General features: G+C 63.4%; 107 protein-coding genes and 3 pseudogenes. 59 read left to right on the top strand and 51 right to left on the bottom strand.

The window, feature by feature from the left end:
• On the top strand, positions 1–239 hold a 239-nt coding region (locus tag QM590_RS13780; protein WP_269595232.1), incomplete at its 5' end, for a cytochrome c biogenesis ResB family protein.
• 4 nt (positions 240–243) lie between these two features.
• Positions 244–1206: a c-type cytochrome biogenesis protein CcsB gene (ccsB, locus tag QM590_RS13775; RefSeq protein ID WP_032373342.1), complete on the top strand. Its 963-nt coding sequence runs from the start codon at positions 244–246 to the stop codon at positions 1204–1206.
• A 6-nt stretch (positions 1207–1212) separates the two neighbouring features.
• Here ccsB (QM590_RS13775) and QM590_RS13770 read toward each other — a convergent pair.
• The 3 genes and pseudogenes from QM590_RS13770 to QM590_RS13760 form a co-directional block, all read right to left on the bottom strand.
• Positions 1213–1512: pseudogene (locus QM590_RS13770) on the bottom strand (DUF3703 domain-containing protein).
• Between the two features lie 48 nt (positions 1513–1560).
• Positions 1561–3768, bottom strand: coding sequence for a heavy metal translocating P-type ATPase (locus QM590_RS13765; RefSeq protein WP_032373341.1), 2208 nt, complete (start codon positions 3766–3768; stop codon positions 1561–1563).
• Positions 3761–4159: an ArsR/SmtB family transcription factor gene (locus QM590_RS13760; protein ID WP_032373340.1), complete on the bottom strand. Its 399-nt coding sequence runs from the start codon at positions 4157–4159 to the stop codon at positions 3761–3763. Before QM590_RS13760 ends, QM590_RS13765 begins: the two co-directional genes overlap by 8 nt.
• Before the next feature lie 134 nt (positions 4160–4293).
• Between QM590_RS13760 and QM590_RS13755 the strand changes: the two genes are divergently transcribed.
• The 6 genes from QM590_RS13755 (at position 4294) to QM590_RS13730 (ending at position 9102) form a co-directional block, all read left to right on the top strand.
• Positions 4294–4953: a DsbA family protein gene (locus tag QM590_RS13755; RefSeq protein WP_008720127.1), complete on the top strand. Its 660-nt coding sequence runs from the start codon at positions 4294–4296 to the stop codon at positions 4951–4953.
• Complete coding sequence (locus QM590_RS13750; RefSeq protein WP_008720128.1) at positions 4928–5563, top strand: vitamin K epoxide reductase family protein; 636 nt, start codon at positions 4928–4930, stop codon at positions 5561–5563. Before QM590_RS13755 ends, QM590_RS13750 begins: the two co-directional genes overlap by 26 nt.
• 55 nt (positions 5564–5618) lie before the next feature.
• On the top strand, positions 5619–6248 hold the full coding sequence (locus QM590_RS13745; protein ID WP_008720130.1) for a TlpA family protein disulfide reductase: 630 nt from the start codon (positions 5619–5621) through the stop codon (positions 6246–6248).
• Positions 6245–6877: a TlpA disulfide reductase family protein gene (locus QM590_RS13740; protein ID WP_080733221.1), complete on the top strand. Its 633-nt coding sequence runs from the start codon at positions 6245–6247 to the stop codon at positions 6875–6877. The genes QM590_RS13745 and QM590_RS13740 overlap by 4 nt, the downstream gene beginning before the upstream one ends.
• A complete protein-coding gene (locus QM590_RS13735; RefSeq protein WP_032373339.1) occupies positions 6874–7761 on the top strand; it encodes a cytochrome c biogenesis CcdA family protein in 888 nt (295 codons plus the stop codon). Before QM590_RS13740 ends, QM590_RS13735 begins: the two co-directional genes overlap by 4 nt.
• A 99-nt stretch (positions 7762–7860) precedes the next feature.
• Positions 7861–9102 carry an Nramp family divalent metal transporter gene (locus QM590_RS13730; protein WP_008720147.1) on the top strand — a complete coding sequence of 414 codons (1242 nt, stop codon included), beginning with the start codon at positions 7861–7863 and terminating at the stop codon, positions 9100–9102.
• A 105-nt stretch (positions 9103–9207) separates the two neighbouring features.
• Here QM590_RS13730 and QM590_RS13725 read toward each other — a convergent pair whose 3' ends face one another.
• Positions 9208–9654, bottom strand: a complete 447-nt coding sequence (locus QM590_RS13725; protein ID WP_197077431.1) for a bleomycin resistance protein — start codon at positions 9652–9654, stop codon at positions 9208–9210.
• A 294-nt stretch (positions 9655–9948) separates the two neighbouring features.
• On the opposite strand from QM590_RS13725, the gene QM590_RS13720 reads away from it, so the two are divergent.
• Positions 9949–10188, top strand: a complete 240-nt coding sequence (locus QM590_RS13720; protein WP_094689037.1) for a hypothetical protein — start codon at positions 9949–9951, stop codon at positions 10186–10188.
• Between the two features lie 310 nt (positions 10189–10498).
• Here the strand turns inward: QM590_RS13720 and QM590_RS13715 are convergent, their stop codons facing one another.
• Positions 10499–10786: a hypothetical protein gene (locus QM590_RS13715; RefSeq protein ID WP_143545972.1), complete on the bottom strand. Its 288-nt coding sequence runs from the start codon at positions 10784–10786 to the stop codon at positions 10499–10501.
• 200 nt (positions 10787–10986) lie between these two features.
• On the opposite strand from QM590_RS13715, the gene QM590_RS13710 reads away from it, so the two are divergent.
• Both QM590_RS13710 and QM590_RS13705 read left to right on the top strand, forming a co-directional pair.
• Entirely contained in the window at positions 10987–12183 is a 1197-nt protein-coding gene (locus tag QM590_RS13710; protein ID WP_094689035.1) for a TRAFAC clade GTPase domain-containing protein, read from the top strand.
• On the top strand, positions 12180–12539 hold the full coding sequence (locus QM590_RS13705) for a hypothetical protein (RefSeq protein ID WP_094689034.1): 360 nt from the start codon (positions 12180–12182) through the stop codon (positions 12537–12539). The genes QM590_RS13710 and QM590_RS13705 overlap by 4 nt, the downstream gene beginning before the upstream one ends.
• Positions 12540–12869: 330 nt before the next feature.
• Here QM590_RS13705 and QM590_RS13700 read toward each other — a convergent pair whose 3' ends face one another.
• On the bottom strand, positions 12870–13082 hold the full coding sequence (locus tag QM590_RS13700) for a hypothetical protein (protein ID WP_243610801.1): 213 nt from the start codon (positions 13080–13082) through the stop codon (positions 12870–12872).
• Positions 13083–13584: 502 nt separating this feature from the next.
• On the opposite strand from QM590_RS13700, the gene QM590_RS13695 reads away from it, so the two are divergent.
• Entirely contained in the window at positions 13585–14649 is a 1065-nt protein-coding gene (locus tag QM590_RS13695; protein WP_243610800.1) for a GmrSD restriction endonuclease domain-containing protein, read from the top strand.
• Between the two features lie 336 nt (positions 14650–14985).
• Here the strand turns inward: QM590_RS13695 and QM590_RS13690 are convergent, their stop codons facing one another.
• Positions 14986–15384, bottom strand: a complete 399-nt coding sequence (locus tag QM590_RS13690; protein ID WP_094689030.1) for a hypothetical protein — start codon at positions 15382–15384, stop codon at positions 14986–14988.
• 845 nt (positions 15385–16229) lie between these two features.
• On the opposite strand from QM590_RS13690, the gene QM590_RS13685 reads away from it, so the two are divergent.
• The 3 genes from QM590_RS13685 (at position 16230) to QM590_RS13675 (ending at position 18729) form a co-directional block, all read left to right on the top strand.
• The gene (locus QM590_RS13685; protein ID WP_094742445.1) at positions 16230–16829 is read left to right on the top strand and encodes a recombinase family protein; all 600 of its coding nucleotides are present in this window, start codon (positions 16230–16232) and stop codon (positions 16827–16829) included.
• A 131-nt stretch (positions 16830–16960) separates the two neighbouring features.
• The gene (locus QM590_RS13680; protein ID WP_411741335.1) at positions 16961–17581 is read left to right on the top strand and encodes a recombinase family protein; all 621 of its coding nucleotides are present in this window, start codon (positions 16961–16963) and stop codon (positions 17579–17581) included.
• Positions 17578–18729: a hypothetical protein gene (locus QM590_RS13675; protein ID WP_269595234.1), complete on the top strand. Its 1152-nt coding sequence runs from the start codon at positions 17578–17580 to the stop codon at positions 18727–18729. Before QM590_RS13680 ends, QM590_RS13675 begins: the two co-directional genes overlap by 4 nt.
• 184 nt (positions 18730–18913) lie before the next feature.
• Here QM590_RS13675 and QM590_RS13670 read toward each other — a convergent pair whose 3' ends face one another.
• Positions 18914–22369 carry an SNF2-related protein gene (locus QM590_RS13670; RefSeq protein ID WP_269595235.1) on the bottom strand — a complete coding sequence of 1152 codons (3456 nt, stop codon included), beginning with the start codon at positions 22367–22369 and terminating at the stop codon, positions 18914–18916.
• Positions 22366–26175 carry an Eco57I restriction-modification methylase domain-containing protein gene (locus QM590_RS13665; RefSeq protein WP_269595236.1) on the bottom strand — a complete coding sequence of 1270 codons (3810 nt, stop codon included), beginning with the start codon at positions 26173–26175 and terminating at the stop codon, positions 22366–22368. Before QM590_RS13665 ends, QM590_RS13670 begins: the two co-directional genes overlap by 4 nt.
• A gap of 916 nt (positions 26176–27091) precedes the next feature.
• Here QM590_RS13665 and QM590_RS13660 point away from each other — a divergent pair.
• The 6 genes from QM590_RS13660 (at position 27092) to QM590_RS13635 (ending at position 31380) form a co-directional block, all read left to right on the top strand.
• Positions 27092–27424 (top strand): hypothetical protein, encoded by a 333-nt coding sequence (locus tag QM590_RS13660; protein ID WP_269595237.1) that lies wholly within the window; start codon positions 27092–27094, stop codon positions 27422–27424.
• 335 nt (positions 27425–27759) lie between these two features.
• On the top strand, positions 27760–28857 hold the full coding sequence (locus tag QM590_RS13655; RefSeq protein ID WP_206498880.1) for an IS110 family RNA-guided transposase: 1098 nt from the start codon (positions 27760–27762) through the stop codon (positions 28855–28857).
• Between the two features lie 103 nt (positions 28858–28960).
• Positions 28961–29497 carry a glyoxalase superfamily protein gene (locus tag QM590_RS13650; protein WP_219520300.1) on the top strand — a complete coding sequence of 179 codons (537 nt, stop codon included), beginning with the start codon at positions 28961–28963 and terminating at the stop codon, positions 29495–29497.
• A 47-nt stretch (positions 29498–29544) separates the two neighbouring features.
• Positions 29545–29880 (top strand): hypothetical protein, encoded by a 336-nt coding sequence (locus QM590_RS13645; RefSeq protein ID WP_094656105.1) that lies wholly within the window; start codon positions 29545–29547, stop codon positions 29878–29880.
• Positions 29877–30041 carry a hypothetical protein gene (locus tag QM590_RS13640; RefSeq protein ID WP_155288773.1) on the top strand — a complete coding sequence of 55 codons (165 nt, stop codon included), beginning with the start codon at positions 29877–29879 and terminating at the stop codon, positions 30039–30041. The genes QM590_RS13645 and QM590_RS13640 overlap by 4 nt, the downstream gene beginning before the upstream one ends.
• Before the next feature lie 538 nt (positions 30042–30579).
• The gene (locus QM590_RS13635) at positions 30580–31380 is read left to right on the top strand and encodes a DUF6924 domain-containing protein (protein WP_052061711.1); all 801 of its coding nucleotides are present in this window, start codon (positions 30580–30582) and stop codon (positions 31378–31380) included.
• Positions 31381–31431: 51 nt separating this feature from the next.
• On the opposite strand, the gene QM590_RS13630 is transcribed toward QM590_RS13635, so the two are convergent.
• The 8 genes and pseudogenes from QM590_RS13630 to QM590_RS13595 all read right to left on the bottom strand — a co-directional run bounded on the left by QM590_RS13630 (position 31432) and on the right by QM590_RS13595 (position 40796).
• Positions 31432–32205, bottom strand: a complete 774-nt coding sequence (locus QM590_RS13630) for a hypothetical protein (protein WP_141216253.1) — start codon at positions 32203–32205, stop codon at positions 31432–31434.
• Positions 32206–32263: 58 nt separating this feature from the next.
• A complete protein-coding gene (locus tag QM590_RS13625; RefSeq protein ID WP_032401328.1) occupies positions 32264–33262 on the bottom strand; it encodes a NucA/NucB deoxyribonuclease domain-containing protein in 999 nt (332 codons plus the stop codon).
• 503 nt (positions 33263–33765) lie between these two features.
• Positions 33766–34434, bottom strand: a complete 669-nt coding sequence (locus tag QM590_RS13620; protein ID WP_141215302.1) for a hypothetical protein — start codon at positions 34432–34434, stop codon at positions 33766–33768.
• Positions 34435–34883: 449 nt separating this feature from the next.
• The gene (locus tag QM590_RS13615; protein WP_032401329.1) at positions 34884–35693 is read right to left on the bottom strand and encodes a F510_1955 family glycosylhydrolase; all 810 of its coding nucleotides are present in this window, start codon (positions 35691–35693) and stop codon (positions 34884–34886) included.
• A 383-nt stretch (positions 35694–36076) separates the two neighbouring features.
• A complete protein-coding gene (locus tag QM590_RS13610) occupies positions 36077–36916 on the bottom strand; it encodes a hypothetical protein (protein ID WP_094656082.1) in 840 nt (279 codons plus the stop codon).
• 238 nt (positions 36917–37154) lie between these two features.
• Positions 37155–39497, bottom strand: a pseudogene (locus tag QM590_RS13605) (transglycosylase domain-containing protein).
• On the bottom strand, positions 39497–40327 hold the full coding sequence (locus QM590_RS13600) for a GNAT family N-acetyltransferase (RefSeq protein WP_243610571.1): 831 nt from the start codon (positions 40325–40327) through the stop codon (positions 39497–39499). The pseudogene QM590_RS13605 and the gene QM590_RS13600 overlap by 1 nt, the downstream one beginning before the upstream one ends.
• Positions 40328–40418: 91 nt before the next feature.
• Entirely contained in the window at positions 40419–40796 is a 378-nt protein-coding gene (locus tag QM590_RS13595) for a hypothetical protein (protein ID WP_155288774.1), read from the bottom strand.
• 115 nt (positions 40797–40911) lie between these two features.
• Between QM590_RS13595 and QM590_RS13590 the strand changes: the two genes are divergently transcribed.
• The 3 genes from QM590_RS13590 (at position 40912) to ccsB (QM590_RS13575) (ending at position 44050) form a co-directional block, all read left to right on the top strand.
• Entirely contained in the window at positions 40912–41079 is a 168-nt protein-coding gene (locus tag QM590_RS13590) for a hypothetical protein (protein WP_155288775.1), read from the top strand.
• Between the two features lie 342 nt (positions 41080–41421).
• The gene (gene resB / locus QM590_RS13580) at positions 41422–43074 is read left to right on the top strand and encodes a cytochrome c biogenesis protein ResB (protein WP_052061714.1); all 1653 of its coding nucleotides are present in this window, start codon (positions 41422–41424) and stop codon (positions 43072–43074) included.
• Between the two features lie 4 nt (positions 43075–43078).
• Positions 43079–44050, top strand: coding sequence for a c-type cytochrome biogenesis protein CcsB (gene ccsB, locus QM590_RS13575; RefSeq protein WP_032375699.1), 972 nt, complete (start codon positions 43079–43081; stop codon positions 44048–44050).
• A gap of 9 nt (positions 44051–44059) precedes the next feature.
• Here ccsB (QM590_RS13575) and QM590_RS13570 read toward each other — a convergent pair whose 3' ends face one another.
• On the bottom strand, positions 44060–44191 hold the full coding sequence (locus tag QM590_RS13570) for a DUF3703 domain-containing protein (protein ID WP_080733457.1): 132 nt from the start codon (positions 44189–44191) through the stop codon (positions 44060–44062).
• Positions 44192–44345: 154 nt separating this feature from the next.
• Between QM590_RS13570 and QM590_RS13565 the strand changes: the two genes are divergently transcribed.
• Positions 44346–44978: a TlpA disulfide reductase family protein gene (locus QM590_RS13565; protein ID WP_080736598.1), complete on the top strand. Its 633-nt coding sequence runs from the start codon at positions 44346–44348 to the stop codon at positions 44976–44978.
• Positions 44975–45796 carry a cytochrome c biogenesis CcdA family protein gene (locus QM590_RS13560; protein ID WP_032375700.1) on the top strand — a complete coding sequence of 274 codons (822 nt, stop codon included), beginning with the start codon at positions 44975–44977 and terminating at the stop codon, positions 45794–45796. The genes QM590_RS13565 and QM590_RS13560 overlap by 4 nt, the downstream gene beginning before the upstream one ends.
• A 316-nt stretch (positions 45797–46112) precedes the next feature.
• On the opposite strand, the gene QM590_RS13555 is transcribed toward QM590_RS13560, so the two are convergent.
• From QM590_RS13555 to QM590_RS13550, 3 genes are all read right to left on the bottom strand, one after another.
• Positions 46113–46832 (bottom strand): DUF305 domain-containing protein, encoded by a 720-nt coding sequence (locus QM590_RS13555; RefSeq protein WP_306437489.1) that lies wholly within the window; start codon positions 46830–46832, stop codon positions 46113–46115.
• A gap of 43 nt (positions 46833–46875) precedes the next feature.
• Positions 46876–47298, bottom strand: a complete 423-nt coding sequence (locus QM590_RS25950; RefSeq protein ID WP_411742196.1) for a DUF6153 family protein — start codon at positions 47296–47298, stop codon at positions 46876–46878.
• 100 nt (positions 47299–47398) lie between these two features.
• The gene (locus QM590_RS13550) at positions 47399–48466 is read right to left on the bottom strand and encodes an NlpC/P60 family protein (protein ID WP_243610572.1); all 1068 of its coding nucleotides are present in this window, start codon (positions 48464–48466) and stop codon (positions 47399–47401) included.
• A gap of 281 nt (positions 48467–48747) precedes the next feature.
• Here QM590_RS13550 and QM590_RS13545 point away from each other — a divergent pair, with 281 nt between their 5' ends.
• Positions 48748–49251 (top strand): hypothetical protein, encoded by a 504-nt coding sequence (locus QM590_RS13545; RefSeq protein WP_243610573.1) that lies wholly within the window; start codon positions 48748–48750, stop codon positions 49249–49251.
• 16 nt (positions 49252–49267) lie between these two features.
• On the opposite strand, the gene QM590_RS13540 is transcribed toward QM590_RS13545, so the two are convergent.
• The 6 genes from QM590_RS13540 to QM590_RS13515 all read right to left on the bottom strand — a co-directional run bounded on the left by QM590_RS13540 (position 49268) and on the right by QM590_RS13515 (position 53514).
• Positions 49268–49996, bottom strand: a complete 729-nt coding sequence (locus tag QM590_RS13540) for a TVP38/TMEM64 family protein (RefSeq protein WP_045841173.1) — start codon at positions 49994–49996, stop codon at positions 49268–49270.
• A gap of 86 nt (positions 49997–50082) precedes the next feature.
• Entirely contained in the window at positions 50083–50421 is a 339-nt protein-coding gene (locus QM590_RS13535; RefSeq protein ID WP_032375786.1) for a metal-sensitive transcriptional regulator, read from the bottom strand.
• 23 nt (positions 50422–50444) lie between these two features.
• Positions 50445–50612 carry a hypothetical protein gene (locus tag QM590_RS13530; RefSeq protein ID WP_269595238.1) on the bottom strand — a complete coding sequence of 56 codons (168 nt, stop codon included), beginning with the start codon at positions 50610–50612 and terminating at the stop codon, positions 50445–50447.
• Positions 50613–50720: 108 nt separating this feature from the next.
• Positions 50721–52985, bottom strand: a complete 2265-nt coding sequence (locus tag QM590_RS13525; protein WP_094686191.1) for a heavy metal translocating P-type ATPase — start codon at positions 52983–52985, stop codon at positions 50721–50723.
• Positions 52986–53014: 29 nt separating this feature from the next.
• Positions 53015–53278 (bottom strand): hypothetical protein, encoded by a 264-nt coding sequence (locus QM590_RS13520; RefSeq protein ID WP_032375704.1) that lies wholly within the window; start codon positions 53276–53278, stop codon positions 53015–53017.
• A 32-nt stretch (positions 53279–53310) separates the two neighbouring features.
• On the bottom strand, positions 53311–53514 hold the full coding sequence (locus tag QM590_RS13515; protein ID WP_032375705.1) for a heavy-metal-associated domain-containing protein: 204 nt from the start codon (positions 53512–53514) through the stop codon (positions 53311–53313).
• Between the two features lie 327 nt (positions 53515–53841).
• Between QM590_RS13515 and QM590_RS13510 the strand changes: the two genes are divergently transcribed.
• Positions 53842–54156 (top strand): DUF4396 domain-containing protein, encoded by a 315-nt coding sequence (locus QM590_RS13510; RefSeq protein WP_094686192.1) that lies wholly within the window; start codon positions 53842–53844, stop codon positions 54154–54156.
• A 164-nt stretch (positions 54157–54320) separates the two neighbouring features.
• On the opposite strand, the gene QM590_RS13505 is transcribed toward QM590_RS13510, so the two are convergent.
• From QM590_RS13505 to QM590_RS13490, 4 genes are all read right to left on the bottom strand, one after another.
• Positions 54321–55610 (bottom strand): MFS transporter, encoded by a 1290-nt coding sequence (locus QM590_RS13505; RefSeq protein ID WP_094686193.1) that lies wholly within the window; start codon positions 55608–55610, stop codon positions 54321–54323.
• A complete protein-coding gene (locus QM590_RS13500) occupies positions 55607–56752 on the bottom strand; it encodes a PLP-dependent cysteine synthase family protein (protein ID WP_374640103.1) in 1146 nt (381 codons plus the stop codon). Before QM590_RS13500 ends, QM590_RS13505 begins: the two co-directional genes overlap by 4 nt.
• Before the next feature lie 104 nt (positions 56753–56856).
• Positions 56857–57276, bottom strand: a complete 420-nt coding sequence (gene lpqS / locus QM590_RS13495) for a putative copper homeostasis (lipo)protein LpqS (protein ID WP_243597145.1) — start codon at positions 57274–57276, stop codon at positions 56857–56859.
• Positions 57277–57322: 46 nt separating this feature from the next.
• Positions 57323–57523 (bottom strand): hypothetical protein, encoded by a 201-nt coding sequence (locus QM590_RS13490; protein ID WP_141215005.1) that lies wholly within the window; start codon positions 57521–57523, stop codon positions 57323–57325.
• Between the two features lie 272 nt (positions 57524–57795).
• On the opposite strand from QM590_RS13490, the gene lnt reads away from it, so the two are divergent.
• On the top strand, positions 57796–59361 hold the full coding sequence (gene lnt / locus QM590_RS13485; protein ID WP_094642697.1) for an apolipoprotein N-acyltransferase: 1566 nt from the start codon (positions 57796–57798) through the stop codon (positions 59359–59361).
• 163 nt (positions 59362–59524) lie between these two features.
• Entirely contained in the window at positions 59525–60310 is a 786-nt protein-coding gene (locus QM590_RS13480) for a M23 family metallopeptidase (protein WP_243597146.1), read from the top strand.
• Positions 60311–60511: 201 nt separating this feature from the next.
• On the opposite strand, the gene QM590_RS13475 is transcribed toward QM590_RS13480, so the two are convergent.
• A complete protein-coding gene (locus QM590_RS13475) occupies positions 60512–61699 on the bottom strand; it encodes a M23 family metallopeptidase (protein ID WP_243610574.1) in 1188 nt (395 codons plus the stop codon).
• 497 nt (positions 61700–62196) lie between these two features.
• On the opposite strand from QM590_RS13475, the gene QM590_RS13470 reads away from it, so the two are divergent.
• The 4 genes from QM590_RS13470 to QM590_RS13455 all read left to right on the top strand — a co-directional run bounded on the left by QM590_RS13470 (position 62197) and on the right by QM590_RS13455 (position 65818).
• A complete protein-coding gene (locus QM590_RS13470) occupies positions 62197–62784 on the top strand; it encodes a TlpA family protein disulfide reductase (protein ID WP_080733473.1) in 588 nt (195 codons plus the stop codon).
• Between the two features lie 97 nt (positions 62785–62881).
• Positions 62882–64381: a multicopper oxidase family protein gene (locus QM590_RS13465; RefSeq protein WP_094662170.1), complete on the top strand. Its 1500-nt coding sequence runs from the start codon at positions 62882–62884 to the stop codon at positions 64379–64381.
• Between the two features lie 121 nt (positions 64382–64502).
• Complete coding sequence (locus QM590_RS13460; RefSeq protein WP_094610783.1) at positions 64503–64859, top strand: BlaI/MecI/CopY family transcriptional regulator; 357 nt, start codon at positions 64503–64505, stop codon at positions 64857–64859.
• Positions 64856–65818, top strand: a complete 963-nt coding sequence (locus tag QM590_RS13455; RefSeq protein ID WP_094610784.1) for a M56 family metallopeptidase — start codon at positions 64856–64858, stop codon at positions 65816–65818. The genes QM590_RS13460 and QM590_RS13455 overlap by 4 nt, the downstream gene beginning before the upstream one ends.
• A gap of 668 nt (positions 65819–66486) precedes the next feature.
• Here QM590_RS13455 and QM590_RS13450 read toward each other — a convergent pair.
• Together QM590_RS13450 and QM590_RS13445 are read right to left on the bottom strand one after the other, a co-directional pair.
• The gene (locus QM590_RS13450; RefSeq protein WP_243597149.1) at positions 66487–66813 is read right to left on the bottom strand and encodes a rhodanese-like domain-containing protein; all 327 of its coding nucleotides are present in this window, start codon (positions 66811–66813) and stop codon (positions 66487–66489) included.
• Between the two features lie 167 nt (positions 66814–66980).
• Positions 66981–68276: a prolipoprotein diacylglyceryl transferase family protein gene (locus QM590_RS13445; protein ID WP_243597150.1), complete on the bottom strand. Its 1296-nt coding sequence runs from the start codon at positions 68274–68276 to the stop codon at positions 66981–66983.
• Between the two features lie 296 nt (positions 68277–68572).
• On the opposite strand from QM590_RS13445, the gene QM590_RS13440 reads away from it, so the two are divergent.
• Together QM590_RS13440 and QM590_RS13435 are read left to right on the top strand one after the other, a co-directional pair.
• Positions 68573–68824: an SHOCT domain-containing protein gene (locus tag QM590_RS13440; protein WP_032401334.1), complete on the top strand. Its 252-nt coding sequence runs from the start codon at positions 68573–68575 to the stop codon at positions 68822–68824.
• A 956-nt stretch (positions 68825–69780) separates the two neighbouring features.
• On the top strand, positions 69781–71976 hold the full coding sequence (locus QM590_RS13435; RefSeq protein WP_032401336.1) for a heavy metal translocating P-type ATPase: 2196 nt from the start codon (positions 69781–69783) through the stop codon (positions 71974–71976).
• A gap of 106 nt (positions 71977–72082) precedes the next feature.
• On the opposite strand, the gene QM590_RS13430 is transcribed toward QM590_RS13435, so the two are convergent.
• From QM590_RS13430 to QM590_RS25945, 9 genes are all read right to left on the bottom strand, one after another.
• Positions 72083–72727, bottom strand: a complete 645-nt coding sequence (locus QM590_RS13430) for a DUF305 domain-containing protein (RefSeq protein WP_243610576.1) — start codon at positions 72725–72727, stop codon at positions 72083–72085.
• Between the two features lie 85 nt (positions 72728–72812).
• Positions 72813–73235 carry a DUF6153 family protein gene (locus tag QM590_RS13425; protein WP_027494146.1) on the bottom strand — a complete coding sequence of 141 codons (423 nt, stop codon included), beginning with the start codon at positions 73233–73235 and terminating at the stop codon, positions 72813–72815.
• Positions 73236–73308: 73 nt separating this feature from the next.
• On the bottom strand, positions 73309–74670 hold the full coding sequence (locus tag QM590_RS13420; RefSeq protein ID WP_094686195.1) for an MBL fold metallo-hydrolase: 1362 nt from the start codon (positions 74668–74670) through the stop codon (positions 73309–73311).
• 57 nt (positions 74671–74727) lie between these two features.
• On the bottom strand, positions 74728–74997 hold the full coding sequence (locus QM590_RS13415) for a metal-sensitive transcriptional regulator (RefSeq protein WP_027494148.1): 270 nt from the start codon (positions 74995–74997) through the stop codon (positions 74728–74730).
• A 79-nt stretch (positions 74998–75076) separates the two neighbouring features.
• Positions 75077–75850: a sulfite exporter TauE/SafE family protein gene (locus QM590_RS13410; protein ID WP_179277853.1), complete on the bottom strand. Its 774-nt coding sequence runs from the start codon at positions 75848–75850 to the stop codon at positions 75077–75079.
• Positions 75850–76269: a DUF302 domain-containing protein gene (locus QM590_RS13405; protein ID WP_094686196.1), complete on the bottom strand. Its 420-nt coding sequence runs from the start codon at positions 76267–76269 to the stop codon at positions 75850–75852. Before QM590_RS13405 ends, QM590_RS13410 begins: the two co-directional genes overlap by 1 nt.
• A 42-nt stretch (positions 76270–76311) precedes the next feature.
• On the bottom strand, positions 76312–76563 hold the full coding sequence (locus QM590_RS13400) for a YgaP-like transmembrane domain (RefSeq protein ID WP_027494151.1): 252 nt from the start codon (positions 76561–76563) through the stop codon (positions 76312–76314).
• 28 nt (positions 76564–76591) lie between these two features.
• Complete coding sequence (locus QM590_RS13395) at positions 76592–78748, bottom strand: MMPL family transporter (RefSeq protein ID WP_374230349.1); 2157 nt, start codon at positions 78746–78748, stop codon at positions 76592–76594.
• A gap of 82 nt (positions 78749–78830) precedes the next feature.
• Complete coding sequence (locus QM590_RS25945; RefSeq protein WP_094648454.1) at positions 78831–79007, bottom strand: DUF8730 family Cys-rich protein; 177 nt, start codon at positions 79005–79007, stop codon at positions 78831–78833.
• Between the two features lie 344 nt (positions 79008–79351).
• Here QM590_RS25945 and QM590_RS13390 point away from each other — a divergent pair, with 344 nt between their 5' ends.
• From QM590_RS13390 to QM590_RS13375, 4 genes are all read left to right on the top strand, one after another.
• Positions 79352–79972 carry a recombinase family protein gene (locus tag QM590_RS13390; RefSeq protein WP_032390479.1) on the top strand — a complete coding sequence of 207 codons (621 nt, stop codon included), beginning with the start codon at positions 79352–79354 and terminating at the stop codon, positions 79970–79972.
• A gap of 458 nt (positions 79973–80430) precedes the next feature.
• On the top strand, positions 80431–81369 hold the full coding sequence (locus QM590_RS13385) for a DUF2637 domain-containing protein (RefSeq protein WP_243597151.1): 939 nt from the start codon (positions 80431–80433) through the stop codon (positions 81367–81369).
• A 227-nt stretch (positions 81370–81596) separates the two neighbouring features.
• Positions 81597–82409, top strand: a complete 813-nt coding sequence (locus tag QM590_RS13380) for a DUF6924 domain-containing protein (RefSeq protein WP_243597152.1) — start codon at positions 81597–81599, stop codon at positions 82407–82409.
• Positions 82410–82590: 181 nt separating this feature from the next.
• Positions 82591–83403: a hypothetical protein gene (locus QM590_RS13375; protein WP_243597153.1), complete on the top strand. Its 813-nt coding sequence runs from the start codon at positions 82591–82593 to the stop codon at positions 83401–83403.
• Positions 83404–83417: 14 nt separating this feature from the next.
• On the opposite strand, the gene QM590_RS13370 is transcribed toward QM590_RS13375, so the two are convergent.
• The gene (locus QM590_RS13370) at positions 83418–83789 is read right to left on the bottom strand and encodes a histone-like nucleoid-structuring protein Lsr2 (RefSeq protein WP_243597154.1); all 372 of its coding nucleotides are present in this window, start codon (positions 83787–83789) and stop codon (positions 83418–83420) included.
• A 196-nt stretch (positions 83790–83985) separates the two neighbouring features.
• Here QM590_RS13370 and QM590_RS13365 point away from each other — a divergent pair, with 196 nt between their 5' ends.
• The 3 genes from QM590_RS13365 to QM590_RS13355 all read left to right on the top strand — a co-directional run bounded on the left by QM590_RS13365 (position 83986) and on the right by QM590_RS13355 (position 85417).
• A complete protein-coding gene (locus tag QM590_RS13365) occupies positions 83986–84186 on the top strand; it encodes a type II toxin-antitoxin system HicA family toxin (RefSeq protein WP_243597155.1) in 201 nt (66 codons plus the stop codon).
• Positions 84183–84569 carry a HicB family toxin-antitoxin system gene (locus QM590_RS13360; RefSeq protein WP_243597156.1) on the top strand — a complete coding sequence of 129 codons (387 nt, stop codon included), beginning with the start codon at positions 84183–84185 and terminating at the stop codon, positions 84567–84569. Before QM590_RS13365 ends, QM590_RS13360 begins: the two co-directional genes overlap by 4 nt.
• 71 nt (positions 84570–84640) lie before the next feature.
• On the top strand, positions 84641–85417 hold the full coding sequence (locus QM590_RS13355; protein ID WP_243597157.1) for a DUF6924 domain-containing protein: 777 nt from the start codon (positions 84641–84643) through the stop codon (positions 85415–85417).
• Between the two features lie 98 nt (positions 85418–85515).
• Here QM590_RS13355 and QM590_RS13350 read toward each other — a convergent pair whose 3' ends face one another.
• The 3 genes from QM590_RS13350 to QM590_RS13340 all read right to left on the bottom strand — a co-directional run bounded on the left by QM590_RS13350 (position 85516) and on the right by QM590_RS13340 (position 88861).
• On the bottom strand, positions 85516–86292 hold the full coding sequence (locus tag QM590_RS13350; protein WP_243597158.1) for a hypothetical protein: 777 nt from the start codon (positions 86290–86292) through the stop codon (positions 85516–85518).
• Positions 86293–86323: 31 nt separating this feature from the next.
• On the bottom strand, positions 86324–87322 hold the full coding sequence (locus tag QM590_RS13345; protein WP_243597159.1) for a NucA/NucB deoxyribonuclease domain-containing protein: 999 nt from the start codon (positions 87320–87322) through the stop codon (positions 86324–86326).
• Positions 87323–87838: 516 nt separating this feature from the next.
• Entirely contained in the window at positions 87839–88861 is a 1023-nt protein-coding gene (locus QM590_RS13340; RefSeq protein ID WP_243597160.1) for a GAF domain-containing protein, read from the bottom strand.
• Positions 88862–89255: 394 nt separating this feature from the next.
• Between QM590_RS13340 and QM590_RS13335 the strand changes: the two genes are divergently transcribed.
• The 6 genes and pseudogenes from QM590_RS13335 to QM590_RS13310 all read left to right on the top strand — a co-directional run bounded on the left by QM590_RS13335 (position 89256) and on the right by QM590_RS13310 (position 93324).
• Positions 89256–89456 carry an LbetaH domain-containing protein gene (locus tag QM590_RS13335; RefSeq protein WP_243597161.1) on the top strand — a complete coding sequence of 67 codons (201 nt, stop codon included), beginning with the start codon at positions 89256–89258 and terminating at the stop codon, positions 89454–89456.
• Positions 89457–89521: 65 nt separating this feature from the next.
• Positions 89522–90373: a DnaE2-dependent mutagenesis accessory factor ImuA' gene (gene imuA', locus QM590_RS13330; RefSeq protein ID WP_243597162.1), complete on the top strand. Its 852-nt coding sequence runs from the start codon at positions 89522–89524 to the stop codon at positions 90371–90373.
• Between the two features lie 388 nt (positions 90374–90761).
• On the top strand, positions 90762–91148 hold the full coding sequence (locus QM590_RS13325) for a hypothetical protein (RefSeq protein WP_032391990.1): 387 nt from the start codon (positions 90762–90764) through the stop codon (positions 91146–91148).
• 150 nt (positions 91149–91298) lie between these two features.
• Positions 91299–91583, top strand: a complete 285-nt coding sequence (locus QM590_RS13320; protein ID WP_243597163.1) for a hypothetical protein — start codon at positions 91299–91301, stop codon at positions 91581–91583.
• A gap of 93 nt (positions 91584–91676) precedes the next feature.
• Positions 91677–91913 (top strand): annotated as a pseudogene (locus QM590_RS25940) (ParB/RepB/Spo0J family partition protein); the annotation flags it as partial.
• Between the two features lie 1072 nt (positions 91914–92985).
• Entirely contained in the window at positions 92986–93324 is a 339-nt protein-coding gene (locus QM590_RS13310) for a hypothetical protein (RefSeq protein WP_243597165.1), read from the top strand.
• 103 nt (positions 93325–93427) lie between these two features.
• Here the strand turns inward: QM590_RS13310 and QM590_RS13305 are convergent, their stop codons facing one another.
• Positions 93428–93646 (bottom strand): helix-turn-helix transcriptional regulator, encoded by a 219-nt coding sequence (locus tag QM590_RS13305; protein ID WP_032391993.1) that lies wholly within the window; start codon positions 93644–93646, stop codon positions 93428–93430.
• A gap of 207 nt (positions 93647–93853) precedes the next feature.
• Here QM590_RS13305 and QM590_RS13300 point away from each other — a divergent pair, with 207 nt between their 5' ends.
• The 7 genes from QM590_RS13300 (at position 93854) to QM590_RS13270 (ending at position 96962) form a co-directional block, all read left to right on the top strand.
• Entirely contained in the window at positions 93854–94135 is a 282-nt protein-coding gene (locus QM590_RS13300; RefSeq protein WP_243597166.1) for a hypothetical protein, read from the top strand.
• A 124-nt stretch (positions 94136–94259) separates the two neighbouring features.
• A complete protein-coding gene (locus QM590_RS13295) occupies positions 94260–94475 on the top strand; it encodes a hypothetical protein (RefSeq protein WP_243597167.1) in 216 nt (71 codons plus the stop codon).
• Positions 94475–95131, top strand: coding sequence for a DUF6349 family protein (locus tag QM590_RS13290; protein ID WP_243597168.1), 657 nt, complete (start codon positions 94475–94477; stop codon positions 95129–95131). The genes QM590_RS13295 and QM590_RS13290 overlap by 1 nt, the downstream gene beginning before the upstream one ends.
• A gap of 52 nt (positions 95132–95183) precedes the next feature.
• Positions 95184–95426 (top strand): hypothetical protein, encoded by a 243-nt coding sequence (locus tag QM590_RS13285; protein WP_243597169.1) that lies wholly within the window; start codon positions 95184–95186, stop codon positions 95424–95426.
• A 386-nt stretch (positions 95427–95812) separates the two neighbouring features.
• Positions 95813–96046: a glutaredoxin family protein gene (locus QM590_RS13280; RefSeq protein WP_243597170.1), complete on the top strand. Its 234-nt coding sequence runs from the start codon at positions 95813–95815 to the stop codon at positions 96044–96046.
• Positions 96047–96099: 53 nt separating this feature from the next.
• Positions 96100–96687: a DnaB-like helicase N-terminal domain-containing protein gene (locus tag QM590_RS13275; RefSeq protein WP_052053469.1), complete on the top strand. Its 588-nt coding sequence runs from the start codon at positions 96100–96102 to the stop codon at positions 96685–96687.
• Complete coding sequence (locus QM590_RS13270; RefSeq protein WP_155291248.1) at positions 96684–96962, top strand: hypothetical protein; 279 nt, start codon at positions 96684–96686, stop codon at positions 96960–96962. The genes QM590_RS13275 and QM590_RS13270 overlap by 4 nt, the downstream gene beginning before the upstream one ends.
• 97 nt (positions 96963–97059) lie before the next feature.
• Here QM590_RS13270 and QM590_RS13265 read toward each other — a convergent pair whose 3' ends face one another.
• The 3 genes from QM590_RS13265 to QM590_RS13255 all read right to left on the bottom strand — a co-directional run bounded on the left by QM590_RS13265 (position 97060) and on the right by QM590_RS13255 (position 98910).
• Positions 97060–97410: a hypothetical protein gene (locus QM590_RS13265; protein ID WP_269595242.1), complete on the bottom strand. Its 351-nt coding sequence runs from the start codon at positions 97408–97410 to the stop codon at positions 97060–97062.
• On the bottom strand, positions 97407–98354 hold the full coding sequence (locus QM590_RS13260) for a hypothetical protein (protein ID WP_269595243.1): 948 nt from the start codon (positions 98352–98354) through the stop codon (positions 97407–97409). Before QM590_RS13260 ends, QM590_RS13265 begins: the two co-directional genes overlap by 4 nt.
• Positions 98355–98472: 118 nt before the next feature.
• Positions 98473–98910 carry a hypothetical protein gene (locus tag QM590_RS13255; protein WP_269595244.1) on the bottom strand — a complete coding sequence of 146 codons (438 nt, stop codon included), beginning with the start codon at positions 98908–98910 and terminating at the stop codon, positions 98473–98475.
• Between the two features lie 698 nt (positions 98911–99608).
• Between QM590_RS13255 and QM590_RS13250 the strand changes: the two genes are divergently transcribed.
• From QM590_RS13250 to QM590_RS13240, 3 genes are all read left to right on the top strand, one after another.
• On the top strand, positions 99609–100175 hold the full coding sequence (locus QM590_RS13250) for a hypothetical protein (protein WP_269595245.1): 567 nt from the start codon (positions 99609–99611) through the stop codon (positions 100173–100175).
• A gap of 177 nt (positions 100176–100352) precedes the next feature.
• Positions 100353–100658 (top strand): hypothetical protein, encoded by a 306-nt coding sequence (locus QM590_RS13245; RefSeq protein WP_032386844.1) that lies wholly within the window; start codon positions 100353–100355, stop codon positions 100656–100658.
• Positions 100659–100782: 124 nt separating this feature from the next.
• Positions 100783–100956 carry a DUF6308 family protein gene (locus QM590_RS13240; protein WP_269595246.1) on the top strand — a complete coding sequence of 58 codons (174 nt, stop codon included), beginning with the start codon at positions 100783–100785 and terminating at the stop codon, positions 100954–100956.
• The last annotated feature ends 39 nt before the right edge of the window (positions 100957–100995 follow it).

The following is a 100995-nucleotide window of genomic DNA, read 5'->3' as shown; positions in this document are numbered from 1 at the left end:
GGTGGGTGCTCGTGTTCGCGGTCACGATGATGACCGGACTACTGGTGTCCCTGGTCATCACACGTCGCCGTGTCTGGTTCCGGGTCCACCCCGGCGAGCGCGGTCTCTCGCCAGTGGACATGGGTGGCCTGGCTCGCACCGATCACGCCGGCTGGGGACCGGAATTCCAGACCCTTCGGTTGAAGATCTGGCCGCACACGCAGAGCCCGTCCGAGAACCACGACAGAGAAACGGTGTAGCACCATGCCGATCGACGACACCCTCGCCCGGTGGAGCGACATCAGCTTCGAGACCGCCTTCGTGGTCTATCTCCTCGCCGCGATCGCATTCCTCGCACAGCTCGCAACGACCCGTAGCGCGGAACTGCACAATACGGAGCGACTTCGTGCTCGGATCATTGCTGCCACGTCGACGACGCCCGGACGCATTCCCGACGCACCCCGGCGAGTTCCATCCGAACGTTTCGGGCGTAGCGGACTCGGGCTGGTGATGGTGGCACTGACCCTGCATATCGGGTCGATCATCCTTCGCGGGATCGCCACCGGCAGGCCGCCGTGGGGCAACATGTACGAATTCGTCTCGGTCACCTGCGCAGCAGGTGTAGTCGCTGCACTGGTGGTGCTGCGCTCGACGCAGCTACGCACCCTGTGGTTGTTCGTTCTGGTGCCGACGTTGATCCTGCTGTTCGTCGCCGGCACCGTGCTGTACGCCGACGCAGCACCGGTGGTACCGGCACTGCAGTCGTACTGGCTGCCGGTGCACGTCTCCATCGTCTCGCTCGGCAGCGGGGTGTTCCTGATCTCCGGGGTTGCGAGCATACTGTTCCTGATCCGCATGAAGCATCCCGAGGACTCGGGCAGCCGCGTGAGCCGGATCGCAGCCCGCCTGCCCTCCGCGCAGACACTGGACATCGTGGCCTACAAGACCACGATCTTCGCCTTCCCGCTCTTCGGCGTCGGCGTCATCCTCGGCGCTATCTGGGCCGAAGCCGCGTGGGGCCGGTTCTGGGGCTGGGATCCGAAAGAAACGGTCTCCTTCATCACCTGGATCGTCTACGCCTCCTACCTGCACGCCCGCGCCACCAGCGGGTGGCGCAACACCCGCGCAGCATGGATCAACATCGCCGGATTCGTGGCGATGCTGTTCAATCTGTTCATCATCAACATGGTCGTCTCCGGCCTGCACTCCTACGCAGGCCTGAACTGATGACCGCTATCTGCCTCTCAGCGCGTCCGTACGGTCCTGCGGAATGGGCATCGGCGACATCGGTCCCGCCTCGACCCGGCCGGTGTTACCGGCCGGGTATCGCCCCGACCACGATCCTGGAGCAGCGATCACGATCCGGATCACCTGACCCCAGGATTCGCGCCGATCATGTTCTACCGCCGCAGCTTTCACCATCGCGGCGTGGTTGAGAGCATGCAATCACGGATAGTGCTGCGAGAGGATGTGTGTTCGTTCGAGGTGGTGCCAGCGCACCTCTGTTGTCGATGCCGCTGCTGCTGGGGTCATGTCGATCCCGTAGAGCCTGCATGCAGTCCGATCACCGCCCGCAGGTCTCTACCTTCCCTGACCGAGTTCGCTTCGCGCGGGAGTCGATGTGCAGCAGGTACATCCATCCGAGCACCCGGAGCTGCTGCCGTCGTCTGCTCCGATCGCCGAGGGTGACGGTGCGGTGGTGGCGGCCAGTAGGTTCCCAGATGCGAGAGGCGCAGCGTTCCTCGGCGTCGGGGCCGGAGCGCAGCAGGCATCCTCGAAGGCCGCTGCGGGTGCGATCGTGACATTGAGGGCACCGGATGCCGTAGGCGGTGGGACGAACCCGTCCAACGGTGTGGTGCGGGCGGCACGAATCGCATTGGCGATCACCAGGACTTCGGCGAGTTCGTGGACGAGCACCACAGTCGCCAAACCGAGGACGCCGGTGGCAGCCAGTGGGACGAGCACGCCGATGATCGCGATCGACAGGGCGATGTTCTGGACCATGATGCCGCGGGCATGCCGAGCGTGGGCCAGCACCTGCGGTAGATGCCGGAGGTCTTCCCCCATGAGGGCAACATCGGCGGTCTCGATGGCAACGTCGGTTCCCATTGCGCCCATGGCGATACCGACATCTGCGGTCGCCAAGGCGGGAGCGTCGTTGATGCCGTCGCCGACCATGGCAATCTTGCGTCCGGCCGCGATGTCGGCGAGCAGGGCCGCTTTGTCCTCGGGCAGTAGTTCGGCGTGGACGGCGGTGATACCCGCCTGGGTCGCCAGGGCCTGCGCAGTGAGTGCGTTGTCGCCGGTGAGCATCGCAGTGTCGATACCGAGCGCGGTGAGTTGGCGGACAGCCTCGGCGGCCTCGGGCCGCAGTTCGTCGCGGACGGCGATCGCAGCGATCAGGACTCCGGCGCGTTCGACGAGAACGACTGTGGCACCGCTGCTTTGGAGACGAGCGACGTCGGCGCGGAACTCCTCGGAGCTGGGGTGGGTGTCGAACCAGCTCGGTTTCCCGAGCCTGATCGCGGCTCCGTCGAGGGTGCCGGTCAGGCCGTGCCCGGCGATGGCAGTGACATCATCGGCTGCCGCGACGGTCGATACGGAAGCGAGGATGGCGCGGGCGAGTGGATGCTCGCTGCGCGCTTCGAGCGCAGCAGCAACGGCCAGCGCGGCGTCGCGGCCGATTCCCGCAGCGGTGACGACGTCGACGACCTCCGGTCGTCCTGCGGTGAGGGTGCCGGTCTTGTCCACGGCGACGACGCGGATGCGGCCCAGCTCTTCTACTGCTGCACCGCCTTTGATCAATGCCCCGTTGCGGCTCGCAGCCCCGATCGCCGCCACCACCGACAGCGGCACCGAGATGGCCAACGCGCACGGTGATGCCGCGACCAGGACCACCAGTGCGCGTTCGAGCCACAACATGGGGTCACCGAGCACCGCACCGACGCCGGCGACGAGGGCGGCGAGAATCATGATCGAAGGCACGAGGGGACGTGCGATCCGGTCCGCGAGCCGCTGGCCGGCCCCTTTGCGGTCCTGGGCCTGTTCGACGATGCGGACGATGCGCGCAAGCGAACTCTCCGATGCCGGCGCGGTGACGGTGATCTCGATGGCTCCGCCGCCGTTGATGGCACCGGCATGCACCTCGTCGCCGACACCGGCTTCGATGGGCACGGACTCGCCGGTGATCGCGGACACGTCCAGATTCGTCGAACCGCGTGCGATGGTGCCGTCCGTGGCAGCTCGCTCGCCCGGTCGCAGCACCATGGTGTCCCCGATCACGACATCGTCGGGGGGCAGGGCCTGCTCGGTTCCACCGCGCAGGACCGACACTGTCGGCGGCACCAAGGACAGAAGTGCGCGTAGTCCGCGGCGGGTCTTGGTGACCGCGTACTCCTCGAGTCCCTCGGCGACGGAAAACAGGATGCCGAGCATCGCGGCCTCGGGGATCTGGCCCAATGCGATGGCACCGAGGAGCGCGATCGTCATCAGCGTGCCGACACCGATGCGGCCGTGTCGCAGATTTCTCACCGTCGCGGGAACGAAGGTGACGGCCGCGATCGCGGCAGCGATCAGACCGCCGACGGTCGCGACCGCATCGGCACCCGTTCGACCGAGCAACCACGATGCGGCGAGGATGATCGCGGCTACCGATGCGAGTTGCAGCTCGCGGACCTGCCACAACCTCTGGGGTACGTCGGTCGGAGCCGGACCTGCCGTGCCCGTACCGTCGGCGGCCGGTTCGGTGGTCGGCGCAGCGGGGGTCGGTCCGCAGCACGCGTCAGCCATGATCGACCCCGGTGAGATCAGCGGTGGCCGAGGCGGTGGCCAGTGGCTCGGTCAGTATCGAGAGCAGTCGGGCGCCGCGATCGGTGAGCGAATACATGACCAACTTTCCCTCTCTGTTCGATGTGACGGCGTCCGCGGCTTTGAGTTTGCGGAGATGGTGGGAGACCAGCTTCTGGCTCTGTCCCACGATCCACGCAACATCGCAGCCGCACATCTGCCCGCCGGCGTTCAACGCGAGCGCGATGGTCAGTCGGGTGGGGTCACCGAAAGCTCGGGCAGCGTCGGCGACCGGTTCGATATCGCCGAGAGCAGGCAAGGCTGCGCGCACCCTCTCGGCGTGAGGGAGGTCCATACACAACAGATCGCACGAGTCCAAAGGTTCCAAGGCCATGGGCACAATCTAACAATCATGCGATCGTCAGGGAAGACCTTTCGGTCGACGTTCGTACGATTGTTAGTCACAACGGGTCGAAACGCCCATATCGGGCCCGTTGATCAGTCCGAACGAGTCGAGAAGGTAGTTGTATGAGCCGAGCGTTGAAGATTTCCCTGTCCCTGGTGGTCGTGTTCGCCGCCGCGTTGGCTGTATTTCTGGTGGTGGACCGATCGGGCACGCCGGATGCTGCCGCCGCCGAGCAGGCCGCCGCCGACCCTGCCTCGATCGCGGTGCGCGAGAACAGTCATCGGTTGAACTCGGTGCCCGACGGCCGGGTCACGTTCGTGGAGTTCCTCGACTTCGAGTGCGAGGCCTGCCGGTCTGTCTACCCAGCGATCGAACAATTGCGTGAGGAGTACGGCGACCGGGTGAGCTTCGTGGCCCGCTACTTTCCCATCGCCTCGCACTTCAATGCCGAACGCGCCGCACGCGCTGTCGAAGCCGCAGCACAGCAGGGCGGCTTCGAGGACATGTATCAGCGCATGTACGAGACGCAGGCGCAGTGGGGCGAACAGCAGGTTCCGCAGGACGAGTTGTTTCGGAGCTTCGCCGTCGAGCAAGGACTCGACATGAGCGCCTTCGATGCCGCTTACACCGACCCTGCGACGCTCGAACGCATCGAGGCCGACGTCGCCGACGGGATCGCGCTCGGCGTCCAGGGCACCCCGACGTTCTTCCTCAACGGCACCAAGATCGAACCCACCACCTACGGAGACCTCACCGATGCCCTCGACGCTGCACTCGGCTGACCGCGCAGCCGCTCTCACCCGACGCAGCGGACCGTTCGCCCGAAGCCTGCCCTGGCTGCTGCTGGTAGGAGGCGTGATCGGACTGGCCGCCGCGTTCGTACTCACGGTAGAGAAGTTCGCCCTTGCGCTCGATCCCGCCTACGCCCCGACCTGCAGTATCAATCCGGTACTCAACTGCGGATCGGTGATGGACACCCCGCAGGCGTCTGCGTTCGGATTTCCCAATTCCCTTCTCGGGATCGCGGGCTTCGCCGTCGTGGCGGCAGTGGGTGCCGCCCTGCTCGCCGGAGCCGTGTTCGCGCAGTGGTTCTGGAGTGCACTGCAGGTCGGTGTCACTGCTGCTGCGGTCTTCGTGCACTGGCTGATCGTGCAGAGCCTCTACGACATCGGCGCGCTGTGCCCGTACTGCATGGCGGTGTGGGCGGTCACCGTACCGATCTTCTGGTACGTCACGCTGCGCAACCTCGACCGCGGGGCTCCGAGTGCGGGCCGGCGGCAGTGGGCGGGAGTGTTGATGCGCAATCACTCGATTGCGCTGACCGTGTGGTTTCTCGTCCTCATCGCCCTGATCGCGCAGCGTTTCTGGTCGTACTGGTCCACGCTCCTATGATCCGCGACGTACCGTTCGCCCCTCTGCCGATCTCTCGAGAAAGAAGGTCACGGCGATGACGCGCGGCTGGTCGATCGTCATGCTCGTCGTTGTCGTTGCATCGATCGTCGCACTGTGGCCCCGCTCCGGTGGCGTCGAGGGCGGCCCATCCGACGTCATCGCCAACAATGTCGCGCCGGTCGGACCCGAACCCACACTGTCCCGCCCGCCGGATGACGCGGCACGAGCAACAGCGCTACCGCTGTGTCCGCAGCCGGTGCCACACGAAGGTGGGCCGCTGGCGGGAGTGATGGCGCGCTGCATCGGCAGTGCCGACGATGTCGATCTCGTCGACGTTCTCGGCAGCGAGGTGACGCTGATCAACCTGTGGGCATCCTGGTGCGGCCCGTGCCGCACCGAGATGCCCGTAGTCGATGCCTACGCCGCAGAACCCGACGCGATCCCAGTCATCGGAATCAACGTCGAGGACCGACCCGCGGACGCGGCCGCGCTGCTCACGCAACTGGGCATCCGCTATCCGAACTACATCGACGGCGGCAGCGTCCAGGACGCGCTCTCGGCACCGCCGGTCCTTCCCCTGAGTTTTCTCGTCCGCCCGGACGGAACGATCGAGCGCATCACCGACCCGACAGTGTTCGAGACGACAGACCAGATCCGCACTGCAATAAAGGACTTCACCTCATGACACGTTTCCTACCCGTGTGGGTCGGTACTCGACGACAAGGCGGCACGCCCACCGCGGCAATCGGATCGATTCTTGCCGTCGTACTACTGATCTCCGGATGCTCCGCTGGTGCCGACGCTGCACCGTCCGGCGGGAGCTTCGACTTCGTCGCGCCCGGTGGCCGAACCGACATCGTCTACGACCCTCCCGAAACACGCGGAACCATAGGCGAGCTCGCCGGCCCCGATCTGATGGAGGAGGGCAAGACGACCGCTCTGGCGGACTACGACGGAAAGGTCGTCGTGATCAATCTCTGGGGTCAATGGTGTGGCCCCTGCCGCGGCGAAGCCGACGACCTCGAAGAGGTCTACGAGGCCACCCGTGAGCGCGGTGTGCAGTTCCTCGGTATCAATGTCCGAGATCCGCAGAAGGACAAAGCGCAGGACTTCGTGGTCGACAACAACGTCACTTACCCTTCGATCTACGACCCCTCGATGCGGACGCTGATCGCCCTCGGCGGGAACTATCCGACCAGCGTCATTCCCTCGACGCTGGTACTCGATCGCCAGCACCGGGTGGCCGCGGTCTTCATGCGAGCCCTGCTCACCGAAGACCTGCTTCCCGTCGTCGAACGGATAGCCGCGGAATGACGACTCTTCTCGCCCAAGACATCGGGTCGACGTTCCAGAACGCGGCATCGAGTGGGCCCCTACTGCTGGCGATCGCGGCATGCATGCTCGCCGGGTTGGTCTCGTTCGCCTCACCGTGCGTGGTGCCGCTGGTGCCGGGATACCTGTCCTACCTGGCAGGCATCGCCGGCGCCGACGCCCAATCAGCCCGCGACGCCCAATCAGCCCGCGGCACCCAATCGGCCTGCGAGGCTCAGTCAGCCGATGCCCGGACACCCAGCACCGCGACCGCCGGTACGTCGTCGACGGGTCTCGTGAATCGCTGGCGTGTGGCCGGTGCAGCGTCGTTGTTCGTCGCCGGGTTCACCATCGTCTTCGTCCTCGCCACAGCCTCGGTCTTCGGAGTCATCGGCACCTTGCGCATCAACGAGCAAGTACTCCAACGCGTGGGCGGGGTCATCACGATCATCATGGGTGCGGCGTTCATCGGGTTGATACCCGCACTGCAACGCGACACCCGATTCGCACCCCGGCAGATCTCGTCCCTTGCAGGAGCGCCGCTGCTCGGTGGGGTGTTCGCGCTCGGCTGGACGCCGTGCCTGGGTCCGACCCTTGCCGGCGTGCTGTCCGTGGCGGCAGGCACCGAAGGTGCAACCGCAGCCCGCGGGGTCACTCTCATCGTCGCGTACTGCCTGGGACTCGGCCTACCGTTCGTCGTTCTTGCGTTCGGTTCGAGTTCGGCGATGCGCGGTGTGGGGTGGCTTCGGAGGAACTCTCAGAGGATCAAGGTGGCGGGCGGTGTCATCATGATCGCCGTCGGCATCGCACTGCTGACCGGGGTGTGGGGGTTGTTCATCGCCTGGATCCGCAACGAATTCGTCAGTGCAGTGATCCTGCCCATCTGATCGTGATGTCGCCGAACCGCCACGCCGCATTGCATTGTTCGGGAGGCCGAACTATATTTTCAGGGTTCTGACATATTGTTGGTGCCGGAGGGTGTGGTCATGTCTGTGCTGCAGCGCCGATCGTCTCGGCCGCCCTCGAGGTTTCGGTCTGGCCTCGTTCTGCTCGGTCCTGCTTTCGTCGCCGCGATCGCCTACGTCGACCCCGGCAATGTCGCCTCCAACGTCAGCGCCGGCGCGCAGTTCGGGTACCTGCTGGTCTGGGTGATCGTCGCCGCGAACGTGATGGCCGGCCTCGTGCAGTTCCTCTCCGCCAAACTCGGCATCGTCACCGGAATGACACTGCCCGAAGTGGTCCGCGAGAAGTCGAGCAAGAGTGTGCGACTGGCATATTGGGGGCAAGCAGAAGTGGTCGCCATGGCGACCGACCTCGCAGAGATCGTCGGCGGTGCGATCGCTCTTTACTTGCTCTTCGACCTGCCGCTCCTGATCGGCGGCCTCATCACCGGAGCCGTATCGATGATCTTGTTGCTGGTCCAGGATCGCCGGGGCCAGCGCCCGTTCGAGTTCGTGATTCTCGGTCTACTCGGTGTCATCGCCGTCGGATTTCTTGCCAGCGTCGTCGTGGAACCGCCATCGTTCACCGCCGCTGCCGCCGGGTTGATTCCGCGGTTCGACGGCGCGGAAAGCGTATTGATAGCCGCCGCTATGCTCGGTGCGACGATCATGCCGCACGCGGTCTATCTGCACTCCGGCCTTGCACGTGACCGGCACGGACACCCCGAGGCAGGGCCTGTCCGGCAGCGGTTGTTGCGGATCACCCGGATCGATGTCGGGTTGGCGATGCTGCTGGCCGGTGCAGTGAACATGTCGATGCTGCTGTTGGCGGCCTCGACGCTGGGAGGCCGAGAGGGCGTCGATTCCATCGAAGGAGCTCACACAGCAGTAGGAGACACTCTGGGGCCGGTGGTAGCGCTGCTGTTCGCGGTGGGCCTGCTGGCCTCGGGCCTGGCATCGACATCGGTCGGGGCATACGCCGGCGCGATGATCATGGACGGCCTACTACGTCAGCGCATTCCGATTCTGGTGCGACGACTGGTGACACTTGTTCCCGCACTGGCAATTCTGGCCGCGGGGGTCGACCCCAGTCGGGCACTGGTCGTCTCACAAGTCGTCCTGTCCTTCGGTATTCCGTTCGCGCTCATTCCCTTGGTGCGGTTCACCTCGGACCGCATCCTGATGGGCGGCGATGTCAATCACCGGATCACGGCATACGCGGCATGGCTCATCGCGGGAATCGTCGTCGCACTCAATGTCGCGTTGATCTATCTGACCGTCGCCTGACTGCGCGCGGGTGGACAAGTCCAGCATGCGCTTATTTCAGGACGATGACCACGCGTAGCGCGTCGACGGACGTCCGGGTCATCGAGTTTCTGCTCGAGGGTGCGGTCAGGGTGCGCCGTTGCCTGCCGTGGTGGGCTCGTGTTGGCTTTTTTCATCGGTATGGAAAGTGATCAGATTGCCGTCGGTGTCGACAGCTGCGAACTCCGTCGTTCCCCAGTCCGTCGAGACGGGACGACCCGCGTCTGCGGGATGGAGCACTCCCGCGCGGGACATCTCGGCGTAAAGGTCGTTGATCTCGTCCACGGCGATGCGGCAGCTGGCTGTGCCGGCAAGGAACGTCTCGGCTCCGCTGCATACCGGCCATGCCGCAGGGTCTGAACGGGTATTCCAGCTGTCGTCGTCGGCGGCCCACAAGTGGATCTCGACGTCGTCGCGGGTAAGTCTCGCGAAAGTCGGGTCGGTGTACCGGGTCGTGAAGCCGAACGCGCGGACGTATATCTCTACAGCGGTGTCGATGTCTCGTACCGGCAGCGCAGGTACCACTTTCGACATGCCCATAGGCAACACTAACGCCGACGAGCCGGAGTAGGAGCCGAACCCACATCAATTGCTGGCGCTCAGTGCATTCGACTTCTGACACAGTGAACGCGACTCCTGAAACTGACAGGCCGTGTCAGTTTCAGAAGTGGGCTGCACGATTTGCTGGGATTTCACCAGTGATTGCAGCCGTCTTCTGACAATCTGAGTGCAGAAGTGGAGTGCACAATCGGGGCATCGCAGGTCTCGGGTTGTCGGGGCTGCGGTGGGAGTGTGTGGACGGTCGATAGGTCGGCGAGAATTGTCGGCATGACGGACGAGCGGTCGGCAGAGACTTTTGTGGGGTTCGCGGTGCGCTGGGAACCGTACGGTGGTGCCGACGATGAAGACATCTTCGTCGCGTTCGGAATTTCGGGTGCGGAGTATCGGCGCCGGTTGTGGTGGGCCTTGAATCTGCCGGGCGGCCCGGACCTGGACGACGATGTCCGGGATCGACTCCGTGAGTACGCCCACGCTTACCACGCGCCTACACCGTCGTCCGGGCTGTAGCGAAGTTCGCGATGCCCTCAGTGGCGTGTGGGAATGGGGTGATTCCTACGGTGATCGCGACGTGAATCGACTTCCCGCCAGCGAGGGCGATCAACGCGAGGATCAGTAGTGTCGATGACGTTTGTCAGTGTCAGAAGTCGGCTGCTCTTCGTGCTGACGCCGGGGGTTGGCTTGGGGAACCTTCGGTGCGGTTTCGCAGCGCCCGCGTGATGTCGATGATCGTCATGACCAGCAGGACTGGTATGACAATGCCCAGTACGGCCGCGGACCCGATGACCGAGGCAACCAGAATTGGGTAGATGTCCACCGGTCAGGTCTTGTGGCTTACGTCGTTCGGTGTCGCCGTTGTCGTCGACGGTTCGGATTTGTGGTGCTCGATGATGTCGGCGTCGTCGGCGAAGATCAGCGTTCCGCTGTTCGTTGCGACGGCCCATCGATGGGGCATCGCCCAGTCTCGGCCGGCGACGGGGACGGTCAGCAAGTAGTCGGCGAAGTCCTCGACTACGGTCCCGGTAACGAAGCCGCCTTCTAGGCGTCGCACTTGGACTGTGTCACCAACGGTGGGTGTTGTCGTTGTGATGTCTACCGGATCGGTCATGACGGAATTGAAGCAGATGAACCCTCTTGGCTGATCATGCGTCCATCGATTTTCAAAGTCGTCGATGTGCCTGAGACCGGTAGGTTGCGGCCGAGGAGGTGCAGCTCTGGGTTCGAAGGTGACGGCACTGCTTGCACGTTTCACCTGCGGTCTCTTGTCGCAGCGGAGGCGCTCACGCCGTGTGTTGTACCTTCCCTGCCATGGCCAAATTTCCCAGGGTTCGAGAGCAACACATCGCCGTGTTCGGCGAGAGTGGTTCGGGCAAGACTGTTTTGTTGTCGTCTTTTTTCGGACCGACGCAGGATGGGGGATACGCGAACGATCTCTGGGACCTTGTTGCCGACGACATCGGCCAAGGGCATCGGCTCTACAGGAACTACCTCCGCATGCGGGACCTCGCGACGGCACCGAAACAAGACCGATACAAGGCGACGACTCATTACTTCTCGGTGAAACTCAAAGGCGCAGACACCGACGCAGCCAAGAAGCGGCCCTTCGACGTCCTCCGACTCGCATGGCACGACTATCCAGGCGAATGGTTCGAAACCGAGCCCAGCAGCGCGACGGAGCGCGAGCGGCGCACCGACACCTTCCGTTCTCTACTTCGGTCCGACGTCGCTTTCCTGCTGGTCGACGGACAGAAATTACTCGACCACCGAGGCGACGAAGAGCTGTACCTGAAGTCGTTGATGTTCAGCTTTCGTCAGGGGCTCTTACGAATCAAGGACGACTTGCTCGAGGACGGGCCTATCGTCGAGTTCCCTCGGGTGTGGATCCTGGCGCTCTCGAAAGCCGATCTGTTCCCGGACTGGGACGTCGACACTTTCCGCGATCTGATCATCGTCAATGCAGCAGCAGACATCGAACAGCTCCGATCGACCATCGCCGAACTCATCGACACCCCCGCTGCCCTGTCCATCGGGGAAGACTTCTTGCTGCTGTCCTCCGCCAAGTTCGAGCGCGAGTCCACTGGTCCACAGACGCTCGACATCGACTTGACCCGGCGTATCGGTCTCGATCTCGTCCTTCCGGTGGCGTCGATTCTTCCGCTTCAGCGTCGTGTGCAATGGCAGGAGAAGCACGACATTCCTGGCAAAGTGCTCGACTCGCTCGCCGACGGCGCAGAGTTGCTGGCAGCAGGCCTGACGGGTGAAAAATTTGCGGCGATCGAAAAGCTTCTAGCACTGGTCAACCCAGGTAAGGGCGGAAAGGCAAGAAAGATCGCCGCCGTCGCGCTGCCCATCCTGGCGGACGCGGCGCGGTTGGTGGGACCGAAACTCAGGGAGATGAACGCGCAGGCCCGCGCTCAGCACGACTACCTGCGAGCGACACTGACGCAGTTCAAGTTGGACCTCGAGCAGGGCGTCGACGACAAGGTGATCAGGAACCCGAAGTGAGCACCAGTTCCGGACCCTCGGACATCATCTGGTCCACTCGGGGCCGTAATTGGGGTTTTCGTTTTCTTCTCGACGCCGGACTCGGCGACCCGCTCCCGGACTACGAACGTGCTTTCGACGACGCTGGAGACGCGCTGACTGCGTGGCACCGCCAGGATGGACATGTTGCGCTTCGCATCGAGGATCCGCTCGGACGCCGAGACTCGGCTGGCCGTGTGATTCCCCACGAGTTCGTGATCTTCGGCGACCTCGCCACCGTCGTCGACTCCGTCGAGGACGGTCTTCGCCAGGTGTGGCCGTTGGTAGCCGAGATGTATGCGGGAATCTGGGATACTCCCACCCCTCCAGATAGCTGACAGAGTGCGCCGGACCCGCCGCGACGCCAACCTACCGAGATGCCATCCCATTACGTTGCCAGCGCACCCAGTTAGAAACCGCACGCGTCCTCCCGGCACGGCTTCGTTCAGGCGTGTTCGATCGGTGGTCTGAAGTCTCCGGACACAGTCGGTGCTCATAGCGACAATGCGCACTCCGACCGGGGAGCAGCACCCCATTGCCCACCCAGTTGGTGACCACGTGGACTGAAGACAACTGACCGGGTAAACGATCAACAGAAAACCCGACGACAACCTACGCTAAAGTTTCAGCCGCTCCCCCGGAGGCGACGCCGAGAATTCTCAAATCGGTTACACCTCCGGCGGGAACCGTCCGAACATTCCCACCTCTGACCCTCGCATGTACGCCTCGTGCTCGGCCTGTGCCCGTGCCGACAGTGCCGCGTTCTCTGCGCGCTGCGCCTTGGCCCGCTGGATTCCGAAATAGCCGCCGACACCGACAACGGCGAGCGGCACGAACACATACCAGAAGTTGATGACAACACCGAGGGCGATGAAGGCCATGATCGCGAAGGTCAGCGTCCCGACGATAGGGTGTTGGCGCCACACAGAGCGCGTGTCGACGGGCGGCGGATCGGGTTGACGTTCAACACCTCTCGTCCCACCATGGTAATGGTGGTGAACGCCGCCGTAAAAGTTGTTCCCCATGCGCGTAACGGTACTCTGCAGGGCAGCAGCCTCGGGCGATATCTGACCTGTCAACTCTCGGGCCTGTGCATGTGGGACAACGGCTTGCATCGGGACGTGTCGATGACCAGGTCCTATACCCTGCTTTTTCGTCTGTTGCCGACTACGGCCGCCTGATGTGGGCTCATTCCGGGTGAAACCGCTACCTCCTTGGCAGTGATGTTCTTCGCTAATCGCACTCGAAACTGCGAAACGGTAGCCGTCGCCGAATACTTCCACTGCGTCGGTTGCTGATCAGCTGCCCAACTACGATGTCGCCCGACTCGTTCATCAACGATCCTGGAGCACCACTGTGTCTTTTTCCGGCTGTTCGCCGCCTATGTCATCCGCATCGAAGAGTGTGCGGACGTGGCCGTGGATCGCCGGAGTGGCATTGTCCGGTCTGCTCGTCGTCGGTTGCGTGGATCCGTCGGGGGAGAGGGACGCAACGTCGCAAACCGATGCTGCGTCGTCGGCCGCCGATACGACAATCGACACCTCACGCGAAGCGGCTACTACCGAGGCCACGCCCACGCTTCCGGTCGATCCGCCGGCCATACCCGAACCGGTGGATCCATCCGTACCTGCCGCGGCGGTGGTCACCAACGCGGACAGCGCACAAACAGCCCTGACTATGCTGGCAACCGTGCCGATCAAGGGGCGAGCCCCGAAGACCGGCTACGACCGCGACCTGTTCGGGCAGGCCTGGACCGACAACGTAACCGTTGAGTACGGCCGCAACGGCTGCGACACCCGCAACGACGTACTTCGACGGGATCTCACCGCAATCACTGTGAAACCGGGATCCAACGGATGCGCAATACAAACAGGCACCCTGGTTGACGAATACACCGGGGCCACCATCGACTTCATCCGTGGTGCCGATACCTCGATGACCGTGCAGGTCGATCACGTCGTTGCTCTGAGCAACGCCTGGCAGACAGGTGCGCAGCAGCTTGACGAGCTCACGTTGCGGAATCTGGCGAACGACCCGCGCAATCTGCAGGCCGTGGACGGCCCGGCGAATCAGCAGAAAGGCGACGGCGATGCCGCGACATGGCTGCCGAGCAACAAGCCGTACCGGTGTACCTACGTCTCACGGCAGGTCGAGGTCAAAGCCGCGTACGGACTTTGGGTCACCCCGCCCGAATACGATGCCATCGTTCGCATACTCGGGGAGTGCGGCGCTACCGCCTCAATCCGCCCCGCCGAGTCAGCGCCCGCGCTGACACCAGCTCAGCAACCCGCTGCGCCAGCGCCGGTGGGTATGGCACCGGCGCTGGCGAGCGTGATCTACGCGAACTGCGCCGCAGTTCGCGCCGCCGGTGCAGCCCCCATCCGAGTTGGAGACCCCGGATTCAGTACCGAGTTCGACGGTGACGGAGACGGCGTCGGCTGCGAGTGACGACGACACACGTCAGGGGCATCTGTGGTGGGTGTGCGTTGCCCTGACAACCATCGCCGAACGCGAGTGCGCACCGCGTCCATATCGAGCTCGGCATCGTGACAACCGCACGCGACCGAATGGGTGCATCGGACAGCTACTCTGACCGAGAGCACATCGGTCCCTCGGCGAACGGATTGTGGGATCGAATCGCCAACGCCATCAACAATTGGCACTCTCGCATCGCGCCCAACCTGATCGCGCGGCTCGACGACACTTTTGCGGTCGAGTCCTGCGCAACACGCCCCGACATGCCGCTCATCTTCGTAATCAATCGTCCAGTCGGAGAGGCCGTTGCTATCCCGTGATGTCAATCATGTTGGCCTTGAGTACTAACGCGGTTTCGCTCGTGCCCAATGTGGTTTCATAGCTCCGACTTCCGGCGACCTCTGCGTAGAGCGTCACCACATCGCCATCAATGATTTCGCGTCCAATGACCGGATCGAAGTTCACTATGGTGTTGTGGTCGAACTCGTACCACTGGTTGCCTTCCACTGCAGAGGTGTCTGCCCGAAACATAGAGGTCCCGGTGACCGAGTCAAACTGGGTCACATACCCGTACACGACAACTCTTCTTCCCCGTTCGGCATCTGGATCGCGGACCAACACGCCGAATTCGCGTTCGCCGATTGCTGGGTAAGTTTGTCGGTCCAGCCGTGTTGCTTGAGCGTCGGCCGCTGCCTGTTGAGAATCCATAGCAACGCGATTCGCTTCGATTGCAGCCGCGTTCGGATCTGTCGTTACCGCAGCGGCCGGTGAGGGCGATACGGTTGGGACGGTGGTCGCTCGTTCGGCACCACTCGGAGCCGAACCTCCCGGGGGCGAAGGCGGAAGCGTGCGTGTGGTCGTCTGAATGGCGCGCGTAGAGTTCTCATTATTGTCGGCGTTGCCGAGAGCGACTCCTAGGAGGAGCACGCTTACCAACGCAGCACCTGCAACCACTGACTGAGGCGTCGTCAACGGCCACTTGTGCGGCTTCTTATGTTTCTGGTCGTCTATCCGCCGCCAGGTTCGACCGTCCCAGTAGCATTCGCCTGATTCGTATCGACCGGTTTTGGGGTTTAACGAACCCGACCCTGGTGGCGGTTCCATTTATAGGGCTTCCTCTCCTCACGGGATTTCCGTTGCAGATTACTCGCGGACCGCTGCAACTCTGCCAATGGCGGCCAACAGCAGAAGCGTGGCAGTCATCGACGTCGGGGGGCACTGGTCGGGTTGTGCATAAACAGGCCGCGTCGGTGGCGTGCCGTCAATCGTCCGCCTCGGAAATTACACTCCACGGTCTCTCGCACGGCTCGGGCTTCTTGAGATCACCTCGGCAGGCTCATCGCGATTTGTCTCGCGGGTCCGGGTTGAGAAGCTTCCTGCGGGTTTGGGTGTGCGTTTAGACCATCGTCATACCGGACGAGCGCAAACGGGCTACTGAGAGTGATTGACCACGACGTTCTCTCGGCCGAACCGTCCGCTGGAAGTGTCCACTTGATTGGTCCAGCTTCCCGTAGTCTCTAATGGACAGATCAAGTCCAGCAGGCCGGAGGGGCATGAAAATCGGGTACGCGCGGTGCAGCACCGCCAGACAGGACACCTCCGTCCAAATTGGGCTGCTCGCCAAGATCGGAGTCGAACGCGACCGGGTCTATATCGACCACGCTGTCAGCGGCCGTCAAGCAAAACGCCCCGGACTCGAAAACGCCATCAACGCCAGCCGCGAAGGCGACGAATTCTGCGTCACCAAACTCGACAGACTCTCCCGATCCGCCGGAGACCTCCACGAAACCGTGAACCGCCTCGCAGCCAGGGGAGTAGCACTGTTGATCGACGGCAAGGTCTACGACCCAGCTGATCCCATGGGCAAAATGTTCATCGGGATGCTGGGCCTCATGGCCGAATTCGAGTCCGACCTGATCCGAGCCCGCACCCGCGACGCCATAGCCGCGGCCGCCGCGGCCGGCAAGATGAAAGGACGGCCGCACACCCTGACCCCTGAAGAGCGGGCATACCTACTCCAGGTATACGAAACACGGCAGTTCAAGATCGAAACACTCTGCAAGAACACCGGATTGAAACGATCCGCCCTCTACAGCAACCTCACCCTCGCGCGGGAAGAACGAGACGCCCTAGCGGTCGCGAGAGGTGATTAGTGCAGTCCACTTCTGAAACAGTGCAGTCGTCTTCTGAAACTGACAAATAGGCGATCGAGCGACCAGCCGCTGGATGGTGTCAAAAACGTAGGCTAAACCTTGGCGTGTCAGAACCATTGAATAGATGAGTTGTGGCACAGTTGACCGCTGTGGGCCACAAATACGGGTACGCCAGGGTCTCGACCGCTGAACAGAACCTCGATCTACAGAGCGACGCGCTGAGAGCTTTCGGTTGCGAACGTATCTTCACCGACACTGCGAGCGGGTCTACCACCACCCGGCCGGCGTTGACGGAACTGCTCGACATTCTCCTGCCCGGTGACGTGCTCACCGTCTGGCGACTCGACCGGCTCGGCCGCAACCTTCCCCATCTCATCGAGCTCATCGCAGACCTCAAAGCCAGGGGAGTGGCGTTCGCATCGGTCACAGAACAGATCGACACCACCACCGCCGGCGGAGAACTCATCTTCCACATCTTCGGTGCCCTCGCCAGCTTCGAGCGACAACTTCTTCGCGAACGTACACACGCAGGCCTCGCTGCGGCCCGCGAACGAGGGAAGGTCGGCGGTCGCCCACCCGCGCTCACGGTCACCAAAAAGCGGGAAGCAACCCGAATGCGTAACCAGGGCAGAACGATCGGAGATATCGCAGAAGTACTGGGAGTCAGTAGACGCACTCTGTATCGGCACTTCGAGCAGGCTGCGCGGAAACCGGTCACCCTCGACTCGACAACAGGAGCAGTGCCGGAATGATCGAACGAGTAACTGACGCTGAATACCAGCTGCGTTGGCCGAGAGCGCTTTTTGTACAGGAGGCAGCAAAGCTGCTCAATCTACGTGCTAGTGAGGATAATTGGGACGACCGCTGCAAGCTGCTGCTTCGCGACGCGTTCGTGGATTTTCCGGCGTGCGGGCCTCTGGACGATCTGAATGAACTCCCCGGCACTCTGGGCCTGGAATGGGTCAACAAGCCCAAGGACAACGTCTTTTCGTACCGCCAGAGCTTTCTCCGCGACCTCATGTCGCAGGCCGACCAGCTCAACGAAGATCCGTCGGCCAGGCGGCCGCTTTGGCGAGAACGCCACGGCATCACTACGTCTGCGGAGTCTCCAGCGGCTTTCGATACGCTGGTGACCCGCTATGTAGACCTGGCCAACGACCTAGACACCCTCTGCTACTTCGACCGTATCTTCACCAAAGACTGCGTCGACGATCAACGCGGCCACCAGCCCGAGCAGTACCTATATCAGAACTTGACCGTAGATCTCGCATGGCCGCTCGACTCGAGTGTGCTGATCGGCGATCGTGATCTGTTCTACGACGTCGTCGAAGTTCTACACGACGCGGCCGCCCGCCCCCGCGACGGCTGGGAGCACAACTACAACGAATGCGGTTGGCATGGAAAGCAATTCGACTCAACAAGCGGACGTGCCGTCTATCGATGGCGGGTTAACAAGCTATTCGACCGACACGACGTCAGGCTCCGACTTGCCGAGGACGGTGCCGAAGAAGGTCGTCTTGTCACCACCACAGACGACGCACGCAACGACCTCATCGACACCGCGACCAGTAGGACCACGCCTAGTGTCGATCGCGTCCAACACGGCGTGGAGCAGTTCCGCAAACGAGGTGCCACCAGGAACGACAAACGATCGGCCGCCAGATCTCTAGCCGACGTCCTCGAATCACGCCGTAAGAACGTCCTGGCCGATGCGCTGAACAAGACCCATGCGGGTCAGCTTTTTCTCATCGCCAACAAGTTCGACATCCGCCACCACGCTGAGGACCAGAATTCGGACTACCCCGACTACTACCTCGACTGGATCTTTTGGCTCTACCTCGCCACGATCGAACTCACCAACAACATCCTTGAGGAGCAGAGGGCAGAGAACCCGACCTAGGGCGCTTACGTCTGGGGGACTTTTGGGTACTCCGACTTGGAGTTGTTTCGGCTCCGCGCGTGGATACGTCGGTAAGGGAGCAACACCGACTGCTTCGGTAGAACAGGCCGGTTAAGGGAGGAAAGCCCCCTGCGGCAGCGTGCCGAGCTCGGGTTGCCCCTCACACTCAAGGACTCAGCATTAGTTAGTCGGTCTGGGCTTCCCTCATTCCCCGAACGGCCATCCAGGTCACAAGGCGCACTTCATGCGGTTCTACGTCGGGCAGCGGCTCGCGTGGCGGTGGCGCAGTGATCCCGGCCCCCTCCAGAACTGCGGAGATCAGCCCAATGCGTTCTTCGCCTGTGCGCCCTTCGTTAAGGGCGCGGCGCATCTGCCGGGAAACTTTGGCCGAAGGGACACTGCGGAGTCGGTTCGCAAGGTCGATCTGCTTCTCTCGCCCGAGGTAGCCGCCGGCGCGGAAAACCAGTTGGTGTGCGTCGCGGAACGCCAATGGCATATCGGGCTGGAACGCGTTGGGGTCGGTGAGCGCGCTCCAGGTGTTGTAAGCGTCATCGCGAGCGACCTCCCAGGCCTCGAAGGCCTGGTCGTACACAAGATCGTCGAGCCAACGGGGTGTGCTCCCGCCACCGGGATCGGCGACGCGGAGCGATATGAGCGTGTCGCCGGAGATCCGGGGTGCGCCGGTGTCGTCGTAGGTGACGTTCCAGCCCTGGTCCACTGCGACGTATCGAAACCAAGGTTTGTGACTGTCGCCGATTCGTATGCAAAAGACGTAGCCGTTGCCGAAAACCGCTAGGTTCTCGAACCCGCTTCCGGACCCGTAGGGCAGGGATCGAATGTCGGCCTTAGTGTCCGTATCAGCGGTGAACGCCCCGTAAAGCCGTCGCCGGTATTCTTCACCTGACAGGGACGCGCTAGATCCGCCGTTGTCCAGCAGTTTCTCGAACTCGTCGGTTACGTGGTCGTCGGTCAGGTTGACCTCGTGCCCGGGGCCTCGACCGGGCAGGACCTCCCCCGCGCCGATCGCGGCGTCGGCAAGGGAGAGCTTGTTCTGCAGGCGTTCCTCGAGCCGGAGCAGGTCGTCAAGTCGTTCGGCCGGAAAGTACAGTCCGAGGTGGATGTAGGCATGTCGCGAGCCGATTCGGTCGACGCGGCCGTGACGCTGCACAATCCGCATCGGGTTCCACGGCAGGTCATAGTTGATCATCTGCCCGGCCTGCTGCAGGTTGACACCCTCTGCGAGGACGTCGGTGGCGAATAGGACGTCGTACTCATCTTTCGCGGTCGGACTCCCGTCAGGGTTGCGAGGCCCAGCGGTCTTGGGTGCGAACCCTGCAATAGTGGATGCGCGACCACCCTGGTCGACGCCACCGGACTCCCCGCGCTCGTGCACCTTGGCGTAGGAACCCATAATCGGTGGTGCAACCCGGCCTTTGTAGTCCGCCAACGCAGCTCCAGGTGGAGCTGCGTCGATCGCGGTGACGACGGCATCGTGGATCGCAATTATTGTGTCGGAGAATGCAGAGAAGACGATGACTTTGCGCCGGTCCCCGTGCGTGATCCCACCAGCGTCAATACGCCGGGCACCTTCTGCGATTTTCGTGAGTTCCTCTACGAGCTTGTCGACTTTCGGTTCGCTCCCTGTAAGAACGGTGGCCGCCAGGTCGCGTAGTCGGCGCAGGAGTGCAATGTCGGAGCGCACATCCGCTTCCAGTTCGGCCAGGTGGTAGCCGCTAACTGGGTCGACTTGGTCCTCATCATCGAACGCCTCTACGAATGAATCCAGATCATCGGAGTCTGAAGACACCCAGTCGTTTAGAGCGTCCCCTTTGAGGACATGCCCCCTGCCCAGGGCATCCAGGAACGCCTCGTGGGAGACGATCATCCGTTCCAGCGACGCGTGCAATGCCACCGGGCTGGACTCCAACCGCTTTAACAGGCCGGAACGCAGCAGACCAGTGTTGGCGACCTGGTACTCCAATAGGTTCCGGTCAACCGTGTAATGGCTGGACAAGTATCGGGCAAGCATCAGGCGTCCCGGGTCGAGCGAGCGATCTGTCCACGCCCTGGGGGTGTGCGGGTCGTCCGGGTCGTCGAGGGCGTAGACCATGACGTCGATAAGTTCTACCCCGGCATCGTCCAATTCATACTCAATGCGCCTGACCTTGGGCTGAGGGAACTTGATCGTCGTCATTTTCCCGTCCGGACCGACGATCCGCTCGTTGGTGTAATGCTCTTTGACGAATTTGCGGGTACGGCGGACCGCGACCTGATCCATAAGATCGAAAAGGTGCTCCGGAGTCAGGTTGGCTGGGTCGATCGCCTGGGCGTGTTTGATGTACCCCTTAATGCTCGGGATCCCCAACGAAGCGAACCGGGCGTCATCGCGGATGAAGTATCGGATCAGCGTTTCTAGATCCGCCAACGAGTTATTAACTGGGGTCGCAGTCAGGAGCACGACGCGCTTCGGCTGGCTGCCGGCGGTGATGACTCGGTCGACCGCCTCCGACCGTTGTGCCGCCGAGTTGCGCAGGTTGTGCGCCTCGTCGACCACGACCAGGGAGTAGTCCTCAATCTCCTGCATGAACGCGTGATGGTCTTTATGAGCTGGGTTCAGCCGGGTGCGGACCTCCTCGTATGAGTAAACCTCCACCCAGCGAGAGAAGTCGTGCTCGAGCAAGAACGGTTCCCACATTGATGTCTTCAATGCTGCCGGTGCCACGATCAGCACCCGCTGCCGATTCACGTTCGCTGTCCGGTAGATCACCTCGCCGGCTAAGTACGTCTTACCCAGACCGACCTCATCAGCGACAAGGACCCCGCCGTGCTCATCGAGTAGGCGCTCCATCCGGACCACACCGTCGGCCTGGAACCGGGTCAGGCTCAGCCCTGTCTTGACATGAGGGCTCTCCTCGTCGAGGTGAACCCCGTACAGCTCCCACAGCATCCGCAGGTAGATGACCCACGGGCTGTGGGGATCCCAGAGGCGTCCGTATAGGGCGGCTAGATCGTAAGGATCACTGGCGGCCCAGAACCCCTCGAACCATTCGTGGACTTTCGCGGCGGCGTGCGTTCCGCCGCCGGTACCCAAGTTAAGTTCAGCGTTAATCGCCAAGCCTGCATATGTCATGTTGGAGGACCCGGCAATCGCTGCCTGGGTGGAGGAGTCCTCCACCATGTACGCCTTGCCGTGCAGGAAACCCCCCGTATATCGGCGCACTTCAACGCGCGGGTTGCCCTCGGCATCTGCGCTCAGTAACCACTCGACCATCCGGCGAGCGTCGGCGTCCGGCTTCCGCTCAAACCCCATCGTGTCGCGCTCTACAGCAAGCCACTCCTCGTGGTGCTGAATCGCGGTGGTAAGGCGGGAGCCCATGTCCGCGTCCTGATCGCTCACGGCTCGAACCGCATCGTGCTCCGGCTCTGCGCCGAGAAGTAGCCGCACGCGAGGCGCCCGCTCAAGCTCATCAGCCAGCAGCCCAAATCCGCCGGGGTTAATGTAGGCGGTCGCAATCGCCAACGGCGGCGGTGTCACCTTGTTATGCCGCAGTAACCGGAACAATTCGTTGACCCGGTCTGCTACGCGATCTGGGTCCTCACTCGCCTGATTATTGGTTGCAAAGTCGGGAAGTTGATTCATGACTGCCCCTTCCACCCTGCATAGTGTTCTAAGACCGTCTTTAACCGCGTTTGATATTTCCAACCCCGGTGGAAGGTGAAGAAGATGTGCTCCACCTGATCCTCGGTCAGGCCGTACAGCAAGCTCACGAGCGCATCCAGCTCGGATACGAGGTCGTCCTTGTCCGCTTGGGTCTTAACCGACCCAATCGGCACGCCTACTTCGCTCGCCCAATCCGCGTACCTGCCATCAACTGCAGAGAGCCGGCCCGAGATTTCCACAACGCGCTGGGTGAGTGGTGATGTTGGGTCGTATATAGGGACCGGCAAAGCGCTGAGTAACTGAAAGGACATTGTTAGCTCGACCCACCTGCGTGCACTCCAGTCGAAAGGTACGCTCGACATAATTCCGAGTAGAGCGGCTTCCGACCGCGCGTCACCAGCACGACGCACCAGTAGCGGAGCTTTGTGGACTGCAGACGCGCCTGGTGGCAATAGGCACGCAATCATAGTCCGAGTATTAGTAGGACTCGTCACATCGCGAAAAGCTATACGCGCTTTGTCTATTGGCAATTTTCCCTCGTCGAATACCGTCCCGACGTATGCGGAACGAGCGCTTCTTGAGGATCGCCGCAACTTCCCCGCGAGGTGTGCTCGGAGGACCTCAGGTTGGCTGTACGCATAGGGTGTCGAAGCATCAGGATTCCAAATGTTGAAGCTGGCCCCCGCGAAAACAGGGGTTCTGCCTCTGGCTTCATCCACGTCGAACTCATAGATTGCCTTGTCGCCGCTTGCGTGCAGCTCAGCTACGGGTTGGAATTGGAAATCGGAGCGGGCTTGTCCGAAGGTGGGTGACAGACGCATCGTGCGGAAGACCTCTGCCGAAGTTGCATCTGGGATGAGTGGAAATACTGCTCCGGCTGACCACTCCTGAAATTCGGTCGCCGGTACCCGGGCAAGCTTGTGGGCGTTCTGCCGAAAGGCTTTTTCGGAGGCAAAGGGTCCTGCCCACGAAACGACGGGCTCATCCGCGGCGAATCGTGACTTCTCTACAACCGTCAAGCCGACGGTGTAACTTCCGTGGACACTCGGGAAAAGCCAACCACCATTGTTGATTGCGAAGCACACATCCACAAAAGTGCCGTATTTGAGAATTGACTTACGCCATGGAACCATGCCGGAGCCTGAGAGGGCTCCGCGTGGGAGCACAAGAGCGATTCGGCCGGATTCCCGGACCAACTGCCAATTGCGCCAGGCAAATGCTTGATACAGGTCGGTGTCGCCTCCGCCCAGTTCGAATGGTCCGCTCTTAATAACTTTGTTCATGGCTGACACCGTGGCCACTTCGGTCTCGTATTCGGCCACTAGGTCGGGTCGTTTCGCCCGGAATGCAGTCAGTGCAGGGACGCGTTCTGCTTGGGTCATGCCACGTGCAAGGCCAGGTAGGCGGACCGCCCACCAAATGCGTTCTTCCACCTTGAGCTTCTCCCATGGTGGGTTTCCAAGGAGTACATCGAAACCGGGGTTAGTCCGTAGGAACACCTCTGGGAAAAGGACCGGAAGGTGTGCGGGCTGGAGGAGGTTGACCGTCTCTGTCACCTCTGGTTTTCTGGCCATCTCACGGACGTCGTCTTCGGTAAAAAGCAGGTTGGGCCGTATTGCTCCGACGCGGGCAGCAACAGCTACGTCGAAAATCCGTTGAGCTGGGGCAGCGGCATCGCGCGCCCGGTCCAAGATTCGTGCTGACTCTTCCACCTCTGCCTTGTTCGCTTCACCTGCGGCGGCGAGGTCTGTCAAGAGTGTCTTGGCATCGGCGAGGGTGTCGGTGATGACTCCGTCGAAGAACCCCTCCTGTCCCGGTTTGCGGTCCGACTGGAGGACGTCAAGCGCCTCGTCTACTGATCCCATTCCGGTGAGGCTGTTGGCGTTGACAAGGCCGTGGTCGAGGTTGCTCATAGGCAGGCCTGGCACAAAGGTGTGAATCCATAAGGCCAGGCGAGCGAGCTCGACTGCCATGGGGTTGATGTCTAGGCCGTAAATACATCGACGTGCGACCTGCCGACGCAGAAGGCCGATTTCGTCGACCTCAGACTTCGCGAAGTCATCAGAACCGAGCGCGTCTTTGGCGGCGTCGGCGAGACGGAGTAGCTCGTCGGTCACACCAGGGACTGCGTGTTGTGCGAGGAACGTCCGCATGAGTGCTTCGATTTTGTCGACCGCTGCAACGAGGAAATGCCCTGACCCCATGGCGAGGTCGGCGGCGCGGAAGTCAAAGAAGTCCCGCGCCGCAGCAACAGCGTCACCGTTCGCCAGGTGGATGGCAATCTTGTCCAGGTGTGTGGTGAGTGCAGGTACGACGGAGCGTTCGATGAGGTGATCAACTACGACCTTGGGTGTGAAATACGAGCCGGTTGCTTTGCGTTCCCCAGACGCGGAGTGGAAGTAGATCCCACCTGCGCGCACGTGGGGTTCGTCGCTGGCCTTGGCGGGCACCCATGCGCCCTTCAAGTCGACGGTCAGATCCTGCTCAGCGAGTGACAAGGAGCTTTCGAGAAGGCCTTCATAAATAGTGCCGAACTCACGCACGCTCAGGGATCGGAAGTCGACCGGTCCTTCCACACCGTCGCTGGTCGTGTCGACGAGTAGGTGTTTGAGTGCGGGGCCAAGAACCTTGTCGGGGAGCTGAATTTTGGTGAAGAGTGCTCCGTCGGAGGACCGCTCGGGGTTGGAGGAGAACAGGCCACCGTTGTAAGCCGGTACCTGCCACTGGATGTTTCCCTTATCGATCGCATCCCACGCTTGCACGAGGTCAAACCATATGGTCGTGGAGTTGCCGAACGCGTCGCCATTGGCTGCGAGGAGTCGGCGGGCGTTTGTCTTCAGACTGTTGGCGTCGAAGCCTTCGTTCCGTCCGGAGGGCAGCAGTCCTCGGTCCTCGGCGTATGCCTGGAACAGGAGCCGAAACAAGATTCGCAGTGTCACCCGATATGCAACTACCAAACCATCGGCGTCCAACCGAATACCACCGGCGTTGGCGAGCTGGCGGGCCACCTCAACTGCAAGTGACGGGACGATCTCGTCATAGACCCGCTCGCGAAGACGTTTCCCAAGCTCGGTGGCGTACCGGGCGCTTTCGTCCAGTAGTTGGTCAGTGGTTCCGCCCGCTGCGAGGGCGTCAGCGGTGAAGATCAGGGGCAGCAACCCGGCGTATTCCGCGTCGACCGTGGAAAGGTCGATCTCGAAGTAGGTCTCTGCCTGCCCTTTAGACCCGACACCGACACCGTCCCGCCCGGGATATAACCGAATTTGGTCTTTGCGAAGGACAAGCAGCCACGGCACCTCTTGTTGGGCCGCGACCGCGAGACCATACGCGACTGGGGACAGCTGGAACCGTGGACTCTTGCTATCGAACTGCTCGGTGTCGTCCAGTAGGACGGCGACAGCGCGTGAGGCGTCTGTGGCGGTCGACAGGAGGACCGCGCCACCGGTGGCGGGCTTGGTCTTGAAGCCAAGAGCGCCGATTAGCTTTTGTCCTCGGTCCGAGAGTAAGCGCGCGCCAGCTTGATTTAAGTCAACCCAGTCTGGGCGCTGCGGGACGTTCTGGGTGAGGTGGTAGCTCGCGAAAAGCCCACTGTTGGTGTGTCCCGCGACGGCGGTGGAGTCGTGAGCCTTGCGGAAGCCGGCGATTCGCTCGGTCGCTGCAAGGGAGTCTGGTTCGTCAAGCACTGATTGCAATTGCCGCTGTGCCTGTTCCGTCGGCAACTCGACAGGCTGTGCCTGCGGGTCTGGCCCGAGGAGATGAGTCGTAGAACCATTGACGACGGCCACGACAAGCTGTACCTGGGTCTTGCCGCGGCGAGCGGAAAATAGGTCGCGCAACGATTGCCGGGTAGGGGGTGTTTCTGACTGTGCGACGGCGACCTGGAGGCCGCCAAGACCGAATGGATCGGGCCCGATGAAGACTGCGTCCGTCGTGACGCCGGCGGGGCTGGTGGGCTCGTTCCAGTTGACGGACTTATTCGCCTTCAGGTGCATGGGCCGATTCAGCCTCTCGGTTCGGTCGGCGGCTCTTCTGCCAGCTGGATGGGTCAGACACGGGACGCAGCTGAGCTGATACTGGACGGCGGCGTTGGGTTCGGCGCAAGCTCGTGGCCGTCCGATTCGCACCGTTTGGTTGGCCTGCTTCGCTGCTTCGCTGTTTTGCTTGCTCGGCTAGCCACTTCGTACACTCCCGCACTCGACTATTTCGGACACCTGAATGCTAGTTCGCAACGGCAATCAAGCCGACAGGCGCGCAGTAAATTGGTGCTGCCGCGACACCGCACGTGACCGGCCATCGTCGCTCCCGCACAATCGCCCGCGAGCTCCGCAGCGCGGAGGTGGTCACCGCAGGCGTCGACGAGCGTGGGGTATCCCGCCTCGCGGCGGTGCCGGCCACCCTGCGGGCGTCCCCCGAACCGAACTCCGCTGCGCTTCGCACTGTAAAGGGCGTCGTTCTTTCGGGCATCTGGCTCCTGGCGAGTTTGCGTCACCCGTGCCCGCCTTACCCACCCCCGACTCCGCTGCGCTCCGGCCTACCGGCGCCGAAAACTTTTCACAGCGCCTTCGGCTGAAAACTTTCACGGCTCAGGGGCAGGACACCGGTCCCGTGCGCCGCCTACTCTCCCCACGCCAGATGACGGCGAAAGAACGCGGGGGAGGGCGCAGACCGATCCGGCACGAGTTCCGAAGGGCAGCAACAGTTATGACCGAGAATACCGAGACTGAGGCCACGACCGTGAGCAACATCGACGTCGACGACTACTGGACCACCTACGACAAAGCACTCGACGCGGCCGCAGAATGCAGGAGCGTCGAATCCCTGATTGACACCCTGAACCGCTACTACCCGCCCTCGTCCGGAGTGGCGTTCTTCCCCAACGGAGCCGACCGCGACCTACTCGGCACACTCACCGACGCCGGACACTTCGATACCGTCTGGGTCCAGGCGGACTACCACTTCGCGCTCCGCGATGGCCGCGGAGACGGATTCACCTACATCGAAGGCGACATCGTCCGCGGAACCTCCCGCCTGTGACCACCGGCCCCGGTGCCTGACGGCACCAGGGCTACCAACCCCATCATCTGAAAGGAACGCCCCTGATGCCTGCACAAGCAGTGAACACTGGACACAGGGTCGCTAGGCACCACGATTGACCTACCGCACAAGTGACCGGTGTGTCTTTCCCAAGACGCGTCGTCGCGGTGTCGAGCGGCCCGCTCGTCGGTGGTCGGGCCTGGCGGCGTGACTTCATAGGACCTTGAAGCGACTCTGCCCCATCACTGTTTTGTCCACCGCCAGCGTCCGCCCACCCAGCGCGAAACTCGGTCGGAAGGCCCGCCGAGTCCGTCGAACGGGAAGGCTCGGATCACATGGACGGTGACATCGTCGTCGGCATCGATTCACACAAAGACACTCACTACGCAGCTGTGCTCACACGGGGTGGAAGGAGGCTCGGAGCGCGCCAGTTCGGAGCCACAGCGCAGGGCTACAACGAGCTGTCGGAATGGGTGGAGACGTTCGGAACTCCGGCGAGCTTCGGTGTCGAGTGCACCGGTTCGTACGCTGCGGGACTGACGCGTCACCTGCTCGAACGTGGCATGTCGGTCGCGGAGATCAACACGACCAACAAACATGCGCGGGCTCGCCGTGGGAAGGACGATGCCCTCGATGCGGAGATGGCTGCTCGGCACGTCCTCACCGGAGCCGACGCCATCGTTCCGAAGTCGAGTACCGGAGCGGTGGAATCGATCAGAATGCTGCTTCTCACGCGGGAGTCGGCAGTGAACGCTCGTACCGTTGCGCTGCAACAGATTCAAGATGTTCTGATCACCGCCCCGGTGGCTCTGCGTGAGTCGATCACCTACAAGCGGGGGAAGGGAGCCGTCGAAGCGTGCTCCCGGTTGCGTCCGGACTTGTCGCGCCTGTCCGATCCGGAACAAGCTGCGAAGTTGACATTGCGGACTCTCGGTCGCCGGGCCAGCGATCTGGCCGAGGAGATCGCCGTTCTGGAGCGCGAGCTCGACACTTTGGTGACCGCGACGGCTCCGACGATGCGCGCAGCGTGCGGGGTAGGACCGGTCAACGGGGCGCAGTTGTTGGTGACCGCGGGGCAGAACATCGGCCGGCTTCATTCCGAGGCCGCGTTCGCCCGGTTGTGCGGTGTCGCCCCTGTTCCTGCCTCGTCGGGCAAGACGACGAGGATGAGGCTGCACCGAGGCGGTGATCGCGCCGCGAACAGAGCGCTCTACTTGATCACCGTGTGTCGGCTGCGGTACGACCAACGCACGATCGACTACATGCAACGCCGGCGCGGTGACGGGTTGTCGAAGAAGGACGTCATCAGGTGCCTCAAGCGGTTCGTGGCGCGGGAGGTTTTCAACGATCTCGTCGCTGATCTCGCAGGATGTGGCAGCATGTCAGCAGAGGTTGACGTACCTGCCGCTCGCGCCCCGTCCGGGGTTCGGTGAACACGTTGCTCTGAGGGTCCACCATCGGAATCCGTCAGGAAGCAGCTGACCGCCGGTAATGCGAGCATCCGGACTCGGTTGTGCTTCCAACGAAGGATCCCTGATGCCCGTTCACATGACCATCGATGAGTTGAAGTCCGCTGCACGAACGTTGCGAAAGTTCCTGGCCGAATCAGGTGCTGCACAATTGACCCACGCCCAGTCACTCGAGGCCGTCGCTCACACTGCCGGATTTCGAGACTGGAACAGCTGCAGCGCCGCTCTTCTCGCTCCCCGTCCGCTGGCGGCTGTTCCGATCCTGCGGGTGTATGACGAGGTCGCGACACGAAACTTCTATTGCGACTACCTCGGATTCGAGGTCGACTTCGAGCATCGCTTCGCCGCCGATCTACCGCTCTACATGCGGGTCACCCGTGGCGGTGTTCACCTGGACCTGAGTCAACACCACGGGGATGGAACACCAGGGGCCGCTGTGTGGCTGCCGACGGTCGACATCGCGGCGTTCCACCGGGAGCTGCGTCGGCGAGACCATCTGGTGACTCTGCGACCCGGTATCGATCGCTCCGCACCTGGTGGACCGACCGTCGAGCTACTGGATCCGTTCCAGAACGCCCTGCGCTTCTGCGAACTCGACGACTGACACATGCTCGACTGACAGACGATTCACTGCTCCCGCCCACGGATCGCTTGACATGTATAGGACCGTCCTGGGTCACCCTGATCGTCGGTGTCCTCGCCGTCGTCGGCGTCGCCCTGACCGTCCGCCAACGCACCGTGGCCGACAAACGCGCCCAAGCCTGGCAACGAATCACCTGGTGCCTCGAACGCACCACCAGCGACAACGAAGCCGAAGCCGCCCTGGGATGGGACATCTACACACCGGTGACCGACTCGCCGCTCATCACCCGAACCGAACGAGACGTCCTGCGCGCCGTCGCGACCCGGGCATTGTGGCGAGCACTGGCGTCACCGGCACAAACCGAGGACACTGACAACCAGAACGAGCAGGAGGACCCACGATGACCACCACCGAGAAGCGCACCACCGCAGCCCGACCACAGGTCGCGCGGGCCGCAGCACGGGCATCGGTCGCGTTGTACGAACGCGACGGCCTCGAGGTACCCCAGTGGATCCGTGACGCCGCCGAAGGGCGCCCGACCACCCCACCAGCCGAACAGCCCTGACACCGGCTCACAGCCCGTAGACCGAAAGGCCCGCACCCCACACCGGGTGCGGGCCTTCTCCATTGCCTGGGATCGGGAAAGCGTGAGGGAGCAGGGTCGGGCCACCCTGCGGGCGTCCGCCGAATCGAACTCCGCTGCGCTCCGCACTGCTACACCCCGACCACAGCGCAGACGGGCCGCTCGTGCACGCGCGGTTCAGGCTTCAACCCGTTGCAGCGCAACACAATCTGTCGGTACCCGATGCCACACTCGAAGCCATGAGAATCCGAACCATCGACGGACCACCACTACCCGCCGAAATCGCCGAGATGACCGCCCGCGCAATCGCTCTGACGCAGCTACACCACGCCGCCAGACGTTCCATCAACGGGAACAACACCGCAGTGGGTGGTCTTGACGCGCTCACCAGCGCAGTTGAATATCCGTCCCCGTCAGCTGCCGAACGTATGAACGCTGACTAAAGCTTATATGTGCGGGTTACTCAGCGAGACAAAGCAACTGGCCGTCCGATGACAGGCCGGAGAGGTAGTGTCGAGCTATGCCTACTCTCCCGGAAGGTCAATCCCTGCTCGTTCGTACCCATTTCGCCGCCGACGATGTCTGGCAGCAGATTGCAGCTGATGCCCAAGCTTCTCACCGACAAGCCGACGGAACCGAGGCACAGGCTTTCCTTACCGTGGTCGACGACAGCGAGTTCAGTGACCTGACACCAACCGATCTTGCCGAATTGATCCCGTCACCACCGCCGTATTACGTGTTTGTGGTCGACCGACAAGCGTGTGAACAGCCCGAGCATCCCGTTCTCGTCCTCGATATTGCAGAAGGCGTCGCACCTGCCTCGTTCCGCGTGATTCCCAGTCGACTCGCGGTGGTGGAGAACAACCTGTCCATAGCAAACCTGAGTTTCGACGAGCTGCGCTCCCAGGCCGACCCTGACGGGGTGTACCGCGGTACACCCGCGGAGCCGCTTCCGGCGGAACGGAGCGTGAACCATGAGGATTTGGTCGGTGCTGCAAACCGCGCAGAGGAGACACCAGTCGTTCAGCAACTACGACAAGATCTCGAGGCGAACCACGCACCCACCCTGACCGCGAGACTCAATAATGATTTGTACGACACATACACCGTATTGGCTGGTCAAACCCACCGACCTGATCTAAAAGTCGGTCGCGACGAAATGTTGGAAGTCCTCGAGCACGGGGGGAGGGGGTATGGCATTCATCTGCCCCTGATCGACAGTTACTGGACGATCTTCTTGGATCCATCGAGTTTGGATCTACAGGCCGCGATGAAAGTCTTCTATCCGCCGCAACCCGCCCCACGGCGACGCCCGGCATAACCGCAGCTCGATGGCCGGCCCCGAGAACGCCGGGACCGGCCATCGACGGTGTCAGGAAATCGCGAACTCGCTGACCTGAGTCGTTCCGTCCTCCGCGTACACGGGAACAGTCTTAGGGGCAGATCCGAACACCTCGGTGCCGTCGATGTTCTGCTTGCGCAGCTTAGAAGCTTCGGCCGGCGACGTGGCTCCGCTGTCGAGGTCCTGCTTGAGGATGTATCCCTGCACTCCGTCGGTGCCGATCGCAGCGACGAGGTCGGGCAATTCCGCGTCGGACGGTGCGGTGTCGCCCGGTCCGAAGGATTGACCCGCTGCATTGGTTCCCGACTCGACAGTGGTCGTTTCGGACTCGGAGGTGGTCGCGGACCGGGCAGCCGGGGCGGTCCAGTCCAGCGGGTTGCTCGGGAAAGTCAGGGCTTCGCGGTATTTGCTTCCATCCCATACCGCAGTGAAACCGTGACTGTTGTACGAACCTGTCCCGCAGGTCGCGGTCGTGCCCAGTGTCAGTGAAGCTGTACCGGTGGAGCTGTACTTGTAGCCGACAGCCTCACACAATGCTCCGCTCTTGAACAGTCGAGCTCGCACGCCGATGTCACCGGGTGCGACCTGCTGGCCGAAGACAGAGTAGATCTTCGACTGTGCGGTCAGGTTGGGCGAATTGATGATTGTGGAGGTGTTCAGGAACTGAACACCTGCGCCGTTACTTCCTGCTGGGCCGACCCAACCGGTGACAACGTCCGCGCTAGCAGCGCCTGGAGCGGCGAGCACCAACGCTCCTAGCAGGGCGGCGATGGTAGCTGTTTTACGTAGTGGTCGAGTTCTCATGTTCGAGGCCTTTCCGTTGGGTACCTTTTATCGGATTCTGAAGATGAAACGGGCTCGTTCAGCCGATTGCCGAAACGAAGTAGTCGTCACCGGGCATCACTCTGTTCCCGCGGTAAAATTCGACCATAAGGGTGCCTTGTTTATTGTTCTCGGTAAGAGGGACCCATCGGACGGTCGACCCGTAGCCGCCCTGCACGGTCGATGCGAAAGGGTATTCATCGCAGGATGGGTCTTTCATGTTGAGAGGTTTCTCGCCGAGTAGATCCAACCGCTGTTGTGACGACCGTGGGCATGCGGCGTCCCGATTTGCCTGATTGTCAGCAGAATTTCCACGAGTCAGCGGCGCGCCAGTACCAGGAATTCCGAAACCAAAGGCAGCCTGGCCAGCCTTAACTGTCTGAGATATGTTCGGGAACGCTGCTTGGGTGTACTGGACAGTCGGCTTCTCGTTCGGGTTGACGCAGCCGGTGCCGTAGTTGACTGATTGAGCAGCATCACACCTGAATTGCTGGCCGGTGGTGCGCGTGCGAACGGGAGTACCATCCAAGTCGTTCGCCGGCGAGTCTCCAATGTATATGAATTGAAGCGTTCGCTTGTCGAACGCGTTTGTCGCGTTTCTCGTCACATAATGCTCGTACTGCTGGTACCCAGTCCCTCCGATGACCATCGGAAAAACGTAGGCGGGATAGGTAGTGGTGCTGTCGTTGGCGAGATCGAGAACAACGAGTTGGAAAGAGTACGTACCCGGAATGGTGGTTGTTGGAGAAGTCGACGAGACATCGCCGTAGAATTGGATCACGTTTTCTTTGGTCTGTGTCTGAAGAGGGCTACGGACCTGGAGAGTGACGTCGATGACCCAGTTTCCGATCGGCTCCAACGGGCCGTTAGGGAAATTGGGTTGAATGAATTGCTCGACGATGGTCGAATATGTTTTGCACGACTGAAAACGTGTTTGGAAACATATAGGACCGGATTGGCGTGCAGATATACCCGACTCCTCGGCATGCTTCTGTGTCAGCCTTTGTGCAATTTCCTCCGCTTCGGCAGGGTCGGTCACTTCGCGAGAACTCCGCTTTTCGACCACCTTCTGACCTGAGGTGGTCGTCGCTCCGGAGTCCGGTGGCACCTCGACTGGAGGCGCATTCTGGCCAGGTGGAGTGCCCTCTATGTCGCCCGGCGCCTCGTTTATCGACGGCACCTGAACCTCCACCGGAGCGGAGTCGCCCCCCGAGGGGCTGGGCTCGACTGGTTGCGCGCTGGCGGTGACGCTAGGTGCCGCGATGACGACCAAGCAGGTAAGACCAGTAGCCAACAACCTTGCGAACGAGCGAACTGCTGGCTTCTTCACGACTTTCTTCCGCACTGATTCCTCGTAAGGTCCGTCTGCCCAGACGCCATTACGCTTAAAAGCAGCGTCAGGCAGAATTCGGGCAGGAGAGTGGAACGTCCGAAAAAGACGTGGAGGCCGCCCCGACTACTACAAGGTGCGTGCCACAGGCGCTCGGTGAGCGTAGGCAAACGCTACCAACAGCTGGCTTGTCTTGGCAACGGAAACAGAAATTACGGAACCTGTGGTCGGAGCGTCACCAGGATTGCTCTGGAGCGGTCATCGAGGTCGATAGCTCTCGCAGACACCGACACCGCGACATAATCCGAATAGGGTGTCAGAAAACGAAATTCGGCCGATTCCACAGCCCCGGCTTGCGCAACTTTCAAGGATTGTCCGATTCGGATTGCATCAGGAATGTCACCGGGGTGTAGAACCGGTTTAGCGCCGGGTAAGTGGCTTGTTTGCCATGCAATGCCAGTCGGAGCGTCGCCATACCAGTACAAAAGCTGAAGTGAATCGGGGTCAGCGATCGCGCGATACTCCGAGGGATCGGACAGCGACCGTGCAACCAGCGTATCCAGACCCGCGTTACGTCGATCGATGTGTTCAGTACCCTCCGAAGGACCAATATCCACAGACACTCCCCGAACAACCCGATGAGGTTCACCAGTAGGGCCGATGCCGTCGTGGAGAAAGTGTGCCGTGAACTGCATACGCCGATGTGCACCCGATGGACGGCATTCCACACCGACCTCTTGGAGCACAGTTCCCGGCCCACCGGAAACGAGCTGCGCCAGCACCGATGCTGTGGCGTCCCCAAGATCCAGCTTCGCCAAACCATCCGGAATCGGCCGACTCAGATCAACGCCGAGCTCAGCCCACGTCTGAGTCGCGCTCACGATCGGGCTGCGCCGGGCCACCCCTGAGGTCAAGTCCCACTCGAATGCCCACGCCGAGGGCCGATCACGCAGAGGAGCCAGACGATTAGCAACCTGAACCCACACGCCATGAACGCGACCAGACACATCGTCGGCAATCGGATCAACGCCAACCGTCCGCGAACCATGACTACACCGAACAGGGCTCCCATTTCGGCACACCTGCATGACAGCATCCAGTACGGCCTCGGAATCTCTACGCCAAGTATTTCGGTTGTCCTCATTCCTGGATATCTCGGAGTCGGACCCCGGTGTCATCGCGGGATCTCGTGGCGGGCCGAACCCCAGGGGAGGAAGAGGGAGTAAGCCGCTCAACAGCGGCAAGCGCCCGCATCAGCCGCGCGGGTGACCGCCTGCGGTCGCGTCGAAATGTCGCTATCTGTTGTCGGGCTGGTCTCGACCGGGCCGAGTTACGTCAGTGTGTACAACGCCTGGGGGCTGGCTGCGTAGGCGGTGTCGTAGTCGACCGCGGTCAATGCCTCGACGGACCCGGTTGCGGAACGCTTCTGCCAATCGGCGCCGTTGCGACTACGCCAGGCGTATCCGTCGGTGTCGATCCCCCACAGTGCATCGCCGGCACCGGCGAGCAATACCAAGTTCGGTGCGTCGAGGACAGGAGAGAATGTTCGGGCCGTGTCGGTGCTGTGCTGAAGTCCATCAGGTGTCACCGCCCATACTCCGGAGCTCGTAATCGCCAACGACGCCGCGGGCGCAGCGGCGCCGGGAGTCCAGGTGGAGCCGCTGTCGGCGGAGACGAGTAGACCGGTACTGCCATCGAATCCGACGAGGATGCGTCCATCGGCAGCCAGCGCGTGGAAGTCGACTTGTCCCTCCAGTGACCGATCCGACCACGACATTCCGCCGTCATTGCTGCTACGCAGTCCCAGTGGGTTCGCCGCCGTGCTGGATTCGCCGGGATGACCGGAGGTGAAGAGGGTATCGGTGGCCGGTACACCCGACAAACCCATGAAGTCATCGTCGGAAGAGCCGACCCTGGTCAGGTTTCCGGACGAACCGATGGCGAAGAGTCCTGTGTGGCTACCAGCGAGGACGGTGCCATCGGCGTTGACGTGCAATCCGTGCACATGAGCCAGTGAGGAGGTGAAGTCGACCACTGCCGGATCGGCCGCGCCGTCAGTCGCTGCCGGAGCGGAACATCCAACGAGGGACAGAGCTGCGATCAGAGACGGCAGCAGGATGCGGGAAAGCGAGATGGACATAAAGTGCGGTTCTCGTTCTGTCGATGAGGGCTCGGTGATGTAATCGCTTGAGCGTCAACGCCAAGTGATCTCCCGGTCAGGCGCGGTGAACATGACCGGATACGGCGGCTGAGGTGGACGTGACTGCTCGGGCGGTATGTGCGGGACGACGTAGACGCATCGACCTTCATCTCCATTCACTTAATCTCCAATCACTGAGGCGATGTACGAGCGCGGATCGTTCGGCGGCGAACAGCCGTGGCAGCGACATCGCACCGACGATCGGTATCGGCTGAGTGCGAACAATTCCGACACCTTCACCCGCCTCGCCGTGGCGAGCACTCAACTACTAACCAGCATAGTATTTCGGGCAGGTCAGGCCGAAGTGCCCATCCGGTTCGGTGTCATCGCAGATGCGCCGGTGCGTCGCCCGGGGTGATGCCGACGTGGACGTGGTCGCTGTGCACGTCGTCGGTGAAGAATCCTGGACGGTCACCGTTGAGGTCGGTCGGACCTCCGACCTCGGTTGCGCCCAGTAGGGCTGCCGCAGTGACGAATTCGGAGATCGTTGGGTTGTTGAAGGGATCGTCGACAACGCGCCGACCGTTGATTTCTCGGATGTCCACCGCTCGTCCCACTGCGTGGTTGGACAAGCGCGGGTGCGGGAAGACGGTCTGGATGTGACCGGTGTGCATCACCTGCACTGCGTAGGTGAATCGATCGGCAAGTCCGAGCATGATCTGGAGCACATTGTTGTTGATGCGTCCGGTTCCGATGTCGAGTCGTGCAGGCTCGGAGAGCGTGATGCGAGGGCTGCTCAGCACCGACGACGCAGCGGCGGTCAGTGGTACTGGGGACCCAAGAGAGGTCAAAGGGTTGATCTTTTCCACCGTCCAGGCCGCGCCAGCGGCGATGTCGCGCTTGAGCCGGATATCGAGTGCCATCTGCCGGGTCGTCTCAGCCGGCTGCGCGAGCGTGGGGCGTTGTAGGAGTTGGTCGAACAGCACGATCACTGCAGCACTCTCTGGACCGATTCCGGCGTACTGCGGATACACCACTCGCAGGGTGCTGGCGAGGGCCTCGTCGGGTTGAAGCAGTGCTGCCGTCGCCGCGACTTCGAGCGATACCCCTGCGGTGCGCAAGCTGTCGAGTACTCCTCCTCCCTCGCTCCAGCTGCCACCTGCTTCGAGGAAGCTCGTCGCTGCGCGTTTGATCTCGGGCATCACTTCGCCAGCTGTCGGCATCCACCGCCCCGGATTCACCGGGGCCGATGATCGACTGCTCGGTGCGCTCACGGCCGGGGACCGTGCGGGAGATGCGTTACTGCTCGGTGCGAGGCTGGGGGATTGTCTGTCGGCGGTGTTGATGGTGCAGCTGACTGTGAGCGGCAAAACCGCTGCGGCTGTGAGCAGTTGTCGACGGCTGACTGTGATGGCGTTTCCTTTCGTGCGCGGGGGTCTCAAGGGTGAGTGTCGTGGGTGATCACCGCGGCGGCGGTAGCGGCAGGCCGGGAATGTCGATACTGGGCGGCGCTGGCGTGGGCGTGCGGTCGGGGGCGGGGGAGCCGTCACTGATGTACAGCGTGATCAGCGATCCCGGGATCGCCGCGCCGGATGGGGATGTGCCGGTAGCGGTACCGCGAGCGCCCTGACCGGTGGTGGTGACGACGGTCACCTAGAATTCTGCTGCTTCCAATCTCGATGTGGCCGACGACTGGCTCATGCCGCTGACCTCAGGTACTTGGCCGTTGGCGGAGCCGCGGACGTATTTGTCGTCGACCGGTGGCAGCTCGATGGGGCCGAAGTTCGTGGCGATTGGGTCCATCGCGTCGTACCAGGTTCGTGCGGGTTCGTTACCGCCGTAGAGGTTCCCGGAGCTGCAGGGCCGCAGTGGGAAGGAGCAGATCTGGCCCGGTGTCGGTGAGTCACCGTAGGTGTAGACGGCGGCGGCGTAGCGGTTGGTGAAGCCGAGGAAGCCCGAGGATCGGTTGGATTCGGTAGTGCCGGTTTTCCCGGACATCGGCAGCGTCCAGCCCACGGACCCGGCCGCCGATGCCGAGGTTCCTCCGGGTTGGTCGTCCTTGCTCATCGCGTTGGCGAGTGTGTTGGCCAGGCCGGGTTCGACGACCTGCTCGCACGCTTGTTGTGTGACCGGTACAGCTACACCCTCGCGGTCGGAGATGGAGTCGATCGGGTTCGGCGGGCACCAAGTACCTCCCGAGGCGAGGGTAGCTGCGACGTTGGACAGCTCGAGCGGGTTGACCCAGGTAGGTCCGAGTGTGAACGAGCCGAGGCTTTGCTCTTTCTGGAGGTCGGCCATGCTCTGCTCGTCGAATCCAGACGAGCCGGGGAGGGTGTAGGAGCGAAGCCCTAGCCGCACTGCCATGTCGACTGTCGGTGTGACACCGACGGACTCGAGCAACTTCACGAACGCCGTGTTCGGTGATTGCGCCAGTGCGTCGGTGACCGTCAGCGCCGGTGGGTAGTTTCCGACGTTCTCCACGCAGTAAGCGCCCGCCGGGCAGTTACGCGCGCCGCCGTCGCCCAACCCCCTGACCTCGACGCGCCGGGGAACCTGCAGTGTGGCGTTGGTGCCGAGTCCGCGTTCCATCGCGGCGGCAGTGGTGAATATCTTGAAGATCGACCCGGCGCCGTTGCCTACGAGTGAATACGGTTGCGGCTGAACCGTTTCGTCGGCGTCGGCATCGAGTCCGTAGGTGCGACTACTGCCCATGGCGAGGATGCGGTGTTCGTCCTGTCCGGGTGCGACGACATTCATCACGGTGGCGACACCGTCGAGGTCGGGATCTGTGTTCGCGGTCAGTGCGGCCTGGGTCGAGTTCTGCACCGCCGGGTCGAGAGTCGTTTTGATCAGATAACCGCCCTCGTCGATCTGCTCGCGGCTGATACCGGCGTCCTCAAGATATTGGAGTGCGTAGTCGCAGAAGAACCCTCGATCACCGGCGGCGATGCATCCACGTGGGAGGGTGTTGGGCTCGGCCAGCACCCCCAATGGCTCGGATTTGGCGGCCTCGAATTCTGCGGCTCGGTTCGGGATGGTTTCGATCATGTTGTCCAAGACAAGGTTTCGGCGGCTTGTGACTCCCTCGACGTTGGTGTACGGGTTCAGTGCCGAACTGGACTGAACCATCCCTGCCAGCATCGCTGATTGCGTCGCCGTTAACTCGCTGGCATCGACACCGAAGTAGGTTTGCGCGGCGTCTTGGATGCCGAACGAGGCATTGCCGAACGGAACCAGGTTCAGATAGCGGGTCAATGTCTCGTCTTTGGTCAATTCTCTGTCCAAGGACAACGCCATTCGGATCTCGCGGATCTTGCGAGCCGGCGTGGTCTCGATCGCGGCACGCCGCTCGGCGTCGGTGTCAGCGACGACCAGTAATTGATAGTTCTTCACGTACTGCTGATCGAGTGTCGATGCGCCCTGCTCGACCTGCCCGCTGGTGGTGTTGGTCAAGAACGCTCGCAACGTTCCCTGCCAGTCCACGCCCTGGTGTTCTGCGAAGCGCCGGTCCTCGACGGAGACGATCGCAAGCTTCATCTCGTTGGAGATCTTCGCGCTCGGCACTTCGGAACGGCGTTGCTCGTATAGCCACGCGATCGGGTTGCCTGCCACGTCCGTCATCGTCGAGATGGCAGGAACTACGCCCTCGGCGAGTTCGCCGGAAACGTTGTCGTCGGTGTCAGCGGCGCGGTTCGAGACGTATCCCAGGCCACCGACGATGGGGAACAACACTCCTGCAAGCAGCACGCCTGCGAGCGCAGTGCATCCCACGAGTTCGAACACCGTTCGTCGGGTGCTTGACATCATCGTCTCGTTTCTGTCGACGGGGCAGTGCTCGCGGTCGTCCGGGTTGGTGGGACCGACAAGGGGAGCGGAGCACGGCCGCAGCGGCCGTCTAGCTCTCGCCGGTAGGTCTGCATGGTCCGGCCATCTCGATCGAGACGGTTTCCGCTTTTCTGCCATCCGAGGCGCTCGTAGAAGCCGCCTGCATTGTCGGCCACCCCGAGATCGGTGGACAGCTCGGCGCAACGTGCACCTGCCCGCGCAGAGTCGGATTCGAACCAGTCGAGCAACTGTGCACCCACTCCGATCCCTCGCACCCGTGGGCTCACCGCTATCGCAACGACGACGGCGACACTGTCGGCCGGGGGAGTCTCGGGTTCGCCGTTCGGCAGTGGGATGGGCCGAGCGCGCGCCACCGCTCTGCACCAGGGGCGAAGACGCGTACGAACGAACCGCATGGCGGTGCGCGGGCGGACTGCCATCGCCGCACCGGCGTGTGCAGCCAACGGCAGCACGGTCATCTTCTCGCGCAGTAGATCACCGATATGGGCATGGTGATCGAGGGTGCCGAGGAGGAATCCGACGACGGCGCCTTCGCTATCGGTTGCGACAAGAGCGATGGCGTGTCGTCGGTTGACGAAGCTGCGGTGCCACCGGCGCAGGAACCGTGCTCCCAGCTCGGGGAGCAGGCCAATCGGTAGCTCGTCGAGGTGCAACTGCGCGCTCTGCGGTAGATCGTGCGGCCCGGCCTCGCGAAGGACGATCGCGACTCCGGGAGGAGGCGCGGCGGGGTTGGGATGAGGGAAACAAAGGTGCGGCGTAGACGATGAAACGTTGAAGAAGATATGCATGGCGTTGTCCTCGACGAGGCAGGCTCGCGCCCTCACCGCGGAGGCGGCGCGCGAGAAGAAAGGTGGACCGATCTGCGCAAACGCAGACCTCTCACACCCTCAGAAGGCATGCCGCGTCGAGCACGGACATCGGCGCAGGGGGAGAGACCGACCTCTCAGTTGGCGACGATCTCGATGCCTGTAGACCTCGAAGCTGGTGCAGTAGCACTGTCCATCCGGTCCGGCGCAGCAACATTGCCAGCCCTAGCGCAAGGATCGCCACCGCTATGTGGACGGACCCGATCAGGGATCCGTGATTGTCGTGATGACTGGACGCGCTACCGCCGATCCCCTCGTCCTGCTCCGGCGCCGACGTGTGCTCGATTTCCGGGACGCTCTCGATGACCGCAGCCAGCGGAGCGTGGCCGGGCTCTGCGGTGGTGTGTGCGACCTGCGACATCATCAGCACCGCCACTGCCGTGGCCGCCATGATGGACCAGAGCAGAATTCGGCGAATACACTCGCTCAACCGAATCGGACACACACGACGAAAATAGCAGATCCATGTCGCCGTCTACCCGCGCTAGCGACGAATACCGTGTGCGGTGACGCCTCCAGCGTTCCATGCGGGCCGCACCCTCAACTGCCAGGCATTGTTGGGTTCGACGTTGGCGCAGGGCCGTGGTGACCCAGAGGGCGGCGGGCCCGTCATCGAGCAGGTGCGCGGCGGCGCGATCCACGGTGACCAGTACATCCTCGTAGGCCAGTCGTAGTGGCGCTCGCTCATCGAGTTGGGACATCGCGACATCCTCGATCAACTGCAGAGGGAACCGCGCCGCTTCGTACTCGGCACGCAAAACAGCTAGTGCAAGTGTGCCTGATCTCACCGCACAGGTATTACTCCGCGGGATGAAACGCGTTTGGACGGCATGAGTAGAAGAACCGATCCGCGCCTACCGTGGGGCCGAAAGCGGCCTAAACCGAACCGCAGCCCGGCAGCGTTCCGGATGGACCAAGTACCACGTTTGTGGTTGCAGCACTTACCCTCTCGCCCAGGCGACTACCGCACACAACTGCACACGGCCCATCAACTACTATGTTGCATAGTAATTGAGATGCAATCGTCGAAAGGGTGTGGCGGTGTGACAGCTGATCAAACCCCGGCGCTCACATCGCAGGGACGGTTACGCAGAGCAATCGCTGCGGTGCGCAACAGGTGGCGGCAACTGACCTCGATGCGAACGGCACTGGTGCTGCTGTTTTTGCTCGCTATCGCAGCAATCCCAGGCGCCCTGCTGCCACAGCGCAATCTCAACACCCAGGCGGTTGATTCCTACATCGCAGCGCGCCCGGCTCTCGGGGCCGTCATGGACACGCTGGAATTGTTCGACGTATTCGGAAGCTTCTGGTTCACCGCCATCTACGTCCTACTGTTTGTGTCGTTGATCGGCTGCCTGACTCCCCGAATGATCGAACACGGTAAAGCCCTTCGCGCACAGCCAGTTCGCGTACCCCGAAACCTTTCGCGACTACCGCTTCATCATTCGGGCGCTCTCGCCGGTAGCCCGAAAACCGTCATCGACGACATCGCGCCCCACTTGAGAGGGTGGCGTACTGCCGTTAGGCCCGAGCCCGATGGGGCGCTCACCCTCTCCGCCGAGAAGGGCTATACCCGCGAAGCGGGAAACCTACTTTTTCATTTCTCGCTGATCGGTCTGCTCGCGGCCATCGCCATCGGCAAGCTCTTCGGTTACGAAGGATCGGTCATCGTCATCGCCGACAACGGGCCCGGTTTCTGCAACACCTCGCCCGCCATCTACGACTCCTTCCGGGCCGGCAACAGCACCGACGGAACCGGGCTGGAGCCGTTCTGCATCAGAGTCAAGGACTTCAACGCCGACTACCTTGAGAACGGCCAGGCAGAGATGTTCACCTCGAACATCTCCTACCAGTCCGCCGACGACATCGCCGCAGACACCTGGCGCGACTATCAACTCAAAGTCAACGAACCCCTCCGGCTCGGAGATGAACGCATCTACCTCACCGGCCACGGATACGCCCCCGAATTCACCGTGACCTTCCCCGACGGTCAGAGTCGAACCGAGGCCCTGCAGTTCCGGCCCGACGACGCCACCACGTTCCTGAGTAGCGGGGCGTTGCGTTTCGATCCACCCGGCGGGACCTATGCCACCGCCGATGAGCGACGCCGCGGCCAGATCGCCATCGAAGGCCTCTTCGCTCCCACTGCGCAATTCAACGGAACCCTGCTCTCCTCCCGCTTCCCGGACTTGGTCGATCCTGCTGTGGCAGTGGATATCTACAAAGGAGATACCGGCCTCGACACCGGCATACCCCAGTCGATCTTCTCCCTGGACCAGGAGATGATCAACCAGGGCCGACTTGTCAAGCAGGATCGGGTGAACCTGCGTCCCGGTGAATCGACGACCCTCACCGACGGCACCAACATTCGATTCAACGGCGCCAAGGAATTCGCCAACCTGCAGGTCGGATACGACCCCGCACAGTTGTGGGTGCTCGTGTTCGCGATCACGATGATGACCGGACTGTTGGTCTCGCTGGTGATCAAGCGACGTCGAGTCTGGTTCCGTGTACTCCCGGCCGAAACAGGCCGATCGAGCGTGGAGATGGGCGGGCTCGCCCGTACCGATCACGCCGGATGGGGACCCGAATTCGAGACCCTCCGCACCGAAATCTGGACGCCGCGGACAAAGAACCACTCCGAGACCCTCGATACAGAAACGGTGTAGCGCCATGCCGATCGACGACAACCTCGCCCGCTGGAGCGACATCAGTTTCGAGACCGCCTTCGTGGTCTACCTTCTCGCCGCGATCCTGTTCATCGCACAACTCGCAACGACACGAACAGCGACTCTGAGCCGGGCCTCGAGTCTGCATCCGCAACTGATCGCAGCGACATCATCGACACCGGGATACGTGCCGGTCCCCGAGCGAAGAGCCCCGTCCGAACGCCTGGGCCGCACGGGACTCGCCCTGGTAATGCTCGCACTCACTTTGCATATCGGGTCGATCGTCCTGCGCGGGATCGCCACTGGCCGCCCGCCGTGGGGAAACATGTACGAATTCGTCTCCGTCACATGCGCGGCCGGCATACTTGCCGGACTGATCGTGCTGCGCTCGGAGCAACTGCGCACACTATGGTTGTTCGTCCTCGTGCCGACCTTGATCCTGCTCTTCATTGCCGGAACTGTGCTCTATGCCAACGCGGCGCCCGTCGTACCAGCCTTGCAGTCGTATTGGCTCCCCGTGCACGTCTCGGTCGTCTCGCTCGGCAGCGGGGTGTTCCTGATCTCCGGTGCAGCCAGCACATTGTTCCTGATCCGGATCCGATATCCCAACAACAACGCCGTCCCCGACAGCAGAGTGGGCCGGATCGTCGCTCGTCTCCCCTCGGCGCACTCGCTCGACGTGCTGGCGTACAAGACCACCATCTTCGCGTTTCCCCTGTTCGGAATCGGTGTCATCCTCGGCGCGATCTGGGCGGAGGCCGCGTGGGGTCGGTTCTGGGGCTGGGACCCGAAAGAGACGGTCTCATTCATCGCGTGGATCATCTACGCCGCGTACCTGCACGCCCGGGCCACCAGCGGGTGGCGTGACACCCGGGCCGCGTGGATCAACATCGCCGGATTCGTGGCCATGCTGTTCAACCTGTTCATCATCAACATGGTGGTCTCCGGACTGCATTCGTACGCGGGTTTGAACTGATGTCGCCTGCTAGCCGCCGCCCTGTGCTTCGGCGAGGTCATGCGGCACCGGTCGCGTCAATCCCGCGTCGACCCGGCCGGTGTTGCCGACCGGGTATCGACCGGACCAGGATCCAGGAGCCACGACCACGATCCGAATCAACTGACTGCCTCGTGTCCGTAGTGCATTCCGGAGAGGGAAGTCACAGTGCCCCGAGCTTCGTCACCGGCCAAGACTGGGGCATCGACCGCGTCACCGATCCCACGATGTTCGAGACATCGGCGCAGATCCGTACTGCAGCAAAGGCGTCGACTTCATGAGACTCGGCCGCCCTACGGGGGCTCGCACACGCGAACAGAGCAGTCTGCCCGCCACGGCAACGGCATCCATCCTTGCCGTTGTACTCCTGGTCTCCGGATGTTCCGCAGGCGCCGACGCCGTGCCCTCCGGAGGTAGCTTCGATTTCGTTGCACCCGGTGGTCAAACCGACATCGTCTACGATCCCCCCGAAACGCGCGGAACCATCGGTGAACTCGCCGGACCCGATCTGATGGAGGAAGGTAAGAACACCGCTCTGTCGGACTATGACGGCGAGGTGGTCGTGATCAATCTCTGGGGTCAGTGGTGCGGCCCCTGCCGCGGCGAAGCCGACGACCTCGAAGAGGTCTACGAAGCAACCCGCGAGCGCGGTGTGCAGTTCCTCGGTATCAATGTTCGAGATCCGCAGAAGGACAAAGCGCAGGACTTCGTTGTCGACAACAATGTCTCCTACGCCTCGATCTACGACCCCTCGATGCGGACGCTGATCGCCCTCGGCGGGAACTACCCGACCAGCGTGATTCCCTCGACGCTGGTACTCGATCGAGAGCACCGGGTGGCGGCAGTGTTCATGCGTGCCCTCCTCGCCGAAGACCTGCTCCCTGTCGTCGAACGGATAGCAGACGAATGACTGTTCTTCTTGCCCAAGGCGGCGTTGGCTCGACGTTCCAAAATCTGGCATCGAGCGGACCTCTGGTACTGGCGATCGCCGCATGTATGCTCGCCGGGCTGGTCTCGTTCGCGTCACCGTGCGTGGTGCCCCTGGTGCCGGGCTACCTGTCGTACCTGGCGGGCATCGCAGGTGCCGACGTGCCGTCGCTCGCCGCCGCCTCGACTGGTGAAGCACCGCCGAAGCTGGCAAGCCGCTGGCGCGTGGCAGGTGCAGCGGGGTTGTTCGTCGCCGGCTTCACCATCGTCTTCGTCCTCGCCACCGCCTCGATTTTCGGGGTCATCGGCACCCTGCGCATCAACGAACAGGTGCTTCAGCAGGTCGGCGGTGCCATCACGATCATCATGGGCTTGACGTTCATCGGGTTCATTCCCGCATTCCAACGCGACACTCGATTCGCGCCGCAAACCATCTCGTCTCTTGCTGGAGCGCCGCTGCTCGGTGGCGTGTTCGCGCTCGGCTGGACGCCGTGCCTTGGCCCCACGCTCGCCGGGGTGTTGTCCGTTGCCGCTGGCACTGAAGGCGCAACCGCAGCGCGCGGCGTCACTCTCATCGTCGCCTACTGTCTGGGACTCGGTCTACCGTTCGTGGTCCTCGCGTTCGGCTCGAGTTCGGCGATGCGCGGTGTCGGCTGGCTACGGCGGAACTCGCAGAGAATCAAAGTGGCAGGCGGAGTGATCATGATCGCCGTCGGTGTCGCCCTGCTGACGGGGGTGTGGGGTCTGTTCATTGCCTGGATACGCAATGAATTCGTCAGTTCGGTTGTGTTACCCATCTGAGAAGGAAGCCGAGCAGCCGCACGTGCAAGATCACGCCTCCCCAACTGCCAGTGCCGGTGGTATCGAACCCACTCTCTGTCGACGGCGCGCCCCCGCCGGGCCGCGATGACCCGATCCGAGAGCCGCCCCCTGTCCCTACCGCGGATCTGCGTGTCCCAAGGACCCCGCAGGCGGGTGCATCAGCAGGGGAGGGCATGTTTCCGGGGCCGTGTTGATCGGTGTGGCAGCTAAAAGGGCCAGGTCCTTCGAAACCGAAGGGCGGGGCTCGGTATCGGCCGAGCCCCGCCCTACGGTTGATAGTTCCCAGAATTGAGAGTTACTGGGCGAGCAAACTTTCCATTGTGGAGATTTCGCTCTGCTGCGCATCGATGATTGTGGAGGCAAGCTCCTTGGCATCAGCATTGGAGCCGTCGGCCAACTCGATCTGAGCCATCTCGATTGCCCCCTTGTGGTGCTCGATCATCATGGTGAGCCACATGGAGTCGAACTCCGCTCCGTTGGCGGCCGACAACATGTCCATGTCTTCCTGGCTCATCATGCCGGTCATGCCACCGCTCCCCATGTCCATACCGCCCATGTCCATTCCGCCCATGTCCATTCCGCCCATGTCGGCGGACGCTGCGGGCTGTCCCCATGCGGTGAGCAGGGCATTCATCTGCTCCATCTCCGGTGCTTGAGCTGCTTCGATGGCCTGGGCCAGCTCGATGACCTGAGCATTCTCGGTTCGGCCGTCGACAAGTGAAGCCATCTCCACCGCTTGTGCATGGTGGGGGTACATCCCTTCGACGAACGTGACATCGGCATCGTTGAATTCGGCCGATGCTTCGGCGGAATTCTCGGAGGACGACGAGGCCGGTGTATCGCTGCTCGACATGCCGGGCATGTTCATTTCGCCGTCGTTACTGCTGCAGCCAGCGAGAACTGCGGCGGCGACAGCGGAGGCCGCCGTTATCGCGATCGTGAAGCGGGTAGGTCGATTCGAACGCATAACAAACTCCTGAAATTGTTGGGGGGTGGTTCGGATCGACAGGCGCACTGGCCTGTCGATATCTGTGTCTCACACAACGGTGAGTCACCTGTCAGATCCGAAGCACAGACAATTCGGAGAGAGTGAATATGGTCCAGGGTGGCGGGTGCCCGGTTCGATGACGAACTGCCGACAGTCGCGCAGCGTGGACGAGAGAACCGGCGAAGCCCACAACGATTGCCCGTAAGACGGCCAACGCCGCGACAGCACCGATGATAGCCAGACACAGATGCATGACCGAGCTGTGATCGCCACAGCCGTTCCCGCAGTGTGCTGCGGAACCACTCTCCGATGCTGTCGCAGATGATGCTCCCGAATGCTCGTCGACGGCAGGTGGAGCGCTCACCGTCGAGGTCATCGAGTGTTCGCCGATACTCGTCGCCGTTGCGAACGACATCGGCGCAGAATGCATGAGAAGGACTCCGAACAGCACTATCGAAGCGCAAACAGCACCTAGGAGCCACTTCTGGTTCATAGGTTCCGTGGCTGAAGTCCTCACCGGTTCGATCTTACCGGTCTGCCACACGGGCATCCGGTCTCCTCGCAGTCGCGGCGTCCGGACCGTGGACATCGAATCAGGTGGCGATGGGCCGGTTGATTGCGGTCACTTCATCCCAGGGAACGGGCGCGACTTTGACGACGTCGCCGCCGGTGGGGGCGTTGACGTATTTCCCGTCGCCGATGTAGATCCCGATGTGTCCGATCGGTGAGTAGAGAGAGATGAAGTCACCCGGTTGCACTGATTCGCGGGAGACAGGTGTGCCCGCTCGTGCTTGGTCTGCGGCCACGCGTGGAACGGTCAGTCCCAGTTGTTTGTAGGCGAAGTAGATCAGTCCGGAGCAATCGAAGGACCCCGGCCCGGTAGCTCCCCAGGAATAGGGTTTGCCGAGTTGGTCGAGGGCGATGCGCATCGCCTCCGCTGATGTTCCACTCGCAGCCGAGACGGCGGCGGGTAGCTCGGAAGGATTCGTGGTGCCGGGGCTGACGATGGCAGCTCGATCCGCATCGGTGAGGGCGGCGAATTGGTCGGTGATTTTGGCGATCTGATCGGCCAGGTCGGTCTGGCGTTGCTCGAGGTCGCGTTGTGTACGTGCGGCGTCCGCCTCGGCTACCGCAGCGGACGCCTGTGCTTGCCGGGCTTGTTCGAGCTGGTCTCGCGCTTCGTCGTCGATCTGTGTCGAGTCGGCGAGTGCAGCGGCTCGATCGGCGAGGATCCGGTCCAACAACACCATCTGATCGAGTAGTTGCTGTGGGCTGTCCGCGACCAGAACGGCCCCGAGAGGGGATTGCGGTACACCTTTGTACGCGGCGTCGACAGCTGTGGCCAGTGCTCGACGGTTGGCAGATGCGGCCACTTCGGCTTCCCGAGCCGCCGCCGAGGTCTCGTGGGCGAATTGAACTGCGGTACTCAGTTCGCCGCGGCGACGATCGAGGGTGTCCTGCGCGGCGTACATGCTCTCGGTGAGAGTGAATGCGGTCGCATTGAGTTCAGTGAGTTGTCGTACGGCTTCGGATGCGTTCGCCGGGGGTGCAGCGGGGTCCGCCGAAGCTGGAGCATTTGCCGAAAATGCCGCGGCAGCAACGATGATCGAGGCGATGAGGGTAGCGCGGACACGCCGCGTCGGGCCTGAAGAAGAATGCACAGAAGAAATCCTCTGGGGTCGGTGTGGGTTCCCTGCGTCACCAGCGAAGGAAACGGAGCGCGGTGAGAGCCGCATGGGACTGTGTCCGGCCTCGCCGGCACCATTGTCGGGTATCGGCAGTCGTAGAGGGTTCCTCACGGTCGGCTGAGGCTTTCGCGTCGACGCTCGACGCCTGTGCCGTATGGGCGGCGAGTCGGCGTCGTTGACCCCGACTCACCGCACCTGCAAACTACTATCATTCATAGTAGACGGTTGGGTGGTGTCCGCTGACCGGGAGAGGGATGACGACTGTGACGATGCGTGACTGGCCGGCGCGCCGTTGGGTGGCCGCGTTACTGGGCGCGATGGTGGCCGCGCTGGTCGTGGCGATCCCCACCGGGATCATCCACACTGCGTTCTACGTTCGAATGACCCCGGTGTTGTGGTGGAACTATCCGGTGTGGATTGCCACCGCAGTTCTCAGTGGCCTCATTCTTGCGACATACGTGAGCACTGGGCTGGCGTCGTCGGTTTCTTCCCGTGTAGGGGTCAGTGCGAATGCGTTGTCGTTGTTGGCAGTCGGATGTCCGATATGCAACAAACTGGTAGTGGTGGCGGTCGGGGTGAGCGGTGCTCTGGATCTATGGGCACCCGTGCAGCCCGTAATCGGAGTGATGTCGGTGGGGGTGATGGTGTGGGCTCTTCGACTGCGAATCCGCGGGGAACGCGCGTGCCCTACTTCTCGCGTAGGTCAGGAGTTCGGCAACTCCGCTGGCTTTGGCGGTGCAGGCGCAGCAAAATTGTAGGATTTCTCGCCACGTCCTATCCGCGGTCCGGCAGCAACAGACGACGAAGGCGACCGCTTCTCGATGCGCCATCTGCGGTGTTGGGCTGTGCCTGCGACACCGGCAGGCGGGCGTCGGCCAGCAATCCTGCCACCCCGGCGGCCACGCAGGCCGACGTCACCACTATCAATGCCGGATTCGTTCGCCCGGTCAAAGCGTCCCCGAACAGCACCGCGGCGATCGTACCGGGCAGAATCCCCACGACAGTGGCCGTCGTGTAGGGCAGCAGGCGCACCGCGGAGAGTCCGGAGCAGTAGTTGACCAGGGCGAACGGTGCCGGGGCAATGAGCCGCAAGGACCCGACGGCCAGCCACCCCCGCCGAGCCAACCGGGCATCGATGGACTTGACCGCAGGATTCGTCAGCCGCTCCTGCACCGCGGTGCGCCCGAGCGCGCGCACCAGCAGCAACGCCAGCACAGCGCTGACAGTTGTGGCGGCGATCGTGACGGCGACCCCGGTGGCGGGACCGAACAACAGTCCGGCGCTGAGGGTGAACACCGTGCGCGGTACCGGGGCAATCGTCAACACCGCCTGGGTCAGAAAGAACACCACCACGAACGACGGGCCCATCGACTCCGCCCACTCGCGCACCACAATGATCGACGGGCGGGGTACGAGGGCGGCAGCCACTGCCAGTATTGCCAGCGCTGCCACGGTGGCGAGGACTCGGCGATCGCGCAGAATCGCCGATACGGTTTCGGTCATGACGGTCTCTGCCTGCGCCGCCTCGCCGAGGTTTCCGACAAGCACGCGGGAGTGGACGGCGAGGAATGGCTTCGCACTGCCGGTGCTCAGGAGCGGACGAGCCGTGAGATCGCGTCGGTGGCCTCTTTGATCTTCGCGTCGGCTTGGGGACCGCCGGCGATGGCGGCGTCGACCACGCAGTGGCTGATGTGAGCTTCGAGCAGGCCCATGGCCACCGCCTGCAAGGCTTTGGTCATCGCCGAGACCTGGGTGAGGATGTCGATGCAGTACTTGTCTTCCTCGACCATGCGCTGCAGTCCTCGGGCCTGGCCTTCGATGCGCTTGAGGCGTTTGAGGTAGGCGTCCTTTTCGGTGATGTAGCCGTGCGCGGCGTGATCATGGCCGTCGGTCTCGGCGGGTGCCTGCGCGGCCGCGGGAGTGGCCATGGTGTCCTCCTGGAATCCGAGTGTCATGCCGAGCATCCTCGATTATGCCCGCCCGGGGTATGGCGCGAGAGGGTCGGTCCGTCGAGTCGTCGCTGGGCCGCCGCCACAGCGCACATCACCGCGCAGCGGGCCACCGCTCGGGTCGCCGGGTGCCGGGTGATCTGCACCAAGGTCGTTGTCACGAAGGACATGGCCCTCTCCTTTCGTAGGCAGCATCGGGGTTGTAGCGGTGGGGTGGGGTGGCGCGCCTGCATGCCACGCCCACCCCAGCCTTTTGGGTGCTTGTTCTACCCGCGCGGTTATCCGGTGAGGGACTTGAACCGGCGCAACCGCAAGCTGTTGCTGACCACGAACACCGACGAGAACGCCATCGCTGCACCGGCCAGCATCGGATTGAGCAGCCCGGCCGCAGCCAAGGGGAGGGCAGCCACGTTGTAGGCGAACGCCCAGAACAAGTTGCCCTTGATGGTGCCCAACGTTCGGCGGGACAGGCGGATAGCATCCGCTGCTGCGCGCAGATCACCGCGCACCAACGTCAGATCGCTGGCTTCGATCGCAACGTCGGTACCGGTGCCCATCGCCAGACCGAGGTCGGCCTGCGCCAACGCGGCGGCGTCGTTCACGCCGTCGCCGACCATCGCCACTACCTTGCCCTGCTCCTGCAGCCTTTTGACGACGTCCACCTTGTCTGCGGGCAGCACCTCCGCGATCACTTCGTGGATGCCGACCTGGTCGGCGATGGCACGCGCGGCGGCTGCGTTGTCGCCGGTGAGCATGATCGGCGTCAAACCCAGGCCCCGCAGCTGCTCGATCGCCTCGGCGGAGGTGGGTTTGACCGCGTCGGCGACGACCAGTACTCCGCGAGCCCGACCGTCCCAACCGACTGCGACGGCGGTCTTGCCCTCGGATTCGGCTGCACGCATCGCACTTTCGAGTTCGTCCGGCAGCTGCTGCGCCCGGTCGGCGAGGAGGCGGGCCCGTCCGACGATCATTGCGTGGTCGTCGACTATGCCCTGCACCCCGAGGCCTTCGATATTTATAAACTGCTCTACCGGTGGCAGGGCTCCGACCTTCTCGCGGGCACCTTTGGCGATGGCCTGGGCGATGGGGTGCTCGGACGAATCTTCGAGTGCACCGGCCAGGCGCAGCACCTGCGCGGTGTCCTCGCCGTCGGCGGTGATCACGTCGAGCAGAGTCATCTTGCCGGTGGTGACGGTGCCGGTCTTGTCGAGTACCACGGTGTCGACACGGCGGGTCGATTCGAGCACTTCGGGACCCTTGATCAGGATGCCGAGCTGAGCGCCGCGGCCGGTGCCGACCATCAGCGCGGTCGGGGTGGCCAGGCCGAGGGCACACGGGCAGGCGATGATCAGGACGGCGACGGCTGCGGTGAACGCGGCCGCGATCCCACCGCCGGTGCCGATCCAGAAGCCGAGTGTCGCCGCGGCAAGGGCGATCACGATCGGGACGAAGACTCCGGAGATCTTGTCGGCCAGACGCTGAGCTTGGGCTTTACCGGTCTGAGCGTCTTCGACGAGTTTCGCCATCTGTGCGAGCTGGGTGTCCGAGCCGATGCGGGTCGCCCGGACCACGATTCGGCCACCGACGTTGACCGTCGCGCCGACGACCAGATCATCGGGTCCTACCTCGACGGGCACGGATTCGCCGGTCAACATCGAATTGTCGACCGCGGAAGAGCCGTCGGCGACCACGCCGTCGGTGGCGATCTTCTCCCCGGGGCGGACGACGAACTCGTCACCGACGATGAGTTGATCGGTGGGGATGCGCTGTTCGACACCCTCGCGCAGGACGGAGACTTCCTTGGCACCGAGCTCGAGCAGGGCACGCAGGGCGGCACCGGCGCGTCGCTTGGAGCGTGCTTCGAAGTAGCGGCCGGCGAGGATGAAGGTGGTGACTCCGGCTGCGGCCTCGAGGTAGATGTTGCCGGCCCCGTCGGAGCGGGAGATGGTCAGCTCGAACGGGTGTGTCATGCCGGCCGTTCCGGCGGTGCCCCAGAACAGGGCATACAACGACCACCCCAGTGCTGCGATGGTGCCCATCGAGATCAGGGTGTCCATCGTTGAGGTGGCGTGCCGCAGATTGGTGAAGGCGGCCTTGTGGAACGGCCATGCCCCCCACACCACCACGGGTGCGGCGAGGGTCAAGGAAAGCCACTGCCAGTTGGTGAACTGCAGTACCGGAACCATAGCCATCGCGATCACCGGCACGCTGAGCACCAGCGATATGAGCAGGCGTTGGCGCAGCGAGGCGGTGGGGTCGATCTCGGCTGGCCCGGCCGCGTCGGGGTCGGTGGAGGAGGCGGCGGGCGCGGGGACCGTGGCGGTGTAGCCGGCCTGCTCGACGGTGCCCACGAGATCCTCGGTCGAGACATCACCGACGTAGTCGACGCGTGCTTTTTCGGTGGCGTAGTTCACCGTCGCGGTGACACCGTCGAGCTTGTTGAGCTTTTTCTCGATCCGGTTCGCGCAGGAGGCGCAGGTCATACCACCGATGTCGAGTTCGACTCGGCCGTCGGCGGTGGGGTGGTGCGTGACGGGATTCATCGTCGCTCCTCTCGGGGTGTGGTGGTGTGTCAGTGTCCGTGCCCGGCGGGCATCGGCTCCGAGGCGGCGGGCACCGCGGCGTATCTGCTGTCGGTGACCATCAATCCTCCAGGTCTCTGATTGGCGACGGGCCCGCCCGCAGTGGACACCGCGGCGGCGTCGTGAGTCGAGGTGTCGTGTGTGTCGGGTGGTGCGGCACCTTCGGGGCCGAAGGCGTCCCCGGCTCCGAAGGCGAGCCCGAAGACCGCGGCTAGGGCGATGGTGAATCCGACGAACTTCGATGATGCGTTCATCGTGCGAATCTCCTGTCCGGGTCTGGTGTCGATCAGGAGGCGAGCTGGTAGCCGGCCTCGTCGACTGCGTGGGCGATGGCCGTCTGCTCGATCGGGGTGTCCGAGTCGATATCGACTCGGCCGCTCGCGAGGTCGACATTCACGGCGGTCACACCGGGGATGCCGCTGATCTCCTCTCGGACCGAGGAGACGCAGTGCCCGCAGGTCATTCCGGTGACGGTGACGGTGGTGTTCATCGATGCCCTTCTTTCTTCGATTCGGAATGTGATCGAGGTCGTCGCGACCCACTTACAGATTTACCATACCCCCCTACGGTATGCAACGAGATGTGCCGCACCGGTGCTACGGCATGACCCTGGGCACTGACCGGAACACCGCCCTCGGATGCGGGAGCGGCACCCAGAATCGAACGTCGCACCAGAGCCTGCATCGGCGGGCGTCCTCGACTCCGGCTACTACGAACGCGGATTACGCGCGCGCAGAGATGCCCACAATCTTCTCGATGATGTCGCTTCCGTCCTTGCCGACGTCGAATCTCGTGCGGACAGAGTGTTCTTTGGGTGATGATCATCGTCATCGCCATACTGGCCACGATCATGCTCTTCGCATACGAGCGTTCGGCCATCACACCGGTAGTCGGTGCGCAGGCAATCCATCGGCGTTCTGTCCTGGCTGCGGTCGGCGTCGCCGCGTTGACCGTACTGGCGTTCGACCTCGGGATGGGTGGTTGGATGCTGCTGCTGCACTACACCGAGACCATGCCACCGGCCACCGATGCTGCGTTCTGGATGCTCATGCAAATCGGTATCGTCCTCGGGGTGGTCACGGGTTACCCCGTCGTCCGTCGCCTCCAACGTCACCGCAGTACCCCCGCCTGAGGTGTGGGTGGCCCGCATTCGCGTGAATGCGGGCCACCGGTCGGTGGATAGACGTGAACGGTGCCGCGTCGATACCCTCGTGTTCGGCAATCATCGTCGAGGTCTTGGGTGTGGGCAGTGCATGGGTGTGGGCAGTGCAGGCCATTTCCCGGCGTGCACTGCCGCTAGCCGGTGGCCGGTACCTCGCCGCTTTCGGTCACTGTGGTCTCGGTGGGGGGTGGGGTGAGCCGGTCGGATCGATCGAGCGCATAGAGAGCGGCCACAGATGCCGCCCCGACCAGGGTCAGTATCGCCCAGATCAGTGCACCCAGATGCGCGTCGCTGAGAAGCCCGAAGACGGCTCCTGTACCCAGATTACCGAGCAGGATGCCGACCCCGACGATGGTGTTGTAGAACCCGTAATGGGTGGCCACCAGCTTCCCGCCCGACAGGGTCACCACCGTGTCCATCTCGAACGGAAACACCGCGGCGGTGCCGACCGCCAACAGTGCAGCGGTGAACACCAGGGCGCCGGCGGCGGCCCACCCGCCCAGCGCGGCCGGGCTCGGCAGCACGATCAGCGGGAGGAACGCCAGCGCCATGATTGCCATACCGACCACCACGCTTCGCCCCGAACCCCACCTGCGGGACAACCAGGACGTGATCCGGAACTGCCCGGCGATCGCGACCACGCCGGAGACCACGAACAACGAGGTCACCAGAGCGGTGTCGGACCTGCCGTCACCGACTACTACCGCCGCCTGCAGCGGCAGCGCAAGATAGATCTGGAACGAAAGCACGTAGGATCCGATCATCGCCAGCGCGAACAGCACGAAGGGTCGGTTGGACATCACCACCCGCCAGTCCTCGAGTACCGATGTCGTGGCCCCGGCAGTTTCGGCCCGGTGCGCGGGGAGCGTCCAGATCTGCACGATCGTCAGCACAGCAAAAATCGCGGCCGCGGCCAGTGAGGTGACTCGGAAGTCGAGGGTGGTCAGCGCGAGACCGATCAACGGGCCCAGCAGAATCCCGGCCTGATAGAACACGTTGAACACCGCGAACGCCTCGACCCGCCGTGGACCGGCGTCGGCGGCCAGGTACGCCCGTACGGCCGGGTTGAACAGCGCACCGGCGAACCCGGTTGCGGCCGAGGCGAGCAGGATCGCCGGCAGCGATTCCGCGGCCGCGAGCAGTACGAAACCGGCGACCCGCAGCAGGCAGCCGGCGACGATCAAGGGTTTGTATCCGAGGCGGTCGGCGAGGGTGCCGCCGAGCAGGAACATCCCTTGCTGGGAGAAGTTGCGCATACCCAGCACCAGCCCGACCGCCCACGCCGCCAGGCCCAGGGGACCGGCCAGATACCCGGCCAGGTACGGCATCAGCATGTAGAAACCGACGTTGATGGAGAACTGGTTGACCATCAACACCTGGCTGGGCCGGTCGAAGCTACGGAACTGAGTCAGAAGGGTTTTCATCGAACGCTTTCGGTGGGATCGACGACGGTGGGATCGACGACGGTGGGATCGACGACGGTGGCGCACCGCGTCCACGACGTCACAGTCTCATCGGTGGGGTGGGCGATGGTCGTCGGCTCGGTCGGCGGGTCAACGTCGAGCAGGCCATGCTCGGTGCAGTACTCGTCGTTGTAGATGGTGTCGAAGTAGCGCTGCGGTCCGTCGGGGAAGACCGCCGCGACCCGGGTCTCCGGCGGGCTGGTGCGAGCGATCCAGCCGGCCGCGAGGGCCACGGCCCCGACGCTCCAGCCGCCGCTGGCGTGGTGCGTCGCCGCCAGGGTGCGGCACGACCACACCGCTTCGTGCGGGGCCACCCAGTGCACCTCGTCGAAGGCGGGATAGTCGATATTGTCGGGATAGATGCTCGAACCCAACCCGCGCATGAGCCGAGTGCTGGCGGGTTGCCCGAAGATCGTCGATCCGATGGTGTCGACACCGACCAGTTTCAGGTCGGGGCAGAACTGCCGGAGCACCCGGGCCACCCCGGCGGAGTGCCCTCCGGTACCCACCGAGCAAACCAAGGTGTCGACGCGGCCGAGCTGGGCGATGAGTTCGTGAGCGAGCGACTCGTACGCCTCGACATTGTCCGGGTTGGTGTACTGATCCGGGCACCACGACCCTGGATGTGTATCGAGGAGTTCACGGACCTTCTCACGCCGGGCCTGCTGCCAGCCGCCGTCGGGGTGCGGTGTGGTGACCAGTTCGACGCGGGCACCGTACGCGGCGAGCATCCGGTGCACGATCGGTTCCAGTCCCGGGTCGGTGACGAGGGTGACGGGGTGGTGATGGGTGATCCCGGCCAGGGCCAAACCCAGGCCGAGGGTTCCGCTGGTGGATTCGATGATCATCGAACCGGGAGCGAGGTCGCCGCGGGCCTTTGCTTTCTCGACCATGTGCAGCGCGGGGCGGTCTTTCATCCCGCCGGGATTGCTGCCTTCGAGTTTCGCCCAGAAACCGCGGCCGGAGTCCGCGAACGGTTCACCGATCCACAGAACGGGCGTGTTGCCGACCATCGTGCTCGGTTCCGGGCAGTTCTTGGCGGTCGCCAACATGTGGCCGGCGGAGGACGGTGGCACGAGTGTGGAGCGAACAGCACTGTTCATGAGTAATCCCTGTATGTGACCTGCGAGGGCGCAGTAAGTGAGTGATGGGCAGCACGAACTGGGCCATGAGAAGAGGAGTCCTCGGATGGCCCGCGGGCTGCTGATCAGCACCTGTTGATACAGAGTTCGTTCAAGACGGTTCGGCCGTGCCGGATCGGAATGGGTAGATCCGGTGGGGCTCGCGGGTTGCGCGGGGCAGACATCGCCACCAACACCACAGCGAAGGCCATCGCTGCGACCGCGGCGATGGTCGATGGGCGGGGCGGGTTGTCGGATCGGGGCATTGCGATGACGGTGTTCGTATCGTGCGCCATGTGGGGCGATCCGACGTCGATGTGCGCGTGGTTCGGGGAGAGTTCCGCGGCGGCCTGAGACGAGGACGAAACGATGTGTACGCCGTCGCTGTGATGGTCCTGTTCCCAGGCGATGCCGCATTGAGCGATGGTGTGAGCCAACAAATACAGGACAGCGGCGACTGCGATAACCGTCCGCAGGCGCGGCGGGCCCAGCGCAGAGATTCTCACAACGCCTCGACGGTAGCAGCCGGAAACTGGGTTGGCCCAAACCCATTCAGGGTGCCCCTGATGTGCCGCCGCCGAATCGGGCGGTCACACCGCCCGCCCGCAGGCACCACATGTTTCTGGTCACGTCGAACACGGCCAGGACGATCGGGGCGGTGATCATGATGGCCGCCAGAGCAGATGCACCCGCATATGTCGGCGTGCTGCGGCGCGGTAGAAGCCAGTCTCCATCCCGGGGTCCAGCACGCATCTTGTGCGAGCCGAGGGTGGTCCGTGCACCGGTCGATGCCCGGCCACGAAGGGCACCGCGAAGGACAAAGGGCACAGCGAAGGTGCGCGGTCGATATCCCGGGGTATGCATCGACGTCGCAGAGGCGCGGTGTCGGCGGGGGAGCCGGTCCGGGCTCACCGCTGTTACTACTATCGTGCATAGTAGCAACCGAGGGTGGTCAGGTGGCGCTATGCCGTACATGAGAAAAGAGCCATGCAGGCATGCTCGATATCGAGTCCAGCGCAACAACAATGAACCGTCACCGACGAACCCGACGTCGTGCGTTCACCGCGATAGCAGGCAGGTCATCGTCCGCGGTATCTGCTGGTGTGCTGTTGTACGCGGGCTTTCCACCTCGGTCGCTGTGGTTCCTCGCGCCGCTGGGTATCGGGGTTCTTGTTCTCGTCATCCGCGGCCGTTCCATCCGGGCGGCATTCTTCTACGGGTATCTGTCGGGGCTTGCGTTCTTTCTGCCCCTTCTGCCCTGGGTGGGCGTCTACGTCGGCGCCCCGCCGTGGCTGGCGCTCGCGGCGATCCAAGCGATAGCAGTGGCACTGTTCTGCGCTGCAGCGGCCGCAGTGTCCGGGTTGCGCTTCGAAGCGCTGTGGATCGCCGCGATCTGGACCGCCACCGAAGGTCTGCGCGCACGGATTCCGTTCGGGGGATTTCCGTGGGGGAGATTAGCTTTCGCCCAAGCAGACGGCCCTCTGCTCTCGCTTGCCGCGTTCGCCGGTGCGCCCGGTGTATCTTTCGCAGTCGCAGTGATCGGCGCGGCACTGGCAAGTGTGGTCCGCCAGGTACGCTCGCCGACGTCGCGATTCGCAGTCGGATCGGTGGCCACTGTAGTGATCGTGCCAGCTCTGGCTTTCGCGCTCACTCCCGCTGGCGACGCAGGCGCAGCGCGTGCGACGGTCGCCGTTGTGCAAGGCAACGTTCCGCGGTTGGGTCTGGACTTCAACTCGCAACGTCGAGCAGTTCTCGACAATCACATCGAGCGAACAAGGCAACTCGGGGACGACATCACCGTCGGCAGTGTGCCCGCTCCCGACCTGGTGATCTGGCCGGAGAATGCATCCGATATCGATCCGCTGCGCAATGCCGACGCCACTGCCGGGATCGACGCTGCAGCGCGGTCGGTCGGGGTGCCGATTCTGGTCGGTGCGGTCCTTGGCAACGACGACGGCACCTCGACGAATACCTCGATCGTGTGGGATCCGGTACTCGGACCGGGGGAGCGACACGACAAACGCAAACTTGTTCCTTTCGGAGAGTATCTCCCGATGCGATCTGTGATGACGGCGTTGTCCTCGTACGCCTCGCAGGCCGGTAACTTCGTTCCCGGGTCGGGCGACGGTGTCGTCGATATCGCCGGAATTCCGACGGCCGTCGCCACGTGTTACGAGGTCGCGTTCGATGACCTGGTCACCGAGTCCGTGCGTGCGGGGGCGCAGCTGATCACGGTCCCCACCAACAATGCGACGTTCGGGCGCACCGACATGACCTACCAGCAGTTGGCGATGTCGCGGCTGCGGGCGGTCGAGCACAACAGGACTGTTCTCGTTGCGGCGACCAGTGGGGTCAGTGCCGTCATCGACCCACAGGGGAAGGTCGCAGATCGTTCGGGCTTGTTCACTGCGCAGACGTTGGTCGCTGATGTTGCCCTGGAAACGAGATCGACGTGGGCGACAAAGCTGGGACCGCTTCCGGAGTACGCCGCGGTCGTTCTTGCTGTCGTGGGGTGTGCTCTCGCATGGAGAAGGCAGCGTTCGCCGGCCGATGGTCTCCGACCGTCGACGTCCGGTGCTACCGCGCTGTGAGGCACGAAACCACTGCGGGGGACATCGAACTACTAACCATGATAGTAATTACCCCACTCGTCGTGTATCTTTTCGTTATCGCGTCGTGATCCGTTCGATACATCAGTGAGGTGCGCACGTCGATGATTACGCCTCGCTCCATTCGATTACCGAGGACTCTGCTGTGGCACAACACCGTATGACCCGCATGACCGACCGACGTCGACAGTTGATGGACTGTGACGTGCAGGGAGTGGCGGTGACGCCGAGAGGGCGGCATCGCGCTCGGGCGCGCGCCACCGAGCGCCGCGGCAGTGTCGCTGTCGGTATTGCGGTGGCAGCGGGCGCTCTGGTCACGGCGGGTGCCCAATATGCGAGTCCCGCACAGGCGCAGGCAGTCCCCGTGCACGAAGCGACACCGATGCAGGACCCGGTGGCCGAATACTTGCCTCAGATCCTCGCCATACCGGAGATCTCCAATATCAACGATGCGATCGAGCAGTTGGCGAAGGGGCAACGAAGGGCAGAGGAGAGCGCTGCGCGTGATGCAGCGGCGCTGCGACCACTCGTCGTTCGTCCGGTCGCCGGGACCCTGACCTCGGATTTCGGTCCACGATGGGGGACTACGCACACCGGGCTCGACATCGCCAACGCTATCGGAACTCCCGTCTACGCGGCAGCCGACGCTACCGTGCTCGACTCCGGTCCTGCAGACGGATTCGGCCTCTGGGTACGTCTTCAACATGACGATGGAACGACAACGGTCTACGGGCACATCGATCAAACCTTGGTGACAGTGGGGCAACGAGTACAAGCCGGTGAGCAGATCGCCACCGTCGGCAATCGTGGCCAATCGACCGGGCCTCACCTGCATTTCGAGGTCGTCGACGCGGCGGGGAGCAAGGTCGATCCTCAGGAGTGGCTCGCCTCTCGGGGTGTCGCGCTGTCCGACGCGGCTGTTCGGTCGTAGGCCCCCGTTTCACCTCTCGGGCTCGCAGTAGGTACGGCGAACTTACCGGAATGCGGGCGATCGTACTGCGCTCCCGCTGAACATGTCGAGGCACCGAGGGTTCAGGTCCGATGGTGAAAACGAGACCGCAGAGACGCATCCGAAGTCAGTGCAACAGTGCGGAATTCGTTCCCATCGGCGGGCCGTGCGGTCGAGGCTCGACTACGAGTCACGGTCCGAACCGGTGATGGTGGCTCCGCGTTCCGCGAGCCAAAGTCTGGGGTCGACCTTGTTGCCGGCGGGTGTGTCGACCTCGAAGTGCAGATGTGGACCGGTGGAGATACCCCGGTTTCCTACCGTCGCAATTTCTTCACCAGCAGTGACGCGTTGACCTACGGTCACGAGGTTGTCGTTGTTGTGCCCGTAGGTCGTTACGGTGCCGTCATCGTGGCGTATACGCACCCAGAGTCCGAAGCCCTGGGCCGGTCCCGCGCTGATCACCTCGCCGTCCGCAACGGCGACGATCGGTGTACCGGTGGAGTTGGCGATGTCGATTCCTTGATGGGCGCGGCCGTCGCCGAAGGTCGAGGTCAACGTTCCTGTTGTCGGCGCACGATACTTTCCGTTGCTCGACCCTGTTGTGCCGGTAGGGGATTGCGGGGCGGCCGACGGATGATCGCCCGCCTCGGGTGTCGTGGTTTCGGGTGTCGTTGTTTCAGATGTCGTGCCGGGTGCCGACGTTTCAGGCACAGTGGCGTCGGGTTCGAGCGCGGGCAGTTCGGGCGTCGACGGGTCGGCGGCCGACTCGGGGTCCTGAGTGTCCTGAGTGTCCTGAGTGTCCTGGGTGCCTTGGGCGGTCGGTTGTTCGGTCGAGGGCTCGGCGTTCGACCTGCCGGGTGGGACCGCCGCATGTCCGCGCGACGAGGTGTGCGGGGTGGCCGGATCGTGGGGAGTCTCGGCGGCCGCGAGTGTGGATGCAAGTGTGGCGACGTCCATCGACGACACCAGTCGGGGGAGAACTGTGGGGTCGATGTCGTCGATCGGCGCGAGACAGGGGATCAGTCGCGAAAGGGCTCCCGTTGGTCCGTCAGCTGTATCGGTGGCTCCGATCGTGCCCACGAGGCAGGAGACGATGCGGCTCTGTGGGCCGGCCAGGTCGTCGAGAGCGCCGTTGGCGCGAATCTCGCGTAGTGCGCCGACGACGAGATCGAGGACCTCCTGTTGGACGTGCGGGTCCGATTGGGCCTGCGCGGGGAAGGCAGGCGGCGGCGCAGCCGGATCGGCGTCCGGGGCTGCAGACGCCGTGGGTGCCAGCGCGAGGATGCCTCCCACGAACGCGGTACCGACGAGGATGCGAGTACCCCACCGAGTTCGGTGCGCCATGTACGAGGACGAGGGCAGAGGTCTCATGTCGGTGGTCCTCCTGGACGGCAACTGCATACCTGGCAGTAATTCAGGTCGCCTTCGAGTCAAGGCGACACGCCGCATCACTATTACACCCTTTCCGCACAAGCACCATCAGTCACAGTGAATTACATCGGTAACATTCGCACCCTGCGACCCATTTCGATCGTCGGGTTGTTTCTCGGGAGCCGAAGTTCATGTACGTAATATCTTCTGCGCCAGAAGGACTCGGCGTCGCTGGACGGCCTTCATCGTGCGCCTCGATGGGGACGGTCGTCTTCGGCGAACGGCCGGAGAGCTGTGTGCTGGCACTGTGAGGCCCGAGGGCGAAGGGGACCGCGAAAGCGTTGACGGCGTGCAGGATCCACGTTGCTACTATCGAAGATAGTAGATCGTGTAGTATGACGCTGACAGACCGGAAGACATCGTCGAGGTGAACGAGACAGAGGTGCAGGGTGCAGCGGGTGACGACACGCTGGTCCCTACTTGCGATCATCGTCATCGTGACAGTTGTTGGAGCGCTGGCATTGTGGTCTCGAGATCCCTCGACCCAGTCGGTGGGGTCCGCAGGATCGGCACCTCACGTCGAGGACGAGGATCTCCCGTCGGCAGTGATCGCTACCCGTGCTGCCCTCGAGCCGTGCCCGACCTCGTCGCCGGTTCCGTCCCCCGTAACTGGCGAGCTCGTCGGTACGTCCGCACGATGCTTGGGAACGTCGGACTTATCCGATCTGGGGACCTCCCTGGCTGGGCAACCCACATTGCTCAATGTCTGGGCGTCGTGGTGCGGTCCGTGTAGACAGGAGATTCCGGTTCTGGCCCAGTACGCCGCAGAACCGGATGCGGTTCGGGTCGTCGGTCTCAACGTCCAAGACGATGCCGATGCGGCATTGAGCCTGCTCACCGAGCTGGGAGTGCACTATCCCTCGTTCGATCAGGCCGACGCGGCGTTGCAGACACTTGACGCGCCCCCTGTCCTGCCCCTGAGTTTCTTGGTCCAGAGCGATGGAACGATCGAGCGCATCACCTCGACGCCGGTGTTCTACGACCCGAGTCAGGTGCGGGAGGCGGTAACAGCGCTTGTGCGCTGATCTCAGCACGAGCACGAGCACGAGCACCAGCACCAGCAACGCGGCGAGGATCGAACGCCCGCCGGCGGACGGACTTCTACAGAATTGGGAGATGTGTATGACCGGGCAGCGGGCAGGTGCGTTCTCGCTCACGCGCCGCAACTTTCTCGCGCTGAGCGCGGCCGGAACGAGTGCCGTCGTGTTGGGGGCATGCGGCAATGGCTCGTCCGCAACAGCAGTCGTCGGACCGGACTCCGATGTGGTGGGACAGGCCGAGGACGCGCGCCGCTCGGCTACCGGCAGACAAGTCGATATTTCCTTGAGTGCTCAGCCCAGCACGATCGACCTCGGCGGAGTGCAGGTACAGACCTGGACTTTCGGCGACAGACTCCCCGGTGCCGAGATTCGCCTGAGCCGAGGTGATGTGTTGCGCGCACAGCTCGACAACCGCCTCGAGCAGGAGACGACGATCCATTGGCACGGAATCGCCTTGCGCAACGACATGGACGGAGTGCCGGGCCTGACTCAGCCGGCTGTGGCTTCCGGTGACTCGTTCGGCTACGACTTCACCGTGCCCGACGCGGGCACGTACTTCTTTCACCCTCACGTCGGTACCCAACTCGACAGAGGACTGTATGCACCGCTGATCGTCGAGGACCCCGCCGACGGCTCGGACTACGACCTCGAAGCCGTCCTGGTCCTCGACGACTGGCTCGACGGGGTAGCCGGCGACCCCGATCGAGAACTCGAACGGCTGCGCAGCGAGGGCATGTCGATGGGCGGCATGTCGATGAGCGCGCCCACCGCCCAGTCGCCTCTCGGTGGCGACACCGGCGACGTGAGCTACCCGTACTACCTGATCAACGGCAAGATCGGGGCCGATCCCATCGTGCTCGGCGGACGGCCGGGCCAGCGGCTGCGCCTGCGCATCATCAACGCAGCTGCCGACACGGCCTTCCGTTTCGCAGTGGGGGGGCATCCTCTCACTGTTACTCACAGCGACGGATTTCCGGTTCAGCCCGAGCAGGCGCAATGCTTGTTGATAGGGATGGGAGAGCGTTACGACGCAATCATCACCTTGCAGGACGGGGCGTTTCCGATTGTCGCCGCCGCGGAAGGTAAGGACGGGAGCGGGTTCGCTGTGTTGCGTACCGGGCCAGGCGCCGCGCCGCAGTCCTCAGTCCGGCCTGCCGAACTCTCTGCAGCCCCGGTGATGGCTGATCGACTGAGGTCGCTCGATACGGTCCGCTTGTCCGCACGCGAGCCGGATCGCACGTACGACATCGCTCTCGGGATGGAGATGGGCGGGTACACCTGGACGCTCAACGGTGAGACGTACGAGCAGCACACCCCCCTCGACGTTCGCGAAGGCGAAAGAGTACGACTTCGCTTCGTCAACGCCACCACGATGTTTCATCCCATGCATCTGCACGGACACACCTTCGAGGTTGTCAACGGTGCCGGATCAGGCCCCCGGAAGGACACCTCGCTGGTCTTGCCGAACCAAACTGTCGAAGTCGACTTCGACACCGACAATCCCGGCCAGTGGCTTCTGCACTGCCACAACCTCTATCACGGGGAAGCGGGAATGATGACATCGGTGTCCTACCTGGCGTGAGCCTACGGCCGCATTCGTGTTCGAGGCATGCAAACCTCTCGGACCAGGGTGCTCGCTACCGAAGGATCACGTAGCTGGCTCGTTCGACGGGATAGAGTGAACACGCGCCTAGGAGGCACTCATGCAGGGTTTGGGAGAGCTCGAAGCTCTGGTGATGGACGTGGTGTGGAATACCAGCGCCGCAGTCCGGGTTCGTGATGTCATCGATCAACTCGAGGACGGTCGAGAACCGGCGTACACCACGATTCAGACGGTGCTCGACAATTTGCACCGTAAAGGCTGGGTACACCGACAACGCAACGGACGGGCATATTGGTACGAAGCCACCCGAAGCAGGGAAGAAGCCGCCTCCGACGCCTTGCGAATACTTCTCGAATCGACCGGCGACCCGACGAGCGTGCTGCTGCACTTCGCCCGCGGCGCTTCCGATGACGAATCGAAGGTGCTCACCCGCGGTCTGAAAGAGCGTAAGAGGTGACTGCCGTACTCCTGTGGGCCCTCGGTGGGCTGTTGGTTGCGGCTGCCGCGCCATTGCTGATGAGGTCGATGATCGACAGAGGTATCGATGCGCACGTCACGCTCTTGACGTGGTCGGCGCTCGTTGTGGGCACCTTGGTCAGCATTGCGGTACCGGTCGTGCTCAGTGCGATCCCCAGTCATGGGGGCGTGACGACCCTGGTCGACATCGCACACCAATGCTGGCTCGCCCTTCAGGGCGACATACCTGCCCGCGTCGAGGCCATCGTCGGGGTTGTCGGGATTGCGATGTTGGGCTGCGGCGCAGTCCGCTGGATCATTCACCTGAGGCGCGCAGTGTGTGAGCGACGGCGAGTGTACGAGCGGCACATCGATCTGCTGCGCATCATCGCTGGAGGCGTCGGGTTTTCCGGTTCGAATCAACCCGCGTCGACCTTGTGGCTTCCGTTGGACAGTCCTCTCGCGTACAGCGTCGCGGGACGACCGGCGATGGTCGTGGCCAGCGAGGGGCTACGTACGCAGTTGACGCCTGCTGAAGTCGAGGCGGTCCTCGCACACGAACGTGCACACATCGATGGCCGGCATCATCTGCTCGTAGGCATTGCCGAGTCGGTGGCCTATGCGTTTCCGTGGCTACCGATCATGCGAGCGTCACCTTCGCTCGTGCGCGCTCTGGTCGAACTCGACGCGGACGCCCGCGCAGCCCGCTCGCACGGACGAGACCCCGTGCGGCGCGCTCTGACTTCGCTGCGCCCGCACCCTGTTCCTCTGCCCGCCCTCGGTATGGTTTCCGATGCCACCGTTGTGCGGCTCGATCGTCTCGCCGTGGACCGAGTGATCCCGCATGCTCCCCTCCGGTGGGCGCGGGCGTTCGTAGCGTGCACCGCCGTTGCCCTGCCTGCGTTACCAGTAGTGGCCCTGCTGGGGGCCATGACGTTGGCATCCTGCGCGGTGGGATGAAATGCCCCGCGCGGCACTACAGATCACGGGAGCGAGTCCGCAATACTCGCCCCTCGGCTTTCGGGTGCGGGAAGCGATCATCATGAGACCGACGAGCGCGAGGACCATCGCCATCGGATAGCCGACCGCGAGATCCTGCCATCCGGCGCTCGGAAGTGACCCGAAGCTGCCCGAGATGAATTACGACGTGGGTCGCACCGATCACGACACCCGCCATCAGGACCACCCAACCCCGACCTTGACGGCGGCGCTCACGCTTGTACTCCTCGGTGTAGAGCGCCCGCGTCCTCCGGCGGCCGCCGTCTCGTTTTTGGCCTGTCATCGCGCGCCTGCACGTCCACACGCTATTGCTCGTGAGCGAGTTGGCCGACGGAGCCGAAGCACCGCCGAGAAGGCATTCCGCAAGCGGCGGCATCCCTGCGCTGGTAGCGCTGAGCGGGACAGCATGCGCGAGAGGTTCTGATTCGGCGGTACGGGGAGGGGGCCCGTTCGACTCCGTTGCGCCCGGTGGCAAACCGATATCGACTACTTCCCGGCAGTAGCGGGACCATCGGCGAATTGTCCGGTCCCGACCTGGTAAACCCTGACCAAGACGATCTCGGCATTCGATTTCATCGGACACGTTCTGGTGATCAACCTCCGGGGTCGGCACTGCGGAAGGTGATTGATCATTCTTCGATGGTTCGTCCGGTGTGTCGCCACGCGAGCATGCCGCCTTGTAGTTCGACGACATCGGTGTAGCCGAGAGCGGCCAGGTCTTTCGCCGCGGTGGCGCTCATTGTCCCGGTACGGCAGTAGATCGCCAGCGGTGTGGTCCGGTCGGGCGGCAACGTCGCGGCCTGTTGTCGGATCTGGTCGAAGGGAAGGCTCGAGTCGGTTCCAGGGAGCTGGCCCTCGTTGGGGGTATGGACGTTGATCGTGACTCGGCCGGGATCGGCGATTGCGGCGGCGAAGTCAGCGGGATCGAGCAGTTCTGCCCGTGTAGCAACGGGCATTGACGCGGTGGGCTCAGTGGCCTCGCCGCCGGTACATCCAGCGAGTGCAAGGACGAGGACAGTCAGTATCGATGCCGGACTACGGAGCGTCGATCGGGACACCGAATGCGGTGCCATCGCATCGAGGTGATCACCGAAAGGCACACGCATAAAAATACGTTCGGTGATCACGAGAGCACCTGCGACGCTGCGAGGACGCCGATGAGGACCGCGCAGCAGATGAGCGAGACAGTGAGTCGGCCTCGACGAGTGTGCGCGTCCACTCGAAACAGAAACAGGCCTTGCCGGACCAATGTGTATGCGGCAATACTCCCCAGGAAGACCAGCCCTCCGACGGGAAGGTCGACCTGAAGTACCGCGGCGAGCGCAACTCCCGCGATCAACAGGGCTGCAGCGGCCTCGTAGAGCTGAACCGGAATCCTCCTCGTCGCCAGGGTGCGATCGGACGAAAACAGGCCCCACCGAGATCGAGTCGGACGCCCCGAACAGCAGCCCGCCAAGAAGCATCCCGGACGACCGATCGCCATGCCGAGAAACAATCCCGGGGTGGTTGCATCCAGGACTGCGCCGACGTCCATACCCCCGAGTGCTCCGCCGATGACCAAGGTGCCGAGCGAAACGAGGAGGAAGCCTTGTATGCACGCTCCTGCGCGGATGAAAGTAGATATCGGTCGACGGTGCAAGATCAAGTACCAAACCTTGGCACCGATATATCCCAAAACGCAACTCAGAGCTGAAATTGCAACAGCAGCAGCAACATTGGCATCCATGCGTGAGAGCAGGAATCCCTGAACAATCAATGCAACCACCGCTCCCGCGGCTACCAACGCCGGCCAACTCCACACCCGCACAGCGGGACCGTATGTCAGTAGCGCAGTGCGCGCGGTGAGCACAGAGTTCTGCTGCCGTTCGCTACTGTCTGCGCCCCCGTCGATGCGTCGCGCACTCACCTCCCACTCCCCGCTGGCAATGCCCTGAATACGGGTGGTCGCGGCGAACCGGCCTCCAGCGGCAGGACGTGATTTCACGACCAGAGTCCGATCGAAACCGACCTTCTCGGTCGATGCATGGCCCTCGACTTCCACCCGCGATCCAGTGAAGCGAATCGCCACGTCGTGGCTGGGCTCGGCATCGGCCCCGCCGACACCCCAGTACGTCACCGCAAGCCCCAGCGGCTCGACCTGGGAAATCTCATCGGTACAACTGGTGGCTGGTGAGCGCTTGGGTGCGTAACTCTGCGGTGCGGGCGCAACAGCTTCAGGCGTGCGGGCACGTGGGCGCTCCGGCGGCGCTGCAGTATCGATCGTCGGTTCTGCGGCCTGGGCCGACGCTCGCGGTGGGGTAGTGGAGGCCGGCGCGAAAGCCCGGGCGACAGTGGGATGGAGTGCACCGCTGCCGGGCGAGTGGCCCCTGCTTCGAAGATAATCGGCGGCGGCGACGCTGACCGCAGAATGTGGGGCCACCGCTGAGAGGGGATGCCTTGGCTGGGGCTCAGTACGTATGGCACCGGGGTGGGGAGCCGGTGGGCCGCCCCCGGATCGTGTCGCCGTGGTTCGTCGTTTGTGCGCTTTCGATCGCGACTTGCTGGATTTCTTTCCCACAGGTTGCCTCCATCATCGCCTGTCCGGGCGACGGCGTCTCGACAGCAGTCAACTACTATGCTCGATAGTAGCTGAACTACTAAGCGTTATAGTAGGAGCTGCGGGATGACCACACTCCGCAGGTCAGCAGGTGGCTGGTGCGAGAGTGAGGAGCAGCAATGATGAATATGGGCACCATGAGTGGCGGATGGACGATGATGGCAGGAATGGCCGCGTTCTGGCTGGTCGTGATCGCTCTGTTGATCTGGGGTGCGGTTCGGCTGATGTCCGCTCGCCCGCAATCGGGGGAGGACGCGCAGGAAATCCTCGATCGTAGATTCGCGGCCGGGGAGATAGATCGAGATTTCTATCGCGCAGCGGTCGCAGAATTGGCGACCGCTGCGCTGCGCAAGCGTGCCGACACTCGGTAAAGAGCAACTGCGGTGTGACGGGCAGGCATTTTCACCGCATGTGACCGAGTTTGCGGACTGGATATGTCGGTGCGCGCCGGCTGGCCGGTAGGGCAGGGCTCGCCCGGGGCCGGTGAGCGGCAACTGTCGGCGCGTTCGAAGGCGCACCGAAACGATCAGATCGAAAGTGGAACCGAACGTGAGTGATACACCCATCTACGACTTACTCAACGCTACATCGGCGTCGCCGCAGCCCCATGGTGAACGAGACAGTATCGCTCCACCGTCCGATCTGCGGCGTCAGCGATCGACCGAACGAGCAGTTCCGCGATCTTCGAGAGTCGACACGCGGGCTCGCCATGCGCGCCGTGACATGGCGTAATTCGCCCTGCCCTGCCTCCAGTCGGTGAGAAGACTCGTAACGGAAATCGCAGCGAACGCCGATGATCCACGCGCGTGTGCAGGTACGCCCGTCGCTGTAAGGCTCAGCTGTGCCGCGGATGCATGCGCCCCTTGACCGAATCGGTATCGACATCCATGCCCGTCCGTGAGCATGACAGCGACCGCGGGTGCACCTGGTGGCCAGCCGACTGGCGCTCACGCGTTGACAACACCCTGACGGTTCTTCCCAATGAGATCAGGAAGGGGTATGGTTCGACTTGATCGACATATACCCCTATGGGGTATATGTTGTCCGAGATGTCGAAAGCTACGCATGATCATCACGCACTGTCAGTTACGCCGGTATCGATGTACGGCCACTGTGAGTCGTCGGTCCGCAACGACGTCAACGCCGTGATCGGAATGGACACTGTCGCGTTATCGGCGGCGGCAGGGACATTCACGGTCACCAGTGCAGCCGCGCTCGTCCAGGCGCAGATCATTGTCGCCCTCGACGCCGAATACACAGCCGAACCAGAACCCACGAGTTCATGGGATGAATGGATATCGAACTCGATGGATGAGAGGACTGCACGATGAACGATCACACACACTCCGACGTCGACTCCGCGCGGACGGATCCGCCGAACAGACTGCAGCACAGCGGGCATGAAGAAGGACCCGAAATGCACACGGACGGGGCAGAGAAGGCGACTCCGCAGTCGGACCACGACACCGGCGGGCACAACGCAGAGCACGGCGGGCACACCGGTCACGGTGATCACGTCGGTATGTTTCGTCGCCTGTTCTGGGTCATGCTGGTCCTTGCCGTTCCGGTGATCGTTGCCTCGAACATGTTCGCGATGCTCCTCGGCTACTCATTGCCCGACGCAGCGTGGATTGCCTGGGTCTCTCCGGTGTTCGGAACGGTGATGTACGCCTGGGGCGGGTCTCCGTTCCTCTCCGGAGCAGTCAGCGAAATCCGTTCCCGTGCACCGGGAATGATGCTGCTCATCGCCCTCGCGATCACCGTCGCATTCATTGCGTCGATGGGAGCGAGCCTCGGCCTGCTCGATCATCAGCTCGACTTCTGGTGGGAACTGGCCCTGCTGATCGTGATCATGCTGCTCGGGCACTGGATCGAGATGAGATCACTCGCCCAGACCACCTCCGCTCTGGACTCGTTGGCGGCGTTGCTCCCGGATGTCGCCGAACGCGTCGAGGGCGACGATGTGGTGCCGGTGCCCCCGTCCGAGCTGCAGCTCGGTGATGTCGTTGTCGTCCGCCCCGGCGGCCGCGTACCGGCGGACGGCACCATCGTCTCCGGATCGGCGAGCATGGACGAATCGATGATCACCGGGGAATCACGCACCGTCCGCCGCAGCGACGGCGATCAAGTCGTCGCCGGCACTGTCGCCACCGACTCAGGTCTGCGCGTCCAGGTCACTGCAGTAGGGGAGGACACCGCCCTCGCCGGCATCGGCCGCTTGGTCGCCGACGCCCAGAACTCGACCTCGCGCGCTCAGCGCATCGCGGACACCGCCGCTGGCTGGCTGTTCTGGTTCGCTCTCGGTGCCGCGATCATCACCGCTGCGGTGTGGACTCTGGTCGGGATGCCCGACGACGCCGTCATCCGCACCATCACCGTGTTGGTCATCGCCTGCCCGCACGCACTCGGACTCGCGATCCCGCTGGTGGTCTCCATCGCCACCGAACGTGCCGCCCGCGGCGGGGTTCTGGTCAAGGACCGGCTCGCACTCGAAACCATGCGCACGGTGGACACCGTGCTGTTCGACAAGACCGGGACCCTCACCAAGGGTGAACCCACCGTCACCGCAGTCGAGGTGACCGGCGGGCGCACCGCCGACAACGTTCTCGCGCTGGCCGCTGCCGCAGAAGCAGATTCCGAACATCCACTCGCCCGTGCCATCGTCGAGGCCGCACGCGCGCGGAACCTGACGGTCCCGGCTGCAGCCGGCTTTCAGTCGTCCCCCGCCGTCGGGGTCGCAGCCGACGTCGACGGCGTCCGGATCCAGGTCGGCGGGCCGGCACTGCTCGAGCAGGAACACGGATCCGAACTCGCTGTCGCCGACCGGTGGCGCGGGGACGGGGCGATCATCCTGCACGTCCTCGCCGACGGGGCCGTGATCGGTGCCCTCGCGCTCGCCGATGAGATCCGGTCCGAGTCACGCACTGCGGTAGACGCGCTGCACGCGCGAGGAATCGCGGTCGTGATGATCACCGGTGATGCCGACGCCGTCGCGAAGTCCGTCGCCACCGAGCTCGGTGTGGACCGCTACTTCGCCGGGGTGAAACCGGAAGACAAGTCGCACAACGTCGCTGAACTCCAGAGCGAAGGCCGTACGGTGGCGATGGTCGGCGACGGAGTCAACGACGCCCCGGCTCTGGCGCAGGCCGATGTCGGTATCGCGATCGGGGCCGGCACCGACGTCGCAATCGCATCGGCCGGAGTGATCCTCGCCAGCGACGACCCGAGGTCGGTGTTGTCGGTGATCGAACTCTCGCGCGCCTCGTACCGAAAGATGAAGCAAAACCTCTGGTGGGCAGCGGGATACAACCTCATCTCGGTTCCGCTCGCGGCAGGAGTGCTCGCGCCGGTCGGGTTCGTGCTGCCGATGTCGATCGGCGCGATCCTGATGTCGCTGTCGACGATCATCGTCGCTGCGAACGCACAATTACTGCGTCGACTCGACCTCACACCCGACACCATCACCGGAGCGGTGAACGAGGGGAGTTCCAACCCTCCGTCGCAGCGCACACCGTCACTGTGAGAGCTGATCTCGTACCGGGAACGCAGCCCTGACAATTGTGGAACGTTGATGGCCGCACCTTCTCCGCCGGAGAGGATGCGGCCATCGTTGTCTATAGCGGGCCGGGTCAGCCGAGCAGCCGCTGCATGGTGTCGATTTCCTGCTGCTGGGTGGCGACGATGGTGCGGGCCATCTCCAGGGCGTCAGGATTGGAACCGTCTGCGATTTCGGTGTTGGCCATCTCGATGGCGCCGGTGTGGTGGGCGATCATCATCGTCAACCACTGGCGGTCGAATTCCGGTCCCGACGCTGCCATCAACGCGTCCATGTCCTGAGCGGTCATCATGCCGCTGCCGGAGTTGTGGTCCATCCCGCCCATGTCACCCATGTCACCCATGTCACCCCTGTCCATGTCGGGCATGGGCTGGCCCCACTCGGTGAGCCAGGTGGTCATCTGGTCCATCTCGGGCTGTTGCGCGGCGGCGATCGCCGATGCCAGCGACAGCACCTCCGGGTTGTCGGTGCGGCCGTTCGCCATGTCGGCCATCTCGACTGCTTGGGCGTGATGCGGGTACATCATCTGCGCGAACATCACGTCGGCATCGTTGAACTCTGCGGACGCGCTTGCTTGGGCCGAGGACATCGGTGCCGAGGACATCGATCCCATCGCATGGCCGTCCATCGACGAATCGGCCGCGTTGTCGCTACAGCCGACGACGAGGAACGCGCTCGCGGCGGCAGCAGCGATCGAGGCAATGACTTTGGTACGCATGAGGAAACTCCTTGCAAGAGTGGGTAGTGCAGAGAATTGGATGTCGTTCGATCCGCCGACAGACACGCGTCTGCCGGGCTCCCTGTCACACTCGCAAGGTCACCGATCTGTCCAACTCCCATAACGTCCACGGCGGCGCACGCTCAAGCGTGGAGTCGGCCCGTCCAATGATCCGGTTCACCGATGTCGGCGCCAGGTCGAGGGCTGCGCTCATCGCCGGGACCGTCAGCGCGGGCCACGACACCGTCGTGCCGACGCAGGGATGCATCATCTGGTGCCCCGACGGGCAGTCATGTTCCCCGGTCATCACCGGAACCGTGGCGTCCGTGTGGGACGGTGCTGCGAACGAGGCATGGCCGCCGCTCATCGATGTGGACATCGAGCCGGTCACGGGCATCGACATCGGTGTCACCGAATGCATCAACAGGACACCGAACACCGTCAGTGCAATCAGTAAAGCTGCCGTCGGAGCTGTGCCCCGTCGACCGTGCCGATTCACTGAGTGCATGCGGCCGATGATACCAACATATACCCCCTGGGGGTACGCCTGTCTCGTCGCGTTCGGTCGTCGAAGCATTTCGTCATGTCTTCGAGGTGTCGAGTCCGAGATCTGTTGCGCGGTTGTAGTCGTCGTCGATGAGCACCACGCTGCGATGTTCCCGGTCGAGTAGTGAGGCCGCGATCGAGGCGCGATAGCCGGAGGCGCAGTGCACCCACACTTTGCCGTCGGGAACTTCTGCGAGTCGGTGCGGCAGTTCGTGGAGGGGAATGTTGATCGCACCGGGGATGTGGCCGTCCGCGTATTCGGACTGTTGACGGGTGTCGAGCACTGCAATGTCCGAGTCCTCTGCGGCGAGTCCGGCGAAGTCGGACACTTCGTAGGACCGTACGCGCCCGTCGCTGGCGAGCGAATGAATCTCTCCGACAGCGGAGCCGGAGGGGTGGTCGATGCCGATACGTGCCAACTCCCTTGTGGCCTCGTCGATTTGATCGGATGTGTCGCCGATCAAGGTCAGCGGCGCACCCCACTGGTAGAGCCAGCCGAGGTAGGTGACGAATGTCGTCGACAGCTCGAAGCCGAGGGAACCGTCGAGATGTCCGGCAGCGAAGGCGGTGCGTGCGCGGAGGTCGACGACCCATTGTCCGTCGTCGATGCGGCGGCGTAGTTCGTCGGGGTCGACGGGTTCTGGGGTGGACAGGTCGATCGGTGCGGGGCCTTCGGTGTTGATGACGCCCATGTGGGCGTAGTACGCGGGGTAGGCCGACAGTCCTGCGATCAACTCGTCGACGTAGGTTTGTTCGTCCTGGGTCAGCGCGGGATTGGACTGTTGCTGTTCACCGATGGTCGACGAGTCGCCGCTGGTGGGGGTCGCGGAGCAGAAGCTACCGAATCCGTGGGTGGGGTAGACCTCGACGTCGGCGGGGAGTTCGGCGGCGATTCGACGGACCGAGTGGAACTGGGCATGGGTGAGCTCGTCGGTGTGTTCGGAGCCGAGTAGGTCGGTGCGGCCGGTGGATCCGTAGAGCATCGAGCCGCCGGTGAAGATCGCGATCGGTTCGTCTCCGAGTTGCAGTACGTAGCTGACGTGATGATGTGTATGGCCCGGGGTGTGCATGACCTGAAACGTCGCCGATCCCGCGTCGACGACATCGCCGTCCCCCACTGCCCGTCGCTCGAATTCGACCGGGTCACCCTCGGGCACAACGTATTCGGCTCCGGTGGCGCGTGCGAGTTCGAGTCCGCCGGTGACGTAGTCGTTGTGGATGTGGGTTTCGAGTACGTGGGTGATGGTGGCGTTCTTCTCCGTGGCCAGTGCCAGGACGCGGTCGATGTCACGTTGGGGATCGATCACGACGGCGATGCCGTCGTGGCTGATCAGGTAGCTGCGGTCGCCGAGGCTCGACGTTTCGATGATGGCGATGTCTGGATCGGTGGTGCTCACGGGGTACTCCTACGGTGTAATCGGGTCGGCCTCGTTTCTGACGTGAAACGTCCTCGTTCAGGCCAGTGCGAGGAAGAGCTTTTCCAGTTCTGCTTCGGTCATGGGCTCTTTGTTGTCTGCGGTGTCGCCGGTCATGCATTCACGAAGGCCGGTGGCCACGATCTTGAATCCGGCTTTGTCGAGGGCGCGGGAGACGGCGGCGAGTTGAGTGACGACGTCTTTGCAGTCGCGTCCGTTCTCGATCATGCCGATCACACCGGCGAGTTGGCCGTGTGCGCGGCGCAGACGGTTGAGTACCAATGCGATGCTGTCTTCGTCGCCGATCATTGCGGTCTCCTGAGGGTGTGTGATGGTGGTAGTCCTTCCAGATTACCCCCGGGGGCATCGGTTCGGTGTGTGCAGTCGGTCATGAAAGAACGAGGGTGTCGACAAGTACATAGCCCGCGACGGCGAACACCAGGTAGGCGAACCACGTGCGCAGCTTGTCGGTGTCGATGCGTGTGCTCAGTTTTCCGGCGACCAGCGAGCCTGCGATCGCCGCACCGGCGAACGCGGCTGTCAGTGGCCAGTTCCCGCCGAGCCCGTCGGCCTGAGCGATCAGTCCGGCGGCGGAGTTGGCGACGATGACCACCAGCGACGTTCCGACAGCGACACTCATCTCGATTCCCAGCAACAGCACCAGAGCGGGGATGATCAGAAATCCTCCGCCGACGCCGAACAGTCCGGTGAGGACACCGACCCCGAACCCGGTCGGTATGGACCGTGGTGCGCATCGCCGCCAATCGATCCCGGAACTTCCTGTCTTGCAAGCGGTTCCGACATCGTCGGTGCTGCGCAGCATCCGCGCCCCGGCGATGATCATGACGATCGCGAAGCCGATCATCACTGCGGCCTCGGGCAGATGCCTGCCCAGGACGCTGCCGACCAGCGTGCCGACGATACCGGTGGCCGCGAAGATCGCCGCCAGTCGCCATTCGACGAGCTTCGCCCGCACCTTGGGGATGGCCCCGGTCGCCGAGGCGACACCGATCACCAGCAACGATGTCGGTATCGCCTCCGACAGGTCCATTCCCAGGGCGTAGACGAGAACCGGGACGGCGACGATCGACCCACCGCCGCCGAGGAGACCGAGCAGGATGCCGACGGCGACGCCGAGGACCAGGGCCAGCGTCAGGGTCATCAGCTGTGTGCTGTGTCCTGGCCACCGAGTGCGTCGATGGCGGCCTGGAGCTTGGTGGTGGCCTCCGCCGCGACGTCGGAGAGTGCTGGTTCGCCTGTCGCTTGTACCATGATGTCGGGGTTCATGGCTTCGACGATGATCGATCCGGGTGCGCTCGTGTCGGCGCGGACGACGACATTGCACGGCAGCAGCAACCCGATCTGGCGCATGACTCCGACGGCGCGGTGCGCGAGGGTGGGATTGCAGGCACCGAGGATCAGATACTGCTCCATGTCCTCGTCGAGTTTGGCCTTCAACGTGGCCTGCATGTCGATTTCGGTGAGAACACCGAATCCCTGATCTGCGAGGGAGGCTTTGACGGCGTCGACTGCGGTGTCGAAGTCGGTGTCGGTCAGAGTGGTCGAGAGTGCGATGTTCATAAGGGAAGTTCCTTTCGGTCGTCGAACTGCGGTGATCTGGGCCTACCCGATTCGGGGCTGGCGAATACTCGGCACGCCCACCCTGGTGAGAAGCGCGCTGGCCGGGCACCAGCCGACCGCTGCGTAAAGGGCGAGGTTCGCGGCAGCGAACGCGCTGAGCAGTCGCCACTGCGGTGCGTGGAGTTCGCCGAGGGCCAGGCCGGTGGCGGTGACGCCGGCGGCGAGGGCGGGGACGATACGTTCGATCGGCCAGCCCGCGAACGCGGACGAGCGAGTGGTGTTCGGATCGATCATGATTGCTCCGTTCGGGTTGTAAGGGTGGTCAGTGCGAGAAGCTGATCGAGGGCAACACCTTGCGCAGCCAGGCCGGTGACCACCATGCGGCGTGTCCGCTCAAACGCAGCAGGACCGGCAGCAGGATCAGCCTGATCAAGAAGGCGTCGAGCAGTACCGCGACGCCGAGGATGATGCCCATCTCCTTCGGTGGGAGCGGATCGGAGAGTGCGAAGGTGAAGAACACTGCGACCATGACCGCGGCGGCGGCGAAGATGACCCGGCCGGAGTGGGCGAGGCCGTCGACCTGAGCGGCTTTCGGGTCCCCGGTCTTCTCGTAGTGCTCTTTCGCGGTGGCGAGCAGGAACACGGTGTAGTCCATGGCGATGGCGAAGATCATCGCGAAGAAGAACACCGGACCCCAGCCGTCGAGGAAGCCTTGCGGGGTGAATCCGAGCAGTGATGCGCCGTGCCCGTCCTGGAAGATCAGTTTCGCGACCCCGAACGCTGCGGCGGTCGAGAGCAGACTGACGGCGGTGCCGAGGATCGCGATCAGGGGTGCTTGGAGTGCGACGAGCAGCAGGATGAAACCGAGCGCCAGAATGATGCCGATCACCAGCGGTAGGTAGTCGTTCAGTGCTTGCTGTAGATCGAGGTTCTCCGCTGGGGCACCGCCGACCAACGCCGACTCCGGGAGTTCGGCGCGCAGGTCACCGAGGATGGTGCCCATTCTCTCGTCCGAGGGGTCAACGGTGGGAAGTGCTTGTAGCAGTGAGTAGTTTGAGCCGTCCGCGGCAGGCTGGGGCGGGGTGACCATCGAGATTCCGTCGACGGTAGTGGCTGCGGTGGCGGTCGCGGCGGCATCCGCGGACGGGACGACGATCTGCAGTGCGCCGGGTGCGCCGTCACCGAACTGGGCCTGGACGAGCTCGTAGCCCTGGCGAACCGGTGCGTCTTCGGGGACGACGGAGATCGAGGGCATTGCCACTTTCAGTCCGAGGACCGGAAGGGCCAGCGCAATGAGGATGCCGACGGACACCAGAGCGAACGGCCAGGGGTGCTTGTGGAGCAGTTCACCCCAGGCTGCGAATTTCGGGGAGCGGTGCTGCTGACGCTTGGCGTAGGGCAAGGATGCGGCGTTGACCTTGGAGCCGAGTGCACCCAGGGTTGCGGGGAGCAGGGTCATGGTGGCGATCAGCACGAACGTCACTGCGAGCATGATGCCGACGGCCATGGTGCGCACCGCCGGTGCGGGAACGAGCAGGACGGCCGAGAGGCTCACCAGGACGGTCAGTCCGGACAGGACCACGGCTTTGCCTGCGGTGTCCATGGTTTCGGCGACCGCGGCACGCGGATCGGCGTTGCGCAGTGCGTCGCGGAACCTGGCGACGATGAACAGGGCGTAGTCGATTCCGAGGGCGAGGGCGAACATCATCGCGAAGTTCATCGCCCACACCGAGATCGGCGTGACGCCGTTGAGCAGAACAAGTCCGCCTGCGGATGCGACCAGGCCGGCGACGGTGAGTAGCAGCGGCAATCCCGCGGCGACGAGAGAGCCGAACGCGAGCACCATGATCGCCAAAGTGACCGGCCAGGAGAACAATTCGGCCTGGATCATGGCGTCGTGGTTGGCTTTGTTGAAGTCCGACCACAGTGCTGACGACCCGGTGGGGTAGATCTCGATACCGTTGCCGGACAGTGCGGTCAGCTCGCCTTTGACCTCGTCGACGGCTTTGACCATGTCGTCGGTACTCGTGTCTGCGCCGGCGATGAGGATGCCGGTGTGACGGTCGGGGCTGATGGTCATGCCCGGCTGGGGGGCGACGATCTCGCCGAAGCGGGTGTCGCTGTCGAACACAGCCGCGACGTCGGTGAGTGTCTGCTGCATCGCCGGGTCTTCGATCGAGGCGGTGTCGGAGTGAACGACGACCTGCACTGCTGCAGAGGAGTTGCCGCCGAAATGCTGCTGGGCGAGTTCGCGTACCTGGACGGATTCGGATCCGTTGGCCTGCCAGCCGGCCCCGGCCAACGACGAAAACACCGTTGGTGCAGCTGATCCAAGGGCGATTAGGGTGATCAGCCAGATACCGAACACCCAGCGGCGACGCGTGACCATCGCGCTCCCCAGGCGGCCGAGTGCGCCAGGTGCAGGTGGCCGGTCACGGTCGTGTCGGTCGGTAGCCGCCGCGGTAGCGGGCACGGACATAGCATTCTCCTAAATACGGGTGGGGGTATATGACAAGGCCACGAAGGCCCAAAAGCTTCCTCGAAGACTTAAAGGTGAGGTGTCAGCGATGAAACAGGGAGTGAAAAAAGCCGGTGCGCCTAGCTGGATCGGGTGCCTCGCTCGACGAGCAGGTGCACTGCTGCGGCCGTGGGACATTCTTCATGACGCTGTCGATGTGGCGCCCGCAGCCGGCCCAGGTGGTCTTACCGCATGTCGGGCATGCGACGGGGTAGCACATGGCAATCCTTCCTGGCGGGGTGTACCTACTGTTGCACATACCTAGGGGGGTATGCAAGTACCCCTAGGGGTATAAATCATCGATGCGAGGGTGATGAATGGGAAGGTTCACCGCCGCGGGCGAAAGGGGAACGTTCGCATTTCGTGTAGGAAGACCGCGACTGCTCGAGACGGACTACAGGTCTACCTTTAACAGTGGCTGTATGACACCCACTTCTGAACAAGTGCAGCTGACTTCTGAAACTGACAATTCGATCGACGCTCGGACCAGCCTGTCGGTGTCCTGGTAGATAGTGTTGGAAGTAATCCCAGTTTGATCGCAGATTCCGAGACGAAGGGCTCCAGGTGGACGAAAACCTCATCGGGTACGCCCGGTGCTCCACGCGAGGACAGGATCTACGAGCGCAGCGCACAGCCCTTCGCAAGATGGGCGTCGACACCGGCAACATCTACACCGACCGCGGATACACCGGTCGCAACCGGGAACGTCCCGGCCTCACCGAAGCCCTCGCGGCAGTGGGGGAGGGGGACACCTTGGTGGTCACCAAACTGGACAGACTCGGTCGATCGGTCACGGACCTGAACGCCATCGTCACTGAGCTCGACGCAAAAGGTGCACGGTTGATCTACGGTGGCCAGGTCTACAGCCCTGGTGATCCGTCGAGCAAGATGTTCTTCACCGTCCTCGGTGCGATGGCCGAGTTCGAGGCCGACCTGACCCGCGCACGCACCCGTGAGGGCGTCGCGATCGCCAAAGAGCAGGGCCGGATGACCGGACGCAAGCCCAAACTCACTGCACTGCAACACGAACGCATCCTCAAGGACTACGAATCCGGCGAGTTCGGTGCCGTGAAACTCATGGAGCTGTACGGCCTGAGCCGATCAGCTGTCTACGCCGCCCTCATTCGGGCCCGCGAGCAACGCGACGGAGCACCCACACCCCGCGCTACAACTGCCAGGAGCTGACACACAATGAGCACCGACGCCAATCTCCACACCATCGACACGATCGGTGGCGCTCAGTTCGGCCTCGCCGCCGAGGCGACTTCATGACCGCCGAACGGGTGGTCGCACGATGCGCCTGGTGCGACCAGTGGCACTCCGAGACTCCAGCGAATTTGGTGCCGGCCGATCCGGTCTATCACGACGAGTGCCGCCCAGCCGGCGTGCACGGCTGGACCGCCGCCGATGCTAAGGCTGCTGGCACTGCTCGGCCCAGTCGATAGACCCTGTACACCGAAGTGGTTGTAATGCAATGACTTCGGCCGCGACGTCCATTTCCCGATCGCGCAACAAGAAGCGCAGAGATCTGCGGATCTCCTCGCGCACGTGTGGCCACACCGAATACATCATCCGACCGCGAAGGCCCCGGCAGTGCTCCAACACCGCCGGGGCCGGTCGATCACAGAACGGACCTGCGATCAATGAACAACGCTAATACCCACCCTGATCAGAACACCACCGAGGACACCCGCGAGATTCACCCTGCTGTCATCACCTGGGCGCTCGTCATCGGATTGATCGTCGCCTTTGCGGTTACCGCGTCCAGTTTCAAGTTGAGCTTCACTACCCTTCTCGACTTGGGGTCCATGGCCGGGCTACGCGATTCCGCGTGGGTCATACCGGTAGTGCTCGACGGACCGATCCTGGCGGCCAGCATCTTCCGTATCGCGCTGTCCCAGCACACAGACCGCGCCACCGTTCGCGGCCGCCGATTCATCATCGCCGTCTTTGCCCTCGCTGGAGTGGCCAGCATGGCAGGAAACGCCTACCACGCCGTCCTCACCGTCACCGACCTAAATGCGGCCGTCGCTGCCATGATGGGTGCCCTCGCTCCGCTGATGGTGATGACCATGGGCGAGATGATGTCCGTCGCCATCAGTGCTCCCCGTCGACGCATCATCACCGCGGCACCGGTTGCAGGCGATAATGCTTCGATCGGGCCGGCCTCCATCGCCGCCACACAGGACCCGGCCGTCGAGCGCCCTGCATCGCGGCCTTTCGAGGCTATGGGAGTGGAGGAAGACTTGGACAACGGCCTGCTCAAGCCTGCCGTGTGGACCAGTGTCCATCTCTACCTCGCGAACCCCGACTGGTCATTCAGTGATATCGCACGCCACCTCGAGCTCCACACCTCGACTGTCTCGCGGCACATCAAGACCTGGACTCAGGTACAGCAGAACATCGCCGCCGAACGCAGCACCGCAGCCCCCACCGTCGCAGCTGACCAGGCGCACAGCGCCACCACCGATGTCGATGGCGACCATAGCGCCGACGAAGCCATCGAAGCGGGTTCGGGGTACGACGCGGACGATTACGACTCGATAGCTGCCGGTCGTGACTACGCGGGCGCGACGCGGTGACCGAAGAGCGCTCCGCCAGAACAATTGCCGACGTACTGAACTGAGCGGCAACAGAATTCACGCCTGACTCGGTGATCGCGATACCTGCCCACTTGCGGGCGGCGTCTGTAAGTGTCCCGTTGGATTGTGTGACCCGTTGTGGGAGTGAGAGATCGTCGTGTCGTGCGTTTGCGTCGATGGGGCCCGACTCGATGCGATGTACCGCCCGTGCGTCCTATAGTGCGGACATGACGCGAGAACTGCCCGACGGGGAATCGTTGTTGATCCGCACAGACTTCTCCGACAACGCCCGGTGGAGTGACACTGTCGAGGCGGCGACGCAGCCGACAGATGAGGGGTTTGTCGCCGGTTTGACCGTGGTCGACGACGCGGAGTTCGACCGACTCACGCTCGGCGAGTTGGCCGTGATCATCGGGTCCCCACCGCCGTACTACGTGTTTCTCGCCGACGCTGCGACGATCACCGATCCGGAACACGCGATCCTTGCCGTGGACACCGCAGACGGTTCGTCGGGCTACCCTAGTTTCCGGGTGCATCCGTCGCAGATGGCGTCGGTGGAGAACAACCTGTCGTTGGCGAACATGGACTTCGAGGACTTCTCGTCGGCGGTCGGTGCGGATGGGGTGTTTCGCGGATTCGAGCCACCGGCTACGACGCGCACTCCATCCACGGCAGCACTGCTCGACGCCATCGAGCAGTCCTCGCTGTCGCCGGAGGCGATCGAGGTGTACCGCGCCTCGCTGGAGCAGTGGCCTCGACCGGATGTGGACGGGAACTACATCCCGGACGTCGCAGTGGGTCAGGCCGAGTTGGTCGGTCAGCAGCAACGCAACGAGTACCGGTACAACTCGTGGGTGATCGGACTGGAGGAGTCGATCGCGGCCCTCGCCGGTGGCGGCGCAGCCATCGGATTCGCCATCGTCGCCGCGAGTATTCGCGATCGCGTCGGTGGTTACTGCAGTGCGTGGGTAGACCCTGTCACCCTGGCACCGGTCGCGATTCTGGCGACGGGGCATCCGCCGCAGCGGACGCGCACCTGAGCGAGGCGGCCGCTCTCAAAGTGCTTTCGGCGACAACACCGCTCCGGTAACGCCGGTCCTGGTGACTGCTGCGCGCTATCACCGAACACTATTCGGGGCGAGCACCGTAGGAGCACTGCCACTCGCATCACGGTATGCCGGGGTCGACCCGCATCACCACTATCGAAGAACGGGAAGAGACATGGACGCCGAACAGGCGCGGTACGAGGTCACCGAGATCAAGGTGATCCGGGGTGCTGAGTCGAAAATAATCGCAGGTAAGCAGCAGGAAGGTTGGGAGCTGGTCGACCGACAGGATGGCATCCTGCGAACCACCTTGACCTTCCGTCGGCCAAAGCCGAAGCCCCCCTGGCGATTGTGGGCCGCACTGGGAGGGGTCGGGGTCATCCTGGCGGGCATCATCACCGTCGGGGCGCTCACGGAGGATGACGATGCGTCCACGACCGACGCCGCAGCGGCCTCGAGCGCCGAACAATCCTCTCCGCAGCCTGATCCGGAACAGGAAGCGGAACTTTCCCCGGCTGACCCGATGATTTGCGATACAACGGGAATCGAACTGTTTCCCGAACCATGCAAGTTCGGGCAGACCGCGATCTACAGCAGGAAGGTGCGATCGGGCCAGGTCCAGCTGGAGATCACAGTGGGCGCACCGGTCGAGTTCATCATGAGTGAAGACGCGAGGATCCCGTACGACCTTCCGCCGCAGCCTGTGAGCGTCTACTTCCCGGTCACCGTGAAGAACACATCGCCCGACTCAACCATGCCGGATATGGTCTCTACCCAGGCGACAAACGCCGAACAGGGTGCGTACGACGGCATCCGGGAAGTGCGAGACGGCGACGTCGGCTTGCGTTCGGTCACCTCCGCTCTCAGCCTGCCCGTGGGCGAGACGCTGACCGTCAAGGAAGGCTGGAACATGACAACGCTCGATGGTGTGCAGTACAGCCTGTCGATCGACGGTCAGGCCGGATACACCGTCGAGTTCGCGCGGTGATCCTGAAGTAATGATCAGTGTGCAGCGTTGAATGCTTCTTCGATCGCAGCGGGAATGCGGCCCCGATCGTTGATCTCGTAACCGTTGTCTGCGGCCCATTGCCGGACAGCTCTGGTCTGAGCCGGATCACGTGTGGCTCGGCTGTTCGAGGGTGCTGCAGATGGAGCCGTGGAGGTGGGGGTGTGTCGACGCTTACGCCCGCCGACACGGGTTGCGTGCTCGATGTAGTAGCCGATCTTCCGATGAAACTCGCTGGCGTTCTTCGCCTTCAGATCTACGAGGTAGTCGACACCGTTGACGGAGAATTCGATCGTCTCGCCTGATTCGTCGTCGATGACCGAGCCATCGATATCGTCGACCAATTGGGTGAATACTTTTTTTGCCACGGTTCGATGCGGCCTCTCTCGAGTAGAAACACATTGCTGTCGACAACCACCCTAACCAGACCGAACCCGCAGGCAGATGCACCAGATGAGGAATGTGGAATAGGCACTTCCTCCGTGTCGACCACCGCACCGCCACTCAGCCAAATTGTGTCTAGTCAACTTGACTAGAAAGTGTCCAGTCGGATAGACTAAAATCATGGTTACCGAGCAGCCCACGCGGAAAGTGGTCAAGGCCCTCAAGGCGGCCGGGTTCGCCTCGGTCCGCACGGTCGGCTCGCACAGCACGTGGGTGTCGGCCGATGGCGCAGTCAAGGTGACTGTTCCGGATGGGCACCGGACGATCTCGCCCGGCGTCTACCGCAAGATCCTCGCAGCCATGAAGGAGGCGCAGCAGTGAGCAAGACCTACACGGTGTCGGTGACCCGAGACGGCAAGTGGTGGATGATCGCCGTCCCCGAACTCGACGCCCTCACTCAAGCCCGTCGCATCGATGATGTCCCCACCGCGGCGAAAGAACTCATCGCCCTCGAAACCGGAGTCGCCCTCGCCGATGTCGAGATCGAGCAGCACATCGAACTCGAACCCGGGGGAGAGGATCTCGCGGTCCGCATCGCCGAGATCGCGACACAGCGAGCACGTCTGGCCGAGGACGAAGCCCGCGTCAAAGCCAGCACCGAGGCCTTCGCGAAGAAACTCGCCACCGCTCAGGTACCCGTCCGAGACATCGGATCACTTCTCGGCGTGACCTTTCAGCGAGCCAGCCAACTCGTCAACAACTGACCTGCGCATCGAAAGTTCGGTCCCTGGCAACTGCACCGGTTTCACAGTTGAGAACGACTAGAGTCGGTACCATGCCAACTCTGCCAGAAGGCCAATCCCTGCTCATCCGTACGTACTTCGGCAATGACGGTGCCTGGGAACAGGTCGCGCGAGAGGCCCAAGCGTCGCACGTACAAGACAGTGGTTATGAGGCTCAAGCCTTTCTGACGACGGTCGATGACCCGGAGTTTGCCGACATGTCGGTGTCACGCATTGTCGGCCTGGTGGAATCTCCGCCGCCGGACTATCTCTTCGTAGTCGACCAGCGGGCATGTGACGAGCCGGAACATCCAGTGCTCGTTGTGGATACAAGTGCCGATCCGGAAGACGAGGCAGCTACTTTTCGGGTTGTACCGAGCAGGCTCGCGGTAATCGAGAACAACTTGTCCATCGCAAATCTGAGCTTCGACGACCTCCGTTCCGGCTCTGATCCTGACGGGGTCTACCGCGGAACCCGAAAGCAATCCACTGAAAAGAGCCAAGTCCGTCGCGAGGATTTGATCGCCGCAGCTGACAACGCAGAAGACTCGCCGACGGTCCAGCAATTGCGAAAAGACCTGAGGACAAGGTCTGTGCCGGTCTGGCCGGCAAAAGTTGTCGATGATCTCCGGGACAGGTACGACTCGATTACCGGACAGACCTATGACTTGAAGCTGACCGTGGGATACAAAGAAGCGCTCGATGTTCTCGCTGAGGGCGGTTCCGCGCTGGGCATCCACTTCGCTGCCACCAACAGCTACTGGACTATCTACCTGGATCCGAACAATCTGAGCTTGCTGGCCGCCATGAAGGTGATCTATCCGTCGTGATCGCCGCCCGCCCGGGATTCCGTGACCGACCACAAAATCACCAGAGGCGCGCTAGTCCTCAAATTGATGCAGGGACCGGCGCGCCTCAGGGAGCGGGATCAGGAGATGGTGAACTCGCTGATCTGTGTTGTTCCATCGCTGGCGTAGACAGGAACCGTCTTCGGAGCCGATCCGAGGACATCGGTACCGCCGACGTTCTGCTTTTCGAGCGCCGTCGCCTCGTCGGGTGATGCTGCGGCCGTGTCGAGTGCGGACTTCTCGATGAAACCTTGGACCCCGTCGGTACCGATTGCAGCGACCAGATCAGGCAGTTCTGCGTCATTCGCAGCAGTGTCGCCTGCGCCGTACGACTGCCCGGAGGCGTTTGTTCCTGATTCGACGGTGGTTTCGTCCGTGGCACTTGGCGCTGCCGAGCGGGCCGCCGGGGCGGTCCAGTTGACGGGATTACTGGGGAAGGTGAGAGCTTCGCGGTACGCGCTCACTCCGTCCCACACCGCGGTGAAGCCGTGGCTGTTGTACGAGCCGGTGCCGCATGTTGCGGTGGTGCCGATTGTCAGTGATGCGGCACCGGTGAAGCTGTACTTGTAGCCCACGGCTTCACATAGAGCGCCGCTTTTGAACAACCGAGCCCGTACCCCGATGTCACCGGGTGCTACCTGCTGACCGAAGACCGAGTAGATCTTGGACTGCGCCGTTAGGTTCGGTGAGTTGATGATGGTGGAGGTGTTCAGAAACTGAACGCCGGCTCCGTTGCTGCCTGCCGGTCCGACCCATCCGGTGACCGTCTCCGCGTGCGCGGCACCGGGTACAGCGAGCGTCACAGCACCGAGTAGCGCGGTGATCGTCAAGGTCTTGCGAAGTGCGTGAATTTTCATTCTATGGAGCCTTTCGTGAGGGGTTCGGAGCTCAGCTTTGAGCGTTGACGTAGAAGCCGTCACCAGGCATGACCCGGTTTGTGCGGTAGAACTCGGCCATGAAAGTGCCTTGGTCGGTGTTTTCTGCAAGTGGAACCCACCTGACGGTTGATCCGTACCCTCCTTGTTCCGTGGACGCGAACGGGTACTCGTCGCACGAGGGGCTATCCATGTCAGTGGGTTTGTCTCCCAATAGGTTCAACCGCTGCAGAGACGAGGAGGGGCATGCCGCCTCTCGGTTCGCTGCGTTGTTTGCCGATGGACCGCGAACAAGTGGGTTTCCCGAACCGGGAATGCCTGACTCGTATGCTGCCTGACCATCCAGAATGGTTCCTGTGATTGTGGGGAACCGCGCGGCGGTGTACGTGACCGTGGGTATGAACGACGGGTTGACGCAGCCAGTGCCGTAGTTGACCGCCGTGGCGGCGTCGCACCTGATCTTTTGGTTGGTCGTGCGGGTCCGTCTCGGCTCGTCCAAGTCAGGCACGGGGGTATTGCCCTGATAGTCGAAACGCATTGTCGTTACATCGGTGTTGGAAGTTGCGTTGCCCTGGGTGTAGTGCTCCCATTGGTTGAAGGCGGTCGATCCGACTGCCATAGGGAACCTGAAAGGCGTCCACCCCTGGGAAGTATTGCCCGATCCCCTCAGCGCGATGAGCTCGAACTCGAAGATTCCGGGAACCGTCAGTTCGGGGTTGGTCGAGACGACGTTGGCGTACATCGTGATGACGGACTCTTTGGTGGGTGTTTGAACCGGTGAGCGAACATGCAAGATGATGTTCGTGAGCCAGCTGCCGATCGGGGTCAATGGCCCACTGGGAGGGTTGTACTGCACGTACTGAGTCACCGTTGCCTGGTACGTCTTGCAGGACTGGAATCGGGTGTCGCGGCAGTCGAGTGGGGGTGCTTGGCGAGCTCCAGGGCCGGCCTGTGTACTGCGGCTCTGCATCACCTGGTTGTAGATCGCCGCCGCTTCGGCGGGATCGGTCACTTCTCGGGAAGATCGGTCCTCGGTCAGCGGCTCACCGGTCGGAGTGCGCGGAATTTCTTCCGGTGGAACAGCTGGGATCGAGTCCGAACTTTGAGGTATGGGAACGTCGCCAGGTTCGGGACTGCTTGACGATTCAGGTACTCCGGATTCGAGCTGGCTAGCTTCTGGATCTGTAGGTGCTGGATCCACTGGTTGAGCATTGACGGCGACGTTGGGGCCGATTGCGAATGCAATCACAGCTACGCAAACGAATGCACGATGCGACCAGCGCGATCGAGGACGAGGTTGCAGTGTTTCTACACCTGAATTCTTCAACGGATTCCTCGTAATGCGTATGCCGATCGTTGCACGCGCACAGCGCTTTACAGCGCTGGACGACGTGATGCGATCGAGTAGCATGAACGCCCGATGGAGGGCGTGGAGGAGGCCCCGACTGCTACAAGGTACCTACCTCAGGCGCTGGTTGAGCGTGGATCAAACGCTATCAAGATCCGACATATCTGGCAACGAAACAGCTCATGCGGTCTGTGGTCGCAGAATCCACAGTATGGCGCGCGAGTCGTCGGCGAGGTCGATTGCCCTCGCCGTGACCGGGACCGACGCGTACTCGTCTGCATTGGTGAGAAGACGCAAGCTCAGTGCTTGTGTTGCACCCAGGGGCGCGGTCAGCAGTGCCTGTGCGGACGCCCTCGCGTTCTTTCTGTCCCCTGGATGAAGAACAGGCTTTCCGTCCGCAAGGTGGTCGGTTTGCCAGGCTATGTCCGACGGAGAGTCGCCGTACCAGTACAGGAGCCGGAGCGAGTCCGGATCTGCAATCGCGCGGTATTCATTGGGATCGCAAAGTGATTGAGCGACAAGCTCACCCATGTTGGCGGCGTCGCGATCGGAATGTTCGGGGTTGTTCGAGGGTCCGAGGTCGACGGACACGCCTCGAATGAACCGGCCGGAGTGTTCCGTGTCGTGGGCTGGATCGCCGTAGAAGTGTGCGGTGAACTGAATCTTGCGATGAAGGCCCGATGGGCGTCGTTCGATACCGATCTCTTGCAGCACGGTTCCGGTGCCACCCGACACCAACCGTGCCAGCACCGATGCTGTTGCGTCACCGAGGTCCAACTTCGCCAAGCCGTCCGGAATCGGTCGGACGAGATCGACCCCGAGCTGTGCCCATGACTGGGATTCGCTCACGATCGCGCTGCGCCGTGCGATACCTGCGTTCAAGTCCCAATGGAAGGCCCACGCCGAGGGTCGCCCGGTTGGCTCGGCGGAGCGGTGTGCGACCTGCACCCAGACTCCGTACACCACACCCGATTCGTCGTCTTTGATCGGGTCTACCGATACCTGACGCGATCCCGAAGCGACTCGGACAGGATCTGTGGACCGTACGGCTCGAGTGACCGCAGCGAGCACGACGTCACGATCGGACTCACGGATGAACGTCCTCAACGCCACACGGCTCTTGGCGCGGGCACCGACTGCCACCACAGTCGGGCGGCGCGGATCCATGACGTCAACGAGTAGCCAACTGTTAGGTGACGGCATTTGTGTGCCTTTTCCTAGCCTCATCGCTGCGCGTGGCACACCGAGTCCAGGTGCCCACGCAACTGTGCATCTGTGACCGAAGTGACCAAACCAACCAGCAGCTCACAATAATGGCGCTCAGAGTTCGAGGCAGCTGATTCGAGAGGTGTGATCGAGATTTCAGCAGTGATCGGACCGGCCGACTCGGCGAACTTTTTGACAGCCCTTCGGGACCGTTCGCGCATGGGACGCAATACTGCTCCCGTGACAAGTGACCGCAACTTCGACCCTGATTCCGACCATGGGCAGGCAGGATGACGCTGCCGAGCGGACAGCGCGCGTACCGCTACGACGGCTCTGACGACCTGATCTACGACACGGGAACCACGCCCGACGCCGCTGCGTCGAACTAGGCATGGACCCCATCGAACGCGCGGCCATCATCGACGAGGGCTACGACCCCGACGACCCGGCCGTGCGCGCTGACCTCGATCACGTCAGGCGTCTGCTCGCCGAACATCGCCACCTGACGGCCGACCCCGAACTCTCCCTCGACCACCTCGTGAACGCCGCCAGGGTTCGCGAACCAGGGCCAGCTGCGGGCGTACGCAGGTAGTTCGACATCGAACGTATGTTCGCATAGATTGAGGGCACTGATCCGTTCGGCGAAAGGTCGCACTCATGGCCGGTACCGCCGACACGATCCCCGACCTGACCAGCCTGGACAAGGCTGCACAGCTCGCCGCTCTTCGCCGCAGCATGGCCGCGATCCCCGGACGCCGCGACCACGCACCCACCGACTCCGACGACTCGCCCGCATTCGCCCCCTCGCAGCCGAACGCGCAGGCCGCCGCGACCGACGGCGATGAGCGAGCCCTGAGCGGCCCCGTGCGCTCACGAACCCTCAAAACCCTGCCGGTACCCATGCCGCTGTCGGAACTGCTCCCGCGCGGCGCGTTGGCCCGGGGAACGGCCCTGTCGATCACCGGTGCCGGATCGATTCTCGTCGGACTCGTCGCCACCGCCACCGCGGCCGGCCACCACGTCGCCCTGATCGGTCAACCCAAGTTCGGGCTCCTCGCCGTCCACGAACACGGCGGGGACTTGTCGAAGATCGCCCTGATCGACCCCGGCCAAGCAGACCCTCTCGACGCCTCAAATATCTGCATCGATGGGATCGATCTGGTCATCAGTACCGTCCACGGTCGCGACGTGCCGCCGACCCGTGCGCGTGCCCTGTTGGCCCGAAACCGTACTCACGCAGGGATATTCGTAATCACGGACGGTCGAATGCCTGGTCTCGATCTGACGATTTCCTCTCGGCCGGTCGGCTACGGGGGCATCGAGCAAGGCAGGGGCCGTATCCGCTCGATCACCGTCGAGACCACCGTTCACGGACGCGGAATCACCCAGCGCACAGGCCGTTACACCCTCACCGCACCCATGTTCGGCGAACACGGCTTACGTTGGACCCCCGCGGTCACCGACGCAGTCGCCGAACATGGGCCGCACCGATTGGCGGTCGCGCAATGACCCCCGACCTGTACGAGAACTGGCCCGTGAGCTTCGATCCCCCCACGCGCCGTATCGTCGATCCACCTCGGAGAGTCCTGGTCAACATAGCGCTCACCGTGGCAGGCTCGTCCGGAGGATCCTTCCGCGACGGGACGCCTCTCAAGGTCCGCTCGGAGGGGCTCGCGATGGATACAAAATCGCCCGGGCTGCTCCATGCGTGGGCGAAAACGGCTCGCGGACAGTGGATTTGCTGTCTGAGCTTCGACATACCGATCGGGAACGGCAAGGGATTCCTTCGCCTCCATCAACAGTGGTGCCCCGCAGAAGCTGCAACCCCCGTCAGCTGAAACATGCTCAATCGTCAAGATATGTTGACGGACAGAATGCGTCAAGATATCTTGACGTTATGGAATCGGAGAAGGTCCTCACCCCGACCGAGCTGACCGAACTCTACGTCCAATACAAGGACGCTCTCGTCGACGTCGACCTAGCCGAGATGGTGCACGAGCAGGGGCGCAAGGACGCCGGGACGTGGACCGCGAACGCCCAACGACGCATGGATGACGCGGTCTCCGATGTCGACGCACTCGAGATCAACGCCTTCCTCGCCTCGACGATGATCGCCGACCGCTACGCCATCATCGGACGCCTCCGCAGTCAGGAGCGACCCGTGCCGTGGTCGAAGATCGGCGAGATCCTCGGCATGAGCAAGCAAGCCGCACAGCAGTGGTACGACACCTACAATCTGCGCCCCCGCATCGAGAACCCCACCCGGCGCACCGACTCAGCGTGAGCCGCGGGCTCGATCATCCTGCGCTGTAGGCGATCCGAGTGTTTGCAGTAACGCCTCTCGGTACCCGCAACGAATCGGCTCCCCTGTGCATAGGTATCGAAATACGTTGCAGCGCTTGACTTTACAGTTTGAGACTGTAAGGTTAGGGGCATGGGAGAAACGCAACGAGAACTCACGGCAGTCACCTCCGAATACGGCGACGAACGCCCCGAACGCGGCCTGGGAGTGTCCATCCGACGGGGCGGCATCGAGGTCGAGTACATCGACGCGACCGGCATCGAGGAGCACGCACCGATGGACTGGACCCCGGGCGCGGCGCAGGTGCTGCTCGACCGCCGCGGATACGCGGTCACCGGTCGCTGGGTCGACATCAGCGCCCCCTGTGCAGAAGACCCGATCTGGGAACTACCCATCGCGAAGACCGCCGACCGCTGACCCTCGCTCGACCCTCCACCTGCGAACGGGCACCGGGCAGCTGATATTTGCCCGGTGCCTCACCGCCGCACTCTAACCAGGGAGACCGCCATCATGACCACCGCCACGGCTGCGCTATCTGCACCGACCTCGACCGGATACACCCTCGTCCACGCCGATCCCAACGAACTCGACATCAGCGCCAACGTCCGCACGGGCGTCGACATCACCGCAGCACCCGATTTCATCGCCTCCATCGCAGAACTCGGAGTCCTGCAATCTGTTTCGGCGGTCCGCCGCGCCGATGGGACCCTCTCGGTTCGCGACGGGCAACGCCGTATCCTCGCCGCCCGAGAGGTAGGCCTGACCTCCATTCCGGTGATGGTGCGTGACCAGAACGCCGACGAGCGTGCAGCAGACATCGAGCGCATCACCGAGCAGTTCAATACCAACGAACAGCGCGAAGACCTCACCAGTGGCCAACGCGCCGGTGCCGTTGCAGAGCTGCGCGATCTGGGACTGAGCGTGCAGAAGGTTTCGAGAGCACTGCACGTCCCCAAGGCCTACGTCGAAAAGGCCGGTCGAGCAGGACGATCCGAGCGCGCCCGCCGCCAGCTCGACGACCGTCAGCTCACCCTCGAAGGGGCCGCGATTCTGGCCGAGCTTGAAGACGCCGCACAGGCCGAGCCGTGGATCACCGATGCAATCGAGCAGATCTTCGACAACAGATTCGGCTTCGAGTACCGCCTGGCCACTCTCCAGCGCCGCATCGACGAGCGCGCCGAGACCACCGCTGCCGCAGCGGACTACACCGCACGCGGCTTCATCCTGCTCCACGACGAACCGTCCACCAGTGACGGCCAGTGGTACTCGCTGGTGGATCTGCGGACCGCAGACGGCGCGGCAGTCCCGGCCGATGCACCCGAGAAGGCACCACACCTGTGGCACATCCACGTCCACGAGACCGGCACCGTCTGGGTCGACAAGGCGACCCGCGAGGAAGTCGACGAGGACGACATCGACTTCGACACCGAGGGCGATGACGAGGCCGAAGCGTACGAGGAGCTGCGGCACGCCAACACGGTCGAGAAGGTGACCGCCTGGGGCCACGAGTTCTTCCTCCATCACGACAGCCGGACTGCGGCCGGCCTCGAACTCTCCCCCGAGAAGATCGCCGCCGCCGACACAGAGGGTGGTGGAGACGCTGCGGACGGGTTGACCCCGGCGCAGCGGAAAGCGGCCCGTGCCGAAGCCGAACGCATCGAGACCGAGCGGGCCGAACGCCGAAAGGTCAAGGCCCTCAACCGCGCCGGAGCGACCGCCACCGAGGCACGGCGTACGTTCCTCACCGGCCTGCTCTCACGCAAGGACGTCCCGAAGAACGCCACCAAGTGGATGGTGACCGTCCTGGCCACCCATGGTGATGTGTTCACCGAATCAAAGTGCTCGGAGCGGTACGCCGAGATCATGGGCTCCCCCCCTACGCGAGGTCACTCGAAAGGTCGACGGTGCCACCGCCGCCCGCGCCGAGGTGCTGCTCCTTGCTCGTGTGCTCACCGCGTTCGAGGCCCGACTCACCGGCCCCCAGGACGCCAAGGACTACTGGCGCTTCTCCTCCAAGCACTACCGAGGCATGGTCGGCATCGACAGTTACCTGACCTTCCTCGCCGACAGCGGGCACACCCTGACCCCGGTGGAACAGGCCGCGATCGGCAACATCACCGTCGACGCCGCCTACGCCGCCGTCGACGACGACGCCTGATCGAACCGCAACAAAAGGAAGGGCCCCGACCATCACCCGATGGCCGGGGCCCTTCCTGCTCGTCAAGAGATGTTGACGATCGACGGGTCGGTGGGTTCGCTCGTCACGGTCGGAGGTCGGTCCGTGCACCGCTCCCTGGCCGGTCGGTGATCCACTGCTCGATGTCCTCCCGCGCATACAGCGGCGTGCGCGAGAGGTGTCGCGCCGGTTTCGGGGCCTGTCCGCGTGCGACGTACGACGACCACGTCTTGGCCGATATGGCCTTGCCGGTCTTGTCTTCGATCAATGCCAGCACGTCGGCGGTGGTGAGTTCGTCAGGCATCGGATACTTCCTGGGTCGTAGTGGTCGATGCCCTGACCTTACAGGCTCCGACTGTAAGGATTCCCGGCTCCACGCCTTGCACCTTACAGGCTCAGACTGTAAGGTTGGGTCATGGCCACGACACGCACCGAATCACACCAATGTGACTGGCAGTCAACGCTGTTCGATGACTGCGCTTTGCCGGGTTGTGGCGCTCCAGTCGTTACGATGGGGGACGTGTGCCAGTCCTGCCGCGTGGCTTTCGGGGCCATGCTGACCGTGCGAACCGATGGTCCTGACCTCGACCCAGAGCAGGTCCGCGCCGCCCTCGCCGCCCGAGACGCGAGCACCCGTGAGCAGTACCGCGCACAGGCCGCGACCGTGGCTGCGGCGCAGGAGGTTTCGCTCCGCAAGCGCAACCAGATCTGCTGGCTCTGCGAAGAGCGGCGGACCTGCACCTCTACCGGCGGGCGCTGGGAATGCACCGACTGCCAGAGTCTGCCGTCCTGAACGCCTGCGCACAGCCCGCAACCGTTGCCGCTCACGACTTTCACCACCCGACCTTGGGAGCACATCCATGACCGCCACTCTCGCCGCGCCCACAACCGCACGCCGTCGCCTCACAGGAGTTGGAATGAAACTGATTTCGCTCGACACCCAGTTCGGCGGAACGGTGGTCGACATTCTCGGCTACCGCACTGCTCCCGCAGGCCGCGTCGAGGTCACCGCCATCCTCGACGCCCCCGGTGCCTGGTACAGCCGCACCTACCCCGTCGTCCTCGATGCCAGCGACGTCCGGCTTTCCCTCGCCCTGCAGTCCCTCACCCGTCCCGAGCTGGGCGTGCGGTGATGACCGAGACCGCAGGCCAGATCGACATCTTCGAGGTGCTCGCCGCCGCCGAGCTGGACGAACGGAACAACCGCATCCAGCGGCACGGCATCCAGACCTTGTTCGCCAGCCCGACCCGAGGGGTGGCAGCTCGCGTCGCCGAATTCGAGACCTGGGCGACCACCTGGGGGCGACACGACTCGACCGCCGCCTCCCACGCGTTCCGCCCGGGAATTTGCGACCCGTCCACACCCACCGACACCTGCCAACCCACCTGCATTGCAGCAGACCTCGACTGCTGCTGCCCGGACACGAGCAGGGACGCTCTATGTGAGTGCGTCGGCGGCGATGTCTACCGCGGCGCGTGCACCGGCTGCCAGTGGGAAGGGGAGAACCGCGCCGACGAACACGAAGCAGTCTGCGACGCCCTCGATCACGCCCACCCCGGGTGGATCGACGACCTCCCGATCGTGATCCCCGAACGCAGGCCGTCGCAGAAGGACCAGGTGTGGACAGCGAAGGTCATCGACCTCGTCGGGGAACGCCCCACCGGATGGCCCGTCATCACCCGACGCGGGGACACCATCGGCCTGCGCTCGGTCCCGCACCGCTCGCCGTGGGGTGGCTACGACGTCGCCGCCGCCTCAGCCAACACGCACGTCGCCCGCCACCCTTGATCCCTCGATCCGACCACGCCGGAACGCATTGTCGTGCTGGCATGATCGAAAAATGACCCGACGAACCATCACCATCGAAGTAGACATCCCCGGCACCCCGGCGCAAGCGCCGATGCCCGACGGTGCCACCGAGCACGATGACCGGTATGCAGATCTCGCGAACGCCGTATGGATGCTCCTACAGGCCGGATCGTTCTCCTTCCTCGTCAAGCCCGACACCAAAGCCGACGCCGACCACCTCAACAAACGGTGGAGCAACTACAACGCCGACGAGTCCGGCATGTGGCATTTCTGATCGGCTGAGGGCGTGAACGGACGGCAACGAAGAGCTACCGCGCCGCCGACCAACATCCACCCACGCATCCGTACCCCGACTGACGCCGCCGTAGAGCAAGAGCTCCGGCGGCGTTTCGCATGTCTCGATCACGGCGTCGCACCAGTAGACGGGCGACAGCACCATAACCGAAATGTGAAAGGAACTGTTCCCCGTCGCTTTCTCGTATTCCTCTCCGTTGTCCTGCCGATAAGGGGCCGAAACCAACGTGTTTCGATCTGCTAGGAAATCAAGAATCTATTGTGCGCCAACATATTCGAGTGAAACTATCTCGCTTTATCTATGGCTAATTGGGGCAATGTGGGATAAAATTGAACCATCGGAAAAATTCCCTCGAGGAGTGAGCTATGTCGATCACTGTGTACACGAAACCCGAATGCAACAACTGCGATCAAACAAAACGACGCCTGAACAAGCACGGGATCGAATACACGACCGTCGATGTCACCGAAGATGCAGCGGCGCGCGAGTTCGTCACCGACGGACTCGGCTACCGGCAGATGCCCGTCGTGGTCGTCGACGAGAACACCCACTGGTCCGGCTTCCGGATCGACGCCCTGGACAGGCTCGCCGCCGCCTGACCGACCACTCCGTTGACCCTGTTCGAGATTGACCTGCGAGAACGAGCCCGACGATGACGCCACTGAGCGCAGTTCCACCGCCCGACGAGCCCGAGCGTGTCGTTCGCAGCCTCGCCGCTGTTGTCGACGACACTGCCGTCGACAACGAGACAGCTCACGAGCCGTCCACCGACCCCGAGGCACTGCTGCTGTGCGCCCTGATGTGGAGCGCCCACACCGGGGGAGTGTCCGCCGAAGATCTGCGCATCACCGCGATCGTGACCGCCGACGACTTCGACGACGTCGCGTACCGGCGAATGTTCGTCGTGATCGCCGGTCTCGTCGCGGCCGGCGAACCCTACGACCCGGCGAGTGTCACCGCAGCCTTCATGCGATCCGGATCCGGCGGAGCCAAGGACGCGCCCCTGCGTCGCCGCTTGAACGAGGTCATCACCGCCGGGGCAGACGGCTTCACCGCCGTCCACTACGCCGACATCGTGCTCTCGCAGTCCTACCGGCGCAGTTACCGGACCGTGGCAGCGGCCATCGTCCATGCCGCCGAGGAGCTTCCGGAGGAGTACCTGTTCGATCACCTCGTGGAGCACGGGCGCGCTCAACGCGCACTGTGGCGGCGGCTCAACACGTTTCGGGCAGGGCAGTGACCCTCGACAGTCCCCGCGCCCGCACCGGCCCCCGTAACGAACGAGACACCCGCGGTGTCGATTCACACGGGCACGAGGTGGAGTCCCCGGTCGGGGCGTATCTGTGGTGGTGCGGACACGTCGGAGCCGACGCACACGACCTCGATGCGCTGCAGGAGTGGGACTACCTCCACGCCGACGAGACGACCGACGCCGAGCGCCGCACCCTGACCGCATGGGCACTGGCGGCCGGAATCTTCGGTGCACCAGGCACCGCGCCGCACCCGCAGCGCTGACCGCGCGCCCAACCCGGCCCGAACGAGAAAGGCACCCACACCGGCTGTGTGGGTGCCTTTCTCGCGTGTACGGCCGAGCTGAGCCAGGCGGGCGGTGTCAGTGGCGATCGCAGATCCGGACCTCGTCGCCGAAGTCGATGTCGTAGTCGGCCAGATACGGCGCATCGGGGTCACCGCTGGATGTGTATCGCGGGTAGAGGCCCTTCTGCTGTTCGGTCTGGAGAACGACCACGCGTACCCGGCCGGGCGTGATGTGGATTTCGTGGAGTACGCCGGTCATCGGTTCGTTCCACAGCACCGCCTCGAACGCCAGGACCGCGCCGAGGTCGCCGCCGTCGAGCCGGAACGCAGGCTTACCGTCGCCGAGCGCGTCGGAGCGCTGCGAGGGGCGAGGTAGTCGGTGCCGCCCTTCCCTGGTCTGCGGTAGGGACTGGTGGTCGGTGGTCATCCGAGACCGTGATCGGCTGACCGCGATGTCGCCGCTGTGTGTGTCGGTGCAGGGGCGGTGTGCAGCGTGGAGGAGGTGGCCTGTGCAGCTCTGGACGAGTGTCCGGTCGGGGGAGTGACCAACCCGCGCGGACGTGTCGAGGAGCGTTCGACGTCCGCTGCGTGCGCCATCGAAGGCGTCGATACCGACGCGGACACAGCTGCGGTGTTGTCCGGGCGTGCGGCCGGCCTCGATCGAGCTCGCAGCTCGTCGAGGTCGGCGGCGAGTGCGGCGATGTGTTCGGCGTCGGCGACCGGGTCGAGGACGGAGAGGTTCGCCCGCAGGTTCCGCACCTGCACGGACCGCTCGGCGGCGATGCGGTCGGTGTCGGAGACGTCCGCTGTGTGGGTCACGCGCAGCACCGTCTCGTTGCGCATCGGTTCGATGGTGCCGCCGAGGTCTGCCGCGAGCTGCTCGGCGATGCGGTGCGCATCCTGCGGGGTGTACGCGCCGACGTCGGTGCGCGAGTTGGGGATCGGGCCGGGCCGGGTGGAGTACACCTCCACGTCGAGAACCGCGACGGCGTCGGGGCCGTCGACCGACGAGTCGGGTAGCGGCGGTGTTGCTTCGACGATGGCGGCTACTGCCGCGGTGACGTTGCGTGGTGCGGGGATGACGGTGCGCAGGACACCGTTCTTGTAGTCCGGGAGTGCGGTGAGGTCGGCGGCGAGTTCGCCGGGGGTGCCGATGAACTCGACATCACGACGTGAGGTGCCCTCGCCGACTGCGTCGATGACGACGGAGACGGTGTCGAACTCGTAAGTGTCTGCCAGTGCCGCTGCTTGGGTGAGCGCGAACTGTGCGGCGGAGCGGGAGGTGTAGAACGAGCCGCGTGCGTACACGAAGCCTGGGTCGCCGTTGCGGTCGAGGGAAGCTACTTCGACGTTGAATCCGGGCAGGGTCATGTGTGTAGTCCTTAGATGTGATGGGGTGCGCCCGCACGCGAGATGTGTCGAGCGTGCACGGGCGCACTGGGGATCCGCGACCGGTGCCGGTGCGCGGGTGGTGCGAGGGCAGCAGTGTTCAGTGCGCGGGCGCAGTCGAGGACTGCGGTTCGGTCGACACGTCGGGTGCAGGCGACGAGGCGTCGGCATCGTGGTGTCGGTCCGGTGCCGCGGCGGTGTTCTCGGCACCGACTCGGCGGCGCGCAGTGGCGCGACCGGTGCCGCGTTTCGCTGACGCCTTCGATGCCTTCTTGCCGGTCGGCGGTGTCGGAGCGGTCAGACCACTTCCGGTGAGCTCGGCAACCGTCCACCCGGCATCGATCGCTTCTTTGTACGCGGCGACGTGTTCGGCGTTCGCGCGTTCAGCGGCGCGAGTCGCCTCGGCGACCTTCTCGCGAGCATCAGCGGATGCCTGGGCGGCGTCGAAAAGGGACTCGATGTATTTGGTGCGATTTTCTATCGCGGCGCGTGCGCGCGCGATGACGGTGTCTTTGTCGACAGCGGGAGAGACAGACATGGTGAGGGCCTTCCAATTCGGTGCGCGGAAATCCCCACCGGACAGGTACCGATCGCTCACAGAGCCACACAACCCACAGTGCGGTGAACGCAAGTGCGGGGTGAATCGGTACGGGTGGGGCGCGCTCGAACGTGACCCTCATCGACGCTCGAACTTGATCGAAAGTCTAAACGATCCACACCGAATCCGCCCAGACCAGAACTGCACACCCGACCACCGGCGCACACCGAAAAGATCGGAGCTACCGCGACACCGAGCGTGGCTGGCGTTTCGTCGCTCCCGCACAGTCACCGTGCGAGCCGTACCCCACACCGCGCTGCAGGAGCGCCGAACCCCGGCGGCGTCGGGCGTCTCGCCGGTGGTGGCCGGTGCAGTCCTCGGGCAGGCCCTGGCGGGCCACACGCGACCCTGCGGGCCGCGCCGAATCGAACTCCGCTGCGCTCCGTCCGCATCGAAGAAATCAATTTCTTGTGACGTTGTGGCTTCTCCGAGTGTTCATCACCCGTGCCGGCGCATCAACCGATGGCGGCTGCGCCGGCCCAAGGGCTCCGAAAACTTTTCAGAACGCCTTCGGCTGAAAACTTTCCGGCCCACCGGCTGACCCGCCGACCCGTGCGCTGAGCCCTCTCCTCAAGCCACCACGGCAAAAGAAATTGGCAGGGCGAAGGTCCGGCCACCGTTTTCCAGGAGAGGTCACCATGTCGAGCAACACCACCCGACCCAGCCGCCGAGCCAGCGCAGCGCAGAACGCGCGGACCACCGCCATCGTCACCCACACCACCGCGATCGTCACCGGCCCACAGACCGCCACTATCTCCGTCACTGCGGCCGCGACCGACGAAGCGCAGATGATCGTCGCGTTCGGGCACGTGATGATGACCTTCCGCAGCGCCGAAGCCGTCTGCGACCTCATCGCCGGATTCGCCTCCGTCCGAGGCTCACTCGTCGGCGTGGACGGTCACGCCCCCCACCCGGCGCAACCCGGCACACAATTCGGTGCCGCCGCGATATCTGTCGTCTGGCTCGGCGGCCCCGAACACTCCGTGGTCGCGCACAGCCGCTACGTCCCCGAACAACGCCGCACCGTCCACTGGGCAGACCTGCACATGGGCCCGATCACCTGGCGCATCACCGACCGCGTCGGCTACGACACCCTCATGGAGGAGCTGCGCCGCGTTCACCGCACCGCGGTCGGGGTATTCGTCGACGGCGGTCGCTTCCGCCGAGACCCCACCAAAATTCTCGACGCTTTCGACAACGCCTGACCTTTACTACACGTTCGGCCCCGCACCGCGGGGCCGAACGTCGTTATCCACAGCTTCGCCGGCCATCCACACCCGACCGACAATGGCGGTCGCCTCGCACGACTCGCTGCGCTCGCCGTGCGAGGCTCCAGTCCTACACGGCCCGCCCACGACAGCGCGAGGAAAGGAACACCGACGATGATCACCTGGACCGTCACTACCCGCCCCGAGAACAACCCCGAGATCATCACTGCATCCGGAGCCGAGCCGGACCTCGCCACCGCTAAGAGAGCAGCCGCCGACGCTGTCCGCTACGCACTGCTCGACGCCCGCGAACATGTCTCACCCGACAACGGCTGCGCCCCGTCGTATCTGGTCACCCTCGACGGAAACTTCGCGCTCATCGTCGGCCTCGGACGGTGCCGGACCGCGAACTTCAACGGCGTCCTCGACAGCCTCGAACGATTCGACGGAACCGGCGAGATGAACCTGCTCTACCTCTGAACCTTTCCCCGGTCACATCACCGCGTCGACGCCGCCCGAGATCGGTCGGTGGCAGACGAGATCCTGGCGGTATGGCAGACGAGCGGACTTTCGACCCACCTGCCGACGACGGCGAACGCCCAGGATGGTTCACCTTGTCGACGAAGCGGACGGGCTCACACCCGACGCGCCGATCCTGCTACTGGAGGACGAACTCCGAAGCGTGGCCGACATCGGCCGCACCATCGCAACGAAGTTGATGGCCCGCAAACGCCCCCGCCTGGTCCCGATCTACGACACGGTGGGAGTGTCAGATTAACGGTGGATCCGACCTTGGCGTCGGTTAGTTTCCGTTCGG

It is taken from the genome of Rhodococcus sp. IEGM 1372 (assembly GCF_030056835.1).
GTDB lineage: Bacteria > Actinomycetota > Actinomycetes > Mycobacteriales > Mycobacteriaceae > Rhodococcoides.
This window is presented reverse-complemented; position numbering and strand designations above follow the sequence as displayed.

What these genes read in the sequence shown, in the direction of transcription:
- ccsB (WP_032373342.1), top strand. Translation starts at nt 244, where the DNA reads ATGCCGATCGACGACACCCTCGCCCGGTGGAGCGACATCAGCTTCGAG.
- QM590_RS13765 (WP_032373341.1), bottom strand. Translation starts at nt 3,768, where the DNA reads ATGGCTGACGCGTGCTGCGGACCGACCCCCGCTGCGCCGACCACCGAA.
- QM590_RS13760 (WP_032373340.1), bottom strand. Translation starts at nt 4,159, where the DNA reads ATGGCCTTGGAACCTTTGGACTCGTGCGATCTGTTGTGTATGGACCTC.
- QM590_RS13755 (WP_008720127.1), top strand. Translation starts at nt 4,294, where the DNA reads ATGAGCCGAGCGTTGAAGATTTCCCTGTCCCTGGTGGTCGTGTTCGCC.
- QM590_RS13750 (WP_008720128.1), top strand. Translation starts at nt 4,928, where the DNA reads ATGCCCTCGACGCTGCACTCGGCTGACCGCGCAGCCGCTCTCACCCGA.
- QM590_RS13745 (WP_008720130.1), top strand. Translation starts at nt 5,619, where the DNA reads ATGACGCGCGGCTGGTCGATCGTCATGCTCGTCGTTGTCGTTGCATCG.
- QM590_RS13740 (WP_080733221.1), top strand. Translation starts at nt 6,245, where the DNA reads ATGACACGTTTCCTACCCGTGTGGGTCGGTACTCGACGACAAGGCGGC.
- QM590_RS13735 (WP_032373339.1), top strand. Translation starts at nt 6,874, where the DNA reads ATGACGACTCTTCTCGCCCAAGACATCGGGTCGACGTTCCAGAACGCG.
- QM590_RS13730 (WP_008720147.1), top strand. Translation starts at nt 7,861, where the DNA reads ATGTCTGTGCTGCAGCGCCGATCGTCTCGGCCGCCCTCGAGGTTTCGG.
- QM590_RS13725 (WP_197077431.1), bottom strand. Translation starts at nt 9,654, where the DNA reads ATGTCGAAAGTGGTACCTGCGCTGCCGGTACGAGACATCGACACCGCT.
- QM590_RS13720 (WP_094689037.1), top strand. Translation starts at nt 9,949, where the DNA reads ATGACGGACGAGCGGTCGGCAGAGACTTTTGTGGGGTTCGCGGTGCGC.
- QM590_RS13715 (WP_143545972.1), bottom strand. Translation starts at nt 10,786, where the DNA reads ATGACCGATCCGGTAGACATCACAACGACAACACCCACCGTTGGTGAC.
- QM590_RS13710 (WP_094689035.1), top strand. Translation starts at nt 10,987, where the DNA reads ATGGCCAAATTTCCCAGGGTTCGAGAGCAACACATCGCCGTGTTCGGC.
- QM590_RS13700 (WP_243610801.1), bottom strand. Translation starts at nt 13,082, where the DNA reads ATGGCCTTCATCGCCCTCGGTGTTGTCATCAACTTCTGGTATGTGTTC.
- QM590_RS13695 (WP_243610800.1), top strand. Translation starts at nt 13,585, where the DNA reads ATGTCATCCGCATCGAAGAGTGTGCGGACGTGGCCGTGGATCGCCGGA.
- QM590_RS13690 (WP_094689030.1), bottom strand. Translation starts at nt 15,384, where the DNA reads ATGGATTCTCAACAGGCAGCGGCCGACGCTCAAGCAACACGGCTGGAC.
- QM590_RS13685 (WP_094742445.1), top strand. Translation starts at nt 16,230, where the DNA reads ATGAAAATCGGGTACGCGCGGTGCAGCACCGCCAGACAGGACACCTCC.
- QM590_RS13675 (WP_269595234.1), top strand. Translation starts at nt 17,578, where the DNA reads ATGATCGAACGAGTAACTGACGCTGAATACCAGCTGCGTTGGCCGAGA.
- QM590_RS13670 (WP_269595235.1), bottom strand. Translation starts at nt 22,369, where the DNA reads ATGAATCAACTTCCCGACTTTGCAACCAATAATCAGGCGAGTGAGGAC.
- QM590_RS13660 (WP_269595237.1), top strand. Translation starts at nt 27,092, where the DNA reads ATGACCGAGAATACCGAGACTGAGGCCACGACCGTGAGCAACATCGAC.
- QM590_RS13655 (WP_206498880.1), top strand. Translation starts at nt 27,760, where the DNA reads ATGGACGGTGACATCGTCGTCGGCATCGATTCACACAAAGACACTCAC.
- QM590_RS13650 (WP_219520300.1), top strand. Translation starts at nt 28,961, where the DNA reads ATGCCCGTTCACATGACCATCGATGAGTTGAAGTCCGCTGCACGAACG.
- QM590_RS13640 (WP_155288773.1), top strand. Translation starts at nt 29,877, where the DNA reads ATGACCACCACCGAGAAGCGCACCACCGCAGCCCGACCACAGGTCGCG.
- QM590_RS13635 (WP_052061711.1), top strand. Translation starts at nt 30,580, where the DNA reads ATGCCTACTCTCCCGGAAGGTCAATCCCTGCTCGTTCGTACCCATTTC.
- QM590_RS13630 (WP_141216253.1), bottom strand. Translation starts at nt 32,205, where the DNA reads ATGAGAACTCGACCACTACGTAAAACAGCTACCATCGCCGCCCTGCTA.
- QM590_RS13615 (WP_032401329.1), bottom strand. Translation starts at nt 35,693, where the DNA reads ATGTCCATCTCGCTTTCCCGCATCCTGCTGCCGTCTCTGATCGCAGCT.
- QM590_RS13610 (WP_094656082.1), bottom strand. Translation starts at nt 36,916, where the DNA reads ATGCCGACAGCTGGCGAAGTGATGCCCGAGATCAAACGCGCAGCGACG.
- QM590_RS13600 (WP_243610571.1), bottom strand. Translation starts at nt 40,327, where the DNA reads ATGCATATCTTCTTCAACGTTTCATCGTCTACGCCGCACCTTTGTTTC.
- QM590_RS13595 (WP_155288774.1), bottom strand. Translation starts at nt 40,796, where the DNA reads ATGGCGGCCACGGCAGTGGCGGTGCTGATGATGTCGCAGGTCGCACAC.
- resB (WP_052061714.1), top strand. Translation starts at nt 41,422, where the DNA reads ATGCAATCGTCGAAAGGGTGTGGCGGTGTGACAGCTGATCAAACCCCG.
- ccsB (WP_032375699.1), top strand. Translation starts at nt 43,079, where the DNA reads ATGCCGATCGACGACAACCTCGCCCGCTGGAGCGACATCAGTTTCGAG.
- QM590_RS13565 (WP_080736598.1), top strand. Translation starts at nt 44,346, where the DNA reads ATGAGACTCGGCCGCCCTACGGGGGCTCGCACACGCGAACAGAGCAGT.
- QM590_RS13560 (WP_032375700.1), top strand. Translation starts at nt 44,975, where the DNA reads ATGACTGTTCTTCTTGCCCAAGGCGGCGTTGGCTCGACGTTCCAAAAT.
- QM590_RS25950 (WP_411742196.1), bottom strand. Translation starts at nt 47,298, where the DNA reads ATGAACCAGAAGTGGCTCCTAGGTGCTGTTTGCGCTTCGATAGTGCTG.
- QM590_RS13545 (WP_243610573.1), top strand. Translation starts at nt 48,748, where the DNA reads ATGACGACTGTGACGATGCGTGACTGGCCGGCGCGCCGTTGGGTGGCC.
- QM590_RS13540 (WP_045841173.1), bottom strand. Translation starts at nt 49,996, where the DNA reads ATGACCGAAACCGTATCGGCGATTCTGCGCGATCGCCGAGTCCTCGCC.
- QM590_RS13535 (WP_032375786.1), bottom strand. Translation starts at nt 50,421, where the DNA reads ATGGCCACTCCCGCGGCCGCGCAGGCACCCGCCGAGACCGACGGCCAT.
- QM590_RS13530 (WP_269595238.1), bottom strand. Translation starts at nt 50,612, where the DNA reads ATGTCCTTCGTGACAACGACCTTGGTGCAGATCACCCGGCACCCGGCG.
- QM590_RS13525 (WP_094686191.1), bottom strand. Translation starts at nt 52,985, where the DNA reads ATGAATCCCGTCACGCACCACCCCACCGCCGACGGCCGAGTCGAACTC.
- QM590_RS13520 (WP_032375704.1), bottom strand. Translation starts at nt 53,278, where the DNA reads ATGAACGCATCATCGAAGTTCGTCGGATTCACCATCGCCCTAGCCGCG.
- QM590_RS13515 (WP_032375705.1), bottom strand. Translation starts at nt 53,514, where the DNA reads ATGAACACCACCGTCACCGTCACCGGAATGACCTGCGGGCACTGCGTC.
- QM590_RS13510 (WP_094686192.1), top strand. Translation starts at nt 53,842, where the DNA reads ATGATCATCGTCATCGCCATACTGGCCACGATCATGCTCTTCGCATAC.
- QM590_RS13505 (WP_094686193.1), bottom strand. Translation starts at nt 55,610, where the DNA reads ATGAAAACCCTTCTGACTCAGTTCCGTAGCTTCGACCGGCCCAGCCAG.
- QM590_RS13500 (WP_374640103.1), bottom strand. Translation starts at nt 56,752, where the DNA reads ATGAACAGTGCTGTTCGCTCCACACTCGTGCCACCGTCCTCCGCCGGC.
- QM590_RS13490 (WP_141215005.1), bottom strand. Translation starts at nt 57,523, where the DNA reads ATGCGTGCTGGACCCCGGGATGGAGACTGGCTTCTACCGCGCCGCAGC.
- lnt (WP_094642697.1), top strand. Translation starts at nt 57,796, where the DNA reads ATGAACCGTCACCGACGAACCCGACGTCGTGCGTTCACCGCGATAGCA.
- QM590_RS13475 (WP_243610574.1), bottom strand. Translation starts at nt 61,699, where the DNA reads ATGAGACCTCTGCCCTCGTCCTCGTACATGGCGCACCGAACTCGGTGG.
- QM590_RS13465 (WP_094662170.1), top strand. Translation starts at nt 62,882, where the DNA reads ATGACCGGGCAGCGGGCAGGTGCGTTCTCGCTCACGCGCCGCAACTTT.
- QM590_RS13460 (WP_094610783.1), top strand. Translation starts at nt 64,503, where the DNA reads ATGCAGGGTTTGGGAGAGCTCGAAGCTCTGGTGATGGACGTGGTGTGG.
- QM590_RS13450 (WP_243597149.1), bottom strand. Translation starts at nt 66,813, where the DNA reads ATGCCCGTTGCTACACGGGCAGAACTGCTCGATCCCGCTGACTTCGCC.
- QM590_RS13440 (WP_032401334.1), top strand. Translation starts at nt 68,573, where the DNA reads ATGATGAATATGGGCACCATGAGTGGCGGATGGACGATGATGGCAGGA.
- QM590_RS13435 (WP_032401336.1), top strand. Translation starts at nt 69,781, where the DNA reads ATGAACGATCACACACACTCCGACGTCGACTCCGCGCGGACGGATCCG.
- QM590_RS13430 (WP_243610576.1), bottom strand. Translation starts at nt 72,727, where the DNA reads ATGCGTACCAAAGTCATTGCCTCGATCGCTGCTGCCGCCGCGAGCGCG.
- QM590_RS13425 (WP_027494146.1), bottom strand. Translation starts at nt 73,235, where the DNA reads ATGCACTCAGTGAATCGGCACGGTCGACGGGGCACAGCTCCGACGGCA.
- QM590_RS13415 (WP_027494148.1), bottom strand. Translation starts at nt 74,997, where the DNA reads ATGATCGGCGACGAAGACAGCATCGCATTGGTACTCAACCGTCTGCGC.
- QM590_RS13410 (WP_179277853.1), bottom strand. Translation starts at nt 75,850, where the DNA reads ATGACCCTGACGCTGGCCCTGGTCCTCGGCGTCGCCGTCGGCATCCTG.
- QM590_RS13405 (WP_094686196.1), bottom strand. Translation starts at nt 76,269, where the DNA reads ATGAACATCGCACTCTCGACCACTCTGACCGACACCGACTTCGACACC.
- QM590_RS13400 (WP_027494151.1), bottom strand. Translation starts at nt 76,563, where the DNA reads ATGATCGATCCGAACACCACTCGCTCGTCCGCGTTCGCGGGCTGGCCG.
- QM590_RS13395 (WP_374230349.1), bottom strand. Translation starts at nt 78,748, where the DNA reads ATGTCCGTGCCCGCTACCGCGGCGGCTACCGACCGACACGACCGTGAC.
- QM590_RS25945 (WP_094648454.1), bottom strand. Translation starts at nt 79,007, where the DNA reads ATGTGCTACCCCGTCGCATGCCCGACATGCGGTAAGACCACCTGGGCC.
- QM590_RS13385 (WP_243597151.1), top strand. Translation starts at nt 80,431, where the DNA reads ATGAACAACGCTAATACCCACCCTGATCAGAACACCACCGAGGACACC.
- QM590_RS13380 (WP_243597152.1), top strand. Translation starts at nt 81,597, where the DNA reads ATGACGCGAGAACTGCCCGACGGGGAATCGTTGTTGATCCGCACAGAC.
- QM590_RS13375 (WP_243597153.1), top strand. Translation starts at nt 82,591, where the DNA reads ATGGACGCCGAACAGGCGCGGTACGAGGTCACCGAGATCAAGGTGATC.
- QM590_RS13365 (WP_243597155.1), top strand. Translation starts at nt 83,986, where the DNA reads ATGGTTACCGAGCAGCCCACGCGGAAAGTGGTCAAGGCCCTCAAGGCG.
- QM590_RS13355 (WP_243597157.1), top strand. Translation starts at nt 84,641, where the DNA reads ATGCCAACTCTGCCAGAAGGCCAATCCCTGCTCATCCGTACGTACTTC.
- QM590_RS13350 (WP_243597158.1), bottom strand. Translation starts at nt 86,292, where the DNA reads ATGAAAATTCACGCACTTCGCAAGACCTTGACGATCACCGCGCTACTC.
- QM590_RS13340 (WP_243597160.1), bottom strand. Translation starts at nt 88,861, where the DNA reads ATGCCGTCACCTAACAGTTGGCTACTCGTTGACGTCATGGATCCGCGC.
- QM590_RS13335 (WP_243597161.1), top strand. Translation starts at nt 89,256, where the DNA reads ATGGACCCCATCGAACGCGCGGCCATCATCGACGAGGGCTACGACCCC.
- imuA' (WP_243597162.1), top strand. Translation starts at nt 89,522, where the DNA reads ATGGCCGGTACCGCCGACACGATCCCCGACCTGACCAGCCTGGACAAG.
- QM590_RS13325 (WP_032391990.1), top strand. Translation starts at nt 90,762, where the DNA reads ATGGAATCGGAGAAGGTCCTCACCCCGACCGAGCTGACCGAACTCTAC.
- QM590_RS13320 (WP_243597163.1), top strand. Translation starts at nt 91,299, where the DNA reads ATGGGAGAAACGCAACGAGAACTCACGGCAGTCACCTCCGAATACGGC.
- QM590_RS13310 (WP_243597165.1), top strand. Translation starts at nt 92,986, where the DNA reads ATGTGTTCACCGAATCAAAGTGCTCGGAGCGGTACGCCGAGATCATGG.
- QM590_RS13305 (WP_032391993.1), bottom strand. Translation starts at nt 93,646, where the DNA reads ATGCCTGACGAACTCACCACCGCCGACGTGCTGGCATTGATCGAAGAC.
- QM590_RS13300 (WP_243597166.1), top strand. Translation starts at nt 93,854, where the DNA reads ATGGGGGACGTGTGCCAGTCCTGCCGCGTGGCTTTCGGGGCCATGCTG.
- QM590_RS13295 (WP_243597167.1), top strand. Translation starts at nt 94,260, where the DNA reads ATGAAACTGATTTCGCTCGACACCCAGTTCGGCGGAACGGTGGTCGAC.
- QM590_RS13290 (WP_243597168.1), top strand. Translation starts at nt 94,475, where the DNA reads ATGACCGAGACCGCAGGCCAGATCGACATCTTCGAGGTGCTCGCCGCC.
- QM590_RS13285 (WP_243597169.1), top strand. Translation starts at nt 95,184, where the DNA reads ATGACCCGACGAACCATCACCATCGAAGTAGACATCCCCGGCACCCCG.
- QM590_RS13280 (WP_243597170.1), top strand. Translation starts at nt 95,813, where the DNA reads ATGTCGATCACTGTGTACACGAAACCCGAATGCAACAACTGCGATCAA.
- QM590_RS13275 (WP_052053469.1), top strand. Translation starts at nt 96,100, where the DNA reads ATGACGCCACTGAGCGCAGTTCCACCGCCCGACGAGCCCGAGCGTGTC.
- QM590_RS13265 (WP_269595242.1), bottom strand. Translation starts at nt 97,410, where the DNA reads ATGACCACCGACCACCAGTCCCTACCGCAGACCAGGGAAGGGCGGCAC.
- QM590_RS13260 (WP_269595243.1), bottom strand. Translation starts at nt 98,354, where the DNA reads ATGACCCTGCCCGGATTCAACGTCGAAGTAGCTTCCCTCGACCGCAAC.
- QM590_RS13255 (WP_269595244.1), bottom strand. Translation starts at nt 98,910, where the DNA reads ATGTCTGTCTCTCCCGCTGTCGACAAAGACACCGTCATCGCGCGCGCA.
- QM590_RS13250 (WP_269595245.1), top strand. Translation starts at nt 99,609, where the DNA reads ATGTCGAGCAACACCACCCGACCCAGCCGCCGAGCCAGCGCAGCGCAG.
- QM590_RS13245 (WP_032386844.1), top strand. Translation starts at nt 100,353, where the DNA reads ATGATCACCTGGACCGTCACTACCCGCCCCGAGAACAACCCCGAGATC.
- QM590_RS13240 (WP_269595246.1), top strand. Translation starts at nt 100,783, where the DNA reads ATGGTTCACCTTGTCGACGAAGCGGACGGGCTCACACCCGACGCGCCG.